Source organism: Saccharomonospora glauca K62, assembly GCF_000243395.2.
GTDB lineage: Bacteria > Actinomycetota > Actinomycetes > Mycobacteriales > Pseudonocardiaceae > Saccharomonospora > Saccharomonospora glauca.
In genome coordinates, this window is record NZ_CM001484.1 from 2,045,663 (window position 1) to 2,160,585 (window position 114,923).

Below are 114,923 nucleotides of genomic sequence, written 5' to 3' on the forward strand. Positions count from 1 at the left end.
CCCCCGCCCGGTTCGAGACCCGTGTGGGGGACAACCACCACCACATGGTCTGCCGCAAATGCGGTTCCATTACCGACGTCAACTGCGTGGTGGGCGAGGCACCGTGCCTTCACACCGAGGACCTCGAAGGGTTCGAGGTCGACGAGGCCGAGGTGACCTTCTGGGGAACCTGCCCTTCCTGCCTTGCACGCGACGAGTGATCACCTTTCGAAAGTACGAACCCGACGAGGAGTGTGCTTTGCCCGAAAACAACCAGAGGCCGTTGACCACTGCCGCCGGCGCTCCGGTTCCCGACAACCAGAACTCCCTCACCGCCGGCCCCCGTGGTCCGATGCTGCTGCAGGACGTGTGGTTCCTGGAGAAGCTCGCGCACTTCGACCGTGAGGTGATCCCGGAGCGCCGCATGCACGCGAAGGGCTCCGGTGCGTACGGCACCTTCACGGTGACCAACGACATCACCCGGTACACCTGCGCCAAGATCTTCTCCGAGGTCGGCAAGAAGACGGACCTGTTCGTCCGATTCTCCACTGTGGCCGGTGAGCGCGGTGCCGCCGACGCCGAGCGCGACATCCGTGGTTTCGCGGTGAAGTTCTACACCGAGGAGGGCAACTGGGACCTCGTCGGTAACAACACCCCGGTGTTCTTCTTCCGCGACCCGCTGAAGTTCCCGGACCTCAACCACGCGGTGAAGCGTGACCCGCGCACCAACATGCGCAGCCCCGAGAACAACTGGGACTTCTGGACCAACCTGCCCGAGTCGCTGCACCAGGTGACGATCGTGATGTCGGACCGCGGCATTCCGGCGTCGTACCGCCACATGCACGGTTTCGGCTCGCACACCTACAGCATGATCAACGCGCAGGGCGAGCGATTCTGGGTGAAGTTCCACCACCGCACCCAGCAGGGCATCAAGAACCTCACCGACGCCGAGGCGGAAGCGCTGATCGGCAAGGACCGCGAGTCGCACCAGCGCGACCTCTACGAGGCCATCGAGCGCGGTGACTTCCCGAAGTGGAAGCTCTACATCCAGGTCATGCCCGAGCACGAGGCCGAGACCTACCGCTTCCACCCGTTCGACCTCACGAAGGTGTGGTCCAAGAAGGACTACCCGCTCATCGAGGTCGGTGAGTGGGAGCTGAACCGCAACCCGGAGAACTACTTCGCCGAGGTGGAGCAGGCCGCCTTCAACCCGGCCAACATCGTCCCCGGCATCGGGTTCTCCCCCGACCGGATGCTGCAGGGCCGCTTGTTCTCCTACGGTGACGCCCAGCGGTACCGCCTGGGTGTGAACCACCACCAGATCCCGGTGAACCAGCCGCGTTGCCCGGTGAACTCCTACCACCGCGACGGCGCCATGCGCGTCGACGGCAACCAGGGCTCCACTCCGGGCATCGAGCCGAACTCCTACGGTCGTTGGCAGGAGCAGCCCGCCTACCGCGAGCCGAGCCTGGCCGTGGGGTCGGTCGCCGACCGGTTCAACTACCGCGAGGACGACGACAACTACTACGAGCAGCCCGGCAACCTGTTCCGTCTCATGACGCCGGAGCAGCAGCAGGCGCTGTTTGAGAACACCGCGCGTGCCATCAACGGCGCCTCGGAGGCGACCATCGAGCGGCACATCGCCAACTGCACCAAGGCCGACCCCGCCTACGGCGAGGGCGTCCGCAAGGCGATCGAGGCGCTGCAGGCCGGTCAGCTCTGACGCGGGCCGACATCACTGTCGCGTAGACACCGCCCCGTGTGGCTCGTCCATGCGGGGCGGTGTTCTCGTCGCGTCGTCGCGGCGAAGAACGGGAGAGGGGAGTATGAGCGAGGGCGGACTGACACCGGAGCAGGTCGAACGCGTCGTGGCGATCGCCATGGATCTCGCGCGGGAAGGGGACACCGGCCAGCTCCTGGAATTCCTGGACCACGGGTTGCCGGTGAACGTGACCGACCCGCAGGGGAACACGCTGCTCATGCTCGCGGCCTACCACGGGCACGCCGCCACCGTGCGAGCGTTGCTCGACCGTGGTGCCGACCCCGATCTGCGCAACGCGCGGGACCAGTCACCGATCGCGGGAGCCTTGTTCAAGGGCGAGGACGAGGTGGTGGCCGTGCTCCGGGAAGCCGGAGCCGATCTCGACGCGGGCACCCCCTCGGCGCGCGCCGCCGCCGTCATGTTCGGCCGGGAACACCTGTTGGCCGACTGACGGTCGCCTCAGCGTGGACGGCAGTCGCGCCGAAGCGCCGTCGCGGTCGACAGTGGCCCCGACCGCGACGGCGCCTCGTCCGTCAGTCGATCACCGGGGCGGTACCCGATCTCCGTGGCTGCGGATGTGGAACCAGTCGAACGCCACGTGGAGATCGGTGGCCGGCGCGGCTCCGCTCCACGCCATCAGCCCCGCCCGTTCGGGTTCGGTGTCCAGCGTGGTGGTTCCGAAGTACCGGTAGACCTCGCCGTCGCCGGAGTAGTACGCCTTGTAGGTGTTCCCGCGCTTGGTGAGCCGAAGCCAGATGGCTCCCTTCTCACCCACGATGCGCTGGGCGTCGGCTCCGGTGACCTCCAGGCTCGTCGCCTTGCCGTTCTCCTCGGTCAGCAGCACGACGTGGAGCTTGTTGATCTCGGCGTCCTCGTCGGCCATCTCCCACGCGAGTTTGACGTAGTTGTCGTCGTCGGCATAGGCGATGATGCCGCCCTGCTCGTTCTCGTGGGCGAGAGGCCGGGAGAAGACGAGCTTCGACTCCGCCGTCCAGTCGCCGTTGACCTCCTGCAACGCGAGGTTCCTCGCCGGTTCGGCGTCTCCTTCCAGCCCGCCTCGTTGCGGGGTGATGACGAGGGCCCCGTCGTCGAGCCGCGTGGCGTCGGGATCGTGTCGCACCCACTTCCACCGCTCGTCGAGCTCGTCGGAGTCGAACTCGTCGGAGCCGTTCAAGGCGATGTCGAGATCCACCGTATACCGCGAGGAGGCCTCCCCATTGGTCACGGTGACGACCGCCTGTCCCGTGGGGTGGTCGGCCTGCTCGACACGCACGGTCGCCGCGGGGTCGTGCGCCACGGCCTCCACCGTCGCGACCGAGTCGACGTCGGGCGGCAACAGGGCGTTGTAATGGTGGACCTCCGGGTCGAACGAGTCCAGTCGGGTGCCGTTGACCGACAGGCTCTCCAAGGTGGTGTCGGGCACCAGTTCGAGGACGTAGTTCTTCACCAACGGACCGAAAAACGAGTGTCCGGTGACCTTCACGACCGCAGTCCCCGGCACGCCGTCGGCCTGCGAGACGATCTCGTAGTCGGCGTCCGGATCGGCCGTCCGGACCTCGGTGATCCTCGGGGAACCGCCCGCCGGGATCGGGATGCGGTAGCTGTCGGCTGAGAGGTCGAAGCCGCCGTACTCCGTACCGTTCACCACGAACGTGGCCGACACCGGACCGTCGTCGGACGGGATCTCCCTCCCGCTGAACTCCTGCCAGTACTCCACATTGGTGTCGCGCCAGTCGGCCGCGTCGATCTCGTGCTGAGCGAGCTTGTCCCGCACCTCGCGCCAGCGTCGGGCGTCGAGGAACGGCTTCAGCGAGTCCCACGTCTCGCGCATCCACGTCACGTACTGCACGCCCATCTGGTAGCGGTACACGAGCTCGTCCCAGAAGATCCGGCCGTTGTCCATCCGGTGGTCCCACGGCACGTGGTGGAACCACATCAGCAGATTCTCCGGAGTGGACTCGATGTCGCCGTAGCGCTCGGCCAGGGTGGGGAAGTACTGGGCGGTGAAGTTGCTGCCCGTGGGGGAGCGGTCGTAACCGAGACCGACACTGTCGGCCTTGTTGTAGTAGACCGGGCTCCAGTCGTCCTTCAGAAACCACTGGGACGGGTACGGCTTGTAGTGCTCACCGTCGGCGAACTGGTGCGCGACACCCAGGGGAGTCTGGTAGCTCACCAGAGCTTCCCAGGAGCCCATCATCATCCGCACGATCGTCTCGACCACGTGGTCGTCGTTGCTCCACGTCATCCGCACCCAGTCGGTGGCGATGTCCTCGGAGTCCTGAGTCCAGTCCCACGCCAGGCGACCGAAGGCGAAGAGGTTGGCCTGCGAGAAGTGGTGACCCGTGAGGTTGTCGGCGTTGCCGAGGTTCGCCACCCCCACGATCGCCGTGTCCGAGTGTCCCTGGGCCGTGCCGTCCACGACGTTTCCCACCAGACGGTGGTCGAGGAGCTCACCGTCGGCGTCGGTGGCGTAGGTGTCGGTGTTCAACACCTCCTGCCACATGGGGCCGAGATAGCACAGCATCGTGTTCTGGCCGGTGTACTCCTGGGTGATCTGCAGCTCCAGCGCCTGGTTGGTGTTCTCCATGCGGCCGAACATCGGGTTGAACGGCTCACGGGCCTGGAAGTCCAGGGGACCGTTCTTGGTCTGGAGGAACACGTTGTCGGCGAACCGTCCGACCGAGCCGTCGTCCTGCGGTTCGTCGTCGATGGGGCCGAACTCCAGGTACGCGCGCTTGAGCCGGTCGTTGTCGACGTCGGCGTTGTAGACGAACGTGCGCCAGTACACCGTCATGCCGAGCGGTTCCAGGGCGGCGGCGATGCCGTTGGCGCCGTCACCGTGGTCGTAGCCGAAGTCCTGGGGGCCCGGTTGGCCCTCGGAGTTCGCCTTCACGGTGAAGCCGATGAAGTCGGGGATCGCCTCCCGGATCTGCTTCGCCTTCCGGTGCCACCAGTCCCGGAACTCCTCGCCGTACGGGTCGAGCTGGTCCTCGGTGAGGGTGTCGGGGGCGAATCGTTCGTCGGTGGGCGCGGTGTACTTGACGGACAGTCCGACCTTGATCCCGTAGGGGCGCAGTGCGTCGGCGAGCGCGGCCGTCTGCTCTACGTACTCCCGCGTCAGGTAGACGTTGTCGGCGTTGACGTTGTTGATCGTGATGCCGTTGACGCCCACCGAGGCCAGCGCACGCGCGACCACGAGGTAGCGGTCCAGGATGACGGGCAGGTTGCGGTCGGCGCTCTCGCCCGTGGCGGCGAAGTTGAACACGGCGCCGTTCTCGCCGTTCAGGCCCCCGGTTCCGGTCTCGTCGTTGCCGGCGTAGAGCCGTTCGGTCTCCCAGTAGTTCAGGTACCGATGGGCGATCCTGGGCTTCTCGGCGATGTCCAGGTCGGTGACGGGCTGTCGCGTCTGCATCCTCCGCAGGAATGCGAAGGTGCCGTACAACGCGCCGATCTCCGTGTTGGCGGCGATGAGGGTGAAGTCGTGACGGCCGCGTGAGACCGAGCGGATCAGGTAGCCGTCGTCGCCCACGGTCCCGAGCTTCTCGGCGTCGACATACCGGCGCACGATCTGCGAGGTCTTCGGAGTGCCCACCACGACGGCCCCGTCCGGGACGTGCTGACCCGGCTTCGTGTGGACGGGTACCTTTGTGCCGAGGAGCCCCTCCAGACCCCTCACCAGCTCGTCCTCGGCCGCTTCGAGGGTCGTGGTCACGAGGTGTTCCCGCGAACCCGGTTCCATCCTCAGGTCACGGGTGTGCCGGTGCACCGGGTTCTTTCCGGCGTTCTGCACGATGACGGCGGTGGCGGACTTCGCGTACTGCTTCTTGAGCGTCGGGTCCTCGATCTCGGGGTAACGTAGCCACAGGTCCGAGCCGCTGTAGTCGGGGTGGGTGGGGGCTGCGGCCGCTTCGGGAATCGCGGGTGTGCCGATCAACAGGGTCGCCACCAGTGCGACCGGAACCAACAGCGCGAGCGCCATTCTCCGGCGTCGCGGACGTCTCCTCATCTCGCGGGCTCCTTTGCCGTGTCGCCGAACAGGGAGAGCAGCCGGGAGGAAAGCGGTACGGGCGGGCGTCGGGTGTCCTTTGCGGACACCCGCCGGGAATCGATCATCTTGCCGTGTGCGAACGAGTGTGGAAACGCCCGTCCGTCTCGTCAAGGGTTCGTCGGCGATGAAACGTGTTTCATCGCACCGAAAGTTTTCGGATCACGAACTCGTCGATCGTCGGTACGCAAGACGTGGCAGGCGATAGGCGAGGTCCACGGCCGTCTCGGTGGCCTCGTCCTCGGTGAGCCGGTGCTCGGTGACGAGCCGAGCCAGGTATCCCGCGTCGATCCGGCGAGCCAGGTCGTGCCGTGCCGGGATGGAGGCGAAGGCACGCGTGTCGTCCACGAACCCCGAGGTGTTGTAGAAGCCGGCCGTTTCGGTCGCCAGTTCCCGGAAACGCCGCATACCGTCCGGGCTGTCGAGGAACCACCACGGTGCCCCCAACCGCACCGAAGGATAGGCGCCGGCCAGCGGTGCCAGCTCGCGGCTGTAGACGGTCTCGTCCACGGTGAACAGGATGAGCCGGAAGTTCGGGTGGTGCCCGAACGCGTTGAGCAGGGGCCGAAGACCACGGGTGAACTCGGCGGCCACCGGGATGTCGAAGCCCTTGTCGGGGCCGAAGGCCCGGAGGATGTCGTCGTCGTGGTTGCGCAGCACTCCGGGATGCAGCTGCATCACCAGACCGTCCTCGCAGGCCATCTCCGCCATGACGAACAGCATGTGCCCGGCGAACGCCTCGGCCTCCTCCGGGGCGGCCTTCCCGTCGAGCGCGGCGGAGTAGATGCGGGCCGCCTCGGCGGTGTCGAGCGGCGTGGTGTCGGTACCCAGGTGGCCGTGGTCGGTGGCCAGCGCCCCGGCATCGAGGAACACCTCCCGCTGCTTGCGCAGCGCGTCGAGGAAACCGGGATAACCGGAAGTGTCGAAGCCGGTGAGCCTGCCGAGTTCCTCGACGTGTTCCCGCCATCCCTCGCCGGTTATGTGGACGACGGCGTCGGGCCGGAACGTGGGAATCACCCGATCCCCCAGGCCGTCCTCGCGGAGCCGGGCATGGTGCCGCAGGTCCGACGTGGCCGGGTCGGTGGTGGACAGGAGTTCGATGTTGAAACGGCGCAACAACGCTCTCGGTCGGAAGTCCGGATCGGACAGTGTGGCCGCCAGCTGATCGTAGATCTCGTCGGCGGTGTCGGCCGAGGGCCGGACACGGACCCCGAAGACCTCCGCGAGTTCGTGTTCCAGCCAGTACCGGGACGGAGTCCCGCGGAACAGGTGCCAGTTGGCGCACAACCGTCGCCAGATCGCTCGGGGATCGGACTCCACCGCACCACCGTCGCGTCTCGGGACGCCGAGGTCCTCAAGCCGTATCCCCTGCGAGACCAGCATGCGCGTCACGTAGTGGTCGGGCACCACGAACAGACGCGCCGGGTCCGGGAACGGCAGGTCGTCGGCCAGGACCTCAGCCTCCACGTGACCGTGCATGCACACGAGCGGCAGGGAACGTGTCGCGGCGTACAGGCGGCGCGCGACCTCACGGGTGGCGGGGTCGGCGGGAAGAGCGCGATCGGGATGAAGAACGAGCGGTGTGGCCATGTGCTGGTTTCCTCCGCGTCGGGAAAAGTGATGCAAAGGGTTGCACAAGGATTTCGAGCGAGGCAAGCGCGAACTTTCCGAGGTGTTGACAAATGGTTGCAAACGATTGCACGATGCGTCGGACACGTGCGAGGAAGCACGTCCCTCACGGAAAGCGGGCGGGAACGTCATGGCGGTGACGATTCGAGACGTGGCGAAGGCCGCGGGAGTGTCGGCCTCGACGGTGTCCCGCGCGTTGGCGGGGTCCGAGCTGGTCGATCCGCGTACCCGCGAGCACGTCCTGCGGGTGGCGGACGAACTCGGTTACGTGCCCAACCGGGCGGCTCGGGGCCTCATCACGGGCCGGACCGGCAATCTCGGCCTCATCCTTCCCGATCTGGCCAACCCGTTCTTCCCGGAAGTGGTCAAGGGAGTCCAGGCACGCGCGCGAGAAGCCGACTACTCGGTGTTCCTCGCCGACACCGACGAGGACCCCACCGCGGAGTTGGGACTGGTGCGCGCGCTGGCGAAGCAAGTGGACGGCATCATCCTGTGCTCGCCTCGCATGAGCGTCGAGGACATGCGGGCCGCCGCGACCTGCTCGTGCGTCGTCGCGGTGAACCGGCGCGGCGCGCAGATCCCGGCGATCACGATCGACAACGTCGACGGGATGCGGCAGGCCGTGGCCCATCTGGCCGCGTTGGAACATCGCAGGATCGGCTACGTCGCGGGACCGCGTAGTAGTTGGTCGAACCGGGAGAGGGCACGGGGTATCCGGATGGCGGCCGAGGCCGAGGGCGTCGAACTCGTGGAGATCGACAACGTGCCTCCACGGTTCGAAGGCGGGGTCGCCGCGGCCGACCTCGTGGTCGCCGCGAAGGTCACCGCCGTGGTGGCCTACAACGACCTGGTCGCGATGGGGCTGATGACCCGGCTCGCCTCCCGAGGGATCGAGGTTCCACGGGAGATCAGTGTGGTCGGCATCGACGACATCCCGATGGCGGCCATGTTCAACCCCGGTCTGACGACGGTGTCCGTTCCCAAGGAGCAGTGTGGTCGCGCGGCAGTCGAGCTGCTGTTGAAGCTGCTCAACGAGCCCGGTGTCCGGGCACCGCGCCGCGAGGTCCCGATGCAGCTGCTGGTTCGGGACACGACCACGGTCGCCCAACGAAGTCCGTAATCGGAGTCCTCCCGCCGACCAAGGCTGCTCGGCGTCACAGAAGGGATTCGACCGATGCGCAGGAACGTCGTGGCGGGCGCACTCGCCACCGCATTACTGGCCGCCTCGTGCGGCGCGCCCGAAAGCCCCGGCCCGCAGCAGGCGACCGGGCCGATCCCGGACAAGCCCGCGAACCCCGTCACCCTCAACATCCTCGACGTGGCGGGAAACCTCCAGCTCACCCAGGGGATGATCGACGAGTTCGTGGAGAAGCATCCCGACATCATCTCCGAGGTGACCTACAGCAACGCCCCGGCTCCCGACCTGATCGGCAAGGTCAAGTCGCAGCAGAACGCCGGAAGAGTCGACATCGGACTGATTCTGACCGGTGTGGACGGACTCTCGGCCGGAATCGAGCAGGGGCTCTGGGAGGAGGTCCTTCCCAAGCACGCCGACCGGTTGCCGGGCATGAAGGACTACCTGGAACCGGCGGCCGAGATGCAGAAACTCGCCCAGGGATACGGCGTGACGGTGACGTACTACCCGTCCGGGCCGCTGATCGAGTACCTGCCCTCGCGGGTGCCGAACCCGCCGCGTACCGCGCAGGAGCTGCTCGACTACGCGAAGGCCCATCCCGGCAAGGTCGAGTACGCGCGCCCGTCGAACTCCGGTCCCGGCCGCACCTTCCTCATGGGGTTGCCCTACATCTTGGGGGACGACGACCCCAAGGACCCGGTCAACGGCTGGGAGAAGACCTGGGACTATTTGGCGGAGCTGAACTCCTACGTCGACCGCTACCCGTCGGGCACCACCCAGACCATGACGGATCTGGCCAACGGCACCGTCGACATCGTCGTCACCACCACGGGGTGGGACATCAACCCCCGAGCGCTGGGAACCGTTCCCGCCGAGGCGAAGATCGGCACCCTCGAAGGGTTCCACTGGGTCACCGACGCGCACTACGCGGTCATCCCGAAAGGCGCGACGGCCGACCAGCAGGCGGCGGCGTTGCAGCTCATCCAGTTCATGCTCACCAAGGAACAGCAGGCGAAGGCCTACGATGAGGGTTACTTCTATCCGGGCCCGGCTGTCAAGGACGTGGACATCTCGATGGCACCCGAGTCGAGCCGGGAAGTCATCCGACGCTACGGCAGGCCGGAGTACGACCAACTGATCGCCGACAACCCCAAGGAGACGCCACTCGACGCCAAGACGATGGTCGCGGCCTTCGACCGGTGGGACCGCGAGATCGGCGGCGCGAAGGTGGACCAATGACACCGGCCGCCGAACGCGACGCCGGAACAGCGGGAGTGGAGGTTGCATGACTGGGTCACCTCTCGGCGCCACCGACGCGCCGGCGGAACCACGACGGTCCGCAACGTTCGAGACCCTGAGCCTGCGGGGAGTCGGCCGTACCTTCGGCAAGACCGCGGCGCTCAAGGGACTCGACCTGGAGATCAAGCGGGGCGAGTTCATCGCCCTGCTCGGCCCCTCGGGATGCGGCAAGTCGACCGCGTTGAACTGCCTCGCGGGGCTGCTGCCGCTCACCTCGGGCAGCATCTGGCAGGACGAGACCCGCATCGACGTGCTGCCACCCGAACGACGCGGGTTCGGCATGGTGTTTCAGAACTACGCGCTCTTCCCCCACATGTCGGTGCGGAAGAACGTGGCCTTCGGATTGACGATGCGGCGACTGCCGAAGGCGGAGATCGCTCGCCGGACCGAGGAGGCCATCCGCCTCGTGCGGCTGGAGGAACACGCCCATAAGCTTCCCGGTCAGTTGTCGGGTGGGCAGCAGCAGCGCGTGGCCATCGCCCGTGCCATCGTGCTCGAACCGTCCTTGGTGCTCATGGACGAGCCGCTGTCCAACTTGGATGCGAAACTGCGGCTGGAGATGCGCACGGAGATCCGCAGGCTGCACCAGAGCCTCGGGCTCACCACCGTGTACGTCACGCACGACCAGGAGGAGGCGTTGTCGCTGGCCGACCGCCTCGTGATCCTGCGGGCGGGCACCGTCCAGCAGATCGGGACCCCGGAGGAGCTGCACAACCGGCCGGTGAACCAGCACGTGGCCGACTTCATGGGCTATCGCAACCTGATCCGTCTCACCGCGGGTGACCGCGCGGACGACGGAATCCGGGTGACGGGCGACGGACTGGACCTCGTGGGCACCCACCTCGACGACCTCGCCCCCGGTGCCGCGGTGGTGGCCGCCGCGCGCCCCGAGGACGTCCGGGTGTTCGACCCCGGAACCACCGGGGTCAACCGTTTCCCGGCGATCGTCGAGGTGGTGGAGTACCAGGGACGGGAACTGGCCGTCGAGGCGCGGACGTCCTCGGGAGTGCGATGGCACCTGCGCACGGACCACCGACTCGCTCCCGGAGACGCCGTCGTGCTCGGAGTGGCCGTGGAACGGTTGCTGGTGTTCGGTGACGACACCGTGGGGACGCCGGTGCCGTCGAACCGGGAGTCGGTGTGATGACCACGGCACCCGTCACCACAGCGCCACCGGAACGGGACCGGCGGAAGCCGCCCGAGACGAGTCCGGCCCTGCGGCACCGCCTCGCCGAGCGCGGCATAGACAAGCAGCTGCTCCTGCTGCTGCCCGCCGTGGTGTTCATCGTGGGCCTGTTCGTCTACCCGTTCTTCTACGGTCTGGGCCTGTCGTTCCAGCCGCAGAACGGCGGAGGCCCCTTCGCCGACTACGTGCGCTTCTTCTCCGACCCCTACCAGTTCAGCACCATCTGGAAGACCCTGGTGCTGGCGATCCCGGCCGCGTTGTTGAACGTGCTGGCCTCGGTGCCGATCGCCTATCGAATGCGGGGCCGGTTCCGTGGCAAGCGGCTGTTGATGACCGTGCTCGTCGTTCCGATCACGCTCGGCACGGTGCTCACGGCCGAGGGGCTGTTGAACTTCCTCGGGCCGTCCGGGTGGCTCAACCGGGCACTTGAGGCGATCGGGTTGGTCGACGAACCGCTCCGGCTCATCAACAACTACTGGGGTGTCTTCTTCTCCCTGGTCATCACGGGATTCCCGTTCGCGTTCCTGCTCATCTCGTCGTATCTGTCGGGGATCGACCCCACCCTGGAGAAGGCGGCGGCCACCCTCGGCGCGGGCTGGTGGGACCGGTTCCGGCACATCACGCTGCCGCTGTTGGCGCCCGGTTTGGCCACCACGTTCTGTCTCACGTTCGTCCTGGCCTTCAGTGTGTTCCCCTCGGCGATCCTGGTCGGTAACCCGTCGGGGGAGACACGGGTGATCTCGATCGCCGCCTACCAGGCCGCCTACGAGCAGTACGACTACCCGTACGCCTCCACCATCGCGATGATCATGGGCGTCGTCGAGCTGATCGTGGTGGGCGTGGTGTTGCTGTGGCGATCCCGCCTCTACACCGGTTCGACGGGAGGAAAGGGATGACGATCCTGAAACCGACTCCCGGCACGCACCCCCGGCGCAGGCTGGTGGCCAGTCCCGGCGCCTGGCTGGTCTGGGGCGGGGTGGCGTTCTTCCTCGTCGGCCTGCTCGGCGTGGTGGGCTCGGTGGTGGTGAACTCCTTCGGCACGCGCTGGTTCGACGCCTGGCTGCCGGAAGGGGCGACCACCCGCTGGTACACCCAGGCGTGGCAGGACTTCGGGTTGAGCGATCTGATCGTCGTGACCGTGCAGGTGGCGGCGGCCGTGGTGGTCCTGTCGCTGCTCATCGGTGTGCCCGCCGCCTACGTCCTGGCGCGCCGCGACTTCCCCGGCAAGAAACTGATCTACCTGGCGTTCCTGCTGCCGATCCTCATGCCGCCCATCACCTACGGCATCCCGCTGGCCACCGTGCTCTACAAGTTCGGGTTCGCGGGCAACCTCTCCGGGGTCGTGCTGGCCAACCTGGTGCCCTCGGTGCCGTTCGTGATCATGACCATGACGCCGTTCATCGAGCAGATCGACCCCTCGATCGAGCGGGCGGCGCGCATGTGCGGGGCGGGCCTGCGCGCGGTGTTCGTGCGAATCCTCGCTCCCCTGCTGATTCCCGGCATCCTCGCCGCGGGCATCCTCGTGCTCGTCCGCACCGTCGGAATGTTCGAGCTGACGTTTCTCACCGCCGGTCCCGACTCGCAGACGCTCATCGTGGCGCTGTTCCACTCGATGTCGGCGGCGGGAATCCGCGCACAGCAGTCCGTGGACGCGATGGCCGTCATCTACACCGCCATGATGCTGATCCTGCTCGTGATCGCCCTGCGTTTCGTCAACCCGACGCAGCTGGTGGCCCGCGTGAAGGAGGACCCCGAACCGTGAAGATCACCGATGCCCGAGTCATCGTGACCTGTCCGGGTCGCAACTTCGTCACCCTCAAGATCGAGACCGACGAGGGGCTGACCGGCGTCGGCGACGCCACGCTGAACGGTCGTGAGCTCGCCGTCGCGGCGTATTTGCGCGACCACGTCGTGCCCCTGCTGATCGGTCGCGACGCGCATCGCATCGAGGACACCTGGCAGTACCTGTACCAGGGCGCGTACTGGCGCCGCGGGCCGGTGACCATGAGCGCGATCGCGGCGGTGGACACCGCGTTGTGGGACATCAAGGGCAAGGCCGCCGGGCTGCCCGTGTACCAGCTCCTCGGCGGACGAAGCCGGGAGGGCGTCACCGTCTACGGCCACGCCAACGGCGAGACCGTCGACGAGGTGCTCGGCGAGGTCGCCCGGTACCTCGACCTCGGCTACCGCGCGGTGCGGTTGCAGTGCGGTATCCCCGGTCTGGCCTCCACCTACGGGGTCGGGGCCGACAAGATGTTCTACGAACCCGCGCGCGGCACGGTGCCGGAGGAGAACGTCTGGTCCACCGAGAAGTACCTGTCGTTCATCCCCACGCTGTTCGCCCGCGCCCGCGAGGAGTTCGGTCCCGAGCTGCGCCTGCTGCACGACGTGCACCACCGGCTCACCCCCATCGAGGCCGCCAGGCTCGGTCGCAGCCTGGAGCCGTACGGGCTGTACTGGTTGGAAGATCCCGTGCCCGCCGACCTGCAGGAGGGGTTCCGGCTCATCCGCGAGCACACCACGACCCCGATCGCGGTGGGCGAGGTGATCAATTCGATCTGGGACTGCGCCGACCTGATTCGCAACCAATTGATCGACTTCATCCGGTGCACCGTCGTGCACGCGGGCGGGATCACCCACCTGCGGCGGATCTTCGATCTCGCGGCGCTGCACCACGTGCGCTCGGGCTCGCACGGCGCGACGGACCTGTCACCGGTGTGCATGGCCGCGGCGTTGCACCTGGACGTGAGCATTCCCAACTTCGGGCTGCAGGAGTACATGCGGCACACCGAGGCCACCGACGAGGTGTTCCCCCACGGCTACCACTACGCCGACGGCTACCTGTTCCCCAGTGAGGAACCGGGACTGGGTGTGGACATCGACGAGGAGGCCGCCGCCCGCTACCCCTACCGCCGGGCGTACCTGCCGGTGAACCGGTTGGAGGACGGGACGGTGCATCCCTGGTGAGCACGGTGAGTCCCGACGTCCTCGTGCTGGGGGAGCCGCTGGTCGAGGTGTCCACATCGGAGCCGTTCCGCGACGGCGCCACGGTGCGACTGGCGTTCTCCGGGGACGCACTCAACGCCGCCGCCGCGGCCGCCGCGGCCGGAGCCCGCACGGCGCTTCTGGCCAGGGTGCCCGACGACGAACTCGGCGACGCCCTCGTGGCACGGGTGAGCGAACTCGGCATCGACACCGAGACCGTGATCCGGGTGCCCGGCCAGCACGGCGTGTACTTCACCCACAGCGACCCGTCGGGCCGACGACAGTTCGCCTACGCCCGCTCGGGCAGCGCGGGCTCGACGCTGTGCCCGGACGACGTGGCCGCGGTCGTGGAGAACGCCGGTGTGGTGCTCGCCAGCGGAATCACCGCCGCGGTGTCCGAGAGCGCGGCCGCCGCCGTGCTGTACGCCGCCGAGCACGCGAGGCGGTTCGTCTACGACCCCAATTTCCGGCCACGCCTGACGAGTGCGGAGGAGGCGGCCGCGACGTTGCGGCGAGTTGCTCCCCTGGCCGAGCTGGTCACCCCGTCGTGGCCGGACGAGGCGCGGACGCTGTTGGGACTGGCCGCCGACGCGACCCCGCACGCCGCCGTGAGCGCGACTCGCGCGCTCGGCGCCTCGACCGTCGCGGTGACACGGGGCTCCGGCGGCGTGCTCGTGGGGACGGCGACCGAGGCCGTGGACGTCCCGGCGGTGCCGCCGCCGCGGGTGGTGGACCAGACCGGTGCGGGAGACGTGTTCGCCGGCACCGTGGCCGCGCGGCTGGCTTGCGGGGACGAGCTGCTCGCCGCCGTGCGGCTCGGCGCGGCGGCCGCCTCCCTGTCGGTGCAGGGCCGAGGCGGAACCGGATTCCTGCCGACACTGGCGCAGAGCCGGGCGGCGGCGAAGGAGGCACGGACATGAACGACGACGTGGTGTTGCTGGCCCCGGACGACGACGTGGCGGTGGTGCTGCGTGGCTGTGGCGAGGGGACCTCGCTGGCCGTACCGGGCCGCGAGCCCGTCGTGGCTCGCGGCGACATCCCCAGCGGGCACAAGGTCGCCCTGCGAGAGCTCGCCGCGGGGGAGCTCGTGCGCAAGTACGGCCACGTCATCGGCGTGGCGACGCGGAGTGTGGCCGCGGGTGAGCACGTACACCTCCACAACCTCGCGATGCCCGACGGAGCCTCCGCGCTCGCCTCGGAGGGCGCGGTGACGGAGGCCCCGGCGCCGCCCGTCGACCTGCGTCGGACGTTCGACGGCATCGTGCGGCCGGACGGGTCCGTGGCCACCCGCAACTACGTCGGTGTGCTGACCACCGTGAACTGCTCCGCCACCGTGGCGCGGCGCATCGTGCGGCGCACGGAGGACGAGATCGCCGAACTCGACGGCGTGGACGGGGTGGTGGCGCTGACCCACGGCACCGGCTGCGGCATGGCGATCGACGGCGACGGGTGGCGGCTGCTGCGCCGCACCCTGAGCGGCTACGCCCGGCACCCCAACATCGGCGCCCTCGTGGTGGTGGGACTCGGGTGCGAGGTCAACGCGGTCAGTTCCCTGATGTCCGAGCTGGGCGTGGCCGACCACGTGCCCGTGGAGTCCTACACCATCCAGGAGGCGGGCGGGACGGCCGACGCGATCGACCGGGGCGAGAAGCTGGTCCGCGACCTGGCGGCGCGGTTGGTGGGCACCCGACGCACGCGGGTCGGGGTCGAGCACCTGGTGCTGGGCCTGCAGTGCGGTGGGTCGGACGCCTGGTCGGGCCTGACCGCGAACCCCGCGCTCGGCGTGGCCTCCGACCTGCTGGTCGCCGCGGGCGGCACCAGCGTGCTCGGGGAGACGCCGGAGATCTACGGTGCCGAGCGGATGCTCGCGCAGCGAGCCGTGCGTCCGGAGGTGGCCGACGCGCTTCTGGACCGTATCGCCTGGTGGGAGCGCTACACCCGCGACAACGGCACCACATTGGACGGAAATCCCTCGCCCGGCAACAAAGAGGGCGGCATCACCACGATCCTGGAGAAGTCGCTGGGCGCGGTGGCCAAGGCCGGACGCAGCCCGCTCCGGGCCGTCTGCGGTTACGCCGAGCCGATCCCGACACCGGGCCTGGTCTTCATGGACACCCCCGGCTACGACCCCGTGTCGGTCACCGGGATGGTCGCGGGCGGAGCGAACCTCGTCTGCTTCACCACGGGCCGGGGGTCGGTGTTCGGCAGCCGTCCCGTGCCGACCGTGAAGCTGGCCGCGGGCGCCGACACCGCGTCGCGCATGGCCGGCGATATGGACGTGGACTGCTCGCCGATCGTCGAGGACGGCGTCGACGTGGCCGAGATGGGCAGACGGGTTTACGACCACCTGCTCGACGTGGCCTCCGGTCGGAAGAGTCTCAGCGAGCAACTCGGGTTGGGCGGCGAGGAAATGGTGCCGTGGCAGTTGGGGGCGGTGCTGTGAGCGGGACCGTGCCGCGGCTGTCGCCCGCCACCGTCGACGTCCCGCACCGGCCCGACACCGTGCGTATCCTCCACCTCGGTCCCGGCGCGTTCCATCGGGCGCACCAGGCGGTGTTCACCGAGGACGCGGGTGGCGATTGGGGGATCTGCGGGGTCACCCAGCGCTCGCCCGCCGTCGTCGACCAGCTGCGACCTCAGGACTGCCTGTTCACGGTCGTGGAGCGATCCCGCACCACGACGTCGTGCCGTGTGGTCGGCACGATCCGCGACGTCCTCTTCGCCCGTGCCGAACCCGAGCGGCTGCGGGCGTACTTCACCGACCCGAAGGTGCGGATCGTCTCCCTCACGGTGACCGAGAAGGGCTACCGCCCCGACTCGGGGGTCATCGGCCAGCTCGTGGCCGGGCTGGAGGCGAGGCGGGCCACGTCGGAGGCCCCAATCACGATCCTGTCGTGCGACAACCTCACGGGTAACGGCGCCGTGGTGCGGTCGCGGGTGCTCGACGCCTGCGCCCGCCTGCCGCACGGGGACGCTCTCGCGTCCTGGATCACCGACCACGTGCGGTTCCCGAGCACGATGGTCGATCGCATCGTGCCCGCCACCACCGACGCCGATCGTGCCGAGGTGCGGTCCGCGCTCGGCGTGCTCGACGAGGCCGCCGTGGTGGGCGAGCCGTTCCGGCAGTGGGTGATCGAGGACGACTTCGCCGCGGGCCGCCCCGCCTGGGAGGCCGTCGGGGCGCACCTGACCGACGACGTGGCTCCCTACGAGGCGGTGAAACTTCGGGTGCTCAACGCCACCCACTCGTTACTGGCCTACCGAGGCGCACTGGCGGGCTACGACACCATCGCCGAGGCCATCGCCGATCCGGTGCTGGCCGAGGAGGCGGCGGAGTTCGTGGAGCACGACGTGTTGCCGACCCTCACCGTTCCCGACGACGTCGACATCACCGCGTATCGCCGGCAGGTGCTGGAACGCTTCGCGAACCCGGCTCTGCGGCATCGCACCACGCAGGTCGCGATGGACGGGTCCCAGAAGCTGCCGTTGCGACTGCTCGGCACGATCCGAGACCGGTTGGCCGCGGGCGCGGTACCCGTCCGCGCGGCACGAGCCGTGGCCGCGTGGATGGTGTACGTGGCGGTGGGCAAGGATCGTGACGGCAGACCACTGCCGCTCGACGACCCGCTCGCCGATCGGCTCCGCGCGGCGGTGGGGGAAGCCGGGGAGCCCCGCGCACTCGTCGACGGGTTGCTGTCGGTGCGGGAGGTGTTCGGCGAGGACCTGCCCGACCACGTGGCATTACGCGCAGCACTCATGGAGGCGGTGACGGAACTTTTAACGGCGGTGCGCTGAGCCGTCGGTGTGGAATCCGGTGGAGCGGGGAGGAGTACGGGTGCACTCCCCGCCCCACCGGAGTATGACGAGGTCACGGCCATACCCGAAACCGACGTCCCAATTCCGATTAATCGGACAATTGTGCGGACGGAATATTGGCCCCCGAGGGGCGGTTGAAGCTTCATCCGCTTCGCCTCGGTAATTTCTTAGCGGGCCGAAGTTAATTTTGTTTCCGTCGTGTAACGCTATGTCCGGTCGCTTTCGAGCAATGAGAGGGCGGCGTGGTCGAGGGTCTCCACCATCCACGTCAACAGTTCTTGATCGGCTCGCTCGGCCGCCTTCTGCCAGCGTTCTTTCTGTTGGTCGGGGAGTTTCATCTCGATGTGCACGGTTCTCGGTCGCGCGCTGGTGAGTTGCCGTTCCCCCCGAAGCTGCCGTCGGAGCTCGTTGCGGGACCAGCCGTTGATCTCGGCACGGGTCAGCCAGGCGTCCTGCTCGGCCTCGGGGAGACTGGTCACCTCCGCATGGTGCTGGAAGCTGAGTTTCGGATGTCGACGCTCCGGGGTGAAACGCCTGGCTACCCACGCGTAATTTCGCAGCGTCTGGTAGTCGAGCGACGTTTCGGCGATCGCCTGCTTGTAGCGGTTGGGGTAGTGGGTCTGGCCGTAGATCAACCAGTCGCCGAGCCACCACGCGGACGAGTCGGAGACCACGTGGATCTGCCGACCGAGGTTGCGCCATGCGTCGAGGGGCATGTCCTGAGGAAGGGAAAGCATGACTCGCTTCGTGCGGACCCTGCGCTCCGGGCCACGGTTCTCGCGTGTCGACGTGACGTGGCCGCTCGACGTGGTCGCGACCGCAGTGCCGTCTCTGCCCGACATGGAATCGTGCACCCCCTATTCGTCCGAAAAACTCACCCTCGCGTCACGAGCTGATCGTCAGCCTGGCAGTCGTCCCTTGAGCGACGCCAAACGGAGGCCAAACGTCGAGGTGAGAACCGAGTTGTCCGTGGTTCGCTTCTCGTTCTTGGCCCCTTTGCCGCTCAACGTTTGGCGTGCGCCATGCATTCAAAAAACGAGAATTAACCCGATCGTGTATTCGATCACGTTAGGTTGTCACTTGTGGTCCGACGCAACGTCTGACACACACTCGCTGGGGGAGCTGGATACGCTGATGACGACGCTCGGAGTGACGCTGTTCGGTCCGGTCTCGGTGCGCCGGGGGGAACGGGAGATTCCGCTGGGGCCACCCAAGCAGCGCTCGGTTTTCGCGGTGCTGGCCGCGCGCGCCGGAGAGGTGGTGCGACGCGAGGAACTTGTCAGAGCGGTCTGGGGAGTCGATGCTTCCCCCACGGCGATGAACAGTGTCTACACCTACGTGGCCCGGCTACGTAACCAGCTGGAGCCCTTTAGACGGCAACGGGCGCGCCCCGACCTGCTCGTCTCCGACAGCCTCGGGTACATGCTTCGGCTGGCGCCCGACGAAGTGGACACCAAGCGTTTCACGGCATATTTGCGACGAGCGCGCAAGCTTCAAGCGGAACGGCTGCCGCGGGCGGCGATCGAGGAGATCGAGTCCGCACTCGCCTTGTGGCAAGGCCCACCGTTCGGTGGTGTGGTCGGTCCGTTCTTCGAGGCGGAGCACGCGGCGCTGTCCGAGATGCGGCTGACCGCCATCGAGGATCGCGTTCACCTGCTGTACCAACTCGGCGGGGACCTTAGCGGGGAGCTCGCCGAGCTGTCGGCACTGGTTCGTCGGCACCCGTTGCGGGAAAGGCTGCGGTACGTGCTGATGCTCTGCCACCTGCAAGCGGGTACGCAGACCGAGGCGATCAGGGAGTACAACGACTTCCGTACTCGGCTGGCCGACGAGCAAGGACTCGAACCGGGGGAACGACTGCAGCAGCTCTATGCGGAGGCACTGAAGTCCGCTCCGCGACGCGAAGGGGGCCGGCTCGTGAAACCCACGGGGTGGAGAACCGAGACCCCCCGGCCCCCCGTGCCGCTGGCGCAACTGACGCGGGACGTTCCCGACTTCACGGGACGCAAGGCGGAGATCCGGCGACTGCACGAACTGGTCGACACCGCCACCGATCGCGGCGAGAGCGCCGTCGTCCTGATCAACGGTGTCCCCGGGGTCGGAAAGTCCGCACTCGCCGTCCACTTCGCCCATGAGCTCTCCACTCGTTTCCCCGACGGGCAGGTACAGCTGGATCTTCGCGGGTACGGAGCCGGGCAGCCGATGCACCCCAGGGAGGCGCTGCATCGGCTGCTCGAAGCGCTGGGTGTTACCACGGCCCCGGACATGGACCCGGAGCGGCAGCGGGCCTTGCTGCACAGCCTGGTCGCGGGACGGAGACTGCTCATCCTGCTCGACAACGCGAGATGGGTGCAGCAGGTGCGGCCCTTGTTGCCGGGGGACTCCTCGTGCCTGGTCCTCGTCACCAGCCGCAACGGGCTCGGAGGTCTGATCGCTCGGGACGGAGCTCGTCGACTCCGCCTCGACGGGATGAGGGTGGACGACGGTGTCGAGTTGTTCGGACGGATCGCGGGGAGAGCTCTCGTCGCCAGTGCGTACCCCGCTGTGCGTGAACTCGTCGAAGCCTGCGGGGGACTTCCGCTGGCCCTCCGTATCGCGGCGGCCCAGACGGAGCTGTCTCCCTCACCGGAGCGCACGCTGGCGCTTTTCAACGGTGTGGACCTGCTTCACCGGCTCTCGGTACCCGGAGACGAACAGTCGTCACTCATCACGGTGTTCGAGTGGTCGTACGCAGCGCTCCCGGAGCGAGCGCGCCGGATGTTCCGAGCCTTGGGCAGAGGGTCGGGAGCCGGGGTCACGCTTCGGACCGCCGCGGCCTTGACGGGCGAGTCGATCGAGGAGGCTCGGGAACACCTCGACATACTCGTCGACGCGGGTTTGGCGTACGAGCCGGTGCAGGACAGTCTACTTCTGACTCCACTGTTGTTCGCCTACGCTCGTTATCTGTACTTCCGGGAGTCGACCGACGAATCATGTCGGGCCGGCTCGTCTTGAGCGTGCAGCGTCCTCCTTTTAGTTCTCGCCGTCAAGTACGGCGCTCCCCGAACCCGAGTTCACCCGATGGGGTTGCCAGCGAGTATGTGCTCGTCCATCATCGGCAGCACGAACCGCGGGCCGATTCAGGGTCGGGGCATCGAGAGTCGGTGCGGCTCGAATCCGAATTTCACGGCGAACGGGTATTCGTGCGATGACGATCAGTGAGATGTCGCTGCTCAACACGTTTCGGATAACTCCGGAACGGCACCGTGACGAACGTGGTTCCTTTATTGAGGTGGTACGTTCGAACGCTCTTTCCGAGGTGATCGGATACGAGTTCACGGTACGTCAGGCCAATTGCTCGTTGAGCGTGCGCAACACCATCCGAGGAATTCACACCACCGCTTTGCCGCCGGGGCAGGCCAAGCTGGTGACATGCGTCAGCGGCTCGATCCTCGACGTGGCCGTGGACCTCCGCGTCGGCTCGCCGACCTTCGGCCAGTACGAGATCACCAGGCAGGACGCCGACACGGGGGTGTCGGTGTACCTGCCCGACGGCATCGGCCACGCCTTCATCGCCCTCACCGATAATGCCTGTGTCAACTACCTGTGCTCGGAGAAATACGTCCCCGGAACGATGATCGAGATCGATCCGCTGGACCCGGATATCGGCATACCGTGGAATTTGACCACCGAGCCGGTCATGTCCGACAAGGACGCCGCGGCCCCGAGTTTGAAGACCGCCGTGGCGAGAGGAATGTTGCCGACCTATGAGCAATGTCTCGCGCACTACGAGGCGCTGCGGCGGCGTTCGGCTGCCTGAGCCGAGGCCGTCCCGCTGGCGGGACACCGTTCCCGCGCTTTTTTCGTGAAAACGTGGTTCGCTTCTCCGGTCTTGAAACCCGGAGGGTCACATCATGGATGTCGAACCCCGTGTCCAACTCTTCCGTGAGAGGATTCATGTCACAGGAATCGTTCTGCCGCGTCTGCAGTGGCAAGGTCCGAGAATTTTACGACTTCGGCCGCCATCCCTTGTCGGATGCCTTCGTCGACCCGGAGAAAGTGGACGACGAGGAATTCTTCTACCGACTCGCCGTCGGGGTGTGCCGGGACTGCACCATGGTGCAGTTGATGGAGGAGGTTCCTCGGGAACGCATGTTCCACGACGGATATCCGTATCAGTCCTCGGGTTCCGTCGTCATGCGGACGCATTTCGAGGACTTCGCCAAGCGGGTGCTCAACGCCGAGGACCTCGGCACCGATCCGTTCGTCGTCGAGCTCGGGTGCAACGACGGCGTCATGCTCAAGGTGCTCGCCGACGCGGGGGTGCGGCATCTCGGCGTCGAGCCGTCCGGTGGTGTCGCCGACCTGGCGGCGGCGAAAGGCGTGCGAGTCATCAAGACCTTCTTTGAGGAGGAGACGGCGCGACGGATCCTCACCGAGCACGGACCCGCCGACGTGATCTATGCGGCCAACACGTTGTGCCACATCCCGTACATGGATTCGATTCTCAACGGAGTACGGGCGTTGCTCGCTCCCGACGGTGTTTTCGTCTTCGAGGACCCCTACTTCGGCGACATCCTGGAGCGCACGTCGTTCGACCAGATCTACGACGAGCATTTCTTCTTCTTCACGGCCCGCTCCGTACGGGCGATGGCCGAGCGTTTCGGCTTGGAACTGGTCGATGTGGAGCGACTTCCCGTCCACGGTGGAGAGGTGCGTTACACCCTGGCTCGTTCCGGAGCCCGCCAGCCTTCGAACGCCGTGGCGGAGCTGGTCGCCGAGGAAGAGACGAAACGGTTGACGGCTCCGGACACCCTGTCGGCGTTCGGGGAGAGGGTGACGGGTATTCGCGAGGAACTCACCAGCTTGCTGCGACGGCTTCGTGACGAGGGCAAGACCGTGGTCGGATACGGGGCCACGGCCAAAAGCGCCACGGTGAACAACCTTTGCGGTATCGGACCGGATCTGGTTTCGTTCGTCGTCGACAGCACTCCCGACAAACAGGGCAAGCTGACGCCGGGGACACACATCCCGGTGCGGGAACCGGAGGCGTTCTCCGGACCTTACCCGGACTACGCGCTGTTGTTCGCTTGGAACCATGCGGACGAGATCATGGCGAAGGAACAACGGTTCCGCGACGCCGGGGGGCAGTGGATCCTGTACGTCCCCGAGGTGCACATCGTTTGACCGGCTCGGTCTTTAGACCCCGAACACGTCCTGCCGCGCCTGCTCGGATCACGTCTGCGTGCTCGCGGCCAAGTCAGAACGGAGGAAAATCGACAATGATCCATTCGGTGGTCATCGTGGGTGGCGGAACGGCCGGCTGGATGACGGCGAGTTACCTGAAAGCCGCGTTCGCGGACCGGATCGACGTCACATTGGTGGAGTCCGCCGCGGTGTCCCGCATCGGCGTGGGCGAGGCGACCTTCAGTACCATCAGACACTTCTTCGACTATCTCGGTCTGGACGAAGCCGATTGGCTGCCGAAGTGCGCCGGCGGCTACAAGCTCGGCATCCGATTCGAGAACTGGCACGGTAACGGGGAGTACTTCTACCACCCGTTCGAACGGCTGCGGGTGGTCGACGGTTTCTCCCTGGCCGACTGGTGGCTCGCGATCGGTGATCACAGTCGGCCCATGGACCGTCAGGTGTTCCTCACCAGCGCGTTGTGCGAGGCCAAACGCTCGCCGCGGATGATGGACGGATCGCTGTTCGTCTCCGGACTTGACGGCAGCCTCGGTAAGTCGACCCTGGCCGAGCAGCGAGCCCAGTTCCCGTACGCCTATCACTTCGACGCCGATCAGGTCGCCGCTTACCTGCGCTCGTACGCCACCGAACGCGGGGTCCGGCATGTCGTCGACAACGTTCAGGAGGTGCTCCAGGACCAATGCGGCTGGATCAGCGGGGTACGCACCGCCGAGCACGGGGTGTTGACGGGTGACCTCTTCGTCGACTGCACCGGGTTCCGAGGAATTCTGATCAACAAGACGTTGGGGACGAAGTTCGAGTCCTTCGAGGACGTCCTTCCCAACAATCGCGCCGTCGCGCTGCGGGTGCCGCGGGAGACCGAGACCGACATGGCCCCCTACACGACGGCGAGGGCCATGAGCGCCGGTTGGATGTGGACGATTCCGCTCTTCCGCCGCAACGGGAACGGTTACGTCTACTCCGACCAGTTCATCACCCCGGAGGAAGCCGAGCGCGAACTGCGGGAGGCCGTGGCGCCCGATAGGGACGACCTGGAGGCCAACCACATCCGTATGCGGATCGGCCGGAACGAGCGGTCGTGGGTGAAAAACTGCGTCGCTGTTGGACTGTCCAGTGCGTTCGTCGAGCCGTTGGAGTCGACCGGGATCTTCTTCATCCAACACGCGATCGAACAGCTCGTGAAGCACTTCCCGGACAAAACCTTCGACCCGGCCCTGATCGAGGCCTACAACCGCCGGATCAATCGCGCGATCGACGGCGTGAAGGAGTTCCTGGTTCTGCACTACAAGGCCTCCAGCAGGGCCGACACTCCGTACTGGAAGGAGTCCAAGGTGCGGGCGATGCCGGAACCGCTGGCCGAGCGGTTGAAGTTGGCCGAGACGCAACTTTTCGACGAGGAGACCATCTACCCGCACTACCACGGGTTCGAGAGTTATTCGTGGAACTCGATGATCATCGGACTCGGTTACCGTCCGAAGAAGCCGCTGCCGGCTCTGGCCCACCTCGATCCGACCGACGCGCTCGCCGAGTTCGACAAGATCAAGACCGAAGCCGCCGAGATGGTGGCGGCACTGCCGAGTTGCTACGACTACCTGGCCAGTCTCAACGAATGACGGTCGGCCGTGTTCGTCCCGAGGAGAGGCTGAGGTCCGTGGAAGTGCTTCGTGAGGAGTTCCGCAGGTTGATGAGCCGGTACTTCACCGGCGTCACCGTCGTCACGTCCAACGACGGTGAGGGGAAGCCACACGGCCTGACGTGCAACTCGTTGACCAGCGTCACCCTGACGCCACCGACGTTGCTGGTGTGTCTCAACCTGTGCAGCGGCACGCTGGCGGCGATCCGACACAGCCGGGGATTCGTGGTGAACTTGTTGCACGACCGTGCCAGGACCACCGCGAAGCTCTTCTCGTCGGCTGCCGAGAACCGGTTCCGTCGAGTGTCTTGGACGTCGTCGCCCGTCCTCGGGCTGCCCTGGCTCGACGCCGACGCCCACTCGATCGCCGAGTGCCGGGTGACCGATACGCACGTCGTGGGCGATCACGCGATCGTCTACGGCGAGGTCACCGAGGTGACCATGGTCGAGGACACCTCGTGTCACCCCTTGCTCTACGGGATGCGGACGTTCTTCGACGCCCCGGAATCGGTGTCCGCGACGAGGAAGGAGGACGCCGTGCTCGCCAACGGGCACGGCAGTACCGGATGACCGTCATCTCCCGGAACCGCAGGACGTGGCTGGGCCTCGGTGCGGGACTTCTCGTACTGGTTCTCGGCGTCGTCGTGTGGGCGGGCGGCACGGTGCGTTCGGAGGCCGGTGGTGGGGTCGACCCGCTCGCCCGGTTCCTGCTGGCCGTGGCGGTGATCCTCGTGGTGAGTCACGTCCTCGGGAGCGTGTTGCGGCGGGTCGGCCAACCCAGGGTGGTCGGCGAGATGCTCGGCGGGGTGATGTTGGGCCCGTCGGTGCTCGGTTCGATGTGGCCGGAGGCGATGCAGTGGCTGTTCACCGCAGATGCGCTGGGGCATCTCGACAAAGTGGGCCAGCTCGGGCTCGTCGTGTTCATGTTCCTCCTGGGATGCGAACTGCGGCTCGACCGGATCGACAGACCCGCCACGGTCGCGGCCACCGTGGCGGGGGGCACGGGGTTGCCGTTCGCCGTCGGAATCGGACTGGCGTGCGCTTTCGCCGGGTTGCTCTCACCGAGAGGTTTCACCGTGCCGTACGCGTTGTTCCTGGGACTCGCGCTGTCGATCACCGCGTTGCCGGTACTGGCTCGGATCCTCCTCGACCTCAAGTTGGAGGAGACCGGTGTCGGCGTGCTGACGGTGTCGGCCGCCGCCATCGGCGACGGCGTGGCCTGGTTGGTGCTGACCGTGATCCTGACCGCCACGGGGCAAGGAACTCACGCCTCCGCCGCCGAGACGGCCTACTTGGCCGCGGCCTTGGTCGTCGTGACCTTTCTCTGCGTGCGACCGGCGCTGGCGGTCCTGGTACGCAAGGTACGGTCGAAACAACTCCTCACCGTGGTGCTGCTCGCCGGGGCGATCACCTTCTCGGCGGTGACCCAGGCGATCAACTTGCACCCCGTCATCGGCGCCTTCCTTTTCGGCGCCGTGGTACCGCGTGACTCCGAGCCCGTACGTCGAGTCGGTCACCAACTCCAGGGCTTCACGCTGATCGTGTTGCTCCCGGTGTTCTTCGCCGGGGTCGGTCTGAACACCTCGGTGGGTCTTCTCGGTGGTGACCTCGTCGCCTGGACGGTCTTCGGGACCTTGTTGGTCGCCTCGGTGACGGCCAAGTTCGTCGGGGCGGGAGGCGCCGCGCGGCTGACCGGCCTTCCGACCCGTCAGGCCGTATGGGTGGGGGCCGCGATGAATTGCCGTGGGGTCACCGAACTGGTCATCGCCGCGATAGGGTTCCAAGCCGGCCTGATCAACCAACTGGGCTTCACGATGTTGGTGCTTCTCGCGGTGATCACCACGGTCCTGAGCAATTGGGCGCTGCGATGGCTGAGCCCCGACGGGGTCGCCCTCGACCGGAGTCGGGCTCCCATGGGATCGACAGGAAAGGACGCGAGATGAAAGGAATCGTCCTCGCCGGCGGCAACGGGACCCGGATGCATCCACTGACGTTGGCGACGTCCAAGCAACTGCTGCCCGTCTACGACAAGCCGATGGTGTACTACCCGTTGTCCGTGCTGATGTTGGCGGGGCTGCGAGACATCCTGATCATCTCCAACCCGGAAACCCTGCCCGTACTTCGGGCCCTGTTGGGAGACGGGAGCAGATTCGGCCTGAACTTCAGTTACGCGGAACAGAAGGAGCCGCGCGGCATCGCGGAGGCGTTCCTCATCGGTGAGAAGTTTCTCGACGGCGGGCCCTCGGCGCTCATCCTGGGAGACAACCTCTTCCACGGTGCCGGCTTTCCGAAGCTGCTCCGGTCCGCACGGCGGGAGCTCGACGGCTGCACGTTGTTCGGATACCCGGTCTCGGACCCCGGACGATTCGGCATCGGTGAGGTCGACGCCGAGGGAAACTTGGTGTCGTTGGAGGAGAAGCCTTCGAAACCGCGTTCCGACAACGCCATCGTGGGGTTGTACTTCTACGACTCCGAGGTGGTGGACATCGCCAAGGAACTCACCCCGTCGGCCCGCGGCGAACTGGAGATCACGGAGGTCAACCAGGTCTACCTGAAGCAAGGACGGGCGAAGTTGATTCGGCTCGGTCGGGGTTACACGTGGCTCGACGCGGGGACGCACGACTCGCTCCTTTCGGCCAGCCAGTACGTGCAGACGATTCAGCATCGGCAGGGGGTCCAGGTGGCATGCCTGGAGGAGATCGCCCTGAGACTCGGCCACATCGATTCGCAGCGTTGCTACGAGCTGGGCGAGCGGATGAAGAACTCCGACTACGGCCGGTACCTGATGCAGGTGGCTCAGGAAGTCGGTTGAGGACGGGTGGCCCCGGTGGTGCGGGTGAGCTGTTCGGCCAGTTCCTCCGCGAGTGAGCTCTCCAGGCCCTCGACCTTGAGCGCTCCTTTCGCCGATGCAGTGGTCACCACCAAGGTGGCCAGGCCGAAGTGCCGTTGAAGCGGACCGCGCACGGTGTCGACCGTCTGGATCCGGGAGAGGGGAGCCACATGCCAGCGTTGCCAGAAATAGCCGACGCGCACGTGTACCGCGGTGTCGGTGATCTCCCAACGATGGACCGCGAACCACCACCGTGGCAGCAGGATGACGGCCGGAACGGCCAGAACGGCGACCACCGCGGTGGGGCCGAACAGCCAGGGGCCGCCCATCTTGAGCACGCCGGGCACCACGGCGCAGACCACCAGCACGGCCACGGCCGCGGCGAACAGGCCGGCGACCTTGGTACGCCACCACTGGACGGTGGCCCGGTGGAACCGGTTTCTCGGCGGCTTGGTCGGGGGCATGGAACTCCTTCACCAATGGCGACCGCGATGTGCGCAGTGTAAGGCATCGATACCGAACGTCACCGACATCGTGCATCGGGATGTCGGTCGGCGAGAGAGGCAGGGGTTGTGGCAGCCAAGCGAGTGATCTTTCCCGTGACGTCGACCCGACGTGTGGAGTTGTGTCCGGCGACGGCCGCGGACCAGTCGGAATTCTTTCGCACGGTGTTGCGGACGGGCATCGAGAGCGTGCGGCCGATGGCACGCGCGGATGGAGTGGGACCGCGTCCGAACGCGGCCTTCACGGTCCGCAACCGAATGAGCGGGGAACAGCTCGGGTTCAGCCTGCTGTTCGGCCTCGACGAGGCCGGACACATTCGTTGCGGAACGTATCTCGATCCGGAACTCAACCGATTGGGACTCGGCGGGGACGCCATCGGTTTGACCATCAACTACACCTTTGCGCAATTCAATGTGGATCGAGTGATCACGGAGACCACCGAGGCGAGTCTCGGCTCGTTCGGGATGCGGCCGGGGGACGAACGGGTGCTCACGGTCCTTCCCGATTTCCTGTACTTCCGGGGCCGTTACTGGAACCTCTACGGTTTCCAGGTGGAACGGCACGAGTGGGTCAGCGACGACCAGGAGATCGTCGATGATTAAGGTGTCGTCGTTGTCTCGCCGGCGGGACAACGACCTGGCCACGGGGTAATACCTGCTATACGATTCGTTCGCTCGTTTTCCTCGCCTCGTCCTCGCAGAGGATTCTTTTCATCCGGGATTCGTGCCTCAATGGAACCGAGGAGCGGTTTGTCGTGACGTACTCCGAACTATCGCCGGAGGAACTCCTGGCCGAGGGTTTCTTCTCACCGCGGATCACCGAGGAACCCTGGGTGGTGCGCTGGGACCGGTTCGACGGCGACCTCGCAGCCATCGAGGCCATGGTGCTCGACGCCCTCCCGGAGACGGTGGTGTTCCACACCTCCGGAACCACCGGCGCCAGTCGGGCGTGGTACCGAAAGAAGCAATTCCTCTGGGCCGAGGCCTCGATGCTGGCGAGGCTGTTGGCTCCCCGAGCGCCCGAAGCGGCGTTGTCCTTCGTGCACCCGAAACATCTCTACGGCGCGTTGAGCAGCGTTCTCGTGCCCGCGAGGCTCGGTATCCCGGTCTGGTACCGACCGCAGGTCACGGGCCAGCTGCCCCCGGTCGACGAGCACCGTCACTGGGCGGTCATGGCCATCCCCTGGGTCTTCGCCGTGTTGCGACGGCACATGGCCTGGATTCGCTCCCTCGACCAGGTCACCGTGCTGCACGCGAGCGGCATGATCCCCGATGCCGCACTGCATTTCCTCGCCGAGGCGGGGCCGGAGCGCGCCCGCATCATCGAGGTCTTCGGCGCGACCGAGTCCGGTGGGGTCGGCACCCGGCAGTGGTCCGAGGGCGATCCGCCCGACTGGTCACTGATCGACGACGTCTCCTTCGTCGATCCGGTGGTACCGGGTGAGGGGGAGGTCCCGTTGAAGATCCGCAGTCCACGGCTTGCCTTCCTCGGGGAGAACGAGGCTCCGGACCACTGTCAGCTGGACGACTACGTACAGCGCCTCTCCGACCGGAGCTTCCGTTTCAGCGGTCGCCGTACGAGGTTGGTGAACATCAACGGACGCCGGTTCAACTTGGACCGTCTGGAGGACCTTCTCAGCCCTGTGCTCGACTGCGTCGACTACGCGATCCGGCCCGTGACCGATCCGGTGGTCGGGGAGCACATCGAGCTCGTGGTGGTGCTCAAGGAGCACACCGAACTGTCGGATCTCGACCTGACGACGGCGTTCGAGCGTATCGGGGTACGACCACGGCGAGTTCGTGCCGTGAAGGCGATCGACCGCACCGAGATCGGAAAGTTCCGTCGAGTCCAGAAGCCAGAATCGACTGACGCAGGAGCCTTAGAGCGTGTCTCGTTTGGATCTTGGTTGGGTTGCGGGCATGATCTTGGTTCGTGGTTGATGAGTTGTCGCGGCGGTTGGTGCCTGATGAGCTGTGGGCACTGGTCGAACCGCTGGTCCCTGCGCATCAGGTTCGTCCGCAGGGAGGCGGACGGTCGCGCGTGGATGATCGTGCTGTGTTCACCGCGATCGTGTTCGTGCTGACAAGCGGGTGCGCTTGGCGACACCTGCCACCCAGCTTCGGAGTGAAGGTCCCGACCGCGCATCGTCGCTTCACCGAGTGGACGAAAGCCGGATTATGGCGCAGGTTGCATCGCGCGGTACTCGATGAACTCGGCAGCCAGGGAATGATCGACTGGTCCCGCGCGGTCCTGGACGGAGCCTCCGTCAGGGCCAAAAGGGGGGATCTCTGACCGGTCCCAGTCCTGTGGACCGCGGGAAACCCGGCTCGAAGATCCATGCACTGTCCGACCGGGCGGGACTGCCGCTGGCGGTCGCGATCTCGGCCGCGAACACCAACGACGCGCACGCCCTCAAACCGCTGATTCTGGCCATCCCCGCCGTGAAATCCCGGCGGGGGCCCCGCCGGCGCAAGCCGGACAAGCTCCACGCCGACAAAGCCTACGACCAGGCCGAACTCCGAGACTGGGTACGCAAGCAAGGAATCACCGTGCGCATCGCCCGCAAAGGCATCGAATCCAGCCAGAAACTCGGCAAGCACCGCTGGGTCATCGAACGATGTATCGCGTGGCTGTTCGGATACCGACGATTGACCATACGCTACGAGCGCTACGCCAACCACTTCTGCGCCTTCCTCACTCTCGCCGCAGCCCTCACCTGCTTCAAGAAACTCGCGAAATGAGACATGCTCTTAACGTGACCATTTCCGCCGAGAGCCGAACCGACCTGTCGCTCGACGAGATCTTCCGGAGCGCGGTGCGGGAACGCCACCTTCCCCCGTTGAGCGACGAGGAAGTGGCTCGCATGCGGGCATGCGCGGCGACGGTCGCCAAGGAACTCGCCGCCGACAAACCGATCTACGGATTGACCCAGGGGTTCGGCCCGCTGGTGCTGTTCGAAGCCGAGTCGGAGTTGGAACAGGGCGACAGTCTCATCTCCCACCTCGGCACCGCGCAGGGCGAGTCTCTCCCGCCAGAGGTGTGCCGACTCGTCGTCTGGCTGAGATTGAACAGCATGCGCAAGGGGTTCTCCGCGGTGTCGCCGGACTTCTGGAACCGGTTGGCGGAGGCGTGGAGAGCCGGATTCGTCCCGGCCATTCCCCGGCACGGCACGGTCAGCGCCAGTGGAGATCTCCAGCCACTCGCGCACGCGGCGTTGAGTCACACGGGGCGAGGGGAGGCCTGGGTGCGAGCCTCGTCCGGTGGTTGGGAGACCCGGCCGGCCGCCGAGGTGCTGGCCGACCTGGGCATCGAGCCTTTCGTCTGGCCGGTCCGGGAGGCGCTCGCCTTCGTCAACGGTACGGGAGTCAGTCTCGCGGTCGCGATCGTCAACCAGCTCTCCGCACTCACCCTCGTGCGTGCCGGTGCATTGCTGACCGGGCGGATCAACGCCCTGCTCGGCTCGAATCCCGAGCACTACGAGCCCGGAATAGGCATCGCCCGAGGCCAGGACGGTCAGCGTCGCGCGGCCCAGTGGATTCGCCGGGAGCTGCCCGGCCACGCCGAGCGTGACCCCGCTCGACCGTTGCAGGAGCCCTACAGTCTTCGGTGCGGTCCGCAGGTCCTCGGGGCGGCACTCGACCAGCTGACCTTCGCGGGTGAGGTCCTGCGTCGGGAGGCGAACGGAGTCACCGACAACCCGATCGTGTTCGAGGACCAGGTCCTGCACGGCGGCAACTTCCATGCCATGCCGGTGGGCTTCGCCTCCGAACAGACCGGACTGGCCCTGCACTCGGCGGTGTATCTGTCGGAACGCCAGCTCGGTCTGTTGGTCAGCCCGGTCACCAACGGCGATCTTCCCCCGATGCTCACCCCACGTCCGGGACGCGGCGCGGGTCTGGCCGGTGTGCAGTTGAGCGCCACGTCGTTCGTCTCCCGGATACGCCAGCTCGTGTATCCCGCTTCGCTGACCACGCTGCCGACCAACGGCTGGAACCAGGACCACGTGCCCATGGCGTTGAACGGTGCGAACTCGGTCGCCGAGGCCCTCGACCTGGGGTGGCTGGTGATCGGCTCCCTCGGGGTGGCCGTGGCGCAACTGACGGCGATGCTGGGACGGAGCGCAGCTGCGACGGACCCGTGGGCCGAACTCGCCGAGATCTCGCCGCCCCTGGACGTGGACCGACCGATGGCCGCCGAGGTGCGCTCGGCACGTGACGTCCTGCGTCGGGCCGCGGAGGACTTGCTGACCACGTCGCCCGCGTGAACGGTCCGACGCCACGAGGCGGGGAGGTGACGGTGAGTTCCGAGAGGGCCACGATGTTGCGGGCTTCGGCCTGGCGGGACCTGCTGACATACCTCGCGCCTCATCGGACGCTGGTGACGGTCGGTGCGCTGTTCACGATGTGTGGCTCGCTGGTGGGTTTGACCCAGCCGATGATGGCCAAGTGGATCGTCGACGCGCTGGGTGAGGGCCGCGCCGTGTTGGGGCCGATCCTGTTGTTGACCGCGGCCGTCGTGGTCGGTGCCGCGTTGGCCGCGATCGGGTACTGGTTGTTGGGGCGGGTTGCCGAGTCGGTGGTCCTGACGGCCCGGACGAGCATGCTCGGACGAATCCTGCGCATGCGCTTGGCCGAGACCGGTCGGCTCCAGCCGGGCGATTTGATGTCCAGGGTCACCGCGGACACGACCTTGCTCCGGCAGTCGGTCAGCCAGACCCTCGTGGACGCGCTCAAAGGGTTGCTGATGCTGGTGGCCGTGGTGGTGGCGATGGTGCTCCTGGACGCGGTGCTGCTGTTGGTCACCGTCGCGGTGCTGGCCGTCGCGGCGTTGCTGATCGCCCTGGTCGTGCCGTTCTTCCAGCGCTACAGCGCGAAAGTGCAGGAGTCGATCGGGGACATCAACGCGGTCCTGGAACGGTTGCTCGGCGCCTTCCGGACGGTGAAGTCGTCCGGCGCCGAGCCGGGGGAGGCGGAGAAACTGCGTGTCTCCACCGACCGAGCATGGTTCTTCGGACTTCGGTTGGCGCGTCTGAGCGGGATCGTCAGCGCCGGCGCACTGCTGGCCATCCACGTCTCTTTTCTGGCGGTCCTCGGGGTGGGCGGGGCCCGTGTGGCCTCCGGTGCCATCCCCGTCGGCACTTTGATCGCGTTCCTGTTGTACCTCTTCGCGCTGATCGAGCCCGTGGCCGGGCTGATCACCGCCGCGTCCACGTTCAGCACCGGGGTGGCCGCGATACGGCGTATCCGGGAGGTCGAGCGCCTCGAGGTGGAGTCGGTGGGCGAGCGAGCCCGGTCGGGCACCGGTGACCCGCGTCCCGCCGCGTTGTCCTTCCACGACGTGCACTTCGCCTATCCCGACGGAACCGCCGTGCATCACGGGGTGTCCTTCGCGATCCCACCCGGTGGGTTGACCGCGGTGGTGGGCCCGTCGGGAGCGGGCAAGTCCACCCTCTTCTCGCTCGTCGAACGGTTCTACGACCCGGTACGGGGAAGTATCACGATGGACGGCAAGGACATCCGCGACTGGCCGCTGGTCGAGTTGCGTGCCGTCATCGGGTACGTGGAACAGGACGCGCCGGTTCTGGCGGGGACCCTGCGCGAGAACCTGGTCATGGGCGCGGTCGAGCCCATCTCGGAGGACGAGATTCGGGCCGTGCTCGAACGCACCAGGCTCACCGAGCTGGTCGACCGGCTGCCCGACGGCCTCGACAGCCGGGTCGGTCATCGGGGCAACACCCTGTCGGGAGGGGAACGTCAACGCGTCGCCATCGCGCGGGCACTCCTTCGCAAGCCGCGGTTGCTGTTGCTCGACGAAGCCACCTCGCAACTGGACGCGGTGAACGAGGCCGCGCTCCGGGACGTCGTGGTGGAGGTGGCCGCCGAGCTCACCGTCCTGGTCGTCGCCCATCGTCTGTCCACGGTGACCAAGGCCGACCGCATCCTGGTGATGGAGGCCGGGCGGATCCGGGCCGTCGGCTCGCACGAGGAGTTGGTGGCCAGTGACGAGCTGTACCGGGAATTGGCCGCGACGCAGCTTCTGGTCGCCGAGGACGAGACCGTCGTACCGGCGGTCGGGGACGGCGTCGGTACCCCGCACTGACGTGACACATGCCTTCTACTTCGTCGAGGCGGCGACGTCGTAGCTGGGGCGGTTGTTGAGCATCTCCGGATCGAACCCGGCCAGCCGCTTGTACCGAGCGGCGATCTCCTCGCGCTCGGACAACGGCAGGATGTCCTCGACGTCGTCGAAGCCCTCCGGTGCCCGCTCGTAGGCGAGCTTGATCACGAGTTCCGGGCCCCTCTGCCGATTGGACAGCGTGACCTTGGCCGTGGCGGGTCGCCGTTCGGCCTCGTACTCCTCGCACGCGGCGACCGGGTCGTCGTGCCGGGCCAGTGCGGAGGCAAGCACGCGAGCGTCCAGAATGGCTTGGGAGGCGCCGTTGGAGCCGATGGGGTACATCGGGTGGGCGGCGTCCCCCAAGAGCGTCACGGGCCCGTGTGTCCACCGCGGAAGGGGGTCCCTGTCCACCATGGGGTACTCGTAGACCACCGACGCGCGCCGAATCAGGTCCGGTACGTCGAGCCAGTCGAACGTCCACGTGTCGAACCAGTGCAGGAAGTCGTCCGGGGAAACTCGGCGGTTCCAGTCGCCACGCGACATAGCCTGCCGATCGAGCGGACGCTCGGCCACCCAGTTGACTTCCACCTCTCCCGTGTCGTCCGGATCGGAAATCGGGTACGCGACGAACTTCTGTACGTCGGTTCCGGCCATGATCATGGATCGGCCCCCACGATAGGGCCGCGCTCTCGTCGTGCCGCGCCACAGGACGAGTCCGTTCCACAGGGGAGCGGGCTCGGAGGGGTAGAAGCCCTTGCGCACGGCCGAGTGGATGCCATCGGCGCCGATCAACAGGTCGCACGGCCCCACGGAGGAGTCCCCGACCCGTGCGATGACCTTTCCGTTCTCGGTCACGACGTCGGTCACCCGGTGACCGGTCCTGACGGTGTCGGGGCCGAGCCGCTCCCGAACGGCGTCCAGCAGCAACATCTGGAGACGGCCGCGGTGCACGGAGTACTGGGGCCATTTGTAGCCCGCCGCGATCCCTCGCGGTTCCGACCAGATGAGTTGGCCGCGGTGGTTGAAGTACGCCAGCTCCCCGGTGGGGACACCGATGTCGGACAGCCGAGGGGCCAGACCGAGCTCGGTGAGCTCACGCACGGCGTGGGGCAGAAGGTTGATTCCCACTCCCAGGGGGCGGATCTCCTTGGCTGCTTCGAGCACGACCACGTCCGTGATGCCCGCGGAATGCAGGCTCAGTGCCGTGGCCAGCCCGCCGATACCGCCACCGGCGATGACGACTCGCATGGCAACTCCTCGTGTCTCGATGTCATCGGGACATGGCTAGCTTTTCCAAGTGGGGCACCAGTTCTCGCGGGGGCGGCATGGTGAGCATGTCGTCGCGCAGTGCCCTCGCGGCCACGCCGAAAGAGGGATCGTCCAGCAGCCGTGACAGATGTCGCCGAACCGCCTCCCCGGTGGCGTCAGTGTAGTATTCGCTGAGCCCGGCACGGCAGGCTTCGAGACGACGGCCCAGGATCGGAGTGTCGTGTTGTTCGGCTATCACGAGCTGGGGCACCGCTTCCAGCGCGATGGTGTTCGTGGTGCCGAAACCGCCGTGATGGACGGCCGCGGCGCAGGTCGGGATCAGCAGCTGCAAGGGGACGAACTCCACGAGCCGGGCGTTGTCGGGAACATGGGTCAATTTCCGTTGTTCGGCGGCCGGCAACGTCGTCACGACCTCGATGTCGAGGTCGGCCAGGGAATTTAAGATCTCCTGCACGCTGATCGGATAGCCGCCGAACTTCTCCGTGCTGAACTGACCGAGCGTCAGGCAGACGCGCGTCGTGGGGACCGGTTCCCGGAGCCAGTCGGGAGCCACCGACGTGCCGTTGTACGGAACGTATCGCATGGGAATGTGCCGCACGTCGGTGTCGAGCCGTAGCGGTGGGGCGTACTGATCGATCGTGAACTGCCCGACCACCAAAGACTCGGAGAAAACCACCCCGTGCTTGTCCGCGCACGCCGCGAGCCAGTCCCCGAACGGATCGTGCCGGTTTCCCTCCGGTTGCTCCGCGAGGAGTTTCAGGAAGTTCTGCCGGGTCCGGGCGAAGAAGTCGAGTGACCACAGTACCCGTCCATGGGCCGCGCCCACAGCTTCCGCGGCGATGGGCCCGCAATGGGTGGTGGGTTCCCAGATCACGAGATCGGGACGCCATTGCCGGGCGAAGTCCACCAGATCGTCGAGCATGGGCTCATTGATTATCCTGTACCAGGTCTTCAGGACGTCGGAATAACCGGATCGCAAGTATTCGAAATCTACGGATTCCAGCGGTTCGTCCGCTTTGTGGAATGGTGGCAGCTCGACACCGCGGATTCTGTTGAAAGCCTCCGGGTTGGCCTTGGCGAAACGCGGGGTGAGAAAACGACTCGAAACCTTCCACAGGTTGTGGTCCCGGCCCACCGGAACCGCCGTCAGGCCCGTTCCGGTGATCACCTCGGTGAGCGCGGGCTGGCTGGCCACTCGCACCTCGTGACCGGCGGACGCCATCGCCCAAGCCAGCGGAACCATGGCGTGGAAGTGGGTCTTCTCCGAGTACGTGGCAAACAAGACACGCATGTCTACTCCGTCGCTGATGTCTCGCCGGCGGGACGGGCCGGAAGCTCCGACTGGCTCGCCGCGCCCGTGATCGGGCCGCCTTATTCGGGGTGGTGGCGGCACCTCACCTCAAGGAGATGTGCGTTTCTTTCGAAGAGGCCTTCGGCGTCTTCCCGGTTTCCGGATTCCATCATTCTTCGTGAATGGATTTCCGTGGCGCATGTGGTGGTCGTGAACACGAATCCGGTGGCGGCCATTATTGACCGAGAGCCACGGGTGTGTCATGTTCTCGATGATATTTTTTCGGGTGAGTCACGGGGTGTCTCAATGAATGGTGTGATGATACGACTGGACACGGAGGACGTGAAACAGTTCGCCGAGGCGACCGGGGACCGCAATCCCCAGTACCTCGATCACACCTACGCGCAACGGACGTCGTCGGGCGGGTGTGTGTTGCCCGGCGCGCTGGTCGTTCTCGCCGCGCTGTCCGTGATCCCGGAACGGCGCCTGCGTGCCGCCTCCGGGTTGGTCGCGCGGTTCACGCGACCGTTGTTCCCCGGAAGGATCTACAGTGCCGCCCTGGTCGAGGAGGAGGGCGACCGGGCCGGGGTCGTGGTTCGCGAGGGTGAACTGCCGATGCTGAATTTCGAGTTGTCCGCGGGACCGTCGATCGCGGAAGCCGTGGTGCCGGTCAAACGCCCGACCTCCGTGGAGGCCGAGCCGTCGGCCGACTACGCCCCCGGTGAGATGTTCAACGGGGGGTACGGTGTGCTGTCCCCGGAGGCGCTTCGGGCCTTGGCCGACCGTCTCGGGGCGAAGGCGGCGCCGGACTCGTTGGTGGGAGCGCTCGGGTGGGCAAGCTGGTTTTTGGGGATGCGCGTGCCTGGGCGCGACACCATCGTCGCCGGTATGCGGATCGGCCACGTCGAGTGTGCGGCCGAGAACGAGACGCGGTACACCGCCACCGTGAGGCAGGCCGACGCGCGAACGGGCGCGGTGGTGATCGACGTCGAGTGCCGGGGTGACGGCCGGGGCGTCGACATGGAGCTGCGGGCTTTCCGTCGTCATCGGGTGCCGACGCCGAACTGGGCTTCCGCGACCAGCGTGCTGCCTTGCAGCGAGCGATTGGCCGGGCACAACGTCCTCGTCGTGGGGGGAAGCCGGGGCATTGGGGCTTCCCTCGTCTCGGTGCTCGTGGCCCAAGGAGCCACGGTGTGGGCCACCCAGCGTGCCTCCGGGCCGGTCGAGGCGCTGAGGGCCGAGTTCGGGGAGGACCGAGTACGTCCGCTCGTGCTGGACGCGAGCGACCGGGACCTCGTGGCCGCCGGGGTCGACGTTCTCGTGCGAGCGGGAGTCCGGTTGGACGGACTGGTGCTGAGCGCCGGGCCCGCGGTGCTGGAGTCGAGCCTGCACCCGGACACGGTGACCAGCTTCCTCCAGTATGTCGACGTCAGCCTGGCCGTCGCCCTGAACCCGCTCACCGCGGTGCTGCCGCTGCTCAGGTCCGGCGCGTGGATCGTCTTTCTGTCCTCCGGCGCGGTCGACGACGTTCCCGCGCGCTATCCGCACTACTTCGTCGGGAAGTCGGCCCTGGAGGCGCTGGGCAGGTACTGTGCCATCCGGCACGAGGCCAGGGTGTTGCTGGCCAGGGCCCCGAAGATGTGGACGGATCTGTCGAACGGTCCGATGGGCGGCCGGGGGCTCGTACCGCCCGCGCGGGTCGCTTCGACGATCACCGCCTGGGTCCTCGGCGATCTTCCCGCCGACGACACCGGTGTGACCGTGCTGTCCCCCCGAGAGCTCAGCGACTGGACACCGGTCGGCTGACGTCCCGGTCCCCGAGGCGCCTCGCGCTCGTTCGACGACGGTCAGATCTTCTGCACGGATGCGGCGTCGCGAATCCGGTCGATGAGTTCCGCCTGGGCCAGCGTGCCCGTGTGGTGCGGCTCCAGGTCCACGCCCTCCAACACGGCGTCGACGAAGAACGCGAGCACATTGGCGAACTGATGGTCCGGGGGAAGAACCCGCTCCTCACGGTAGTCCTGCCGCTCGATGCGGACCACGGGCTGGTACGACTCCGGCGGAGTGAACGCCCGGTCGAGGAACAGCCGCCCGGTGCTGCCCCGAAGCTCGTAATGGGTGCGGTAGGAGTGCTCCATCCCGAAGCTCAACTGAGCCGGGATACCGGTCGTGGTGGCCAACAGGATGCTGCCGGACATCACCACGTTGGTCACGGTGTCGTACCGGAATACCGCTCCGACGACGTCGAGGCCGTGGCCGAGGAAGTGCAGGGCCGCCCGCACCGGGTAACCACCGAAGTCCAGGAACGCGCCGCCTCCGACGTCCTGCTGGTAGCGGATGTCGCCCTCGGGCTTGGGTGGGATGGTGAAGTCGCTGGCGAAACCGCGAATTTCGCCGATGGCGCCCGCGTCGAGTAGCGCGCGCACGGCGGCGTGCTGGGAGTGGTGCAGGAACATGTAGTTCTCCAACAGCACCAGTCCGCGTTCCTTGGCCAGTTCGAGCAACCTGGCGGTGTCGGCGAGGCTCGCCGTCATCGGTTTCTCGACGAGGACGTGCTTGCCCGCCAGAAGAGTCGTCTCGACCCATTCGGCGTGCATGAGCGCCGGCAACGGGATGTAGACCGCGTCGACGTCCGGGCTGTCCAGCAACCGTTCGTATCCGGTGATCGGTCGTCCCCCGAACCGTGCGGTGAACTTCGCGGCCTTCGCGGCACGTCGGCTCGCGATGGCGACGACGTCGATGGAGGGATTGGCGACCATCGCGGGGAGAGTGCGCCGCCAGGCGATGTCCGCGCATCCCAACACGCCCATACGCAGTCGTGGGGCGTTCGCTGAATTCATCTCGACAGAACTCCGCTCGGTTGTGAGGACGAGGCGCCGGTGACGCGACGATCGTGGTCAGAGGTCGTTCAAGCGCTCGTAGTGCGCCAGTGTGGATCGATAGTGGGGAAGCAGACCGGCCGCCGCGGCGGCGGACAAGGTGGGAGCCGCAGCGTCCTTGGCGGACATCACGGGCTCGCCGGAGAGCTTCCACGGAATGCCGAGCTCCGGGTCGAGTGGGTTGATCTCCAGCATCGTGCCGTGCTGGTACGCCTCGGAGCAGACGAAGGTCACACAGGTGTCGTCGGTCAGGGCCTGGAACGCGTGACCGATCCCGTCGGACAGATACAGGGCCGTGCCCTGCCCGGCTTGCTGGTGGAAGACCTCGTAGCGACCGAAGGTGGGCGACCCGGTACGCAGGTCCACGGCCACGTCGAGAATTTCCCCTCGCACGCAGGTCACGAGTTTGGCCTGCCCCGGCGGAAGCAACGTGCCGTGGATGCCACGGATGGTGTCGCGGCAGCTTATCGAGTAGTGGAACTGTCCCATTCGGAACGGGTACCCGATCGCCTCGGAGAGGTCGTCGCTGCGGAACGCCTCGTAGAAGAACCCTCGTCGGTCGAAGTGACGTTGTGCCCGGAGGTGGAACGCGTTGGGCAGTGATGTCTCGGTGATCGTCAAGCTACTCATGTCGGCCTGGCTCTCCGAAGCGGGAGGGAACGGGTCAGTACAGGGAGTGCAGACACGCCAGCAGACTGCGGGCCTCGATGTTGAGGTAGTGGCCGTGCCTGAGAAGGTCCATCAGCTGACGTACGGTCATCCAGCGGAAGTTCGGTGGTGGTTCGGCGGGCACGTCCTCGCCGACCTCGATGATCTGGTAACGGGTCAACGCTTCGTAGAAACGTCCGCCCTCCTCGGAGAGAACCTGGTCGTAGTGCACTCGAACGTCCGGGGAACTCAAGGAGTGGCGAAGAAAGTCCTCGTGCACGGAGGAGAGTTCCTCGCCGGGGAGCAGGTGCACCGTCGGTGCCATCTCCACGAGGTCCATCAGGCCGTACTCGGGACGCGCCTGGACCAGTACGTGCAGCACTCCGTCGAATTGCCTCACCAGGAAGACCGCTCGTCCTTCCCCGCGAGGGAACAGCAACGGCTGCGTCCACCGTTTCACCTCGCGGGTTCCGGCTTCGACCGCGACCGCGATGATGCGGAAATGACGTTGGTGCTCGTCGCTGATCTCCTCCTCGCCGCGAATCCAGCCGGTCACCTTCGACAGCGGAGTCAGGCGTGCGGTCCAGTCGCAGCGAGTCTTGGCATCGGTGAACCAACTGAGGATCTCGCCGGTCGTGTGGCGAGCTCCGCCGGCGCCGCCCCCGCTGCGGCAGGAACGGATGAGCGCGGCGGTGAACTCGTCCCCGGAGTCGGTCCCACTCGGCTCGAACGGAAAACAGGACAGCACCGTACGGGCGTCCATGTTGATGAGATTGTCGATCCTGCTCAACTCGCGAAGTTGGGCGAGACTGAGCCAGCAGTAGTCCTCGTGCAGCGGGATGTCCTCGGTGACCTGCACGACCATGTTCCGGTTCCGCTTGCGCCAGAACCAGGCGCCCTGCTCCGACTGCAGCACGTCGACCAACACCTTCCCCCGGCGATGGCCAAGGAAGTACTCCAGGTACCTCGTCGCCGCACCTCGGTGGACGCGCGTGTAGTTGCTCCGCGTGGCCTGCACGGTGGGAGAGAGCTGGAGTGTGTTGACGTTGCCCGGCTCCATCTTCGCCTGCATGAGACAGTGCAGGACGCCGTCGAACTCCTTGACGATGATCCCGAGGACGCCGATCTCCGGTTGGTTGATGACGGGCTGCGACCAGATGTCGAGACCATCGGTGCGGACCTGGAGCCCCTCGACGGTGAAGAACTTGCCGCTGGAGTGCACGAGGTTTCCCGTGTCGTCGTCGAAGGCCCAGGCATCCAGCTCCGGGAAGGAAATGCGCTCGACGGAGAAGTGGCTGGCTCGGTGACGTTGGGCCCACCACGCGTGGAACTGGTCGAGTGAGGAGCCGGGGAGGAGTCCCGGCGTCGCCGAGCGGCCGTCGTCCCGCGGTGGTGAGGTGATGAGTCGCTCCCTCACGATGTTCCCTCCTGTCCTCGCGGCGCCGCGACGGGCCGGTGGCACGTGATGGCTGGGGTCAGAGCGTGGCCAGTACCCGATGGAGTGTGTCGATCACGCGTTCCTGCTCGCTGTCGCCGAGCGAGGGATACATGGGAAGCGAGAAGATCTGGTCGGCCGTGTTCTCCGTGACCGGAAGCGAGCCTTTGCCGTAGCCGAGGTGGGCGAATCCGGACTGAGTGTGTACCGGCCACGGATAGCTGATGTTCAGTGAGATGTCGTGCTTCTTCAGCTCCGCGATGATGCGGTCCCGTGCCGGGTGCCGCACGACGTACACGTAGTAGACGTGCTCGTTGCCGGGCGCCACGGTCGGAGTGATCAGTTCGGTTCCGGCGAACGCCTCCGCGTAGCGGGCGGCGATGGTACGGCGGCGGGCGATGTAGTCGCCGAGCCTCGTGAGCTTGCGCCGGAGGATCTCCGCCTGTACCTCGTCGAGCCTGCTGTTGTAGCCGGGGGTCTCGACCACGTAGTAGACGCTTTCCATTCCGTAGTAACGGAGGCGACGGAGCCGGGCGTCGGTCTCCGCGTCGTTGCTCAGTACGGCGCCACCGTCGCCGTACGCGCCGAGGACCTTGGTGGGGTAGAAGGAGTACGCGGCGCAGTCCCCCATCGATCCCGCAATCCGGCCGTGATAGGTGGCTCCGTGAGCCTGGGCGCAGTCCTCCAGTATGGGAAGTCCGTGCTTGCTCGCGATGGCGCGAAGAGCGTCCATGTCCACGCACTGCCCGTAGAGGTGGACGGGCAGCAGGCATTTCGTCCGTTCCGTGATGACGGACTCCACCTGGTCGACGTTCATGAGGTACGTGTCCGGATGCACGTCGACGAAGACGGGGGTCGCGCCCACCGCGTCGATGGCGAGCACGGTGGGGGCCGCGGTGTTCGACACGGTGATGACTTCGTCGCCCGCGCCGATGCCGAGTGCTCGTAGTGCCAGCACGATGGCGTTGGTGCCGTTGTCCACCCCTACGCAGTGGGGAACACCGTGATACGCGGCGAACTCGCGTTCGAACGCCTTCACACTCTCTCCGAGAATGAGCCGCCCGGAACGGAAAACTGTCTCGACGGCATCCATGATGTCGTCCCGCTCTTTTTCGAACTCGGGAAGGTAACCCCAGACCGACAAGGTCATTTCGGTGTCTCACTCCCTGTGGGGAATATCGAGGGCCGGTCAGACGAGCTGTTTGAGGAGATCCACTCCGAGCACGTTCCAGTCTTCGCGGTGGATGGCCAGAACCGTGACGTCCCAGGTGCAGCCGTGAAAGAAGACGTGATCCCGCAGGACGGCCTCCTCCCGCACCATCGCCGTGTGTTCCTCACCGAAGGCGAGGGACTCCACGCCCGACCTGGTGACGTGAAAGTACACCTTTCTGATACGCCACATCGAGAACGCGAAGTTCGTGGTCAAGGCCGTGGCATCGCGGACGATCCCGGAGGGCTGGTCCGTGCGGACGTTGACCTCGACCCGCACGTGACCGGCGGGGTTCGGCTCCGAGATGGTGGCGAGTCCCACGAGTTCGTCCGTCTCCTTGAGGCGAACCAGAAAGTACGCCGCCATCCCACGACCGAACCCGGAGACGAATTGGTCGATCGTGGGAAGCCCGCCGTGTCCCATCCGGAACAGCAGCTCGTAGGCCGCCGGCGCGTCGGAGGCCGAGGCGGGGCAGAGGGAGATCCGTCGTGATTCGGTATGCGGGTACAGCATGGGGAGAAAGACCCTCGCTTCACGGTTGGGGACCGGGCGGTCGAAAGGCGGCTCCACAATGGCCGCCGAGGCGGGAAACAGCCCGTTCGGAAAGTAGTTTTCGCTTACTGTCGGAGTCAAGGAACCGGGGTGGAAACGACGTCGGGAACGTCCCGCCAGCGGGACGACGGACGACGAGGCCGAGGTCGTCGCCGTCTCGCCGGCGGGGACCGGAAACCGAGGTCTTTCGGGGATTCCGCGGAAACCTTGCCCGGCGGCGGATACGTGGTTACTGTCGTCCGGGTTCCGAATCCGGATAAGGATCCCGGAAATTCATTGCCGCCAATCGATTGGCTGACGGTCCCCGAGACAACGGGTTCGTAATCGGAATCGTCTTTTCCCGACGGGTCCGTCGGACGAGGAGTGTGGGTAAACCATGTCGGAGAACGACCGGGTACTGGTCGACGCACTCACGGATCTGGTGCGCCGTACCGCGTACCAGATCTGTGGTGAGCAACCGGGTGTACCCCAGCCGGAGCAGCTCAGCGATCTCGACTCCTTCTCGGTCGTCCAGGTGTTGCTCGAACTCGAGAAGTCGACCGAGCTGATGTTGCTGGAGGAGCTGGGCTCCTTCCGTGGCAGTACGTTCGAGGAACTGGCCGAGAACATCGTCGAGATCGCGCGTGACCGGAACGCGACCCCCGAGCTCGCCGGACGGGTACGTGACCTCGCGTCCTCGGACCAGGCGCCCTCGGCCTGACGACACCGGTGCGGTCGACGCGATGAGGAGTGCGATCACCCGTGACGGAGTACTCGACGGTGTTCTTTCCGCCGTCGGATCGACCCCCTTGGTGCGGCTCACCCGTTTGTTCCCGAGGTCTCAAGCGCGGCTCTACGCCAAGTTGGAGGCGTTGAACCCCGGTGGCAGCGGCAAGGACCGCGCCGCCATCGGCATGGTGCTGGGCGCGATCGAATCCGGGGAACTGGTGCCCGGAGAGTCCACTGTAGTCGAGTCCAGCTCCGGAAACCTGGGGATAGGCCTCGCGCAGGTGTGTCGCCTCCACGACATCCGGTTCGTCTGCGTCGTGGACCCGAAGACCACCGCGCAGAACCTGGCCATCCTTCGTGCGTACGGTGCCGAGCTGAGCATGGTGACCGAACCCGACAACGACATGAACGACTTCCTCGCCGCACGTCTTCGCCGGGTCCGGGAGCTGCTTCGGGAGATTCCCTCCGCGGTGTGGCCGAACCAGTACGCCAACGCGCGCAACGCCCTGGCACAGCAGGAGACCATGCGCGAGATCGCGGAAGCACTCGACGGTCGGGTCGACTACCTCTTCGTGGCCACCGGCACGTGCGGAACCATCCACGGTTGCGCCGACTTCATCGCGAAACACGGGTTGTCGACCCATATCGTGGCGGTGGACGCGGAAGGCAGCGCCATCTTCGGCGACGTCACCTGTCGTCGACTGGTGCCGGGGCACGGCGCCGCGATCAGGCCCGCTCTGTACCACGAGGGCATGGCGCACTCGGTGATGCGGATGACGGACCAGGACTGCGTGGTCGGTTGTCGGAAATTGGTCGCGACCGAGGCCATCCTCGGCGGAGGATCGACGGGAGCCGTGGTGAGCGCCGTCGAGCAACGTCTCCCCGAACTTCCCGCCGGTGCCAACTGCGTGCTGCTTCTTCCCGATCGCGGGGAACGGTATCTGGACACCATCTATTCCGACGAGTGGGTGGACGAGAAGTTCGGTGACATCAGGCACTTGTGGAAGGAGAACACCACGTGCTGATTCTGCGCCGCACCGATGTGGAGGGTGTGCTCGACAAGGACCCCGACTCGGTGCTGGAGACGGTGCGTCGCGCCTATGTCGCGCACGCACGTGGACAGACCTCGGTCCCGCACTCGGTCTTCCTCCGGTTCCCCGGAAACACACGGGACCGCATCATCGCCTTACCGGCCTACGTCGGGGGTGAACGCCCGGTCGCCGCGGTGAAATGGATCGCCTCGTTCCCCGCGAACATCGACGCGGGTGTCGAGCGCGCGTCGGCCGTCATCGTGCTCAGTTCCGTCACGGACGGCAGGCCTCGAGCGGTGCTGGAGGGCGCGGTGATCTCTGCCCGCCGTACCGCGGCCGGCGCGGTGCTCGCCGCGGAGGAGCTGACCGTGGGGGCTCCCGAGACCGTGCGGTCGGGGATGAGTTTCGTCGGATGCGGGGTCATCAACTTCGAGGTGCTGCGATTCGCGCGGCACCGACTGCCGCGACTGCGCGAGGTGGCCGTGTTCGACCTCGACCCCGCACGGGCGGAGGCGTTCGCCGAACGGGCGCGCGGGCAGTGGCCGGAGATGACCGTGACGATCTGCGAGGACGTCGAGCGGGCCATGGCTTCGCACCGGTTGGTGTCGCTGGCCACCACCGCGGGGGAACCGCACCTGACCACCGAGGCCTGCCGACCCGGCACCGTGGTGCTCCACGTGTCGCTGCGCGATCTCACCGTGGAGTCGATCCTCGCCGCGCGCAACGTCGTCGACGACGTCGACCACGTGTGCCGGGCGGCCACGTCGCTGGATCTGGCCGCGCGGGCGACCGGGAACCGCGACTTCGTGCACGCCGAGATCGGGGCCCTGCTCGACGGGACCACCCGGCTGCCCTACGACGAGGACGCCGTGACGGTGTTCTCGCCCTTCGGCCTCGGCTGTCTCGACGCGGCGCTGGCCGCGTACACCCTCGACGAGGCGGTCGGACGTGGTCTCGGCATCGACATCCCCGACTTCGTGGACTGAGAGGAGCCAATCATGTCCTCGGACACCTATCTGGTGGTGCTGAACCACGAGGAGCAGTACTCCGTGTGGCCCGCCGATCGGGACCTGCCGGCGGGCTGGAGACCGGAAGGGACCTCGGGGACCCGTGAGGAATGCCTGGACCACATCGAACGGGTGTGGACCGACATGCGACCTCTGAGCCTGCGGCGGCGGATGGACGACGAGTCCCGCTGACGTTGTCGGAAACGAGCCGAGGTGACGATGAACGGATTCGAGGGCTGGGCGGGGGGCCTGCCCGAGCGAGTCGCACGGCAGGCCGCGGCGACGCCGGACGCCGTCGCGGTTTCCTGCGACGGGGGCGCCCTGACCTACCGGGAACTCGACGAGGCGGCGAACCGGCTGGCGCACCATCTTCTCCTGCGCGGTGTCCGGCGCGACGACGTCGTCGGCGTGTGCTTGCCCCGGCGGCCGCGTCTCGTGGTGGCGTTGTTGGGCATCCAGCGAGCCGGTGCCGCGTTCCTGCCCCTGAGCGCCGAACACCCGGTGGAGCGGATGAGCCGGATGCTCACCACCGCCGGTGCGCGGCTGCTGGTGGTCGACACCGACCCGCCCGTCGCCGTGACCGGGATCGACGTGCTGCGCCTGGCCGAGGAACAGCCTCGCATCGATGCCTCGCCCGGCAAGCACGCCCCGGTGGAGACCGACCCCGAGGCGTTGGCCTACGTCATGTTCACCTCCGGCTCCACCGGCGTGCCGAAGGGGGTGGCCGTCCCGCATCGCGGAATTGCCAATCGCGTGGACTGGGCGGTCACCCGGTACGCGTTCGGCAGCGGCGACCGCATGCTGCAGAAGACGTCGCTGGCGTTCGACGCCTCCGTGTGGGAGTTCTTCGGGCCACTCGTCTCGGGCGGCACCGTGGTGTTGCCTCCGGAAGGTGTCGAACGCGATCCGGCCGCCATGGCCGATGTCCTCGCCTCGGAGGACATCACGGTGTTGCAGGGCGTGCCGACCTTCCTCCGGACGTTGGCCGACGAGCCGATGCTGGGGAAATGCCCTTCCCTGAGGCTGATCTTCTCGGCGGGGGAGCCGTTGTCGGGCGATTTGGCCGCGCGTCTGGCGGCGCGTACCGGTGCGACGGTGGTCAACACCTATGGGCCCACGGAGTGCTCCATCGACGTCACCTTCCGGGAGTACGACGGCACGCCCTCCCGGACCGTTCCCATCGGACATCCGCTGAGCGAGACCCGCGTGACCGTCCTCGATCCGTCGGGGGCCCCGGCCGACCGGGGTGAGCTGTACGTGTCGGGAGCCGGACTCGCCAGGGGCTACGTGGGACAGCCGCGGTTGACGGCGGCGAGGTTCGTCCCGGACCCGTTCGGCCCGCCGGGAGCTCGTGCGTATCGGACCGGTGACGTGGTACGGCGCCGCCCGGAGGACGGGGCACTGGAGTTCCTCGGCCGAACCGATGACCAGGTCAAGATCCGCGGTATCCGGGTCGAACCCGCCGAGGTGGAGGCGGTGTTGGCGCAACACCCCGGAGTGGCGTCGGCCGCCGTGGTGCCGCGACCGGGACCCGGAGGTACGGCTCGGCTGGTGGGGTACGTGGTCCCGCGCTCGGAGGCCCCGAGCCACGAGGAGCTCCGGAAGCATCTGCTGCGGCAGCTCCCCGAGGCCTACGTGCCCTCGGTGTTCGTCACGATGCCCGCGTTCCCGGTGACGCTCAGCGGGAAGATCGACCGGGCCGCGTTGCCCGACCCCGCCCCGACGCGGGCCCCGGTCGGCCCCGAACCCCGGACCTCGCTGGAGCGGACGGTCGCGAGCGTGTTCGCCGAGGTGCTCGAGGTCGACGCCGTCGGACTCGACGACGACTTCTTCCTCCTGGGAGGTCATTCGCTGCTTGCGATCCGGGTGGCGACGAGACTCAGGTCCGCGCTGGGGGTCGTCGTGCCGGTACGCGTCGTGTTCGAGGAACGCACGGTAGGTGGGCTCGCCGCCCGGCTGAAGGGGGCGAGCGCCGAGGGGCCACGGGAGATCCGCGTGCTCGATCCCGAGGAACGGGCTCGCCCCCTCCCGCTGTCGTTCGCGCAGCAACGGTTGTGGCTGCTCGACCAGCTCAACCCCGGAAGCACGATGTACCAGGTGAGGTGGGCGGCGCGGCTGGTCGGTCCGGTGGACGTCGACGCGCTGACCGTGGCGGTGCGGGGATTGGTGGCCCGGCACGAGATCCTCCGAACCCGGTACGGGTGCCGGCCCGACGGGGTGCCCGTGCAGACGGTGGTGGAGTCGACGGGGGAGCTCCGACTCGTCGAGGTCGACGAGGACGTGGACGCGGTCATCGAGGACCTGACGAGCCGGCCGTTCGACCTCGCCGAGGACCTGCCTCTGCGGGCGTACCTCCTCCGGGTGGACTCACGTGATCACATGCTGCTTCTGGTGATGCCGCACATCGTCACCGACGAGTGGTCGGAGGCGATCATGGTGCGGGAATTGTCCGAACTGTACTCGGCGCACGTCGAAGGGCGGCTGCCGAACCTCGACCGCCCGGCGGCACACTACGTGGACTACGCGGTGTGGCAGCGGGAGCACCTGTCCGACGAGATCGTCGCCCACGAACTCGACTTCTGGCGGCGGCAGTTGTCCGGGCTCGAACCGTTGGAGCTTCCGACGGACCGGCCTCGGCAAGCCGTTCGGGACCGCCGGGGTGCCGTGGTCCGGCACCTCGTGCCCGCCGAGACGGCGCGGCCCTTGCTCACGTTGGGGCGGCAGCACGGCGCCACGCCGTTCATGACCTTCCTCGGCGTGTTCTACGCGCTGCTTGCCCGGTACACCGGCATCAAGGATCTCGCGGTCGGCACTGTGATGTCCGGGCGAGGACACCCGGCATTGGAATCGACCCTCGGATTCTTCGCCAACACCGTCGTGCTGCGGGTCGACGTGAGCGACGACCCGGACACCCACGCGTTGCTGGCCAGGGTCAGGGACCGCTCCCTCGACGGCTTCGGACACGGCGAACTGCCCTTCGACCGTGTCGTGGAAGAGCTTGCCCCGGAGCGGGACCCGGACCGGTCCCCACTGGTCGACGTGACGTTCGGGGTGCGGGAGCAGCCCGCCGAGCGGTTGCGGTTGCCCAGTGTGGACGTGCGCCGGGTCGAGGTGGACCAGACGACGGCGAAGTTCGATCTGACCATGATCCTGGTGGCCGACGGCGACGGTGGATACCGGATGGAGATCGAGTACGCCACCGAGCTGTTCACCGAGGAGACCGTCCGGCGGCTGGCTTCCCACTTCACCACGCTCACCGAGGCGATGGTCGCCAGGCCCGACCTGCCGATCAGTCGGTTGTCGCTCATGGACTCGCAACAGCGGTGGCGGCAGCTTCGGGAATGGAATCCCCCTCGGTGTCCCGTCGTCGAGGAGAGCGCCTACGAGGCGTTCGCCGAGCAGGCCGCGCGCACCCCGGACGCGACCGCCGTGGTGTTCGGGGACGTCACGTTCACCTACGCTGCCCTCGCCGCGCAGGCGGAAGCGCTCGCGCTGCGGCTGGCAGAGCTGGGGGTCGGGCCCGAGGCACCGGTGGCGGTGGTGCTCGAACGGTCCCCGAGGGTGGTGGCGGTGCTTCTGGGGGTGCTGCGGGCGGGCGGTGTGTATGTCCCGCTCGACCCGGAGCTGCCCGAGTCGCGCCTGACCGAACTGAGGGACGACCTCGGCGCGAAGGTGGTGATCACGGACCGGCGTTGCGCTGTGCCCGCTTCCGTGCTGGGCGCGCCCCTGCTGTTCCTCGACGAGCCGCTGGACCCGAGACCCGCGCGACTTCCCGACGGTGACCCGGACCGGCTGGCCTACATGGTCTACACGTCCGGTTCGACCGGACGGCCGAAAGCTGTCATGATCACGAACAAGGCCTTCACCCACCATGCCAGGGTGATAGCCGCGGCGCTCGGGTACCGCTCCGACGAACGGGTCCTGTTGAATGCGCCGCTGCACTTCGACCCCGCGTTGGAGCAGGTGCTCGCACCGCTGCTGCTGGGTGCGACCGTGGTGGTCGGCGAACCGGGGCTGGTCGCCCCCGACGAACTTCCCGACCGCATCGCCGAGGCGGCCGTGACCCAGGTGGCCATCGCCCCCGCGTACTTCCGCGAGGTGGTGAGGAGTCTGCGTCCGGGGGACCCACGCATGGCCACGGTACGGACCATGGTGGTCGCCGGGGACGTGGTCACCCATGACGACGCGCGGCGGTGGGCGGACCTCGGTCTTGCCGCCGGGCTAACCGTCCTTTACGGACAGACCGAGACCACGATCGCCGCGACGACGTATTCGGCGGGAGAGCGGGACCTGCTCACGGAGGCGTCGGAGACGGCGCTCCCCATCGGCCGGCCGGTGCCGGGAACCCGAATCCACGTCCTCGACGAGCACCTGGAACCGGTACCGGTCGGAGTGCCGGGGGAGATCTACCTGGGTGGCATCCGGCTCGCCCGTGGGTTCTGGCGGCAACCTCGGCAGACGGCCGATCGGTTCGTCCCGGATCCGCACGGCGACGAGCCCGGTGAACGGCTCTACCGAACCGGCGATCGGGGCCGATACCGGGCGGACGGGACACTGGAGTTCCTCGGCCGCGTCGACTCCCAGGTCAAGATCCGGGGTTTCCGGGTGGAACTCGGCGAGATCGAGGCGGTGCTGACGCGCCATCCCGCCGTACGGATGGCGGCCGCGGCGGTGCACACGATGCCGGACGGCGGACGTCGATTGGTCGGCTACGTGGTCCCGGAACCCGACACCCCGGCCCCTGCCGCTTCGGAGCTGCGTTCCTACTCACGGGCCCGGCTCCCCGAGTACATGGTGCCGACTTTCTTCGTCACACTGCCGGAACTGCCGCGCTTCGCGAGCCAGAAAGTGAACCGCAAGGCGCTCCCGAAGCCGGAGGTCTCCTCGGAGGAGGACTTCGTCGCCCCCCGAGACGAGGTCGAGGAGGCCATCGCCGAGGCATGGTCCGAGGTCCTGGGGGTCACCCGGATCGGTGTCGAGCAGGAGTTCTTCGACCTGGGAGGCCATTCGCTGCTCGCCACCCGGTTGGCCGCGCGGTTACGGGACATGTTCGGCATCGAGGTCCCACTCCGTCTGCTCTTCGAGGCCACCACCGTCAGCGCGCAGGCGGCCGCGCTCGAACGGCTCGCCGAAGCCGAGGACGATCACGCAGCCACAGCGACCTAGGGAAGACGACGATGAGCTCTGAATTGCCGAAGCGTGAGACCGGCCGTGGCGCGAAGCTCCTGCGGGACCGGCTGCGGCAGCGGTCCGGGGAGTCGACGTCGAGCGACCCGATCGTTCCGGTGGCGGCGCGTACCGGGACGGTGCCGTTGTCGTTCGGGCAACGCCGGTTGTGGGTGCTCGACCAGCTGCGTCCGGGGAGCACCGAGTACCTGATGCCCATGGCGTTCCGGCTTCGTGGCGACATCTCCGGACTGGACCTGCGGGGCGCGTTGACCGAGCTGATCCGTCGCCGCGAGATCCTCCGTACTCGGTACACCGTCGACGACGCCGGGAACCCCGTGCAGACGATCGACCCTCCCTACGAGGTCGAGCTCACCCACACCGACCTGACCGGCGCGAGCGACGACGAGCTGGACGCCCTGCTGCACACGGATCTCAGCCGTCCCATCGATCTCGCCACGGGACCGGTCCTGCGAGCCCGCCTCATTCGGCTGGGGGAGCGGGAACACGTCCTGTCGCTGGTGCTCCATCACATCGCCGCCGACGGATGGTCGGGAAGCCTGCTGGCCGGGGAACTCGCCGCGTTGTGCGCGGGCGAGGACCTGCCCGAACCGACACTGCAATACGCCGATTTCGCGATCTGGCAGCGGGCCCACGCGTCCGGCGAGTGGTGGGAACGGGGAATGGACTACTGGGTGCGGCAGCTCCGGGACCTGCCCGAGCTGGAGCTGCCCACCGATCGGCCTCGGCCCGCCGTGTGGGACCCCGCCGGTGCCACGGTGACGTTCCACATCCCCACCGACCTCGCCGCCGCGTCCGCTCGGCTGGCGGGTGAACACCGAGCGACGGTCTTTATGACATACCTGGCGGCGTTCTGGGCTTTGCTGCACCGCTACACCGGGCAGACCGACTTCGCGGTCGGCAGCCCGGTGGCGGGAAGGACGCGGGCCGAGACCCATGACGTGATCGGGTTCTTCCTCAACACCCTGGTACTGCGCGCGGATGTGACCGGCGACCTCTCGTTCCGGGACCTTCTCCAGCGGGCGAGAACGACAGCGCTCGACGCGTACGAACACCAGGACGTGCCGTTCGAACGCGTGGTGGACGCCATGGGGGTCGCCCGTGACCTGTCCACGCACCCGTTGGTCGGGGTGAACTTCATCCTCCAGAACAACGAGCCGTTCCGCTTCGAGGCGGGAGCCGTCACCGGGGAACTCGTTCCGGTCGAACAGCGGCAGGCTCAGTTCGACCTCACCTGGACCCTCGAGGAACAACCGGACGGATCGGTGCTCGGCCACGTCACCTATGCCCACGCGCTGTTCGACCGCGACACCGCCGAGCGGATGGGAACCCACTACGTTCACCTGCTCCGGGCCGCGGTCTCGCGGCCCGACACCCGGATCGGCGACCTTCCCCTGCTCGACGAGGCCGAGACACGCCATTTGCTTCGCCCCGCGTTGATGGTGGCGGAGAGCTCGCCCTGCCTGCACGACCGCTTCGCGGAACAGGCCCGACTGCGCCCGGACGCGACGGCGCTGGTGTTCCGGGGCGAGCGGCTTTCATACTCCGAATTGGACACACGCGCGAATCGGTTGGCCCACCGGCTCCGATCGCTCGGGGTCGGGCGTGAGGATCTGGTGGGAATCTGCCTCCACCGCGGAACGGACATGATTATTGCCATCCTCGCGGTGCTCAAGGCGGGCGCGGCGTACCTGCCCATGGACCCGGCGCATCCCGTCGAACGGATCGGCTTCATGATCAGCGACGCCGCGGTCAAGGTCCTGCTGACCCAGCGGGACCTGCGGGAACTGGTGTCCGCGTCCGAGGCGCCGGTGATCGTGCTCGACGACCCGGAGGAGCGGGGCAGGACGGCGCTTTTCTCCGAGCGAGCCCCGACGGTCGCCTCACATCCCGACGATTTGGCCTATGTCATCTACACCTCGGGGTCGACCGGTCGCCCGAAGGGCGTGCAGGTCAGCCACGCGAACGTCGTCCGGTTGCTGACCGCGAACGAGGAGGAGTACCGGTTCGGTCCCCTGGACGTGTGGCCGCTGTTCCACTCCTACGCCTTCGACGTCTCCGTCTGGGAGATCTGGGGTGCGTTCCTGTACGGTGGCCGGCTGGTGGTCGTCCCCCATGACGTCACTCGCTCGCCGTGGGACTTCGCCCGGCTCCTGGCCGACGAAGGCGTGACGGTGCTGAACCAGACTCCCTCCGCGTTCGGCAACCTGATCGAGCTGGTGCGTCGTGACGACCCCGTGCTCGATCGGCTGTCGCTGCGGCTGGTCATCTTCGCGGGGGAGAAGCTCGACGTGGGCCAGTTGAAGCCGTGGTGGGACCGTTTCGGGGACCGAAAGCCGTTGCTGGTCAACAAGTACGGCATCACCGAGATCACCGTGCACGCGACGTACCGAGCGCTCGGGATCGAGGATCTGGAAGGGGAGCGCAGCCCCATCGGCCGTCCGATCCGCGACCTGACGTTGTACGTGCTCGACGATCGACTGCGTCCCGTGCCGGTCGGCGTCCCCGGCGAGATCTACGTCGGTGGCCCCGGTGTCACCCGAGGTTATCTGAATCGTCCCGCGTTGACGGCGCAGCGGTTCGTGCCCGACCCCTACGGTCCGCCCGGTTCCCGGCTGTATCGGTCCGGGGACAAGGCCAAGGTGCTCGCGAACGGCGACATCGCGTTCCTGGGGCGTTTCGACAACCAGGTGAAAATCCGCGGTTTTCGCGTCGAGCTGGGCGAGGTCGAAGCCTGTCTTGCCGATCACCCCGATCTCAAGGCCGCCGTGGTCACCGTGCATCGGTCCGACGCGGGCACGAACGAGTTGGTGGCGTACGTGGTACCGAAGGACGGGGTCACGGTCAGCGCGCCCGAGATACGTGCCGCGTTGGCCGAGCGGCTACCCGCCTACATGGTGCCCGGCATCGTGATGACGGTGCCGAAGTTCCCGCTGACGGCCAACGGCAAGCTCGACATGGCCGCGTTGCCGCGCCCCGACCGGTCGGCACAGGACCCGAACGAGGCGTTCGTCGCGCCGCGCAACGAGACCGAACGTGCCCTCGCCGAGATCTGGGCCGAGGTGCTGGGCGTGCGGCGAGTCGGTATCCACGACAACTTCTTCGCCTTCGGTGGAGACTCCATTCACGCCGTCCGACTGGTCGGCAGGATGCGGAGCCGAGGGTTCGACTACGCCGTGCAGGACCTGTTCCGCCACCAAAGCATTGCCGAGCTCGTGGGTTCCGGCGCCGGGTCCGGAGCCGACGAGGGCGGTATCGCGCCGTTCGCGCTCATCAGCGAGGAACAGCGTGCGGAGCTGCCGGACACGGTCGTGGACGCGTATCCGATGTCTCGCGTCCAGGCCGGCATGGTCTACGAGATGTTGGCGGATTCCGACCGGAGCAACTACCACAACGTCACGAGTTACCTCATCCGCGACGACGGCGAGTTCGACCCCGAGGCGTTGCACGGCGCGGTGAGGCAGGTGGTCGCGAACCACGAGGTGTTGCGGACCTCGTTCGACCTCGCCACGTCGTTGCAATGGGTGCATGCCGCCGCCGAACCGGAATTCGGCCACGAGGACCTCCGTTCCCTGAGCGAGGCGGAGCAGCGGGCTCGGATGGACGAGTTCCGCGGGCGGGAGCGAGCCAGGTTGTTCGATCTCTCGAAAGCACCGTTGATCAGGGTGCACGCTCACCGGGTCGCCGACGATCGCTTCTTCCTGACGTTGACCGAGCACCACGCCGTGCTCGACGGCTGGAGCCACAATTCCGTCATCTCCGAACTCGTGGCCGGTTACCGGGCGCTCCGTGACGGCGGCGAGCCGCCCGCGGCACCGGCCACCGCCGTTCGCTTCGCCGACTTCATCGACCAGGAGTTGAAGAGCCTCGCCGGCACCGCGGACCGGCAATTCTGGGCCGAGCAACTGAAGGACTCCACCAAGCTCGTGATCCCGCCGTCCTGGGCCGATCCCGACGGCCCCGGTGACTACCACCTGAGAGTGCCGTACGGGCATCTACGGGATCGACTCCAGGACCTGGCCCTGGCGGCCGGTGCTTCGTTGAAGAGTGTGCTGCTCGCGGCGCATCTGGCCGTGTGCCGCACGTTCGCGGAGGGCGACGGGTTCCACTCCGGTCTCCTGTGCAACGGACGTACTGAGGCGGAGGGTGGCGATCAGGTTCGGGGCATGTTCCTCAACCCGGTGCCCTTCGTGGCGCCGTCCGGCGCCCGGACCTGGCGGGAGCTGGTGCAGGCGGTGTTCGCCCAGGAGGTCGCCCTGTGGCCCCATCGTCGGTATCCCATGCCGCAACTTCAGGTGGAGTTCGGCAAGGGCGATCGGCTGATCGAGGTCGCCTTCAACTACCTCGACTTCCACGTGCTCGACCGGACCGCGGTCGACACCTCGGCCAGCATCGACATCGCTCTCAACGAATTCCCCCTGTGCGTGTTGACCGAGGACGGGGACCTGGTCCTCATCGCCAAGTCGGAGTGGATCGGCGAGAAGTACACGGCCCTGCTCGCACGGATGTTCGAGCGGGTACTGGAACTGATGGCCACGAACCCCGACGGCAGCACCGCGGTGTCGCTCCTGCCGGAGGACGAACGGTCCCGGCTGCTGACGGAGGGCAATGACAACTGGGAGGACCCCCCGGACCTCACGGTGCCCGAGCACATCGTCCGGCACGCCGCGCACAGTCCCGACGCGGTCGCCGTCGAGTCCGGCGCCGAGCGGTTGACCTATCGGCAACTGTGGCGACGTGCGAACGCGTTCGGTGAGCGGCTTCATGCGGCCGGGGTGCGCCGGGGGCAGCTCGTGGGGCTCTGCCTGCCACAGCGGACCGACCTGGTCGCGGCGGCGCTCGGTGTGGTGAACCTCGGGGCGGCGTACGTTCCGGTCGATCCGGACCACCCCGACGAACGCGTCACGTCGATCCTGCGCGACGCCGGAGTGCGGGTGGTGGTGGCCGACCGCGACTTCCCCGACCCGCTGGTGACGATACGGCCGTCCTCGGTGCCCGAGAGCGGGGGAGAAGCCGGTGAGACGGAGCTTCCCCCGGCATGCTCCCCGCACCCGGAGGACCTCGTCTACGTGGTGCACACCTCGGGCTCCAGCGGCCGTCCCAAGGGCGTCATGGTGAGGCATCTGGCGCTGGCGGAGCGGGTGCGGTCGATGACGCGGGACATGGATCTGGGGCCGGACGATGTGGTGGTGTCCGTGGTGCCCACGGTGACCGACGTCTGGCAGATGGACATGTTCGTGGCCCTGGCCGCGGGAAGCAGGCTCGTCCTCGCCGGTATCGACTACGCCAGGGACCCGGTGTCGCTGGCCGCGCTGCTGCGGTCGAGCGGGGCCACGCTCATGCAGGCCTCGCCCACCACGTGGCGCATGCTCGACGAATCGGGATGGGTCGCGCCACCGGGCTTCCACCGCGTGTCCGGCGGAGAGGCGTTGGGGGCGGAGCTCGTCGACCGTTTCGGGAACACCGAGACCGGGGTCTGGGACATGTACGGGCCCGCCGAGGTGACCATGTTCTGCTTCGGCTCGCGGTACACCGCGAGTTCCGGAGCGCAGTGGGTGCCGGCCACCAACACGGTGGCCTACGTGCTCGACGACGACCTCGAACCGGTACCCGTCGGGGTGCCCGGCCAGATCTTCGTCGGAGGTACCGGCTTGGCACGAGGCTACCTGGGCCGCCCGGCGGCCACCGCCGCCGCGTTCCTGCCCGACCACCTGACCGGCGTGCCCGGCGGGCGGATGTACGCCACGGGTGACATCGGACGTCGACTCCCCGACGGTCGAATCGAGGTCCTCGGACGCCGCGACCATCAGGTGAAGATCCGTGGTTTCCGGGTCGAGCTCGGTGAGGTCGAGGCCGCCCTCGTGGCCCACCCCGGGGTGCGTGCCGCGGTGGTCCACCCCGTGACCGATTCGGAAGGTGTCAAACGACTCGCCGCGTACCTGATTCCCAACGGGGACCCGGTCCCGCCCGCCGAGCTCGCCGCCTTCCTCACCCGGACCCTGCCCGGATACATGGTGCCGACCTATTTCCTGTCGTTGGACGCGTTCCCCCGGCTCGCCAACGGCAAGGTGAATCGCGACGCACTCCCGGTTCCCGACGGCGGTCGTCCGGACGCGGTCAGTCCGTACCGGCCTCCCGAGGGGGAACTGGAGGAGCGCATCGCCGAGGTCTGGGCCGAGGTACTGGGGCTCGAACGAGTGGGCCGGGACGACGACTTCTACGCGCTGGGCGGACATTCCCTGCTCACCATGCGGATCATCGCTCGCCTGTCCCGGCAATACGGGATCACGTTGGGCTTCCGGGACTTCCTGCGACACCGGACCGTTCGCGGTCTGGCCGAAGCCGTCGCCGTTCCGGACCCGCGGTCGTCGTTGCTCTGGCTCGGGAACACCGGCACTGCCACACCCTTGTTCTGCGTGCATCCCGGTGGCGGGAGCGCCCACTGGTACCGGGAGCTGGCCGAGGTGTACACCGCCCGACGTCCGTTGGCCGCGTTCGAATGGTCCGGGACCAACGGGGAGGAGGCGGCCCCGAGCAGCCTCGCCGACGTGGCGGCGAGGTACGTGGCGGAGCTGAAGGAAGTCCGACCGGCGGGACCGTGCCCCATTCTGGGCTGGTGCGGTTCCAGCGGCATCGCGTGGGAGATGGCACGTCGGCTGCATGCCGAGGGGCGGGAACCCCAGCTGATCCTCATCGATCCGATCGAGTACCCCTCCACCCGCGTGAACCCGTTGGCGGAGAACGTGGCGTTGCTCCGCCGCGCCGAGTCGTTGCTCGACGTCGTGCGCGAGGAGGAGCCGGAGGGCGCCCGGCGGGACTCCGTGAGGGCCGAACTGATCCAACTGCTGTCCGTGATCACCGACGACGGCACCACGGTGTTCGACCCCGACGAGCTGGATCTCGACCTGGTCCACGGCTGGGCCGATCGCCTGCGGTCGTGGCGGGAGATGGCCGAACTCCGATTGCGATACCGTTTCCCCGAGTACGCGGGCTCGGTACACATCCTCGTGTGCGAGGAGCTGCTTCGGGGCGGGTACGAGGACATCGTCGGCCAGTCGTTCGACTCTTACCTGGATCACTGGCGCGGACTCGCCGGGGGAGGAGTCCGAGTGCGAAGCATTCCGGGGAATCACCGCACGGCGTTGCTGCCGCCCCACGTTTCCACATTGGCCGACACCGTGGCCGCCATTATCGACGGCTCCGACACCGTGGAGGGTTGAACGACATGGCACGCGACATCATCTCACTCCGCGACTTGTCCGACGAGGACATCGAATGGATCGTCCGACGCGGTGCGGAGATCGCCACGAATCGCCGGACGTGGGGAGAACCCCTGCGGGACAAGGTGATCGGGATCTACTTCAGCAAGACCTCGACCCGCACCCGTACCGCTTTCACCACGGGAGCGTTACGGCTCGGCGCGCGAGTGATCACCTACGGGCCGGGGGACCTCCAACTCAACACGGGCGAGTCACTGGAGGACACCGCACGGGTGCTCGGTGACATGCTCGACGGACTGGTGGTCCGTACCGCGGGGCCGGTGGCCGAGATGCGCACCCTGGCCGAACACTGCGGCTCGGTGGTCAACGCGATGAGCGAGGACGAACATCCCACCCAGGCACTCGCCGACCTGACCACGCTACGTCAGCGCTTCGGCGAGATCGCCGGACTGCGAGTGCTGTACGTCGGCGAGGGGAACAACACCGCGGCCGCGCTCGCGCTCGCTCTGCCCCGTTTCGAGGGCGTGTCCTTGGAGCTGCGCACGCCGAAGGGTTACGGACTGGCTCCGGAAGTGCTGGCCGAAGCCCGCACGTTGGCGGACACGTACGGGAGCACGGTGGAAGAACGGCACCACATGGACTCGCTACCGCGAGCGATGGATGTGGTCTATACCACGAGGTGGCAGACCACCGGAACGAGCAAGTCGGACCCGAACTGGCGGCAAGCCTTCGAACCGTTCCGGGTCGATGCCGACGTGGTGGGGAATTACCCGAAGGCCGTCGTCATGCACGACCTTCCCGCCCACCGCGGGGAGGAGATCACCGCCGAGGTGTTGGACGGGCCGTCGAGTATCGCGTTCGAACAAGCTCGGAACAAGCTCTACAGCGCCATGGCCGCCCTCGAATGGTGTCACGGTCGATGAGCGTCAGTGGCGCGACCCGAGCTGCCCCGCCGGGTCGCGCCACTGACGCGTTCAGGAGTCCTTCTTGCCGCGTCGTTTCACGGCTTCGAGAGCCCCGACGATGACCAGGGCGCCCACGATGATCAGCGCGGGAAGGAGTACGGCCAAAGACCCGGTCTGCTCGCCGAAGAGTGTCGTGAACAGGCCGCCGTGGTCATCGCTGGTGAGGTACTGAACGAGGGGGATCACGCCGAGGGGTATCGCCGCCAGGACAACCACGGTTTGGATTAAATCAACCGCTTTCTTGTTGCTCTGTCCCGAGTCGTTCGCCATGCAGGTCCCTCCAGGCTGTGGTTCGACGATTGGTTTCACGATATCAGAACGTGACCAAAGGATGTGAGAACGTTCGTGTACGAAAGCACTTATGTCGATGTGTACGACCTTGTCATGCGGAACCGTCCGAAAGATTACGAAAAAGAGGCGGCCAGCGTCGTCGAGGTGATTAGGGAGCGTAATGGCTCTGCTCGTTCACTGCTGGACGTGGCGTGTGGAACCGGCCTTCATCTTCGCTATCTGGCCGACGCGTTCGACTCGGTCGAGGGGGTCGATCTGTCGCCCGACATGCTTGCACTGGCGCGGAAGCGCATTCCACGGGCCACGTTCAGTCAGGGTGACATGAGAACTTTGGACCGTGGTGCGAAATTCTCGGCCGTGACGTGCCTTTTCGCGATCCCGCATCTGAGTTCCGAAAAAGAACTGAAAAAAACCGTGAGGTCGCTGGTCGACCATCTCGAACCCGGCGGTGTCGTCGTCGTCGAGCCGTGGTTCACCCCGGAACAGTTCCTTCCGGGATACATCGCCAGTGATGTCGTGAAGGACGGAGATCGGGTCGTACACCGGCTGTCGCATTCGGTTCTGGTCGGGCCGCAAGAGGTGAAGATGACCATACACTACGCCGTCGCGGAAACCGATAGAGGAATTCGGAACGTCACCCGAACAGTTGACATGACGCTGTTCACCGACGCGCAGTACGAGGAGGCGTTCCGGGACGCCGGATGCGCGGCCGAGTTCCTGCCGTTGCCGGCGTTCACCAGAGGGGTGTGGGTCGCTCAACGGTGAGTCGGCGGTCGCCGGAACCGCTCAACTTCGGACCACCGGGCGGGGGCCGTGAGCGGCCACGGCTTCCAGGGTGCCGACCAGCTCCAGCGGCGTCGGCGCACGGAGCATCTCGTCCCGTAGCCGGGCTGCTCCGTGCGTGAACGACGGTTCCTCCAACAGACGGAGTACGTTCGCGCGTACGTCACTCGTGGTCATCGTGCTCGTGTCGAGTGCGATCCCCGCCCCTCGGCGAGCGAAGCGACGGGCCAACTCGGGAGCGTCGAATTCCCAGGGCAGGACGAGCTGGGGCACGGCGTGTCTCGCCGTGGTGAGCAGCGTGCCGGGGCCGCCGTGATGGACGACGACCGAGCACGTGGGCGCCAGGGCCTGCAAGGGGACGTACGACACCACCGTGGTGTTCGACGGTACGCGGGTGAGCGCACGTTGCTCCGACTCGGCGATAGCGGCGACCACGTCGATGTCGAGATCGGCGAGCGAGTCGAGGATCTCCTGGACCTTCAGGTTGTAACTTCCGAACCGGGAGACCGCCGTGATGCCCAGGGTGACGGCGACCCGTGGTCGCTTCGGAGGAGTTCGCAGCCAGTCGGGCACCACGGCGCGTCCCCCGTAGGGGACGTACTGCATCGGCAGGTAACGCAGCCCCGGTGCCGTCATTCGCATCGACTCCGGGAGCGTGTCGACGGTGAACATCCCGGTGACGAGAGTCTCATCGAATTCGATGCCGTACCGGGTGGCGTAGGCGGCCAACCACTCGCCGAGCGGGTCCGCTCCACCCGTGGGACACAGGGCGGAGAAGCGGGCCCGCGTGACCCCGAAGACGTCGATGCTCCACAGGACCCGGCCGTGGACGGCCCCACTCGCGGCCGCCGCGACGGAGCCGGCGTAGGTCGTGGGCTCCCACAGCACCAGATCCGGACGCCAGTACCGGGCGAAGTCGACCAGCCCCGAGATGAGGGGGAAGTTGGCCATCTTGTGCCACCAACGCACCGCCGTCTCGTACCCGCTGCGCATCGACTCCATGTCGAGGGCGTCGTCGGAGAGGACGGCCGCGTCGTAGGGAGGCAACAGCCCGGTCACCGCGGAGGCCTGCTCGGGGCGGAGGAGCCGGGAGAAACCGTCGTCCCGGCCCACCGGGACGGCGAGCAACCCGGCATCGGTGATCACACGAGTGAACGCCGGGGTGCTGGCGACCCGGACGTCGTGCCCGGCCGCACGCAGTGCCCAGGCCAAGGGCACCATCGACAGCAACACGCTGCGATCGGCGTACGTGGTGAGGAGGACGCGCACGATCAGCTCCCCCCTTCCCGTGCGAGGGACTCCAGTCGGGGGACCACCTCGGTCGGGGTGGGCATGGCGAGCATCTCCTCACGCAGTGTCTCCGCCGCCTTCCGGAAAGCCGGCTCGGTGAGCAGCCGGAGCACGTGGTCCCGCACCACGTCGCCGCTGACGTCGGTGTAGTACACCGTCAGTCCCGCGCCGTAGGCGGCGAGACGATTGCACACGGGCGGGTTGTCGTGCTGTTCCGGGATGGTGAGCTGGGGAACTCCGGCGAGGGCGGTCGTGTTGATCGTGCCGAAGGCGCCGTGGTTGACGGCCGCCGCGCAGGTCGGCATCAAGGCGTTGAGCGGAACGAACGGGACCATGCGGACGTTCTCGGGCACCGACCCGATCTCCTGCTGTACCTTCTCCGCCACGGTCGCCACCACCTCGGCGTCTATATCGGACAGCGCTTCGAGGATCTCGTCCACCTTCACGGGATAGCCGCCGAAACGCTGGGTGGCCGAGACACCGAGGGTGAAGCACACCCGTTGCCTCTCGGGCGGCTCCCGCAGCCATTCGGGAACCACCGACACGCCGTTGTAGGGCACGTATCGCATCGGCAGATAGTCGATGTCGGCCCGCAGTTGCAAGGGCGTCGGGTACTGGTCGATCGTGAGGTGACCGGTGACCATGTCCTCCGAGAACTCGGCACCGTAGGCCTCCACCGACGCGGCGAGCCATTCCCCGAGGGGATCGGTTCGCCCGGCTTCCGGGCGTTGCCGGGCCAGCGTGCGGTAGTGCTCCCTGGTCTTGCCGAAGATGTCGAGGCACCAGGGGATGCGCACGTGCGGTACCCCGATGGCCTTCGCCGCGATGGGACCGGCGTAGGTGGCCTGCTCCCAGACGATCAGGTCGGGGCGCCAGTACCGGGCGAACTCCACGAGTTCGGCCGTCATGGGCTCGTTGACCACGCGATACCAGCGATCGACCACCGTTCGGTAGCCCGTGACGAGGTGGTCCCAGGACACTTCCTCCGTCGGGAGATCCGCCGTGTCGAACGGGGGCAGGTCCACCGCCCGGACCTGCCGGTACAGCTCCGGACGCGTCCGGGCGAGACGGGAGTTGAGGAAGCGGTCGGCGATCTTCCACAGATTGTGGTCCCGGCCCACCGGGACGGCGGTCAGTCCGCTGTTGGTGATCACGTCGACGAGTGCGGGTTGACTGGCGACACGCACCTCGTGGCCGGCGCCGAGCAACGCCCATGCCAACGGAACCATCGCGTGGAAATGGGTCTTCTCCGAGTAGGTCGCGAAAAGGATGCGCATTGTGCTCCACTCTCGACGGATGCGTTCACGACGTTGGCGTCCCGCCGGCGAGACGCTCGCGGAAGGTCTACGGCGCTTCGGCTTTTCCCATGGTGGCGCCACGGGCGATCCTGGTCGGTCGCTCGCCGTGATTCAACCGAAGGTATCGGAGGAATGGCTTTTCTGTAGTACTTTCCTGACACCGCACATGCCCACCTGAGTCGAAATCAGGATGGATATGACATGCCTGAAGAACTGACCTCCGGTGCTCTGCGACTGAGCCGGATGGGGCTTGGATGCACCTCGATTTCGCACGGATACCGTCCGACGGCGGCCGAACAAGAGGAGTCGATCCGCGTTATTCACCGCGCCCTCGATCTCGGTGTCTCGGTCTTCGACACCGCCGACGTCTACGGCCCGTACAGCAACGAACGGATGCTCGGCCGTGGACTCAAGGGGCGAAGGTCCCGGGCGGTGATCGCCACGAAGGTGGGCCTGGTGGCGCAACCCGACGGTAAACTCAGCCGCAACGGTCATCCGCGGCACATTCGCGCGGCTTGTGAGAACTCGCTCAGCCGGCTGCAGACTGACGTCATCGATCTCTACCAGTTGCATCGCGTCGATCCCGACGTGCCGTTGGAGGAGACGTGGGGAGCGATGGCGGAGCTGGTGCACGAGGGGAAGGTCAGGGGACTCGGCATCTCGCACGCCAGCGTGGAGGAACTGGAGCGGGTCCACGCGTTGTTCCCGATCAGCGCCGTGCAGTACGAACTGTCCATCTGGGCCCCTCACAGCCGGGAAGTGTTGCAGTGGTGCGAACGAACCAGGACTCCGTTCCTGGCTTTCTCCCCACTGGGGCGCGGTTTCCTCGCCGGTCAGGTGGACCCTTCGAAACTCGACAGTCGTGATCCTCGCACTCGTGACCCGCGATTTTCCCGACAAGCCTACGAGGCGAACAAAGCCATCGTGGAAGGTATCGCTCGGGTGGCCGCCCGGTTGAACGCCACTCCCGCCCAGGTGTCCATCGCCTGGGTTTTGGCGCAGAGCGATCTGGTCGTACCGATTCCGGCGACGAAACGATTGCGTTGGCTCGAACAGAACGTGGCCGCTGCGGATCTGAAACTCAGCGAGGAGGACTTGCGCGAACTCTCGGAACTGCCCGAGGCCGTGGGCAGGATGAGATGGGACTACGCCCGTTCGGGCCGCTGAAAGTGCCACCGCGCAGTCGTTCGGACAAGGAGAAACCTGTGACAGGCGGGCTTACGGAACCGTTGGTCGTCGTACTCGGTGCGTCCGGCCTCGTGGGAACGGCGGTGGTGAGGGAGCTGTCGAGTCGTCCGGTGCGACTGCGGCTCGTGGGGCGCAGACCCATGACGGTGGCGGACGGTCGTCGGGCGAAGATCGAGGTCCGTCGGGCCGACCTCGCCGAGCCGGGTGCGGTGGCGGAGGCCGTCGCCGGTGCCGACGTGGTCGTGCACCTCGTGGCCCATACCGCGGGTTCCGCGACCTGGCGGGTCTCCTCGAACGACGAAATCGCCGAGCGGGTCAACCTCGGTCTGGTGCTCGATCTCATCGAGGCGTTCCGGACGCGTCCCGCGGGTGGTGAACCACCGATCGTCCTCTTCGCCGGTTCGATGTCGCAGTGCGGGAAAGCCGGCATCGACCGCATCGACGAGTCCATCCCGGACTTCCCCCTGACCACCTACGACCGTCACAAGATGGAGGCCGAGAACGCCCTCAAGGCCGCCACGGCCGACAACGTGGTGAGGGGTGTCGTCCTTCGCCTGGCGACGTTGTTCGGTCAGGGCACCGACTCCGCGACTCTGGACAAGGGGCTCGTCTCGACGATGATCCGGCGAGCGCTCGCCGGACTGCCGCTGACGATGTGGCACGACGGGAGCGTCACCAGGGACCTGGTCTGCAGCGACGACGTGGCCCGCGCGTTCGTCGCGGCGATGGACAACGCGGACGCCCTCGTGGGACGGCATTGGCTGGTGGGCACGGGACACGCCGTGTCGGTGAAGGAGTTGTTCGACCGGATCGCGGACACCGTCGCCGAGGTGACGGGGAGGCCGCGGGTCCCGGTGCTTCGGGTGGCTCCTCCGGATCATGCCAGCCCCACTGACTTCCTCGATTTCGCGCTGAATCCCACAGCGTTCCAAGAGGCGAGTGGGTGGAGAGCGACGATCAGATGGGACGAGGCTCTCGTTCGTACCGTGTCCGCCATCGCTTCCGGCGCCTCCGACACCTGAGGGAAGGACGAGCCGTGCGTGTCCTGTTCGCCACCTACGCCGAGAAGACTCACTTCCTGAGCATGGTGCCGCTGGCCTGGGCCCTGCGCTCGTCCGGACACGACGTCCGGGTCGCCAGCCAGCCGGAACTCGTCGACGTGATCACGGACGCGGGCTTGCCCGCCGTGCCGGTCGGGACCGATCACAACCTCTGGGTGGCGGTCCGACGACTTCTCAACGAGAGGTTCGCCCGCTTCGACCCCGAGGGGTACGCGGCGATGCGGATGGGGCGGACGCCGCCGTTCGATCTTCCCTCGGACCCCGGTCGGATCACTCCCGACTACTTGCGGGCGGCGGACGAGGACATGGCCGCGATGGCACGAATGATCAACTCCTCCATGGTCGACGACCTGGTGACGTTCGCCCGGCAGTGGCGGCCCGAGTTGGTGATCTGGGAACCGACTACGTACTGCGCGGCGATCGCGGCACGGGCGGTGGGGGCCACGCATGTCCGCTTCCTGTGGGGGCCGGACCACTACGGTGCAGTGCGTTCGAGCTTCCTGCGGGCGCGGCTGGATTGCGACGCGCTGGGCGGGTGGATCGGTGAACGGGCACATCGTCACGGCGTGTCGTTCTCCGAGGACCTGGTGACCGGACAGGCGACGCTGGACCAGTTGCCGCCGCCCCTGCGCAGGCGCGGTGAGCTCACCTACCTTCCGCTTCGCTACGTGCCGTACGGAGGCCGTGCCGTGGTGCCCGACTGGCTCCGGGATCGACCCGGACGTCGGCGGGTCGCATTGACCTTGGGGCTCAGCGCGACCGAGAGGTTCGACGGTTACGTGATTCCCGTCCCGGAGATCCTGCGGGCACTGGGCGACGTCGACGTCGAGGTGGTCGCCACGATCGCCGAATCGGAGCAGGCGAGTCTCGGGGAACTCCCCGACAACGTGCGGGTGGTGGCGTTCACGCCGCTGCACGCGTTGCTCTCCACGTGCGACGCCGTGATCCACCACGGGGGTGCGGGCACCGTGGCGACCACCACTCTGCTCGGGATTCCTCAGCTGGTGATCCCCGACCAGGGAGACGGGGAACACGCGGCACGCCGGTTGGCCGAACACGGAGCGGGATTGATGGTGCAACCCGGTGCCGCGGACGGCGCCACCGTCCGGGACGGGGTTTCCGCGTTGCTGGACGATCCCGCTTTCGCCGCGCGTGCCAAGGACCTGCGCGAGGACGTGCTGCGTCTTCCCCCGCCGAACGAGGTGGCCGATCGGCTGGTGCAAATCGCCGGAGCGGCGGGAGCCGGACAGCGAACGAGACGGACCGATGCGGAGGCGTGTTGATGACCGAAGACGACAGGAGCGGCGCCGGTGCAGCCCGTGAGCCGTACTCGAAGCGCGCGCGTGACGTGCCGAGCGGTGGTCTCGTCACGTTGCTCGGCAGCGACCAAGCCCGCACCGCGGTGGACCTCGCGACCGGGACTCCCGCCGCACCGAAACCGGCCGACCAGCTGGTCGACGCCGCGTGCTCCATGCTGCGAGCCGGAGTCCATCAGTACGAGGCTCCGGCGGGGAATGCCGAACTCCGGTCCCGGATCGCCGGATCCTTCACCACGCCGGCCGATCCGGACACCGAGATAACGGTCACCGTGGGAGGGACCGAGGCGCTGTTCGTGGCACTACTGTCCATTATAGACCCCGGTGACGAGGTCGTGATCTTCGACCCTTACTACGACAACTTCCTCGGGTCACTGGCCCTGGCCGGTGCGATCCCCCGATTCGTTCCCCTGCGAGCACCGGAATGGCGGTTCGACCCCGCCGAGCTCGCTGCCGCGTTCACCCCGCGCACGAAGGCGGTGCTCCTCAACACCCCACACAACCCCACCGGAAGGGTCCTCGATCGGGAGGAACTGGACCACCTCGCCGCGCTGTGCGAGAAGTGGGGCGCCTTGGTGATCAGTGACGAGGTGTATTCGGCCTACACCTACGACGACCACACGCACGTGTCCCTCGCGGACGTGCCGGCGCTGGCGCAGCGCAGCATCGTGGTCGGCAGCCTTTCGAAAAGTCATGCCTTGAGCGGGTGGCGGATGGGATTTCTGCGAGCCGCTCCGGAGCACACCCGTGTGCTCCGGCAGGTCCACATCGCGGTCACCGGAGGTACGGCGGCGCCCCTGCAGCGAGCCGTGGTGAATTCGGGGGTGCTGGAGCCGGGAGCGTGGCGGCCGGCGGACGAATTGCAGAAGGCCCGCGACCGGGTGATCGAGATCTTCTCCGGAATCGGGTTGAAGTGCTGTCGGCCGCAGGGAGGTTGCTACGTGATGGCCGACGTGCGTCCCGTGACGAACGGTGACTGTCATGATTTCGCCACGGCGTTGCTCGACCACGCCGGGGTTCTGGTGGTGCCGAGCACCGTGCTGTTCGCCGAGCCCGCCGACGGCAACGCGTACGTCCGTATCGCTTTCAACAAGTCCGAGACGTTGATCGAGGAAGCCGCCCGACGCATCGAACGCGCGCGGCGCACCTGGCCGTTGGCGACCGTGTGAGTCGCCGTCCCCTTTGTGTTCCCCAACCCGTCCGGAGGCAACTCGTGACCACCACCGACAACGGCCGCCGGGAGCTCTCGGTCGCTGATATGTTCAACTCCACCGTCGCGGCGGCCGCGCTCGGTGCCGCGTGGGAACTGGGAGCTTTGGACGAGCTCCACCGCGTGGGAGCCCTCGACGTCGACTCGTTCGCGACCGAGGGAGAACTCCATCTTCCTTCGGTCGAGGAGATGTTTCGCGCGCTGGCGTCGGTCGGGATCGTCGAGCGGGACAACCGCAAGGTCCGGCCCGGCCGGGCGTTCGCCGCGGCCTACCGGGCGAAGCCCCTCTTCTACTGGCTGTGGCAGGGCTCGGGCGAGTTGTTCGCCAGGATGCCCGCGTTGCTCCGTAACGCCAACCGCATCGGTACCTTCTACCACCGGGACGCCAAGGCGGTCAGCTACGCGAGCCGACAGGCCAACGCCACGTTCTTCGACCCGGTGTTCCGGCAGGCGATGAGGCCGCTCGAAGGCCGCTTCTCCACGGTCGTCGACCTCGGGTCGGGGAGCGGCGAGCGCGTGATCCAAATCGCGGAGGAGAATCCCGCCGTTCGGGCGTACGGGCTCGACATCGCCGACGAGGTCGTCGCGATGGCGAACGAGGAGGCCGAGAGGCGGGGGTTGGCCGACCGGGTCACATTCCTCACCGCCGACGTGCGCGAGCTGTCGCCTCGTCCCGAGTTCGCCGGGACGGAACTGCTCACCTGCTTCATGATGGGCCACGACCTGTGGCCGAGGGACGAGGCGATCGTTTCCCTGCGCAGACTGCGTGAGCTGTTCCCGAACGTCCGACGGTTCCTTCTGGGGGACACGGTGCGGACGGTCGGCATCCCCGACGAGGAGATTCCGGTCTTCACCCTCGGTTTCGAGCTCGGGCACACGTTGATGGGCCAGTACTTGCCCACGGCGGAGGAGTGGCGAGGGGTGTTCGCCGAGGGAGGATGGCGCTGCGTCGGTGAACACGGCAGCGACGTGTTGGCGGGCACGGTGGTGTTCGAGCTGGAGTGAAGGCCGTGTGACGTACTCGCCCGTGCGGGACCGGCTACCCCGCGGTGGGAACGACCAGGTCGTCGATCTGCGACATGGCCTCGCGCATGCCTTCCTCCATGCCCATCGTGAGCAGCTGTTCGAGCTGGTCGGCGCTGTCGAAACGTGACACCGTGGTCATGCGGGTGCCGGAGTCGGTGGGCTCCAGGGTCACCACGCAGTGGATGGTGGGCATGTCGGGGGAAGGTTCGCCGTTGTCGTCGGCGAAGCCGTCGTCGAACTCCAGGCGGTGGGGTGCCTCGATGGCGGTGATTCGCCACCAGCCGTGCGCCTTGTCGCCGTCGGGGCCCGTCATGTGGTAACGCGAACGACCGCCGACGGTGAAGTCGTGCTGCTCGAACGTCGCGGGCCAGGACGGAGGGCCCCACCAGCGTTCGAGTTGCCGCGGGTCCTCCCAGATCCGCCAGATCCGGTTGACGTCGGCCGGGAACTCGGCGACGAACGTGAGGGTCAGGGCTTCGGTGTCCTTGTGGACGTGGGTGACCGGCATTGCTGGCTCCTAGGTGTCGTCTTCGGATACGAGGTCGTCGATGGCTCGGACACGGTGACGCCAGAGTTCCTCGTACGTGTCGAGCAGACGCGCGGCCTTGCGCAGGGCGTCGAGGTTGCCGCGAACGAGCTGTTCCCTGCCGCGGCGTTGCTTAACCACCAGCGCCGCGCGTTCGAGCACGGCCACGTGTTTCTGTACCGCGGCGAAGCTCATGTCGTATCGACGCGCGAGCGAGGAGATCGACTGTTCCCGCTGCAGCACCGTTGCGACGATGTCGCGCCGGGTCGCGTCGGCGAGCCCGTGGAAGAGGCGGTTCGCCTCCGTGTCCCCGAGACCATCTACAACCATGTGGTTGTACGTTAGGCGTCGATGGGGCGGGGCGCAATTTCGGCGCTGAACGGCCGTCGGCGACCGTCGCCGCGCGTGGGCGGGCCCCCGTCGGGGTAGCACCGACTGAAGGTGCCGAGGACGACGCCACGGGCCTCGCCGTGGCGCGAGTCGACGGGGAGGAGCGAGCTGTGAGTACTCGCGCGGTGGACGAGATCTGGCAGGACTGGAACGACGCCGTCAACATGACGGCCGAGGAGCTGGAGGACTGGCTGGAGACCCCCGAGTCGCGCAGTGTCGGTGACAAGAGTGACGACGAGGAGTCGACGGGGCACCGGTCCGGGCGGCGCATCGTGCGGTTGCTGCGCACGAAGAAGAACGAGCTCGACGAGGACGACGCCGCCCACATGCGGAAGGTGGTCTCGTACGTGCACCGGCATCTCGCGCAACGTCCGGACGGCGACGTGTCGCACACGCCGTGGCGGTACTCGCTGATGAACTGGGGTCACGATCCGTTGAAGGACTGATCCGTCGCGCCGGACGCGGGGTGTGTCAATTGACGAGGCGCGGCGACCAAATAGTTAATTTGTGTACCAAAATGGTCCGGCGGTACTGTGACGGTGCTCATGGATTCCGTGGCCGGAGCGTGACCGACACTGGTCGAGAGGTGGTCGTCCTCTCGACGGAAGGGTCCGACGGTCAAAGCTCTCGTGGTGCTCGCCTTGGCGGTTGTCCGAGGTGTAAGCAATGTCGGGATGGTTGACCGACACTTCCGAATTCTCGCGCGAGACCTGGGTCACACTCCCCAAAAGTAGTAAATGTGTTTACTATGCAGGGGACGAGTGACCGCCACGGGTTCCGTGGTAACGCTCGCGTGGTGGCTTACAAGGAGGTTGGTCATGGCGTACTACCGTCGGGTGGGCGTGGTCCCGCCGAAACGGCACACGCAGCACCGCGATGAGGCCGGCAAGCTCTACTACGAGGAGCTGATGGGGGAGGAGGGCTTCTCGTCCGACTCCTCCCTGCTGTATCACCGCCACATTCCCTCGGCGATCGTGGATTCCCGGGTGTGGGAGCTGCCGGACCAGACCACCACGCCGAACCACCCGCTGCGGCCGCGGCATTTGAAGCTGCACGACCTGTTCCCCGGTGAGGGTTGGCGGGACACCGACGTGGTCACCGGGCGGCGGTTGGTGCTGGGCAACGCCGACGTCCGGCTGTCCTATGTGGTGGCCGGCACCGACTCGCCGTTGTACCGCAACGCCATCGGTGACGAGGTGGTGTACGTCGAGTCGGGTGAGGCGGTGGTGGAGACCGTCTTCGGCGCGTTGCCCGCCAAGCAGGGCGACTACGTGGTGCTGCCGAGGGCGACCACACACCGGTGGCTTCCCCGTGGCGAGCAGCCGCTGCGGGCGTATGTGATCGAGGCGAACAGCCATGTCGCGCCGCCGAAGCGTTACCTGTCGCGGTACGGCCAGTTCCTGGAGCACTCGCCGTACTGCGAACGCGACCTGCACGGACCGTCGGAGGTCCTGCTCGCCGAGGGCAGTGACGTCGAGGTGTACGTGAAGCATCGCGGCCCCGGAGGCATCGCGGGGTCGGTGATGGTGTATCCGCAGCACCCGTTCGACGTGGTCGGCTGGGACGGCTGCCTGTACCCGTACACGTTCAGCGTCTACGACTTCGAACCGATCACCGGCCGGGTGCACCAGCCGCCGCCCGTGCACCAGGTGTTCGAGGGCCACAACTTCGTGGTGTGCAACTTCGTGCCGCGCAAGGTGGACTACCACCCGAAGGCGATCCCCGTCCCGTACTACCACTCCAACGTGGACTCCGACGAGATCATGTTCTACTGCGGCGGTGACTACGAGGCCCGCAAGGGGTCGGGCATCGGCCAGGGATCGGTCTCGGTGCATCCGGGCGGGCATTCACACGGCCCGCAGCCGGGCGCGTACGAGCGCAGTATCGGGGTGGAGTTCTTCGACGAGCTCGCCGTCATGGTCGACACCTTCCGCCCGCTGGAGCTGGGTGAGGGCGGTCTGGCGTGCGAGGACCGGAACTACGCCTGGACCTGGGCCGGACGGGGACCGAAGCAGTGACCACGCCGGCTCTTCCCGCGTTCGCCCGAGGACTGTGCGACGACGCGGCGATCTTCCCGCCGGGGCTGGCGCCGCTGTCCGAGGCCGTCCCCGCGCACGTCCGACACGTCGGCTCGCCGTACGCCGAACTGGTCGGTCCGCTGGTCGTCTCGGCCGCGTCCCTGGAGGAGCTGGCGGGGCTGGTGCCCGTCGAGGACGGACACCAGCTCGACCTGGCGGTGACCCTGCCCGAGGGGCCGTCGGGGCTGCCCGAGGTGCTCGGGGCCGTCTCGGCGCTGCCGGTGCGCCTCCGCGCGCTGGAGGTGGCGGTGCCCGCTCCGATGACCGCGGCCGCTCTCGTCGAGGCCCTCGACGCGGCGGGCGTCGACGAGACCGTGGAGGTGTTCGTCGAGGTCCCGCGCGACGAACGCAGGCCGGAGATCATCGCCGCGTTGCCGGACACCCGGTACCGGGCGAAGTTCCGCACCGGCGGGGTGAAGGCCGAGCTGTATCCCGACGAGGCCGAGCTGGCCACGGCGATCGAGGCCGTCGTGGCCGCCGGTGTGCCGTACAAGGCGACCGCGGGCCTTCACCACGCCATCCGTAACACCGATCCGGAGACCGGTTTCGAGCAGCACGGGTTCCTCAATCTGCTGCTGGCCACCGACGCCGCGCTGCGCGGTGCGGACACCGACGAGCTGGTGCGCCTTCTCGCCGACCGCGACGGCGCGGCGATCGCCGCGCGCGTGGCGGCCCTGCCCGAGGAGAGGGTGCTCGCCACACGAGCGGCCTTCCGTTCGTTCGGAACGTGCAGCATCAGCGACCCGCTCACCGAGCTGATCGCGCTGGGGCTGCTGCCGGAATCGGTGTCGCCCACCTACGAAAGGACCGTATGACCACCATCGAGATCCCCGACGGTTCGCCGTTCGGGCCGAACAACCTGCCCTACGGCGTGTTCTCCACCCCCGGCACCGCGCCTCGGGTGGGCGTCCGGGTGGGAGACTTCGTCGTCGACCTCGCCGCGGCACTCGGCGACGACGTGTTCGCCCGGCCGTCGCTGAACGCCTTCATGGCGCAGGGCCACGCGCGCTGGGTGGAGGTGCGCGAGCGGATCGTCGAGCTCGTCTCCGGCGACGTGCCCGATGCGGCCGTCCACGCCGTCGGGGACGTGACACTCCACCTGCCGGTGGAGGTCGGCGACTACGTCGACTTCTACGCCTCGGAACACCACGCCACCAACCTCGGCAAGCTGTTCCGGCCCGGTTCCCCGCCGCTGATGCCGAACTGGAAGCACCTTCCCGTCGGCTACCACGGACGTGCGGGCACCGTGATCCCGTCCGGGATCGACATCGTGCGCCCGTGCGGTCAGCGCAAGGCTCCCGATCAGGACACCCCCACGTTCGGGGAGAGCCGGCGACTGGACATCGAGGCCGAGCTGGGCTTCATCGTGGGCACCGGCTCGGAACTCGGGACCCCCGTGTCGACCGACGAGTTCGCCGAGCGGGTGTTCGGCGTGGTCGTCCTCAACGACTGGTCGGCGCGTGACATTCAGGCGTGGGAGTACGTGCCGCTCGGTCCGTTCCTCGGCAAGAGCTTCGCCACCTCCGTCTCGCCGTGGGTGGTGCCGCTGCTCGCCCTGGAGGCGGCCAGGGTCCCCACCCCGACGCAGAACCCGGAGCCGCTTCCTTATCTGAAGGAGACCTCGCCGTGGGGACTGGACATCGAGCTGGAGGTGGAGCTGAACGGCCAGGTCGTCAGCCGCCCGCCGTACCGGGAGATGTACTGGTCGCCCGCGCAGATGCTGGCGCACCTGACGGTCAACGGGGCGTCCACGCGCACCGGTGACCTGTTCGCCTCCGGCACGATCTCCGGGCCCGAACGCGATCAGCGCGGCGCCTTCATCGAGATCACCTGGGGAGGCCGGGAGCCACTGTCGGTGGGCGGGGAGGAACGGACGTTTTTGCAGGACGGCGACGAGGTCGTTCTCCGGGCCACCGCCCCCGGCGTGGGCGGCGGCCGGATCTCCTTCGGTGAGGTCCGCACGCGCATCCTGCCCGCGAAGGGACGGGAGAAGTGACGAACAAGGTGGTCGCCACCGCCGCCGAGGCGGTGGCGGACATCCCCAGTGGCGCGTCGTTGGCGGTCGGCGGATTCGGGTTGTGCGGCATCCCGGACACGTTGATCGCCGCTCTCGCGCAAGGGGAGGCCACCGACCTGGAGGTGTTCTCCAACAACTGCGGCGTCGACGGCCAAGGCCTCGGCGTCCTGCTGGAGGCCGGACGCATCCGCAGGGTCACCGCCTCCTACGTCGGGGAAAACAAGGAGTTCGCCCGCCAGTATCTTGCCGGCGAGCTGGAGGTGGAGCTGACCCCGCAGGGCACACTCGCCGAACGACTGCGTGCGGGCGGCGCGGGCATCCCCGCGTTCTACACGCCCGCGGGCGTCGGAACGCCCGTCGGGGACGGGGGCTTGCCGTGGCGGTACGACGCCGAGGGCAACGTCGTGGTGGCCTCGCCCCCGAAGGAGGTCCGGGAGTTCGACGGCAAACGGTACTTGCTGGAGAAGGCGATCGTCGCCGACTTCGCGTTGGTGCACGCCGAGGTCGGGGACACGCACGGGAACCTGGTCTTCAACAAGACCGCGATGAACTTCAACCCCCTCGCCGCGATGGCGGGGCGGATCACCATCGCGGAGGTGGAACGGTTGGTGGAACCGGGCGAACTCGACCCCGCGCGAGTGCACCTGCCCGGAGTCTTCGTCCAGCGCATCGTCCACACCGGACCTCAGGACAAGCGGATCGAGAAGCGCACCGTGCGCCGGGCTGAGGAGGGCTCGCGGCCATGACCGACACGACCGCCGGGTGGTCCCGACGGGAGATGGCAGCCAGGGCCGCGAGGGAACTGCGGCCCGGCGAGTACGTCAATCTCGGGATCGGACTGCCCACGTTGATCCCCAACCACCTGCCCGAGGGCGTGGACGTGGTGCTGCACAGCGAGAACGGGATCCTGGGCACGGGTCCGTACCCGCTGGAGGACGAGGTCGACGCCGATCTGATCAACGCGGGGAAGGAGACGGTGACGGTGAACCCCGGCGCCGCCTACTTCGATTCCGCGTTGTCGTTCGGCATGATCCGGGGCGGACACATCGACACGGCGGTGCTGGGCGGCATGCAGGTGTCCGTCACAGGTGACCTGGCGAACTGGATGGTGCCCGGCAAGATGGTCAAGGGCATGGGCGGTGCGATGGACCTCGTGCACGGTGCCCGCCGGGTCATCGTGCTGATGGAACACACTGCCAAGGACGGCAGTCCGAAAATCCTCACCGAGTGCACGCTGCCGCTGACGGGCGAACGCGTCGTGCAGCGGATCATCACGAACCTGGCCGTGCTAGACGTCGAGGATGTCCCCGAGGGTGGGTTGGTGCTCCGGGAACTCGCCCCCGGCGTGACCACCGACCAGGTGGTCGCCGCCACCGGAGCGCCCGTCATGATCTGACCCGCCCCGCCTCGACGAAGGCCCACCCGGCGGAAGCCGCCGGGTGGGCCTTTCTTTCGGGGGGCGGGGAGAGGGAGAGTCAGCTTTCGACTTCGTCGAGATCGATGCCCCGCGATTCCCGGCTCGTCGCCACCGCCACGAACGTGATCGCCATCGTGATCACCAGGTACGCGATGACCGCGCCCACCCCGAAGTTCTCGATGAGCCACACGGCGATGAATGGGGCGGGAGCACCCGCGAAGATCGACGACCCCTGGAACACCAGCGAGGAACCCGCGTAGCGGTAGCGCGTGGGGAACAGCTCGGTGATCCACGCGGCCTCGGGGCCCGCGAGCATGCCGTGGAAGAACGCGCCCACGCACACCCCGACCCACAGCAGGGGCACGCTTTCGAAGTGCACCAGCCAGAAGAAGACCGGTGCCCACGCGATCAGCACGCCGGTCGGGACCAGCATCGCCTTCTTGCGGCCGACGCGGTCGGACCACGCGCCTCCGCCGATCATGCCGACGAACTGGAACACCGACGCGAAGGTGACCGCCAGTGTCACGTCACCACGGTCGAAGTCGAAGTACGAGGTGGCATAGGCGATGACGAACGTCGTGTAGACGTAGAACGCGATGTTCTCGCCCAGCCGTTGTCCGAGGCCGTGCAGCACCTGACGCGGCCGCCGCAGCGCGAGCACGATGCTCGACTTCTTCTGCTTCTCGGCGGATTTCCGCGCCGCCTGGTCCTGCGCCCGGCGGAACACCGGCGATTCCTCGACGCCGCGACGGACCCAGAAGCCGATCACCAGCAGCGGAATGGCCAAAAGGAACGCCACGCGCCAACCCCACGACTCGAACGCGGCGTCGGTGGTGCTCATGGACAGCACGGTGATCACCAGGGTGGCCAGGACGGTGCCCGCGGGAGCACCGGCCTGCGGCCACGAGGCCCAGAAACCACGACGTTTGGGCTCACCGTACTCGCTGACGAGCAGCACGGCGGCACCGAACTCCCCACCGAGTGCGAAGCCCTGGATCAGCCGCAGCAGCACCAGCAGGACCGTGGCCATGATGCCGATGTCGTGGTAGGTCGGGAGCAACCCGATGGCCGCCGTCGCCGTGCCCAGGAGCAGGAATGTCACCACGAGCATGGGTTTACGGCCGAATCGGTCGCCGAGGTGGCCGAACACGACGCCGCCCAAGGGGCGGGCGACGAACCCGAGCCCCTGGGTCGCCAGCGCCATCAGCAGACTGGTGATGCCGTTGTCGTTCGGGAAGAACAGCGGGCCGAGCACCGTGGCCGCGAGCACGCCGTAGATGGCGAAGTCGTACCACTCCAGCAAGGCACCGGCCATGCTGCCGGTCAGCACCCGCTTGAACATGCGCGAGGTCGTGGGACCACCGCTCCCGCCGGCGCCGGTGGGGATTGAGTCAACGGCTGATGCCACCTGAGGTTCCTTTCACCTACTGTGCGGGCCGCCCCTTTGCGGCCCGGAGTCCGGGGGTGGGAGGTCGCGCGGTGTGCCGTCGCGCGGCGGGTCCGCCTTCACCGCGCGACCTCTCGGACGACGTCACAGCTCAAGCGTCAGCGTGTCGCCACAGGCGCGGGAGCAGCACGTCATCAGCTTGTTGTTGAGTGCTCGTTCCGACTTGGTGAGCACCATGTCGCGGTGGTCGATCTCGCCGGAGACGACACCGACCTCACAGGTGCCGCACAAGCCTTCCTCGCAGTCGCTCGGCACGTCGATGTTGGCGGCGCGCAGCGCGGCGAGGACGGTCTGGTCCGGGGCGACCCGGACGGTGATGCCGGAATCGGCCAGTTTGAGGTCGAAGGCGTGTTCCTTCTCGGGATCGAGTTCGCCCAGATCGCTGGAGAAGTGCTCCACGCGTAGCGACTCCTCGGGCCAGTGCGTGGTGGCGTCGGCGAGCGCGTCGAGCAGGCGTTGCGGCCCGCAGGCATAGACCTTGGTGTCCTCGCGGGGCTCGGCCAGCAGCGACGCGACGTCGAGGCGGGTGCCCTCGTCGGAGACGTGCAGCACGAGTCGATCCCCGTGGTCGCGCACGACGCGGTCGAGCATCGCCATCGCACCGCGGGAGGAACCGCAGTAGTGGAACTCGTACTCCTTGCCCTCGCGGCGGGCGTGGTCGGCCATCGCCAGGATGGGGGTGATGCCGATGCCGCCGGCGACGAAGAGGTAGCGCGGTGCGTCGGGGTCCAATTTGAAGTGATTACGCGGCCCACGCATCTGCAGGGTGCTACCGACTCTCAGGTTCTCGTGCACGAAGCGGGAGCCGCCTCGACTCTCGGGGTCCTTCAGCACCGCGATCTGGTAGGCCGAGCGATCGTCCGGGTCCCCGCACAGCGAGTACTGGCGCGAAAGATCGCCGAGTTCGAGGTCGACGTGCGAGCCGGGGGACCACTTCGGCAGCGGCCTGCCGTGGACGTCGGCGAGCGTGATCCGCACGATGTCGTCGGTCTCGCGGGCGATGTCGCGCACCGTCATCGTGCGGGTGATGGAGCGTTTGGACGGTTGCCCGATCTTGATCTTGAGCTTCCGGTCGAGAATCTCGGGGTTGGTCCGCTCGGGATTCTTCGCCGGGTCCCACTGCACCCACAGCTGTTGCGGGCCCCGAAACGAGGTGTTGGGCAGGTAGGTGAACTCCTGGTCCGGCACCAACTCCAGGTGCGGTAGCCGGGTGGTGAGCTCCTCCAGGAAGATCTGGATCTCCATGCGGGCGAGGTTCTTGCCCATGCACTGGTGTGCCCCGTATCCGAAGCTCAGGTGGTCGCTGGCGTTCTCGCGGCGGATGTCGAGTTCGTCGGGGTTGTCGAAGAATCGTTCGTCGTGGTTGGCGGAGGTGTTGACGATCAACAGCTTGCCGCCCTTGGGGATCTCGACGTCACCGATCTTGGTGTCCTTCGTGGCCACGCGACGCCACGCGATGATCGAACCGGAGAACCGCAGGCACTCCTCGACGGTGTTGGGGATCAGATTCGGGTCGTCGCAGATCTCTTCCCAGAGCGTCCGGTGTTCCAGCAGGAGTTTGATGGCGTTGGTGGCGGCGAGCGCGGTGGTCTCGTGAGCGGCCACGATCCCGGCCATCATCATCGAGTGCAGGTAGGAGTCGGTGATGATGTCGGGCATCTCGGGCTGGAGCCGGATGCCGTACTGCATCCATCCCGGCCCCGAGGGGTCCTCGCGCATCTTGTCGAGGATCTTGCCCGCGTACTGCCAGAACTTACCGACGTTCTCGGCGATCGCGACCTGTTCCTCCGGGGCGGGACGGCCCCAGGTGTTCAGGGTGTGGGCCACGGAGTACCGGCGCAGGGTCTCGTGGTCCTCCTCGGGGACACCGAGGAAGTGCAGGGCGACCGTCAGCGGGACCTCGTAGAGCATCTCGTCGACGAGTTCGGCCCTGCCGTTGTTGATGAAGCGATCGACATGCTCGCGCACCAGGCGGCGCACCATCGGCTCGTGGTGAGCCAGGGCCGGAGGGGTGAAGGGCTCCATCAGCGCGCGGCGCCGGGGCATGTGCGCGGGTTCGTCCTCGTTGACGAGCGTGCGGTCCATCGCGTAGTCGTACTTGGCGAGTACCGCGTTCGCCTCGTCGCCGAACGGGGTGATCTTCTCCAGCGCGTTGGCGGGCGAGAACGTGATGTTGTCGCGGAAGACCGCTTTCACGTCCTCGTACCGGGTGACCACCCAGTAACCCAGCTTGGGGCTGTAGAACACCGGCTCCTCGTCGCGGGACCAGCGCAGCGAACTCGGAGGGTCTTGCTGGTAGGGCCCGGTGAACGGATCGAAGGCGGCCGCGTTGGCCGAGACGGGACATCCCGTGGGGCTGAGCCGGGAGTGGTCGACGGGGCAACCGGTGGCCTTCGCGCCCTTTCCTTGGTCGGTGGCAGTGGCCGACTCCGCGCCCATAAGACTCCCTCCATACAGCGTTGTACAGGGTTTTTACTTTTATCGAACACATCTGTTCGGTATTAGATACCGAGGGAGCCTAAGACGGCCCGACACGACGGTCAAGGCATTGTTCGTGCGCCACCGTCGTCTCGATGCCGAGTCGTAGCGGAGGGCGACGGTTCAGGTAGCGAGGGTGTTCTTGTGGATGTGGCCGTCCTTGATGATCACGCGCAGATTGGTGTCGGGATCGCCGAGGAGGCCGAGGTCTCGCGTCGGATCGCCCTCGACCAGCAGCATGTCGGCCCACGCGCCCTCGGCGATCACGCCGAGGTGGTTGTGGTGGGGAGCCTCGGCGCCCTCGGTGCCCGTGGGGATCTGGTAGGGATCACGAGGACCCGAGAGCCGGAACAACTCGGCGTTGCCCGAGGTGGCGATCTTCAGGCCCTCCATCGAGCTGCCGCAGAGCGTGGCCAGGCGGGTCAACATCTCGCTCTGCCTGCCGCTCTTGTTCGGGGCCAACATCAGGTCGGTACCGAAGGCAACCTTCACGCCGTGCTTCAGCGCCCACTCGAACGTCCGCCGGACACCCGCGCACACCCGACGGTTCTTCTCGGCCGACTCCGGATCGGGATAGCTGTGGTCGTCCTCGACGAACGGTTGCGTGCTCAGCCAGACGCCGTGGTCGGCCATGTACTTGATGTCGTCCTCACCCGCCAGTTGCCCGTGCTCGATCACCGCGACCCCGGCGTCGACCGCCCGCCTGATGCCCCGTCCCGTGTAGACGTGCACGCACACGTAGGTGCCCCAGTCGGTGGCCGCCTCGACCGCGGCACGCATCTCGTCGGCGGTGAACTGCAGGACGTCCAGCGGGTCGTAGGCCGAGGCGACCCCGCCCCCGGCCATCAACTTGATCTGGGACGCACCGCGCTTGAGCTGTTCCCGAACCGCGGCGAGGACCTGTGCCCGTCCGTTCGCGACCCGCATGGCCCCGAGTTCCTCGGCGCGGGCCTGGGTTCCGCCGAGCACGGTGGGCCGGTCGTAGACCATGCCGAAGTCGCCGTGCCCGGCGGTCTGTGAGATGCCCGCCTGGCTCGGATAGATCCGGGGCCCCGGCAGCACACCGGCGTCGATCAGCCGTTTCAGATCGGCCGTGTCCCCGGCCATGTCGCGGATGGTGGTGAACCCCCGTAGCAGCATCGCCCGTGCCTCGGCGGCGGCCGTGAGGTAGCTGAGCCCGGTACCCCCGGCGAGCAAGGCGGTGGAGGTGGCCCCGATCAGCATCACGTGCGCGTGGGCGTCACTGAGTCCCGGAATCAGGGTTCGGCCACCCGCGTCGATCACGACGTCGGCGTCGGTCGACGCGGGTTCGCCCGAGCCGACGTGCACGATCTTGCGGCCCTCGACCCTCACGTGCCCGGTCCGCACCTCGTCGTTCACGCCGTCGAAGATGCGCGCGTTGCGGATGAGGATGCTCGACCGTTGTTCTCCCGGCATGGCGTGCCCTCCGTGCTCAGTCCTCGATCCGTACGTCGCGGACGCCGGGAACCGTGCGCACCAGGCTGGTCACCACGTGTCGTTCGGCGGTGTCGGTGAACTCGCCCCTGACGACCGCGACGTTGTCGGTCACCTCCACCGACCACTGCCTCCGGTGTCCGCTGTAGGCGTCGAGGACCTCCTGCGCGTACGACGTCACGATGTCGTCCGGCCGCACGAGCGGACGCAACACGTCCCGGCGGCTTACGATGCCGACGAGCACCCCGTCCTCCGCCACCGGCAGGCTTCGCCGCCGATCGGTGAGCATGAGCCGGGCGACGTCGGCGACGTCGGTGTTCGGCGACACGACCTCCACGGGACTCGTCATCACCTCACCGACCCGCGGGGAGGACACGCCGGGATCGCCCTTCGCCCGCTCCGCGGCGCGGAGCGCGTCGCCCTCGGTCATCAGCCCGACCACGTGCTGTTCGGCGTCGACCACGGGCAGACTGGCGAAGCCACCCTCGGTCAGTTTCACGACCGCGTCCACCAACAGTGAGTCGGCCGTCGTCGTCACGACGGGCCTCGACATGATGTCGGACGCCTGCATGCCGCCACCCCTCCCTGTCCGTGCCTCGGATCAGCTTTCCCGTCCCCGCCCCCGTCGTCGAAGGGACTTAGGTCCCGAAGACCGAGGCGCACCCGCGCCGACACCACCGGGCCTCACCCCGGAGCGACGCGGTGGAGCGCCAGCGCGTCCCAGCGATGCACCACGGCGTCCGTCGGCGCGCACACCAGCCGCCCCACCCGCGGGCGAGGACCGGACGGTGCTTCCTCACCGCGGAGCCGGGCCTCCACGAAGGAACGCAGCCGTTCGCCGCAGCGCCGGTAGAAGCGCAACTGGGTGCGACGGCCGAACAGCTTCCATCCCAGGAGCGTGACGCGCCCCAAGGTCGGCGCGCCCTGCGAGTAGCTGGACACCACGAACTCCACCGCACCCGAACGTCGGTGCTTCACCACCTCGTAGGTGACCTTGCCCCGCTCCAGGTGGCCGTCCAACGTCTCGTACGCCCACCCCCAGGACCTGTCCCCGTTGTCGCGGGTCTCGTCGACCACGGCGGTGATCCGAACACCGCAGTAGAAGTGCATCAGGTGGAACCGGGCCTCCAACAGCATGTTCCGGCCGAGGAGCGGGGTCGCGGGGTCGTACACCGCGCGCACGATCTCCGGCGGTGAGAACTCGTAGTCCCGCACCAGCCGACAGGCCAGCTCCCACGACCCGCCCGGTTCGGGAGCACCCGGCCGTTCCGCGGGCAGATCGCAGCGATGGGTGTCGATGTTCCACGCCGGGCGGCGTACCTCGTCGACCGAGTAGTTGATGTCCGCGTCGGCGAGGTCTCGCCATACCCGCGCGGTGTCCAGGCGGCCGAAGACCCAGTCGCGCGTGGGAGTCACTCGACGTCCCGTAGCGATTCGCCGATCAACCACATCGTCGGCGGCCAGAGCCCCACGAAGAGCGCCCGCCGCTCGGCGTTGCCCCGCTGGGACTGGTCCACCGTCTTGGCGCGTACCCACAGCCCGACACACAGCGAGATCGTGAACAGCGACGCCACGTGGAAGTGGATGCTGCGCAGACCTGCTCGGTGCAGTAACCGAATCACCATGTGCCCTCCTCATCGGCTTGTGTCGGCGCGCCCGGCGCGGGTACTCGGTCTGTACCCGTTTCTCGTCGTTCATCGACCTGGAGGACGCCGATGTCGCGATCTCGGCGAGCGGTCACCGTGGTCACGCGGTGGTTGGTGGGGATCGCGCTCGTCACCTGGCGCTACCTTTGGGAGACCACTCCGCTGTACCGGTACGAGTGCCCCGGCGACGACCGGGACGGTCCGCCCCCGATCCCGCCCGAGGTGGTGGACGACGGCGCGCAGTTGGTCACCGACGGCCACGGTCCGTTCTTCCATCGGCGGTTCGGCGTCCGTATCGCGGACGCCGACCTCACCGCCGAACGCCTCATCGACCGCGTCGTCCACGACTTCAAACACTTCGTGCCCACCGAGGTGGTCGACATCCACTCCGGCGGGAGCACGGGCAAGGGACTCGATGTCGGTGACGAACTCCTGGTGGAGATGCCGGGGCCGTGGAACGGCCCGGTGCGGGTGGCGCATCGGGACGCCACGTCGTTGCGGCTGGTGACCCTGCGCGGGCATCTGGAGGCGGGACAGGTGCAGTTCAGCGCTCACGAGGACGGCCCGGACCTGGTGTTCGAGATCGAGCTGTGGGCCCGGCCCGCCAGCCGCCTCGTGCACCTGCTCTACTCCCGGCTGCGGCTGGCCAAGGAGGTGCAGCTCAACATGTGGGTGCGGTTCTGCCTGGCCGCGGTCGAGACGTCCGGGGGACGGCTGCTCGACGGAGTGCGCATCGACACCCGCCGGTGCGAGCCCGCCGTGGCGGGGTGCTGAAGGCCCGGCCAATCCCCGGTGCGCGGGAGGACGTCAGTAGTCGTCGCGGCCGGTGAACTGTTCCTCCAGGAGTTCGGCGGAGCCGGTCACCAATTCCAGCGGATCGACGAACTCGTTGATGTCGAGGTTGATCAAGGGCAGGGAGTGCCGCAGGACGAGATGCTCTCCCATGAGCACGAGTCCGCCGACCACGATGGTATTGCCGATCTCGGTGAGCACTTCCCGGAGGTCGACCTGATCGACGCGGGCGAACGGCGTCGCGATCTGGACCCATTCCTCCTTGCGGTCGAGGATCTCCCTGGCGATGACCACGACCTGTGCCCGGTCGTCGTCGTAGGAGAGTCGGATTCGGATCTCGTCCGGCTCCTCCCGGACCACGTGATAACTCTGGCGGATGTAGGCAGCCAGGTCGTCCCACGTCGCCATCCGGACTCCTTCCCCCAGTGCGTCGACGGGCTTACGGCGCCCGGTGATCGAGACTAGCGCGTCCGGGGGCAAGATCGGGGCGTGAAACGTCGCTTTCTCGCTCTGCCCCTGGCGGTCGCGCTGAGTGCCTGTACCGCAGAGCCGGAGCCGCCCGCGCCACCCCCGACGCCGTCGGAAACCTCCACGGCGCCCACCTGCCCGGACAGCGGGGTGCGCGTGTCGGTGGGCGTGGAGGAGGCGGCGATGGGGGTGCGGGTGCTCGGTCTCGACCTCATCAACTGTGGTGACGAGCCCTACCACCTCGACGGCTACCCGTCGTTGCGGGTGCTCGACGCCGAGGGAAAGCCGTTGGACGTCCGGGTCCGGCACGGTGCGGAGGGGATCGCCACCATCGACAGGTTCGAGGAACCGCCCGAGCCGCTGACCCTGCGGCCGGGCGACGGGGCCGGGGCACACGTCGTGTGGCGCAACACCACCACGAGCGGTACCCCGGCGGTCGGCGACACGTTGGTGCTCGCGCCCGTGGCGGGCCGGCCGTGGCAGCCCGTGGAGCTGGACGACCGGTTCCCGCACGGATTGCACCTCGATCTGGGTGACACGGGCACGCTCGGGGTGAGTGCGTGGCGCCGATGACGAGGCGACCGGAGGTCAGTGGGCCGGGTCGACCTCCAACTCCTCGGCCGCGTGGTCGCCGTGGGATTCGGCGGGGGCGCCGCGACGGACGAACAGGGCCGTGACCACCGCGGCGATCGCGACGCAGCCGGCCGCGACGAACGCGGTGTGGAGCCCGTCGGCGTCGGGACTCACGGCGTCGGGGGCGCTGCCCAGCGCGGCCACGGTGACGAAGACGGCCGTGCCCAGGGCGCCGGCGACCTGCTGCAGCGTGGACAGGATCGCGCTGCCGTGGGAGTGCAGGTGATCGGGCAGCACGCCCAGCGACTCGGTCATCAGCGGGGTCATCATCAGCGACAGCCCCACCATGAACACGACGTGGATGCCGATCACGAACGTGAGCGGGGACGACGGGCCGAGCGTGGTGAACAACCACAACGCCGTGGCCATCGCGATCGCGCCGGGGAGCACGAGGGGACGCGGCCCGAGCCGGTCGTACAACGCCCCCACCGGACGTCCCAGGAACCCGAGGATCAGCCCTCCGGGCAGCACCGCGAGCCCGCTGACGAACGTGGTGGTGCCCAGCACCGTCTGCAGGTAGAGCGGCAGCATGATCGAGCCGACGCCCAACAGACAGATGAACAGCAGACCGGCCAAGGTCACGCCGAGCACGAAGTTGCGGTACGTGAACGGCCGCAGGTCGAGCAGGGCTCGGTCGTCGCGTTGCAGGCGGAGCTGCCGGTAGGTGAACGTGGTGAGCGCGGCGACGCCGACCACGACGGGCACCCAGGGCGGCAGCGTGTGCGTGCCGCCACCCGATTCGCCGATCGAGGCGAGGCCGTAGAGGAGGCCGCCGAACCCGAGCGCGGACAGCAGCACCGACACGACGTCGAGCGGTACCTTCCTGGTGTGGCTGTCCAGGTGGAACCGAGCCGCGCCCACGGTCAGGGCGATCACCGCCAACGGCAGCACGAGCCAGAACATCCAGCGCCAGCCCAGGGACGACAGCAGGGCGCCGCCGATGGTGGGGCCCACGGCCGGGGCGACGGCGATGACGATGGTGATCGTGCCCATCGTCGCGCCCCGCCGCTCGGGCGGTACGAGGCGCATCACCGAGGTCATGAGCAGCGGCACCATCACGGCGGTCCCGCAGGCCTGCACCACTCGACCGACCAGCAGGACGCCGAAGCCGGGGGCCAGGGCACTGAGCAACGTGCCGGTGCTGAACAGGCTCAGCGACGCCAGGAAGATGTGTCGAGGGGTGAAGCGTTCGAGCAGGAAACCGGTCATCGGGATGACGACCGCCATCGTCAACAGGAACCCGCTGGTCAACCACTGCACCGTGGTGGTGGTGACTCCCAACTCGACGGTCAGGTCGCGGAGCGCGACACTCAGGATCGTCTCGTTGAGAATCATGACGAACGCCGAGGTGACCAACACCGCGATCAACGCGTTGTTCCGGGCGGTGGGATCGCGGTCGGGCGCCCCCGGTCTCGGGCGTGCTCTGTCAGTCATGAAGATGGCAACCTTGTCACACGAGTAGGTTCGCGACGGGACTGGTGGAGACGCCGGAACGAAACACGGTGTCACGGCACTGACTCCCCCGATCATCGAGCCTAGCCCGGACGGACGAGCGGCAGCGACGTATTTTCCGCTCGCCCGTCGTGGTCTTCGTCCCAGCGGCACCGACTCCTCACCAGCAGCCGACGTCGAGGTGACGCCGACCACCACGCCGCTCGTCACCTCGTCGGGGACGGGGAACGCACACGAGCGCGTCGTGGTCGGTGAGCGGCGACGTCAGGAGAGCGAGGTCGGCGGCGTCCGCCCGTACGGACGTGGCGGCCGGTGGTGTGGACCCGCCGCCACGGAAACGGCTGTGGCCGTGTGCCCACGGGTGCTCGCCTCGTCGGCCACCCGCGAGCCGACCGTTCCCGTGGAGCCGAGGCCGAGCGGCCTCATCGCTCGGCCTTTTCCACCGGGGCGTCGCCGAGGGGAGAGCGGGTGCGGGGTGTCCACTGCCCGGCCGTGACGGCCACGAGGGCGAGGGCGAAGCCGACGAGCTGGACGCTTCCCAACGTCTGGTGCAGGACCAGGGCCCCGAGCAGCGCGGCGACGACCGGCGAGAGCGGGCTCAACAGCGCGACCGACGTGACGGGCAGCGTGGCGAGGCCGCGGAACCACACGACGTAGGCGAGGAGTCCACCGACGAGCCCCAGCCAGAGGTAGCCGAGGACGGCGGGGCCGTCGACGGAGGACGGGACGCCTTCGACGACGAGAGTGACGGGAAGGAGGAACAGACCACCGCTGGTGAGCAACCACGAGGCGAACGCGGTGGGGCTCACGTCGTCCGGTCGGCCCCACCGCTTCGTGAGGATGACACCGACCGCCATGCTCACCGCACTGCCCAGTGCCGCGAGCACGCCGACGAGGTCGAACGCCGCCGCCTCCGGGCGCAGCACCACCATCGCCACCCCGGCGACACCGGCGACCGCCCACGCGACCCGCCAGACCGGCGGTCGTTCGCGGAGCACCGGAATGGCCAGGACCACGACGATCAGGGGCTGGGTCGCGCCCAGGATGGCCGCCACGCCGCCGGGCAGCCGCTCGGCGGCGACGAACAGCAGCGGGAAGAACAGGCCGATGTTGAGGACGCCGAGTACCGCCGCGCGGGTCCACCACACACCACGCGGCAGTGTACGGGCCAGCGCGAGTCCGAGGAGTCCGGCGGGAAGGGCGCGCACGAGGGAGTCGAAGAGCGGATGGCCCCTGGGCAACCATTCCGTGGTCACCACGTAGGTCGTGCCCCACACCACGGGGGCCAACGCCGTGCTCGCAAGGTGTCTCGCCCGGCCGGAGCGGGCCGGGGAGGAAAGCAGCTGACTGGTCATGCCCTCAGTCTTCGGGCTGTTGATCAATGAGTCCAACACATCATTGTGATCACATCGATCGTGTTCGATCATGAATAGATGGAATTGCAGCAACTGCGATACGTACTCGCCGTGGCGGAGACGAGGAGTTTCACCAGGGCTGCCGAGCGATGCCACGTGGTGCAGTCGGCACTGAGCCACCAGATCGCGCGTCTGGAGCGGGAACTGGGTGGTCGCTTGTTCGAGCGGACCAGTCGCCGGGTTCGGCTCACCGCCGCGGGAGAGGCGTTCCTGCCCGCGGCGCGCCAGTGTCTCGACGCCGCCGAGCGGGCGGCGGCCGCCGTCGCGGCCGCGCTCGGGGAGGTGCGCGGACAGTTGAACGTGGGGGTAATCCCCACCGTCGCGGCCGTCGACCTGCCGTCCCTGCTCAAGGAGTTCCGGATGCGCTACCCGAAGGCACGGGTCGCGCTGCGCGTGGGAAGCAGCCCGGAACTCGCAGAGCAGGTGAGGCGGGCCGAACTCGACCTCGCCTTCCTCGGACTTCCCGCCACCACCGAACCGCGAGGAGTCGAGGTGCACGAGTTCGGCCGCGATCGGCACGTCGCCGTGGTCGCCCCGGGGCATCCCCTCGCCGAGGCCGAGGAGATCGAACTGAGTCGGCTCGCCTCGGAGGTCTTCGTCGACTTCCCGGCCGGCTCGGCGGGCCGTGCGCAGTCCGACCTGGCCTTCGAGGCCGCCGGTATCGACCGGGAGGTCGCGCTGGAGGTCGGCGCGGTCGACATCATGGTCGAGCTGGTGCGGCGGGGACTCGGCGTGACGATGCTTCCCTCGACGTTCGTCACCGGATTGAGCGGGATCGCCACGATCCCGGTGAGCGACGCCCCGCAACGCGTCGAGTATCTGGTGTGGAGCCGTTCCGAGCCGAGGCCCGCCGCCACGGCGTTCCTCGGTCTGCTCGGCCTGCCCACCGGTTCGTGAACGTCGGACGGTCGTTTTGCCGGAACAGCAAGAAAGTTGGTCGACGGCACCGCCGGAGTCCCACCCTGGGTTCATGACGACGCATCGCCATGAACCCGACCAACGTTCCACGGCGCGGTACTGGGACGACTTCTACGCCGAGAAGGACACCGTGTGGAGCGGCAAACCCAACGAACTGCTCGTGCGGCAGGTGGCGGACCTGCCGCCCGGCACCGCGCTCGACCTCGGTTGCGGCGAGGGAGGCGATGCCCTCTGGCTCGCCGAACGCGGCTGGCGCGTCACCGCCGTGGACGTGTCGGACGTGGCGTTGCGACGTGGGGCCGCGCACGCGGTGGCGGCCGGGGTCGCCTCCCGGATCACCTGGCAACGTCACGACCTCGCCGAGTCGTTTCCCGAGGGCACGTTCGACCTGGTGTCCGCGCAGTTCCTGCACTCCCCGGTCGCCGAGGAGGGCGAGCGCGAGAGCGTGCTGCGGCGGGCCACCTCCGCCGTCGCGCCCGGTGGAGTGCTGCTTATCGGCAGCCACGCCGGATGGCCGTCGTGGGTGACCTCGCCTCCGTTCGAGTACCGGTTCCCGACCGTGCGCGAGATCGTGGACGCGCTGCGCCTGCCGCCTCGCGGCTGGACCGTGGAGGTCGCCGAACTCGTCGAGACCGAGTTGCCCGACCCCGAGGGTGGACCCGGTCACCGCACCGACAGCGTGGTGCGGGTGCGCCGCCTCTAGTCCGGGGTCCCTCCCGCGTGGCGGCCCCGTCGCGCGCATTGTCCGCTTTCCCGATCTCGGGTCAAGGGTGCTGGCAAAACTCTGCCGACGACCGGGCGCAAAACCGGCGGAATTCGTACACTTCGGACGCCGAAGCGGAGAGCGAGACGGACTGGGAGCGATTTGTGTGCGCATCGTGTGACGGCGTGGACCGGACAGACCAGGAGTCACGAGGCGACGGACTGTCCCGGCGGGCGTTGCTGATGGGTACGGGACTCGGGATCGGACTCGGTGTCCTGGGGCTCGGTCTACCCGTCGCGCGGGCCGCGACGGCCCGGAACGGGGCGTGGTGCAATCCCGCGCTCGGATACTTCCCCAACGGCGGTCACTTCGGTGCTCCCAGGGGCGGGGCGTCACACGCGGGACAGGACGTCACGAACTCCACCGGCACGGCCGTGTACGCGGCGGCGGCGGGCACGGTGATCCGTCGCCAGTGGGGCGGTGGGCTCGCCGGGCGTACCGGCAACGGGATCGTCATCTCCCACGGCGGGAACCTCTACACCTACTACGGACACCTCAACGCCTACCGGGTGTCGCTGAACCAGAAGGTGTCGGCCGGACAGCGCATCGGCGACATGGGGGCCACGGGCAACGTCACCGGTCCACACCTGCATTTCGAGACCCACGCCGGCGGACTCGGCGCGGTGGTCGACCCGGTGACGTTCATGTCCGCCCGCGGGGTCGACCTCGGTGGCGGGTGGCCGAGCCTCGACCCCGGCGCGAGCGGCCAGCGCGTGCGGGTGATCCAGCACCTGCTCAACCAGCGTGGACACGGCCTGGTGGTGGACGGTTCGTTCGGCTCGGTCACCACGAGCGCCGTGAAGCGTTTCCAGAGCGCGAGTGGCCTGGTCTCCGACGGTCAGGTGGGGCCGAAGACGTGGCCGAAACTCGTCTACTCGCTGCAGCAGGGCGCGAACGGACACCACGTGAGGGGACTGCAGACGGCGTTGAACAAACGCGGTGCGGGGCTCGTCGTCGACGGCGACTTCGGGTCCGTCACCAACACCGCCGTCCGCAACTTCCAAAGTGTCAACCGCTTGGTCGTCGACGGACTCGCGGGCGCGATCACCTGGCGGGCACTCGTCGGCTGATCGTCCGGAACGGACGAATCGGGGGCCACCACGACTCGATGGTGGCCCCCCGACGGGCCGGTCCCGACTTTCGAGGGTTGTCCGGCACGTTCGCGCTCGGCCAGCCTCACGGGCATGGGCTCATTACGTCGGGGAATTACCGCGGCAGCGGGACTGTTGTTACTTGCCTCGGCCGTGCCGGCGGGCGCGGCGCAGCACGACGGCGATCGTGGTCTCTACGCGGTCCGCGGAACGGATAAGGCCGATCGGACGGCGATCGCGCGGTCCGGTGTCGATGTCTGGGGCGTCCGAGGCGACACCCTGACCTTCGCCGCGGATTCCGCGCAGGCGCAGGCATTGCGCGGTCAGGGCTTCGAGCTGGAGAAGGTCGGTGACGTCGACGCTCTGCTCGCCGAGCGCAATCCCGACGTGCGGACCGCGGTCGACGAATTCCCGCCCGGCGACGAGGGCTACCACACCTACACCGAGCTCACCGAGGTGCTGGAGCAGGCCGTCGCCGACCACGCAGACATCGCCTCGCTGTCGAGCGTGGGCGACTCGTACGAGGGTCGCGCGCTGCACCTGATCAAGATCAGCGACAACGTCGCGCAGGACGAGGACGAACCCGAGGTGCTGTTCACGTGCAACCAGCACGCCAGGGAACACCTGACCACGGAAATGTGCCTGCGGATCGTCGAGCGCTTCACCGACGAGTACGGCAGCGACCCCACGGTCACCGAACTCGTTAACACCCGCGAGATCTACGTCATCCCAACCGTCAACCCGGACGGCGCCGAGTACGACATCGAGGGCGGCCGGTACAAGGGCTGGCGGAAGAACCGGCAGGGCAGCGGCACCGACCTGAACCGCAACTGGGGCTACCAGTGGGGTTGCTGCGGTGGCTCCAGCGGCTCGCCGTCCAGCGAGACCTACCGCGGTCCGTCCGCGTTCTCCGCGCCCGAGACGGCGGCCGTCAAGGCGTTCGTCGACTCCAGGGTCGTCGGCGGCGTCCAGCAGATCAAGGCCCACCTCGACTTCCACAGTTACTCGGAGCTGGTCCTGTGGCCCTACGGCTACACGTACGACGACTCGAACGAGACGATGTCGCCCGAGGAGGCCGAGCGTTTCCGGGAAGTGGGCGAGGCGCTCGCGGCGAGCAACGGCTACACGCCGCAGCAGTCCAGCGATCTCTACATCACCGACGGCTCGATCAACGACTGGATGTGGGCCGAGCACGGCATTCTCAGCCTGACGTTCGAGATGTACCCGTCCGGCGGCGGTGGTTTGGACGGGTTCTACCCGCCCGACGAGCGCATCGAGCCCGAGACCGAGCGCAACGACGAGGCCGTGGAGATCCTGCTCACCGAAGCGGGTAACCAGGGCTGACGTCGACCGGACCGGGGGCGGTGGCGCGATCCGTCACCGCCCCTTTTCCCGTCCCGGAGTCACGAGGCGGTGCAGCGAGGGCACGGCGCGTCGACGTCCGGCACGAGGTGGTGGCACTCGGGGTGGAAGAACCGCCGGGACGCCCACCGGAGCGGCCCGACGACTCCGGCGACCAGCACGACCAGCCCGAGCAGCACCCAGCCCGTCACGAGGAGGGCCAGCCCGAAGGCGAACCCGCCGAGGACCGAGAGCGTCAGCCACATCGATGTCGAGTCCTCGGGGGACATCATGCGGCGCAGGGAGCGGTCCAGCAGTGGATCGTCCGTCCGCAGCTCCTTTTCCAGCAGCCGGAGATTCGCGAGTTCCTCCTCGGTCAGCGGCATTCGTTCACCCATGTGTTCATCCATTCGATCACCCGAGGAAAAATGCGCAGGCTCGACCCCGTCGGGATTCACGAGAACGAGCGTGCGACGGCGCGGACGTGCGAGATCCTCGGTCGAACCCGCTGGTGATCGCAATGGTGGTCGTCACAACACCGTTGTGGTGTCGATTCGATCGTTCCCGTCTCGGTGGCTGATCGAATTCACTGAGTGACCCGCGGAGTCGGTCGCTTTCGGTGATTTCGGGAATTCGACGTCGTGGTGGGTGGGTTCACTCCGGTTGCCGGTAGCGGGCGAGGTAGCGTGCCCGGATGTCGGCCTCCGCCTCGGCCTTGGCGGCGGCGCGGACGCGTTTGCCGGTGCCGTAGTCGTAGCCGTGCTTGCTCAGGCGGTGTTCGGCGTTCTCCTCGGCGAAGGCGAACGAGTAGAAGTAGCCCACGAGGAGGGCCAGGAGTACGAGGCTCAGTCGCAGCCCCAGCGGTCCGGGCAACAGCAGCCACAGCGCGCTCAGCGGACCGACGAGGAAGGTCGTGCGCAGGCCATGTCGCCAGAGCCAGGTCTTGCTCGTGACGTCGTGCAACACCCATTCCCGGTACGACTCGGGGAGGCGTCCTCCGAGGGCGTACCACAACCAGCGGTGCGGGCCGGGGCGGCGCGGCGTACGTGACATGGTCAGCACCCTAACATTTAGCGTGCTAATTAATTAGGATGGTGTGATGCAGATCGACCTGGGAGAGAACCCGCTGGCGCTCGAGAGGCAGGTGTGTTTCGCGCTCTCGGTCGCCTCCCGCAGCGTCATCGGGCTGTATCGGCCGCTGTTGAAGCCCTACGGGCTGACCCATCCGCAGTACTTGGTGCTGTTGGCGTTGTGGGACCGCGAGCCGCGGAGCGTGAAGGCGCTCTGCGAACTCCTGTGTGCGGAACCCGCGACGTTGTCGCCCCTGCTCAAACGCCTGGAAGCGCTCGGGTACGTCAGTCGTCGACGGGATCGGTCGGACGAGCGGTCGCTGTCGGTCGAACTGACGGAGGCGGGTCGGGCGCTGCGGACCGAGGCCGAGAAGATCCCGTATCGGATCGTGGAGCGGCTGGGGATGGAAGTCCGCGAGCTGGAGGAACTGCACACGATGCTGGGCAAGGTCATCGAGGCTACGCGCCGCGCGCCGACTCCCGGCGAGTGACCGTGTCCGCAGCCTGTGCGCGCGTGTCCGCAGGCTGTGTACGGGTGTTTGCAGTTGCCGTACGTCACCGGGGAGGCTTGCGTACAGCAAGTGCGAACACACGTACGTGAAGTGCGGACACGCGCGCGTAACTTGCGGACACGGCGTCAGGGGGAGACGCCCAGATCGGTGCCCTTGGGTTCCTTGATCGCCGCGGCTCCGGCGAAGGACACCACGCACAGCACCATGATGTAGATGCCCACGGAGCCCGACCAGCCGGTGTTCTGCATCAGCAGTTCGGCGATCGTCGGCGCGAACGCCCCGCCGAGGATCGCGCCGAGGGCGTAGCCGATCGACACGCCGGAGTACCGTACCGACACCGGGAAGAGCTCCGCGTACATCGCCGACATGGGGCCGTACGACAGTCCGAGCCCGAACGTGAGGACGAAGATAGCAAGGGTGAAGACGACGATGTTCCCGAGGTCGATGAGCGCGAACAGCGGAACCATCCACACGAACACGAACGCGTATCCGATCTGGAAGGTCCTCACGCGACCGATGCGATCGGACAGTGCCCCGCCGTAGAGGGTGAACACCAGCCATCCCAATGCCGCGACCACGGTGGCGAGCAGCACCGAGGGCCTCGGCAGTCCGAGCTCGGCCGTGCCGTAGGAGATGAAGTACGCGATGACGAGGTACCCCGCGGCGTTGTTGGCCACGAACACCAGCGCGGTCAGCAACACTTCCTTGGCATTGCGGCGGAAGAGGTCCCGAAGCGGCGCCGACGACTCCTTCTTGCGCCGCAACATCTCCTGAAAGACCGGGCTTTCCTCCACGGAACGCCGGATGAGGTAGCCCAGCCCCACCAACATCACGGACAGCAGGAACGGCACCCGCCATCCCCATGCCTCGAACTGTTCGGGAGTGGTCACACTCGTCGTCACCCACAGCACACCCGTGGCCAGAACCAGTCCAATGGGGACACCGATCTGCGGGTAGGCGCCGAACAGGCCGCGCCGGTTCACGGGCGCGTGTTCCACCGCCATGAGGGCGGCGCCGCCCCACTCACCGCCCGCCGAGAAGCCCTGGACGATACGCAGCGACATCAGCACGATCGGTGCCGCGAGCCCGATGTCGGCGTAGGTGGGCAACAGGCCGATGAGAGCGGTCGCGCCCCCCATCGTCACCAGCGTGAACACCAGCATCTTCTTACGACCCAGCTTGTCTCCGTACCGTCCCGCGACGATGGCTCCGAGTGGCCGGAACAGGAAGCTGATGCCGATGGTGGCCAGTGAGATGACCGTGGCGAGGCCGGGGGACGTCTCGCCGACCGGCGCGAAGAACAGGGGGGCGAGCACCAGGCTCGCGGCCTGGGCGTAGATGAAGAAGTCGTACCACTCGATCGAGGTGCCGGCAAGGGTGCTGAGCAACACCTTGCGTTCCTCGGTCGACAGTGGCCTCCGTTCGGAAACCGACAGCGGTGCGGCCATGGGGAACTCCGTTGTTCGGGGAGGCAGCAGGTGCGCAGATACTAAGCACAGAACTCACCGCGCGTCAGCCCCCGCGGGTCACCGATGTTCGCGCGACGAACGTGACGCGACGGTCTTCCGTTCCGCTGGTTCGCGCTCTAGTCTCTGGAACGGAAAGTAGTTAAGACGTTAACCATCGGAGGTGGCGTCGTGGGCCGGAAGGCGTTCGCCTCATCGGCGGATCTGGACGAGAAGGAACAGACGCTGGAGGTGCTCGCCGACGGCGTCTACGCGCTCACCGCGGAAGGCGACCCCAACGTCGGCGCGATCGAGGGCGAGGACTTCCTCGTCTGCTTCGAGGCGATGGCCACGCCGGTGGCCGCCCGTGAGTGGCTGGCCAAGCTCCGGGAGCACACCGACAAACCCGTGCGTTACCTGGTGTTGTCGCACTATCACGCCGTCCGCGTGCTCGGCGCGTCGGCTTTCGACGCCGAGGTGATCGTGGCCCACGAGAACACCCGCGCGCTCGTGGCCGAACGCGGACGCGAGGACTGGGAGAGCGAGTTCGCGCGGATGCCCAGGCTGGCCAAGGACGCGGACTCGGTGCCGGGGTTGACGTGGCCGACGTTGACGTTCTCCGACCGGCTCACCATCGACCTCGGTGGCGATCGTGGCGACCTCGTCCTGCAGTACTGTGGTCGCGGGCACACCGAGGGCGACATCGTGGCGTGGTTGCCGAAGCACCGTGTGCTGTTCGCGGGTGATCTCGTGGAGGCCGAGGCCGCGCTGTACACGGGGGACGCCTACCACCGCGACTGGGCTTCCTCGACTTTAGACCGAGTGAAGGCCTTCGGTGCCGACGCCCTCGTCGGTGGGCGCGGCGCGGTGAGCCACGGCAGGGACGCCGTGGACGCCGCCATCGAACAGACTCGGGACTTCCTGCGCGTGATGATCCGAGAGGTCGGCGCCGTGCACCACGGCGGCGGAACCCTGAAGGAGGCGTTCGAACGCACGCGCGCGGCCCTGGCGCCGCGTTACGGGAAGTGGCCGATCTTCGAACACTGCCTCCCGTTCGACGTCTCGCGCCTGTGGGACGAGTTGTCCGGCATCGAACGCCCCGTGATCTGGACCGCCGAACGTGACCGTGAGGTCTGGGACCTGTTGCAGGATTGAACCGACGGAGGCGATGACCGTGCGAGACCGCAGCGTGGCGGTGATCGGTAACGGCCCGGTGGGACAGACGACGGCGCTGCTGCTGGCGCGCTGGGGGATCCCCGTGGTGTTGCTGGACGGTCGTCCGGCTCGCGACCCGGTGGGGTCCAAGGCGATCTGCCAGCAGCGCGACGTCCTCGACGTGTGGGAGTCCGTGGGCGCGGGGCGCCGTATCGCGGATGAAGGTGTCACGTGGTCGACAGCGCGGACGTTCCATCGGGACACCGAGTTGTTCGCCCTCACCCTGCAGGACGCGGGCACGTCGGTGTTCCCGCCGTTCGTGAACATCTCGCAGTCGCGGGTCGAGGAGATCCTGGACGAGAAGATCGCCGAGCAGCCGCTCATCGACGTTCGCTGGGGGCATCGGGTCACGCGGATCGAGCAGGACGCCGACGCGGTCCGGCTCGTCACCGACACGGGAGCCAGCGTCGTCGCCGACTACGCGGTCGCCTGCACGGGCGCTCACTGCGAGGACCTACGGCGGTCGTTGGGGGTGCGGTTCGAGGGCCATTCGTTCGACGACCGCTTCCTCATCTGTGACATCCGCGCCGACCTCCCCGGATGGGCGCGGGAACGGCGTTTCTGGTTCGACCCCGTCTGGAACCCCGGACGGCAGGTGCTCATCCACCCCTGTCCCGACTCGACGTTCCGCATCGACTGGCAGGTGCCCGGAGACTACGACCTGGCCGAGGAGGAACGCAGCGGCGCGCTCCACGAGCGCGTCAGAGCCATCGTGGGGGAGGCCGACTACGAGATCCTGTGGAAGTCGGTGTACCGGTTCCACTCCAGGGTGGCCGACCGTCTGCGGGTGGGGCGGGTGCTGCTGGCCGGTGACTGCGCGCACCTCATGTCGCCGTTCGGCGCGCGCGGACTGAACTCGGGCGTGGCCGATGCCGAGAACGCCGCGTGGAAGCTCGCGTACGTGCTGCGCGGCTGGGCCGACGAGAGCCTGCTCGACACCTATCATGCCGAGCGGCACGCGGCGGCGGTGGAGAACCTCGACGTCACCACCGCGACGATGAACTTCCTCGTGCCCCACAACGCCGAGCAGCGAGCCCTTCGGGAGTCCGTCCTGGTGGGGGCGGCCACCGACCCCGCCCTGCGGGCACGGGTGGACTCCGGCCGGTTCTCCGAACCGTTCTGGTACGTGGACTCGCCGCTCACCACGCCGGATGTGACCCGCCCGTTCGCGGGGCGCCCACCGAGGGGGCAGGTTCCTCCACCGGGGCCGGGGATCCTCGTGCCCGACGTGCCGGTCTCGGCGCCCGGTGCCACCCGACTGCGGGAGCTGCTCCGCGACGGGTTCTGCGTGCTCGCGGCACGGGACGCCGAGCTGCCCGACGTGTCGTCGGTGCCCTGGCCGGTGCGGGTGGTGTCACTGCCCAAACTCGACCCGGACGGCGTGGTGTCCGACACGCTCGGGATGCGTCGCGGGGAGCTGTGGCTGGTGCGGCCCGACGCGTACACGGCCGCTGTCGTCACCGAGACCACGTCGTTGTTGGAGGCGATGCGACGCGCGGTCGGCGGCGCCCCAACCCCCGCATCGGTGTAATCCACATCGTGAGACACGGCCCCCGCGCGAATTAGCCTCACTGAGGTATATCGCAGGCTTTCGCGCTGGGAGTGTCCGTGTCCGCATCGACCGACCACACGTCGACCGGGGTGAGTCGCACCACCCTGCTCTTCTCGCCGACCTCCGTCGCGCCTTCGCCGCCGGAGCCGCTCGGCCGTGTGACGAAGGGGCCGCTCGTCGTCGCGGGACTGCTCGCGGTGGCGCTGAGCTGGTACGTCTGGTCGGTTCACGGCGCGAAGTTCGGCGCGCTGCTGGTGATCGGGCTCTTCCTCGGTGTGGCGTTGTTCCACTCGCGGTTCGGGTTCACCTCGGCGTGGCGGCAGTTGATAGCCGTGGGCAACGGGGAGGGGCTGCGGGCCCACGCGCTGCTTTTGGGGACCGCCACCACCCTCATCGCGTTGGTGATGGTCAGCGGCGCGGGACTGTTCGGCTCCACACCGTCGGCCTCGCCCGGAGCCATCGGGCTCCCGCTGTTCGTCGGGGCGGCGTTGTTTGCCATCGGCATGCAGATCGGCGGGGCGTGCGCGTCGGGCACGCTGTTCGCGGTCGGCTCGGGGCAGTCGACGATCGTGTTCACCCTCGGCGGATTCATCGTGGGCTCGGTGTTCTACACGTGGGCTTTTCCCGCGTTCGACGGGTGGCCGGAGGTGCCGGGGGTGCTGCTGTCCGACCACCTCGGTTGGTTCGGCAGCTGGGCGGTCACGATCGCCGCGCTGCTCGCCGTCGTGGTGGTGAGTCGTCTCGTCCAGGCTCGGCGCAACCCGCCGCCCCTCGCGCCCGTACCGTCCGCCCGAGGTATCGCCCGAGTCGTGCGGGGGTCGTGGCCGAAGCTGGTCGGCGCCGTCGTGCTCGGTGCGCTGGCCGCCGCCGTGATGGTGGTCTCCGGAGGTATTTGGGGCGTCACCACGGCGTTCGCGCTGTGGGGTGCCAAGCTCCTGCAGGTGCTCGGCCTGCACCCCGAGACCTGGGAGTTCTGGCAATCCGACCGTTACGCCGAGATGCTGGCGAACCCGGTGCTGACCGAGAAGACCAGCCTCACCAACATCGGCATCATCCTCGGCGCGGCCGTCGCCGCCGCGGCGGCCGGTGCCTGGAAGCTGCACACCACGATTCCGTGGCGCACCGCGCTGGGAGGTGTGCTCGGCGGCATTCTCATGGGCGTGGGAGCGAGGCTGGCCGGCGGTTGCAACATCGGCGCCTACCTCGGCGGCATTTCCACGGGTAGCCTCCACGGGTGGCTGTGGGCGGTGTTCGCGCTCGCCGGAACGTGGGTGGGTGTGAAGTTGCGGCCACTATTCGGGCTCGGTGTTCCCAAGCCCTCCGACAGCGTGTGCTGAAAGGGGCCCGGCTTTGTGGGCCGGGCACCTCGGCCCACCGGATTCGGGACGGGTGCCTCCGCGGCACGCCCCACTCGGTGTGGCCGTGGAACTGGCCGGTGGGATCGCTGTTCTCGGCGACGGCCCAGTCGACCGCCTCGATGAGCATGCCCGACGAGGTACGTCCGGAGCCGCTGGGCGCGCCGATGCCCCGGCGGCGATGGGAAGAGGGCGGCCTCGGGCAGGACGTCGGGGCGTGTCGGCGACTTCGGGACGAAAGCGGCGAAACCGCCGATAACGCCCGCGATCGTGACCAAGATCATGATTACGGGCGGTGACCATCCGAGGTCGATATGCTCTGTGTCACATCTCTGTGACGCAATGTAGTACCTCGACTTCCAGGGAGGACACCGCCCATGTTCAAACGGTTGCTCAGTGCGTTCGGTGTCGGCGGTCCGTCCGTCGACACGGTGCTGGACACCCCTCACGTCGTACCGGGACAGGTCCTCACCGGAAGCGTGCGGATCCAGGGCGGGAGCGCCGACGCGGAGATCGGTGAGATCGCGCTGTCATTGGTGACCCGGATCGAGGTGGAAAGCGGGGACAGCGAGTTCACCGGCACGGGCGAGTTCCAGCGGGTCGTGGTCGGGCACGGGGTGCGAGTTCCCGCGGAACAGCTCGTCGTCGTGCCCTTCCGGCTCGACATTCCGTGGGAGACGCCGATCACCGCCGTGAGCGGTCATCAGCTGCCCGGTATGACGGTGGGCGTGCGCACGGAACTGGTGATCGCCGGAGCGCCGGACAAGGGCGACCTCGACCCGGTGGAGGTGCATCCGTTGCCGTCGCAGGACGCCGTCCTCGAGGCGTTCGGCGAGCTGGGGTTCCACTTCCACAGCGCCGACGTGGAGGCCGGACGGATCTACGGGGTGCCGCAGCAGCTCCCGTTCTTCCAGGAGTTGGAGTTCTACCCGCCCGCCGCGTTCGCGGGGCGGCTGAACCAGGTGGAACTCACTTTCGTCGCCACTCCCCACGACCTCCACGTGGTCCTGGAGGCGGACAAGCGTGGCGGACTGTTCCGACAGGGCGGTGACATGTTCGGTCGGTTCGCGACCTCGCACGCCGAGGCGGGAAACCGCGACTGGACGGGGTTGATCGGGCAGTGGCTCGAACAGGCCGCGGAGCGCGGCCCCTCGGTCTACCACGGAGACCCGGCGTTCGGGGAGTACCCCGGTCCCTACGGGCAGCCGGCCCCCTATGCCCACCCCGACCAGTACCACCACGAGCGCCGGGGTCCCGGCATGGGCGGGGTCATCGCGGGCGCGGCCGCCGGGGTCGTCGGCGGCCTGGTGATGGGCGAGGTGATGGAGGAGATCTTCGAGGGGGACGAGGAGGAAGACTTCGAGGACTGAGGTCGCCGGGCCGGGGTGCCGGCCCCGGCGCGGAGCGTGGTCGGCGGATCACTGACGTCGTGCACCGTGCGGTGGTCTCCGGGGACTCGGTGGCGGGAAAGCATCGAAGTGTTCGAATTGCGGTTGGGCGAGATTCGGTCGGATGCCACCGTAACGGTGTGAAAACGATGTGTTCCGCCGAGCCGGTGGGTGCGGCCGGGCGATTTCGTCACCCGGCCGGGACGCGTGAGCGCCCACGCGGTGCGCGGGCTACTGTTCGACGGGCTTGCGAGGACGGTTGACCGTCGCGGTGCGCGGGGAGCCCTGGGCCGCGGGGACGCGGGTGCGCGCGGCCGCCCTCCCGGTAGTGGGGTTCCCGGCGTCGGGGGCGTTGAACGTCTGCTTGATGCTGTCGAACAGTGTGACCACCGCGCGAGCGGCGGGCAGCAACATTTGTCCTTGGGGGGTCAACCTTGCTCCGGTGGAGTCCCGAGTGAACAGCTTCGCGCGGAGACTGGTTTCCAGACACTTGATCTGGTAGCTGATCGCGGGCTGTGAGTAGCCCAGTGCCTCGGCCGCGAGGTCCATTCGTCCGGCCTCGGCGATCGACACGAACGCGCGGAACTGTCGCTCGTCCATTCCATGCTCCAAACTCTCGTCGGTACAGGAGGATTGGTCGGGGCTCGATGCGCTAGCTCCGCGTTCTCGCGGGCGCGCTTCGACGGAACGCCGGGGCACAGCGGGGGACGCCGTCGGTTGGGGGCGGGCGCCTTACGGCTGTGGTTTTCATACCTTTTGCCATCCCTGTCCTAATGGCGGTCGGTGAGCGGCACCAAGGAAACCGCACGGTGTGATGACCATGCCAGCGCTTGTGATGGCCGGAAAGGGTCACGGCGTGTCAGGAACGGGACATAACCAACCTTCGGGTTCGCCCGAATGGACCAATCTGTGAATAATTCTCGTACTCGGAGTGTCGTCGGGGTTCGCGCGGTGCCCGAGTGAGCCGCCTCCGTCCGATGTGACATTGAGTTACGGAGCTGCGGCCCGAGGTGCGACGAATGGCGCAACGGCGTTCGACCGAACGTTCTCTTTTCCTGCTCCGAACGGCGGTCTCATGGTCGTGGGTTCGAATCTCGGTGGACACGGAGCGAGACAAAACGTCCCTTGACTGTCCTCAAAGGACAAATTTGTCGCGGGTGCGGCGATGACACTGTGAGTACTGCTCGTCGACCGTGCGGTGCTGCTTGCCGAACGGTGCCCCTCGCCCAGTGGAACCGAGCGGTGGGTACGTACGTCGAACGGTGGCGAAAGCCTCAGGCGAGACCCGTGGGAGTTTCATGAGTGACGAGCACGACCCGGACGACGTTGCCGAGACGGCGTGCCGATTCACCGACACGGAGCTGGCGATCTACCTGTTCCTTCTGCAAGGCCCCGCGTCGTTGCCCGACTGTTGCGCCGCCACGGGGTTGGAGGAGGGGGAGGTGACGCGGGTTCTCGAAAGCCTGTCCCAGTCCAAGCTGGTACAGCCGTTACCCATCCAGCCCCCACGATGGCGTGCGGTCGCTCCCAATCTCGCCTTTTTGAACTTCCTGTCGAAGTTGCGCGCCGAGTACGCGAAACTGAGCAGACAGACCACGTCGTTGAACAACGTGCTCAACGAGTTGCAGAGCGTGATGCGAAGCGACGTGCTCGGGTGCCACTCGGCGGTCGGGGTCGAGAAACTCGCCGACGAGGCGGAGACGCGGACCAAGTTGATCGAGTTGCTCCTGACCGCCCAACACAGCGTGCGAGCCATGCATCCCACGGTCGCCTGGGGCGACGTCCTGGACATGGATTTCTCGGTGGATCGCGCCCTGTACGACAGGGGGTTGGACATCCGCTCCATCTATCCACACACGACGCGAAGGCAGCGGGAGGGGCTGAACTACTTCAGGCGTCTCCGAGAACTCGGGTGTCAGTTCCGGACGACGGTGTCGGTTCCCGGCCGCGTCATCCTCATCGACGACCGGATCGCGGTGCTCCTGCTGCGCTCCCGGCATGACGGCGGCGTCGTCGCGCGCGAACCGAACATCGTCGGTTTCTTCGAGCAGCTCTTCGAGGACACGTGGGACCGGGCGCTTCCGGTGTCGGAGTACGACTACGACAAGGATGTCCGGCGCGAACTCGAACTGCTGGTGCTCATCGAGCTGAGCTCGGGTCGCTCCGACGAGGCGATCGCGCGCAGACTCGACATCTCGACCCGGACGCTCCGCCGGTACATCACCGGGCTCTACGAACGGTTCGGGGTCGAGACCCGCTTCCAGCTCGGGGTCGCGGCGGCCCGTGCGGGCATCCTGCCGGGCGCGCCGGACCTCGAATGAGCTGATCCTTGCCCGGAATCCGGGTCAGGCGGTGCAGGACAACCGGGCGTCACCCCAGTCGGCGTGGTCGTGGTCGATCCCGTCTCCGCCGTCGTGGACGGTCAACGTCAGCAGCTCCACTCCCGCGACCGGGACGGCGAGGGCGTGAGCCCCGTCCGTGCCGTGCAGCGTGGGGGTGGCGGCGAGTCGCTCCCCGTCGCCCCACACCTCGAACGACACCGAACCCTGATCACCCACCTCGTCGTCCACGCCGACCTCGGCGGTGAACTCCGTGCAGGCGTCACCGAGGTAGAACTCCACCGACGACGGCGCGTGCACGCCGAGCCCCTTGGCGTACGTCGTGCCGCCGACGGTCAGCTCGGCACCGTCATCCGCCGCCTGTTCCCCGACGGAGGCGTCGCGTTCCACCGGGCCCCAGCCGTTGCCGCTCGATAGGAACGGCAGGTCGCTGACGAACACCTCACCGCGCGGAGCGTCCGGTGGGACGAGCACCTCGACCGCCCGCTCCACGTGCACCGGGCTCCCGTGTCCCGACGCGCCCGGCACGCGGTACTGCGCCACCACGGGCAGGTCCACGCGGCCGCGCGTCCCGTCCTCGGGCGCCGTCAGCGTCCAGGACCCCGTCAAGGTGTCACCGGAGCGCAGCGAGGAGGTCCGTACCACGTCTCCCTCGGCCTGCCAGCCTTCGGGTACGAAGGGTCGCAACGACACGTCGTGGACGCGCTGTTCCCCGTCGGCGAGGGCGAACTCGGCGCTGACCTCGACGCTGCCCCTGGCGGCACGGTCGCCGACTCGGGAGAGATCGTCAACGTCGTCTCCGGCACCGACGACACCGGGCGCTCGCACGAATCCCGGTGCCGGTCGGCGCGGCAGAGGATCGCGGCGAAGCCGCCGTTGTCCGCCACGGGCACGGTGAGCTCGTCACCGCGGTCGAGCACGTGCGACTCGCGGACCACGCCCGTGCCGTCCTCCCCGTCCCGGAAGAGGTCGACACGCCAGTCACCACGTCCCAGGAAGTCCAGTGACGCGGACACCGTGCGGGCCTCGCCCGCGGTGATCCCGCCGACGAACCAGCGGTCACCCTGACGCCGCGCGATGACCGCCTCCGAACCCGGTGCGCCGGAGAGCAGTTTCGTCTCGTCCCACACCGTGGGGACTTGGTCGAGGAAACGTTGGGCGTCCGGGTACCGGGGGAAGACCTCCGGGCGGTCGGCCGGGTGCAGCAGGCCGCTCTCGAACACCACGGGCAGAGCGATCTCGTGGCCGTCGGAGGTGAAGCGACTGTCCTGCGACAGCGTGACGGGGGTGTAGTCCATCGACCCGACCACGTTCCGCGTGAACGGCAAGATGGTGTTGTGCTCGGGGGTCACGTGGTGGTCGCCGTCGAAGGAGTAGTACTCGGCCCCGCGCACGGCCTCGTAGCTCATCAGGTGCGGCCAGGTGCGTTGCAATCCCTTCGGAATCGTCGAGCCGTGGAAGTTGACGAGCAGCCGGTGTTCGGCGGTGGCGGCGAGCACGCGTTCGTACCAGTCGTGGCGAGAAGCGCCTTCACCGTGGCCTCCGCCGTCGTTCATGAAGTCGATCTTGACGCCTTTGACGCCCCAGTCGTTCAACAACCCGAACCAGTGGGCCATCTCCTCGGCCGTGTCGACCTCCCACCACCGGAACCACAGGAGCACGTCCACCCCCTTCGCACGCGCGTAGCGGGTGACCTCCGGGACCCACGAGGCGTCCCAGCCTTCGTCGATCAGCACGTAGGGCCAGCCGTGCTCGGCGGCGTAGTCGATGTAGTCGCGTTGCCGCTGCGGGTCGCGCGGACTGTCGTGTTCGGGCAGCCACGACCACGCCACCGTGCCCGGCCGGACCCACGAGGTGTCGGAAAGGCGGGAGTCCGGGGCGAGGTCGTCGACCAAAGTGGACTCGGTGACGGTGGCGAGATCACCCACCACGGCCACGCGCCACGGCGTGGTCAGTGGGCCGTCGGACGCGGGCGGCTGCTCCACCAGATCGACCTCGTACCGTCCACTGCCGTGCTCGTGGGCGAGCCTGCTGCCGGGGTAGGCCGAGGAGAGCCCGGACTCGGTGAGCAGGACGTAGGACTCGGCGGTAGAGAACAGCGCGGGGTAGCCGAACTCACCGCTCGGCACCGAACCGGCCGTGGCCTCGAATCGCGGCTCCTCGTACCACGAGCTGTAGTTCAGCATCCAGGCGTCGGCGTCGGTGGGCAGCGTCCACGACGACGCCTCGCGCACAACTCGCGCTCCGTCGGGGGAGGGCAGGCGATAGCGGTAGGCGACCCCGTCGGGTGCCACCCGCACCACCAGGTCGAGCGGCGTGCCGTCCTCGGCGGTGAACGACAGTGTCGTCTCCCTCATGACGGTGTGGCGGTTCCGCTCCTTGCCGGTGGTCGTCCGGTAGTGCTCGACCACGGTGCGGTCGGAACGCCCCGTGAACGTCAGGTCGTCGCTGAGATCGATGTCCTCGGTCACGACACCGAGGTCGGAGGCGGGGAGTACGGTCCGGCCCCCACGCGTGATCTCCAGGGAGGGAGCCCCGTCGGACAGGCTGATCACGGCGGTCAGGGGCGAACCGGGGCCGGTCACACTCCACGTGCTGTCGTCGGCGGAGGCGGGAACGGTCGTCGTGGTGCCGACCACCGCGGCAATGGTCCCCACCGCCGCGACGCTGCGTGCGGCTGCCCAGGGCATTGTTTACTCCTGTCCAGTTATGTTGGATAGTGTGGGCTCCGCGGAAGTTACTGTGTGCGTTCCTGTTCGTACAGGGCCGTTCGCGGTAATCGGTGATGGTTTGTCCGGTTTCGGCCGCCCGGTCCCGAGGTGTGAGCCGGGCGGGGCGCCGAGAAAAGGCGGAAGACTCCGTTCGTGGGCATGCCGAACTCGCCGTCGAACCCGGCTTTCCGTCGTCACTCGGGCCGCGACGGGACGGGAAGAGGAGACGGTCCCGTGGTGGAGCGAGGAGAAGTGCTCCACCACGGGGCCGAACGACATGGACGGGCCGTAGCCCCGTGACGCCCTCGCGGGGCGTGGGTCAGGGATGGATCACGTACACGATGCCACCGGGGCCGCCCGCCACCCCGCCGTCCGCGGTGTGCCGCTGGGTGCGCTGCCACACGGTCTCGAACTGATCGCGTCGGTAGACGTTGCGCACGCCCTCGGTGGTGTCGGACGCCGGGTCGTTGACGATGACATCCCCTTCGGGGGTGAAGCCGATGACCACCATGAGATGACCGTCGGTGCCGTATCCCGCGCCGTCGAGTTCGCTCTCCAGGAAGGACACCGACGTGACGATCGGGATGCCCCTGGCGATGTACCGTTCCAGTTCGGCCAGCGAGTGCAGGCGTGTGACGTGGCCACGCAACCCGTAGTGCGCCGCGTAAGCCGTGTTGAACGGCCAGTTGCCCGTGCCTTCGTAGGAGTAGTCGTAGGTGTGGCGGGCGGCGTGGGCCACCGTCGGGTCCACGTAGTCGTCGGGCAGCCAGGACAGCTCCGACTCGCTCGGGCCGCGACCCCAGTACTCGACGACCATCTCAGTCGACGTGGGGCTGCACCAGCTCTGACCGCCTCCGCCGTACTCGGGGTAGTTGCCCTTGTGGAGGTTCTGCGCGTAGCGCGGCACGGGAAGCTCGATGCCCCTGGCCACACCGGGTTTCGAGATCGGCACCGTGAACCGGTCGGGCACGTCCGACGTCATCGCCCCGACGGCCCGGACGCGCGGGGTGGCCGACGAGGACTCCTCGCGGTGCAACGTCACCCGCAGCCGGTACGAACGGAACTTCACGCCGTCGGCCGCCGCGAGCGTGTCCACGTACACGGCGGCGTGCTCGTCCCGCTGGCCGGCCACCGTGGTGCGCTCGATGTCGTCGTCGCCGAAGGCCCACTTCCCCAGGACGTACCAGGCCGTTCGCTCACCGGTGTCGGTGCGTGCGGAGGCCTCGATCGTCACCCAGGTGCCTTTCGGGGTGCTGGCGTTCCAGGAGGCGACGAGTTCGGTGGCGTCGAACCCCGGCTCGTACCACGGTGAGGTCCAGCGGCCGTACTCCGAGCCGTCGTCGGCCCGCGTCGGGTGGGTGAGGCGGAGCCCCGTGCCGGTGGCCCGAACCCCGTCGGACTCCCCGTGCCGGAACGCGGCCACGCCGGACCACTCGTGATAGTCGATCTCTTCCCGGCCCGTGCCCTCCGCCGCGGCGGCGGGAGCGGTGACCGTGGCCGCGACGGTGACGGCGGCGAGGACGAACGAGAGCAGGCTCCTGCGCATGGCCGGTGATTTTCGTCATTCCCCCACAAGGTGTAAACCGCTTTCCGGGTGAGCGGGACCAGGCGATTTTCGCCTCCGATGCGCGCGAGATACTGCATGGAGAGGCCGCTGTCGTGGCCCGACCCGACTTTCGGTTTTCCCACGAGGAGACTTGAGTGACTGCTCAGATCGAGACGCACGAGTTCCAGGCGGAAGCCCGCCAACTCTTGCAGCTGATGGTTCACTCCATCTACTCGAACAAGGACATCTTCCTGCGTGAGCTCATCTCGAACGCCTCCGACGCGTTGGACAAGCTGCGCCTGGAGTCGTTCCGCGACAAGAGCCTGGACGTCGACATCGACGACCTCCACATCGACCTGGAGGTCGACCGGGTCGCGCGGACGCTCACCATCCGCGACAACGGCATCGGCATGTCGCGTGACGAGGTCGTGGGGCTCATCGGCACGATCGCGAAGTCGGGGACCGGCGAGCTGATCAAGAAGCTGCGCGAGGCGAAGAACGCCGACGGCGCGGCCGCCGGTGAGCTCATCGGGCAGTTCGGCGTCGGGTTCTACTCGGCCTTCATGGTCGCCGACACGGTTACGCTCCTGACGAGGAAGGCCGGGCAGACCGAGGTGACCCGCTGGTCGTCCGACGGCAGCGGCACCTACACGGTGGAGACCGTCACCGACGAGCCCGACTTCGGCGTGGGCACCGCGGTCACCCTGAAGCTCAAGCCCGAGGACGCGGAGGACCAGCTCCACGACTACACCTCCGAGTCGGTGCTGCGCGAGATCGTGCGGCGCTACTCCGACTTCGTCACCTGGCCGATCCGGCTGCGGACCGAGAAGACCAAGGACGGCAAGACCACGCACGAGTGGGAGACGATCAACTCCCGCAAGGCCTTGTGGGCGCGCCCGAAGGACGAGGTCTCCGAGGAGGAGTACCGCGAGTTCTACAAACACATCAGCCACGACTGGCTCGACCCGCTGCGGACCATCTCCGTAAAGGTGGAGGGGACGTTCGAGTACCAGGCGCTGCTGTTCCTGCCCTCCCGCGCGCCGATGGACCTGTACTACCGCGACGCCAAGCGCGGGGTGCAGCTCTACGTCAAGCGCGTCTTCATCATGGACAACTGTGAGGCGCTGATCCCCGACTACCTGCGCTTCGTCAAGGGCGTGGTGGACGCCGCGGACCTCTCGCTCAACGTGTCGCGCGAGATCCTGCAGCAGGACCGCCACATCCAGCTCATGCGGCGGCGCCTGGTGAAGAAGGTCCTCGGCGCGGTCAAGGAGATGATGACCGACGACCGGGTCCGCTACGACACCTTCTGGCGGGAGTTCGGCCGCGTGGTCAAGGAGGGGCTGGTCGAGGACCCGGACAACCGCAAGGCCATTCTCGACATCGCGTCGTTCGCCTCCACCCACTCGGCCGACGACCTGACGACGCTGCGCGACTACCTCGACCGTGCGAAGGACGGCCAGGAGCACATCTACTACCTGACCGGGGCCTCGCGGTCGGTCGTGGAGAACTCCCCGCACATGGAGGCGTTCCGGGCGAAGGGCCTGGAGGTGCTCATCCTCACCGACCCGATCGACGAGTTCTGGGTCGAGCAGGTCGGCGAGTACGAGGGGAAGAAGTTCACCTCGATCGCCAAGGGCCAGGTCGATCTCGACACCGGCGACGAGGAGTCCGACTCGGAGGAGAAGGTCGACGAGAGCAGCTTCGACAAGCTGCGGGAGTGGTTGAAGACCACGTTGTCCGACCACGTCAAGGAGGTGCGGCTGTCGAACCGGCTCACCACCTCGCCCGCGTGCCTCGTCGGCGACACCCACGACATCCCGCCCGCGCTGGTGAAGATGTACCAGCAGGCCGGGCAGGAGGTGCCGATGGCCAAGCGCATCCTGGAGCTGAACCCGAAGCACACACTGGTGACGGGACTCCGCGACGCCCATGCCGCGAACGCCGAGGCACCCGCGTTGGCCGAGACGGCGGAGCTGCTGTACGGCATGGCGCTGTTGGCCGAGGGCAGCGAGCTGCCCGATCCGCAGCGCTTCACCACGGTGCTGGCCAACCGCTTGGCCGGGGCGCTGTAGCCGACGCGCCGGGGTCCCGGATCGGCCGTGGCGCGGGTCCGGGACCCGGTGGACCATCCTGCTTACTATAGCTGTAGTACCGCGCCGTCCGTCGCGATCTCGGCACCCGCCTCGATCACCGCGGCGTGCGCCGCCGACGTCGGGTCGAGCACCGGGTTCGTGTTGTTGACGTGCGTGTAGAGCCATCGTGTCCGGCCCCGCCTTCGGCCGATGCGGGCGAGACTGCCGTGCGGACCCGCGAGGGGAAGATGCCCCATGCCGCGTTGGGCCGGTGAGCCGACGTCGCCGTGGGTGGCCGTGGCCATCTCACCCGGCTCGTGGAAGGAACCGTCGAGCAGCACGTAGTCGGCTCCGGCGCAGAACTCGTCGAAACCGTCCGGCCAGCGCGCCAGGCACGGCGCGTACACGAGCACGCCGCCGGTGACGAGGTCCGTGAACCGGTACGCCACCACCCACGGCCCCTCCGCGGGGACGTCCGCCGCATACTTTGGTCGCTTGTCGCTCACGGGGAGGACGTCCACCCGCAGACCGTCCAGCAGCACGCCGTCGTTCGACGCCCGCCACGTCCACGGGCGGTAGGAGGCGACGATCTCCCTGGCGGGCACGCTGCCCAGCACCGCCTCCGGGGCCCACACGGCCAATCCCTCGGCTTCCTTCAACTGGAACAGCCCCAACGTGTGGTCCAGCTCGCCGTCGGTCAGGAACACGCCCCGCAACGGCGTCTGCCGCGGTCCCGGTCCCGGTGCCAGCGCGGCGCAGGTGGTGAGCTGGTGCCGGAGGTCCGGGGAGGCGTTGACCAGGTACCACTCCGTGCCGTCGCCGCTGATCGCGAGGCAGTCCTGGGTACGAGGCGCGGTGCTTCCCTCACGCGCCGCGCGGCAGTTGCCGCAGGCGCAGTTCCACTGTGGTACGCCACCGCCGGCCGCGGTGCCCAGCACGACGATCCTCATACCCGTCCCCGCATGACGAACTCGTCCGGTGCGGCCGGTGCGTCGAGCAGCGCGTCGACCCGGTGCCGGTCGGGGGAGCGGTGACACACGGGGTCCGTCGCCGCGGCGTCCCCGGTGAGCGCGAACGCTTGGCAGCGGCAGCCCCCGAAGTCGATCGTGCGGCGCTCGCAGCTTCGGCACGGCTCCCGCATCCAGTCCTCGCCCCGGTAGGCGGTGAACGCGGGCGAGTGGTACCAGATGTCGGCGAGCGGCGTGTCCCGCACGTTGGTGAACGTCAGCGTCGTGATCGTCGAGGCCGCGGGGCAGGGCAGGGCGGTACCGTCGGGAGCGATCGTGAGCTGGTGTGCTCCCCAGCCTCCCATGCACGGTTTCGGGAACCTCTCGTAGTAGTCCGAGAGCACGTAGACGATCTCCATGCGGCCCCGCGTGCGGCGCTTCGCGTCCCGCACCACGGTCTCCGCGGCGGCCAGTTGCTTCCGCGTGGGAAGCAGCGCGGGCCGGTTGAGCGCGGCCCACCCGTAGAACTGGGTGTTCGCCAATTCGAGCCGATCGGCTTCCATACGCTCGGCCAACGCGATGATGTCGGCCAGCTCGTCGTGGTTGGCGCGGTGCAACACCACGTTGACGCTGAGCGGCAGTCCCAGCTCGCGGACCAGCCGCGCGGCCGCGAGCTTGCGGTCGTGGGCCTTGGCGCCCGCGATCCGGTCGGCCAGAGTGGGGGACGCGGCCTGCATCGACAGTTGCACGTGCGCGAGGCCACGGTCGACGAGATCGGCGAGCCGCTCACGGGTCAGCCCGAGTCCGCTCGTGACGAGGCTGACGTAGCAGCCGAGGTCGGCGGCCGCGCTCACCAGCTCCGGCAAGTCGCGGCGCGTCAGGGGCTCTCCCCCCGACAAGTGCACCTGGAGCACCCCGAGATCGCGGGCCTGGCCGAACACCGACGTCCACTCGGCGGTGTCGAGTTCGCAGTCCCGCGCGGTGAGTTCGACGGGATTCGAACAGTACGGGCAGCTCAGTGGGCAGCGATGGGTCAATTCCGCGAGCAGGCCGATCGGTGGGTTCCCGGTCATGTCCACGTCACCACCCCGCGCTCGGCCAGCCGGTCGAGCACCGCGCGGACGTCCTCGGCCACCACCCCGTCGTAGCGCGAGCGCAGCGCCCCGACGATGCCGTCGAGGTCGGTGTCACCGTCACAGTGGCGCAGCACCGCGGCCGCGGTGTCGTTGAGCACGAGTACTCCCTCCGGGAACAGCACGACATGGCGCTGTCGTGTCCGGTCGTAGGCCAGCCGTACGCCTCGCCGCAGCGTGGGCCGCGCCGCCGCGTTCACGGGCTATCCCTTCGTGGCGCCGTCGATGGCGTCCAGCAGCGCGCGCAGGACGTCGCACTTGAACGCGAGCGCGGCCACAGCGGCGTCCTGCTGCTCTCGTGTCACGCAGTGGCGCACGACGATGTCGAGCGTCTGCCTGCCCTCGTCGCTGACGGCGTCGAGGCGTTCGGTGAAGTAGGCCAGATCCTCGCGACGGATCCACGGGTAGTGCGCGAGCATGTCACCGACGCGCCGTCGCATGAGGGCGGGGGAGAACATCTCCGTCAGTCCCGATGCGACCGCCTCCACCCAGGGGCGGGTCCTGGCGAAGTTCACGTAGGCGTCGACCGCGAAGCGGGCGCCGGGCGTCACGTGTCGCTCGTCGAGCACTTCCTCGCGCGAGAGGCCCACGGCCTCGCACAGTCGCAGCCATCGGGCGGCTCCCCCCTCTCCCTCGGCGCGGCCGTCGTGGTAGACGATGCGGTCGAGCCACAGGCGCCGGACCTCGGGGACGGGGCAATTGCTGATGATCGCCGCGTCCTTCTGCGGCAGCATGCGCTGGTAGTACCACCGGTTGGCGGCCCACAGCCGAAGTTCCTCGCGGGTGAGGTCGCCCGCGTGCAGGCGTCGGTGGAACGGGTGCGAACTCCAGTACCGGGGCTCCAGCCCCCGGAGGGCGGCGACGAACTCCCGTTCCGACATTGGGGGCGCGGGCGAGGAGGGAGCCTCGGTGACGATGGTGGGGGAAGACGGCATGGTGGATCTCCGGAGGTCGCGGGCGGGCACGGTGACGGGGAGGTCCACTGTGCCTCCCCGCCGTCGCGCGTGTTACTCCATCCGGCCGAAGTACGCCGTGACTTCCATCGGGGTCTCGTACTCCTCGAAGTCGGGAGTCGTCCAGAGCTCCCTGTCGGTGTCCCGCATTGTGTGCCTCCCTCGCTCCGAGCGACTGAGATAGCGCTTTCACGCTAATTGATCGGCCTCGCGGCACACCAGGTGTGACGCCGGAGATAGCCCACCTGGCCCAGTGGCGAGGGAGCGCCGTGCGGTCGTGGTTCCCCGGTGCTTCCCGCGATCGGTCACTATGGACGATCAAGCAAGTCCGCGTGCCCCCTTCGGGGCACGCGGACTTGACGTCCACCCGTGCCGCGTCGAAGCTGTTGCCCGACGGTTCGGGAGGCGCAGTGACTGATCGCGAGGCCGGGGAGCCGGGAGGGTGGGGCCGCGGGCCCGCTCGTCGGCGCGCGGTGGGAGTCCCGGATCGTGCGGCCGCCGTGGTCTGGAGTGCCCGTGGAGCGGGATAGCGGCGACGTCCGGCCCTACGGTCGGTGCACGCCGACGTACGGCCGGGACGGCAACTGCCTCACCGAGACCGCGCTGTACTGGCTCGTCCTGTTGGCCCGTCAGCGCCGCACGGAGTTGGCGAAGGACCTCGCGAGCCTCGGCATGTACAGCGGGCAGGAGCAGGTGCTGCTCCAGCGGTGGGACGATCGCGGTTTCACGCAGTCGGAGTTGGCCGAGCGGGTCCAGGCCGCGCCGGCCACGATCACCAGGATGCTCCAGCGCATGGAACGCGCGGGGTTTGTGCAACGGGAGCGCAGGCCGGGGGAACGGGGGAGTCGGGTGTTCCTCACCGAGCACGGCTGGATGGTGCGCGCGACGGTGGAGGCGCTGTGGCTGCGTGCGGAGGAGCGGCTCGTGGCGAACCTGAGCGGCTCGGAGTACGCGTTACTGCGGTCACTGCTCGCGAAGCTGAACGATTGACGAACAGCTCGGAGTGAACAATATTCGTCTCCGTCGACCACTGCTTGTTTAGCTGGCTAAATAAGTGGTCTCGACCGGGGTTATACTTGTTCGTCGCCTTCGGGCGTCCGATCGCTTCGGGCTTCGGAAAACATGAATGCGAACAAGTATTCCTCTCATGTTTTCCGGTCCGGTCGCGGTTTTTCCGTCAACGGCTTCGTGAATATGGGCAAGGGGGACGCAAAGAATGGTCTCGACGAGGTGTCCTGCCGTGATGGAGGCGGTGACGACGGAGCGGGCGTGCGGACGTTCCGGTGGACGTGGGTCCACGGTGGTCGGTGGAACGCGGCGACGTGGTCGTGAGGTGATCTGAATGGACCCGTACTCGTCCTCCTCCCGCGTGTCCACCGTGCGGCACGCCGTCCGGCCCGTCGGGAACGGCGCCGCTCCGGAGGCGTTCGAAACCAAGTCGTCGCGTCATCGGCGGCCGCCGGGCCGTCCCCGCAGCGAATGGGCCAGCCGCGCCATCATTCGAGCCGCGTTGGAGCTGTTGCAGGAGGGGGCGTCCGTCGACGCGCTGTCCGTGGAGGCCGTCGCCGCGAGAGCCGGTGTCGGCAAGGCGACGCTCTACCGGCGCTGGCCCAACAAGGAAGCGGTGCTGCTGGAGGCGCTGGAGTCGCTTGCCGAGCCCCCGGTGCGTATCACCGGCCTCGGCATGCGACAGGAGCTGACGATCCTGGTCGAGGAACTCTGCCGATGGGCCGCGGAGTCGCAGTCGGCGCGGCTGCTGCCTCGGCTGATCGGGGTTCCCGAACTCTACGCGCACTACGTGCGGCTGGTGATCGAGCCCCGTGTCGACGCCATTCGCGAGGTGCTGGACCGCGGTGGTCGACGCGGGGAGCTCGCGACGAACAGCGACGTCGAGACGCTGGTGACGATGATCGTCGGTGCGGTGCTCTCCCGCGTCGTGCTGGGTGGGCGAGCGCCGGAGAACTCCCCCGACGAACGCGCCGGCCGCATCGTCGACCACGTCCTCGCAGGCCACGCCGGGGGCGGTTGAGGCGGCGAGGAGACACCCGGCACTTCGTGGTCGGCCCGATTGATCGAGAACGTCCACGTGCGGTCGCTTGATCAGTAGCATGCTGGACGTGCGCCAACGAACGAACGGTTTCCTCGCCCGCATCAACCTCGTCTCCCGGCGGTTGCGCAGTGAGGCACAGCGGCGGTTGGCGCGCCACGGAGTGCATTCCGGGCAGGAGTTCATCCTGGGATGTCTGTGGGAGCGTGACGGCCTGACGCCGAGCGAGATCGCGACGCGGATCTCCGTCGAGGCTCCCACGGTGACCCGCGCGGTGCGGCGCATGACCGACGCGGGGCTCGTGCGGGTGGACGCCGATCGGGAGGACGGCCGTCGCGTGCGGGTGTGGTTGACGCGCAAGGGAGAGACCCTGCGTCGTGCCGTGCCGGAGGTCACCCGGAATCTGGAGGCCGATGCCTTGGCGCTGTTGTCCGAGGACGAGCGGATTCAGTTGCTCGACATGCTCGACCGTATCGAACGCGCATTGACTCCGCGGCCGGGTCGAACCGAACTCTGATTTCCTTTCCTGTTTGTCGGGGTCAAGTCGATACGATCCGATTTCGTATTGTTGTGAATCGCTCCCGTTTCGTTCGAATATTCGGGTCCACCTTTCTTCGTATTGACATTTGAAACGTCCGTGCGTGAGCCTGAAAAGGAAATAACGGCGAGGGGATCACGATGGCTCGGGTGGCAATCATTTTTTCCGGAACGGGTGACGTCGTCGAATCCACGGTGTCGGCGGTCCGTGCCGGCGCTCTCGCCGCGGGAGCCGACACCAGGGTGCGCAGGCTGCCGGGGCACGACACGGCACCGCTGGACGAGACCCTCGAAGCCCTCGTCTGGGCCGACGGGGTGGTCCTGGGCACGGTGATCTCCGACGGGGTGGTCGCCGAATCGGCCCGGCGGCTGATCGGCGAGGCGGCGCGGCTCCGCACGCGATTGCGGCTCGAGGGCAAGGTCGTCGCCGGTCTCACCGTCGGTGGTGAGGGAGGTCCGAGCAGCCTCGCGGAGGTGTACGAAGGGCTGTTCTCGTGGGGGTGTCTGCTCGTCGTGAACGGGGGTTCCGAGGCGACGGCCGGCATGCCGACCCGTGACTCGGCCGAGCGGCTCGGCCGTCGGGTCGCCGAGGTGGCCACCACCCTGCGTGCCCCGAGGCGTTCTCCACTTCGCCGAGCCGGCTGAGCGCGAGGAAACGTATCCACACTGTCCTGATTCCGACCGAAAGGGAGCGCATGACCGAGCGGGCCGGATATCGTGTGCTGTTCCAGCTCACCCTGAAACCGGGGGCGGAGGAGACGTTCCTCAAGGCCTACGAGGCCGTGCGCTGGGTGGTGGC

99 protein-coding genes (2 of these 99 running past the window's edge) are annotated in these 114,923 nt (G+C 67.7%); 62 read left to right on the plus strand and 37 right to left on the minus strand.

Translation table 11 applies throughout. From position 1 onward, the window contains the following. From SACGLDRAFT_RS09795 to SACGLDRAFT_RS09805, 3 genes are all read left to right on the plus strand, one after another. Positions 1-200 carry the final stretch of a Fur family transcriptional regulator gene (locus SACGLDRAFT_RS09795; protein ID WP_005464131.1) on the plus strand. It extends 226 nt beyond the left edge of the window, so only the last 200 of its 426 coding nucleotides appear in the window; the start codon falls outside the window, past its left edge; it ends in the stop codon at positions 198-200. Positions 201-238: 38 nt separating this feature from the next. Next, entirely contained in the window at positions 239-1,702 is a 1,464-nt protein-coding gene (locus SACGLDRAFT_RS09800; protein WP_040919804.1) for a catalase, read from the plus strand. 103 nt (positions 1,703-1,805) lie between these two features. Continuing rightward, positions 1,806-2,192: an ankyrin repeat domain-containing protein gene (locus SACGLDRAFT_RS09805; protein ID WP_005464134.1), complete on the plus strand. Its 387-nt coding sequence runs from the start codon at positions 1,806-1,808 to the stop codon at positions 2,190-2,192. Between the two features lie 90 nt (positions 2,193-2,282). Here the strand turns inward: SACGLDRAFT_RS09805 and SACGLDRAFT_RS09810 are convergent, their stop codons facing one another. Together SACGLDRAFT_RS09810 and uxaC are read right to left on the minus strand one after the other, a co-directional pair. Further along, positions 2,283-5,747: an alpha-glucuronidase family glycosyl hydrolase gene (locus SACGLDRAFT_RS09810; protein ID WP_005464142.1), complete on the minus strand. Its 3,465-nt coding sequence runs from the start codon at positions 5,745-5,747 to the stop codon at positions 2,283-2,285. 201 nt (positions 5,748-5,948) lie between these two features. Next, a complete protein-coding gene (gene uxaC / locus SACGLDRAFT_RS09815) occupies positions 5,949-7,376 on the minus strand; it encodes a glucuronate isomerase (RefSeq protein WP_005464145.1) in 1,428 nt (475 codons plus the stop codon). Positions 7,377-7,545: 169 nt separating this feature from the next. On the opposite strand from uxaC, the gene SACGLDRAFT_RS09820 reads away from it, so the two are divergent. The 9 genes from SACGLDRAFT_RS09820 to SACGLDRAFT_RS09860 are packed head-to-tail and all read left to right on the plus strand — an operon-like array spanning position 7,546 to position 17,815. Beyond that, the gene (locus SACGLDRAFT_RS09820) at positions 7,546-8,535 is read left to right on the plus strand and encodes a LacI family DNA-binding transcriptional regulator (protein ID WP_005464151.1); all 990 of its coding nucleotides are present in this window, start codon (positions 7,546-7,548) and stop codon (positions 8,533-8,535) included. A gap of 54 nt (positions 8,536-8,589) precedes the next feature. Beyond that, positions 8,590-9,789 carry an ABC transporter substrate-binding protein gene (locus SACGLDRAFT_RS09825; RefSeq protein ID WP_005464153.1) on the plus strand — a complete coding sequence of 400 codons (1,200 nt, stop codon included), beginning with the start codon at positions 8,590-8,592 and terminating at the stop codon, positions 9,787-9,789. Between the two features lie 46 nt (positions 9,790-9,835). Then, positions 9,836-10,993, plus strand: coding sequence for an ABC transporter ATP-binding protein (locus SACGLDRAFT_RS09830; protein WP_005464154.1), 1,158 nt, complete (start codon positions 9,836-9,838; stop codon positions 10,991-10,993). Beyond that, on the plus strand, positions 10,993-11,931 hold the full coding sequence (locus SACGLDRAFT_RS09835; RefSeq protein ID WP_005464156.1) for an ABC transporter permease: 939 nt from the start codon (positions 10,993-10,995) through the stop codon (positions 11,929-11,931). Before SACGLDRAFT_RS09830 ends, SACGLDRAFT_RS09835 begins: the two co-directional genes overlap by 1 nt. After that, positions 11,928-12,797 carry an ABC transporter permease gene (locus SACGLDRAFT_RS09840; protein WP_005464158.1) on the plus strand — a complete coding sequence of 290 codons (870 nt, stop codon included), beginning with the start codon at positions 11,928-11,930 and terminating at the stop codon, positions 12,795-12,797. Before SACGLDRAFT_RS09835 ends, SACGLDRAFT_RS09840 begins: the two co-directional genes overlap by 4 nt. Then, complete coding sequence (gene manD / locus SACGLDRAFT_RS09845; protein ID WP_005464159.1) at positions 12,794-14,002, plus strand: D-mannonate dehydratase ManD; 1,209 nt, start codon at positions 12,794-12,796, stop codon at positions 14,000-14,002. The genes SACGLDRAFT_RS09840 and manD overlap by 4 nt, the downstream gene beginning before the upstream one ends. Further along, positions 13,999-14,940, plus strand: coding sequence for a PfkB family carbohydrate kinase (locus SACGLDRAFT_RS09850; protein WP_005464160.1), 942 nt, complete (start codon positions 13,999-14,001; stop codon positions 14,938-14,940). The genes manD and SACGLDRAFT_RS09850 overlap by 4 nt, the downstream gene beginning before the upstream one ends. Beyond that, positions 14,937-16,463: a UxaA family hydrolase gene (locus SACGLDRAFT_RS09855; RefSeq protein ID WP_005464161.1), complete on the plus strand. Its 1,527-nt coding sequence runs from the start codon at positions 14,937-14,939 to the stop codon at positions 16,461-16,463. The genes SACGLDRAFT_RS09850 and SACGLDRAFT_RS09855 overlap by 4 nt, the downstream gene beginning before the upstream one ends. Continuing rightward, positions 16,460-17,815, plus strand: coding sequence for a mannitol dehydrogenase family protein (locus tag SACGLDRAFT_RS09860; protein WP_005464163.1), 1,356 nt, complete (start codon positions 16,460-16,462; stop codon positions 17,813-17,815). The genes SACGLDRAFT_RS09855 and SACGLDRAFT_RS09860 overlap by 4 nt, the downstream gene beginning before the upstream one ends. 227 nt (positions 17,816-18,042) lie before the next feature. Here the strand turns inward: SACGLDRAFT_RS09860 and SACGLDRAFT_RS09865 are convergent, their stop codons facing one another. Continuing rightward, a complete protein-coding gene (locus SACGLDRAFT_RS09865; RefSeq protein WP_005464166.1) occupies positions 18,043-18,552 on the minus strand; it encodes an LmbU family transcriptional regulator in 510 nt (169 codons plus the stop codon). A gap of 418 nt (positions 18,553-18,970) precedes the next feature. Between SACGLDRAFT_RS09865 and SACGLDRAFT_RS09870 the strand changes: the two genes are divergently transcribed. The 7 genes from SACGLDRAFT_RS09870 to rfbA all read left to right on the plus strand — a co-directional run bounded on the left by SACGLDRAFT_RS09870 (position 18,971) and on the right by rfbA (position 27,468). Beyond that, on the plus strand, positions 18,971-20,830 hold the full coding sequence (locus tag SACGLDRAFT_RS09870; protein WP_051036192.1) for an AfsR/SARP family transcriptional regulator: 1,860 nt from the start codon (positions 18,971-18,973) through the stop codon (positions 20,828-20,830). Between the two features lie 193 nt (positions 20,831-21,023). Continuing rightward, complete coding sequence (locus SACGLDRAFT_RS09875) at positions 21,024-21,635, plus strand: dTDP-4-dehydrorhamnose 3,5-epimerase family protein (protein ID WP_005464172.1); 612 nt, start codon at positions 21,024-21,026, stop codon at positions 21,633-21,635. 137 nt (positions 21,636-21,772) lie between these two features. Further along, on the plus strand, positions 21,773-23,002 hold the full coding sequence (locus SACGLDRAFT_RS09880) for a class I SAM-dependent methyltransferase (RefSeq protein WP_040918871.1): 1,230 nt from the start codon (positions 21,773-21,775) through the stop codon (positions 23,000-23,002). 95 nt (positions 23,003-23,097) lie between these two features. Further along, complete coding sequence (locus SACGLDRAFT_RS09885; RefSeq protein ID WP_005464174.1) at positions 23,098-24,636, plus strand: tryptophan halogenase family protein; 1,539 nt, start codon at positions 23,098-23,100, stop codon at positions 24,634-24,636. A 38-nt stretch (positions 24,637-24,674) separates the two neighbouring features. Then, positions 24,675-25,226, plus strand: coding sequence for a flavin reductase family protein (locus tag SACGLDRAFT_RS09890; RefSeq protein ID WP_232284110.1), 552 nt, complete (start codon positions 24,675-24,677; stop codon positions 25,224-25,226). Beyond that, entirely contained in the window at positions 25,223-26,599 is a 1,377-nt protein-coding gene (locus SACGLDRAFT_RS09895; RefSeq protein WP_005464178.1) for a cation:proton antiporter, read from the plus strand. Before SACGLDRAFT_RS09890 ends, SACGLDRAFT_RS09895 begins: the two co-directional genes overlap by 4 nt. Next, positions 26,596-27,468, plus strand: coding sequence for a glucose-1-phosphate thymidylyltransferase RfbA (rfbA, locus tag SACGLDRAFT_RS09900; RefSeq protein ID WP_005464180.1), 873 nt, complete (start codon positions 26,596-26,598; stop codon positions 27,466-27,468). Before SACGLDRAFT_RS09895 ends, rfbA begins: the two co-directional genes overlap by 4 nt. Here rfbA and SACGLDRAFT_RS09905 read toward each other — a convergent pair. Continuing rightward, positions 27,453-27,950, minus strand: a complete 498-nt coding sequence (locus tag SACGLDRAFT_RS09905; RefSeq protein ID WP_005464182.1) for a PH domain-containing protein — start codon at positions 27,948-27,950, stop codon at positions 27,453-27,455. The two genes, rfbA and SACGLDRAFT_RS09905, sit on opposite strands and share 16 nt — an antisense overlap. Before the next feature lie 108 nt (positions 27,951-28,058). Between SACGLDRAFT_RS09905 and SACGLDRAFT_RS09910 the strand changes: the two genes are divergently transcribed. The 5 genes from SACGLDRAFT_RS09910 to SACGLDRAFT_RS09930 all read left to right on the plus strand — a co-directional run bounded on the left by SACGLDRAFT_RS09910 (position 28,059) and on the right by SACGLDRAFT_RS09930 (position 34,089). Next, positions 28,059-28,592, plus strand: coding sequence for a GNAT family N-acetyltransferase (locus SACGLDRAFT_RS09910; protein ID WP_005464184.1), 534 nt, complete (start codon positions 28,059-28,061; stop codon positions 28,590-28,592). A 152-nt stretch (positions 28,593-28,744) separates the two neighbouring features. Beyond that, positions 28,745-30,073: an AMP-binding protein gene (locus tag SACGLDRAFT_RS09915; protein WP_232284113.1), complete on the plus strand. Its 1,329-nt coding sequence runs from the start codon at positions 28,745-28,747 to the stop codon at positions 30,071-30,073. Continuing rightward, positions 29,962-30,731 (plus strand): IS5 family transposase gene (locus SACGLDRAFT_RS21865; RefSeq protein ID WP_232284153.1). Its coding sequence is split into 2 segments (ribosomal slippage): positions 29,962-30,265 and positions 30,265-30,731, totalling 771 coding nucleotides; the frame shifts between segments, so codons are not numbered across the junction. Before SACGLDRAFT_RS09915 ends, SACGLDRAFT_RS21865 begins: the two co-directional genes overlap by 112 nt. 14 nt (positions 30,732-30,745) lie before the next feature. After that, complete coding sequence (locus SACGLDRAFT_RS09925; protein WP_040918878.1) at positions 30,746-32,254, plus strand: HAL/PAL/TAL family ammonia-lyase; 1,509 nt, start codon at positions 30,746-30,748, stop codon at positions 32,252-32,254. Positions 32,255-32,286: 32 nt separating this feature from the next. Continuing rightward, positions 32,287-34,089 carry an ABC transporter ATP-binding protein gene (locus SACGLDRAFT_RS09930; RefSeq protein ID WP_005464188.1) on the plus strand — a complete coding sequence of 601 codons (1,803 nt, stop codon included), beginning with the start codon at positions 32,287-32,289 and terminating at the stop codon, positions 34,087-34,089. Between the two features lie 15 nt (positions 34,090-34,104). Here SACGLDRAFT_RS09930 and SACGLDRAFT_RS09935 read toward each other — a convergent pair whose 3' ends face one another. Together SACGLDRAFT_RS09935 and SACGLDRAFT_RS09940 are read right to left on the minus strand one after the other, a co-directional pair. Further along, positions 34,105-35,355 (minus strand): flavin-dependent oxidoreductase, encoded by a 1,251-nt coding sequence (locus SACGLDRAFT_RS09935; protein WP_005464190.1) that lies wholly within the window; start codon positions 35,353-35,355, stop codon positions 34,105-34,107. Positions 35,356-35,377: 22 nt separating this feature from the next. Continuing rightward, positions 35,378-36,667 carry an activator-dependent family glycosyltransferase gene (locus SACGLDRAFT_RS09940; protein ID WP_005464192.1) on the minus strand — a complete coding sequence of 430 codons (1,290 nt, stop codon included), beginning with the start codon at positions 36,665-36,667 and terminating at the stop codon, positions 35,378-35,380. A 306-nt stretch (positions 36,668-36,973) separates the two neighbouring features. On the opposite strand from SACGLDRAFT_RS09940, the gene SACGLDRAFT_RS21535 reads away from it, so the two are divergent. Further along, on the plus strand, positions 36,974-38,473 hold the full coding sequence (locus tag SACGLDRAFT_RS21535) for an SDR family NAD(P)-dependent oxidoreductase (RefSeq protein WP_005464194.1): 1,500 nt from the start codon (positions 36,974-36,976) through the stop codon (positions 38,471-38,473). A gap of 41 nt (positions 38,474-38,514) precedes the next feature. On the opposite strand, the gene SACGLDRAFT_RS09950 is transcribed toward SACGLDRAFT_RS21535, so the two are convergent. The 5 genes from SACGLDRAFT_RS09950 to SACGLDRAFT_RS09970 are packed head-to-tail and all read right to left on the minus strand — an operon-like array spanning position 38,515 to position 43,352. Beyond that, positions 38,515-39,507 carry a Gfo/Idh/MocA family protein gene (locus tag SACGLDRAFT_RS09950; protein ID WP_005464196.1) on the minus strand — a complete coding sequence of 331 codons (993 nt, stop codon included), beginning with the start codon at positions 39,505-39,507 and terminating at the stop codon, positions 38,515-38,517. 57 nt (positions 39,508-39,564) lie between these two features. Beyond that, positions 39,565-40,176: a dTDP-4-dehydrorhamnose 3,5-epimerase family protein gene (locus tag SACGLDRAFT_RS09955; protein ID WP_005464198.1), complete on the minus strand. Its 612-nt coding sequence runs from the start codon at positions 40,174-40,176 to the stop codon at positions 39,565-39,567. Between the two features lie 34 nt (positions 40,177-40,210). Beyond that, entirely contained in the window at positions 40,211-41,611 is a 1,401-nt protein-coding gene (locus tag SACGLDRAFT_RS09960) for an NDP-hexose 2,3-dehydratase family protein (protein WP_005464200.1), read from the minus strand. A gap of 58 nt (positions 41,612-41,669) precedes the next feature. Next, positions 41,670-42,779 (minus strand): DegT/DnrJ/EryC1/StrS family aminotransferase, encoded by a 1,110-nt coding sequence (locus SACGLDRAFT_RS09965; protein ID WP_005464202.1) that lies wholly within the window; start codon positions 42,777-42,779, stop codon positions 41,670-41,672. A gap of 39 nt (positions 42,780-42,818) precedes the next feature. Continuing rightward, on the minus strand, positions 42,819-43,352 hold the full coding sequence (locus SACGLDRAFT_RS09970; RefSeq protein ID WP_005464204.1) for a GNAT family protein: 534 nt from the start codon (positions 43,350-43,352) through the stop codon (positions 42,819-42,821). Positions 43,353-43,767: 415 nt separating this feature from the next. Here SACGLDRAFT_RS09970 and SACGLDRAFT_RS09975 point away from each other — a divergent pair, with 415 nt between their 5' ends. From SACGLDRAFT_RS09975 to SACGLDRAFT_RS10005, 7 genes are read left to right on the plus strand one after another with little or no spacing between them, the layout of a single operon-like run. Then, positions 43,768-44,091 (plus strand): hypothetical protein, encoded by a 324-nt coding sequence (locus SACGLDRAFT_RS09975; protein WP_005464206.1) that lies wholly within the window; start codon positions 43,768-43,770, stop codon positions 44,089-44,091. A 22-nt stretch (positions 44,092-44,113) separates the two neighbouring features. After that, positions 44,114-45,124: a 2,3-diaminopropionate biosynthesis protein SbnA gene (gene sbnA, locus SACGLDRAFT_RS09980; RefSeq protein ID WP_005464207.1), complete on the plus strand. Its 1,011-nt coding sequence runs from the start codon at positions 44,114-44,116 to the stop codon at positions 45,122-45,124. Next, positions 45,118-46,116 carry a 2,3-diaminopropionate biosynthesis protein SbnB gene (gene sbnB / locus SACGLDRAFT_RS09985; protein ID WP_005464208.1) on the plus strand — a complete coding sequence of 333 codons (999 nt, stop codon included), beginning with the start codon at positions 45,118-45,120 and terminating at the stop codon, positions 46,114-46,116. Before sbnA ends, sbnB begins: the two co-directional genes overlap by 7 nt. 12 nt (positions 46,117-46,128) lie before the next feature. Continuing rightward, entirely contained in the window at positions 46,129-46,329 is a 201-nt protein-coding gene (locus SACGLDRAFT_RS09990; RefSeq protein WP_005464209.1) for an MbtH family protein, read from the plus strand. A gap of 27 nt (positions 46,330-46,356) precedes the next feature. After that, positions 46,357-51,303, plus strand: a complete 4,947-nt coding sequence (locus SACGLDRAFT_RS09995) for a non-ribosomal peptide synthetase (protein WP_005464210.1) — start codon at positions 46,357-46,359, stop codon at positions 51,301-51,303. 11 nt (positions 51,304-51,314) lie between these two features. Continuing rightward, complete coding sequence (locus SACGLDRAFT_RS10000; protein ID WP_005464211.1) at positions 51,315-58,544, plus strand: non-ribosomal peptide synthetase; 7,230 nt, start codon at positions 51,315-51,317, stop codon at positions 58,542-58,544. A 5-nt stretch (positions 58,545-58,549) separates the two neighbouring features. Next, a complete protein-coding gene (locus SACGLDRAFT_RS10005; protein ID WP_005464212.1) occupies positions 58,550-59,467 on the plus strand; it encodes an ornithine carbamoyltransferase in 918 nt (305 codons plus the stop codon). A 51-nt stretch (positions 59,468-59,518) separates the two neighbouring features. Here the strand turns inward: SACGLDRAFT_RS10005 and SACGLDRAFT_RS10010 are convergent, their stop codons facing one another. Then, the gene (locus SACGLDRAFT_RS10010; protein WP_005464214.1) at positions 59,519-59,779 is read right to left on the minus strand and encodes a hypothetical protein; all 261 of its coding nucleotides are present in this window, start codon (positions 59,777-59,779) and stop codon (positions 59,519-59,521) included. A 75-nt stretch (positions 59,780-59,854) separates the two neighbouring features. Here SACGLDRAFT_RS10010 and SACGLDRAFT_RS10015 point away from each other — a divergent pair, with 75 nt between their 5' ends. Beyond that, the gene (locus SACGLDRAFT_RS10015) at positions 59,855-60,565 is read left to right on the plus strand and encodes a class I SAM-dependent methyltransferase (protein ID WP_005464215.1); all 711 of its coding nucleotides are present in this window, start codon (positions 59,855-59,857) and stop codon (positions 60,563-60,565) included. Positions 60,566-60,586: 21 nt separating this feature from the next. On the opposite strand, the gene SACGLDRAFT_RS10020 is transcribed toward SACGLDRAFT_RS10015, so the two are convergent. Both SACGLDRAFT_RS10020 and SACGLDRAFT_RS10025 read right to left on the minus strand, forming a co-directional pair. Continuing rightward, entirely contained in the window at positions 60,587-61,852 is a 1,266-nt protein-coding gene (locus tag SACGLDRAFT_RS10020) for an activator-dependent family glycosyltransferase (RefSeq protein WP_005464217.1), read from the minus strand. 2 nt (positions 61,853-61,854) lie between these two features. Then, positions 61,855-63,150: an activator-dependent family glycosyltransferase gene (locus tag SACGLDRAFT_RS10025; RefSeq protein ID WP_005464219.1), complete on the minus strand. Its 1,296-nt coding sequence runs from the start codon at positions 63,148-63,150 to the stop codon at positions 61,855-61,857. Positions 63,151-63,372: 222 nt separating this feature from the next. Here SACGLDRAFT_RS10025 and SACGLDRAFT_RS10030 point away from each other — a divergent pair, with 222 nt between their 5' ends. From SACGLDRAFT_RS10030 to SACGLDRAFT_RS10050, 5 genes are read left to right on the plus strand one after another with little or no spacing between them, the layout of a single operon-like run. Then, positions 63,373-64,338, plus strand: coding sequence for an aldo/keto reductase (locus SACGLDRAFT_RS10030; RefSeq protein ID WP_005464221.1), 966 nt, complete (start codon positions 63,373-63,375; stop codon positions 64,336-64,338). 38 nt (positions 64,339-64,376) lie between these two features. Beyond that, a complete protein-coding gene (locus SACGLDRAFT_RS10035) occupies positions 64,377-65,381 on the plus strand; it encodes an NAD-dependent epimerase/dehydratase family protein (protein WP_005464225.1) in 1,005 nt (334 codons plus the stop codon). A 14-nt stretch (positions 65,382-65,395) separates the two neighbouring features. Further along, positions 65,396-66,703 (plus strand): activator-dependent family glycosyltransferase, encoded by a 1,308-nt coding sequence (locus SACGLDRAFT_RS10040; protein ID WP_005464226.1) that lies wholly within the window; start codon positions 65,396-65,398, stop codon positions 66,701-66,703. Then, complete coding sequence (locus SACGLDRAFT_RS10045; protein ID WP_005464227.1) at positions 66,703-67,905, plus strand: pyridoxal phosphate-dependent aminotransferase; 1,203 nt, start codon at positions 66,703-66,705, stop codon at positions 67,903-67,905. Before SACGLDRAFT_RS10040 ends, SACGLDRAFT_RS10045 begins: the two co-directional genes overlap by 1 nt. Before the next feature lie 44 nt (positions 67,906-67,949). Further along, positions 67,950-68,951, plus strand: a complete 1,002-nt coding sequence (locus SACGLDRAFT_RS10050) for an SAM-dependent methyltransferase (protein WP_005464228.1) — start codon at positions 67,950-67,952, stop codon at positions 68,949-68,951. Between the two features lie 34 nt (positions 68,952-68,985). Here SACGLDRAFT_RS10050 and SACGLDRAFT_RS10055 read toward each other — a convergent pair whose 3' ends face one another. Both SACGLDRAFT_RS10055 and SACGLDRAFT_RS10060 read right to left on the minus strand, forming a co-directional pair. Further along, positions 68,986-69,480, minus strand: coding sequence for an SRPBCC family protein (locus SACGLDRAFT_RS10055; protein ID WP_005464229.1), 495 nt, complete (start codon positions 69,478-69,480; stop codon positions 68,986-68,988). Between the two features lie 9 nt (positions 69,481-69,489). Further along, complete coding sequence (locus SACGLDRAFT_RS10060; protein WP_005464233.1) at positions 69,490-69,828, minus strand: ArsR/SmtB family transcription factor; 339 nt, start codon at positions 69,826-69,828, stop codon at positions 69,490-69,492. Between the two features lie 170 nt (positions 69,829-69,998). Here SACGLDRAFT_RS10060 and SACGLDRAFT_RS10065 point away from each other — a divergent pair, with 170 nt between their 5' ends. From SACGLDRAFT_RS10065 to SACGLDRAFT_RS10090, 6 genes are all read left to right on the plus strand, one after another. Next, positions 69,999-70,334, plus strand: a complete 336-nt coding sequence (locus SACGLDRAFT_RS10065; RefSeq protein WP_005464235.1) for a DUF3140 domain-containing protein — start codon at positions 69,999-70,001, stop codon at positions 70,332-70,334. Positions 70,335-70,706: 372 nt separating this feature from the next. Continuing rightward, on the plus strand, positions 70,707-71,906 hold the full coding sequence (locus SACGLDRAFT_RS10070; protein ID WP_005464237.1) for a homogentisate 1,2-dioxygenase: 1,200 nt from the start codon (positions 70,707-70,709) through the stop codon (positions 71,904-71,906). Then, complete coding sequence (locus SACGLDRAFT_RS10075) at positions 71,903-72,781, plus strand: hypothetical protein (RefSeq protein ID WP_040918885.1); 879 nt, start codon at positions 71,903-71,905, stop codon at positions 72,779-72,781. Before SACGLDRAFT_RS10070 ends, SACGLDRAFT_RS10075 begins: the two co-directional genes overlap by 4 nt. Continuing rightward, on the plus strand, positions 72,778-73,962 hold the full coding sequence (fahA, locus tag SACGLDRAFT_RS10080; protein WP_005464240.1) for a fumarylacetoacetase: 1,185 nt from the start codon (positions 72,778-72,780) through the stop codon (positions 73,960-73,962). Before SACGLDRAFT_RS10075 ends, fahA begins: the two co-directional genes overlap by 4 nt. Continuing rightward, positions 73,959-74,729: a CoA transferase subunit A gene (locus SACGLDRAFT_RS10085; RefSeq protein ID WP_005464241.1), complete on the plus strand. Its 771-nt coding sequence runs from the start codon at positions 73,959-73,961 to the stop codon at positions 74,727-74,729. The genes fahA and SACGLDRAFT_RS10085 overlap by 4 nt, the downstream gene beginning before the upstream one ends. Further along, on the plus strand, positions 74,726-75,379 hold the full coding sequence (locus tag SACGLDRAFT_RS10090) for a 3-oxoacid CoA-transferase subunit B (protein ID WP_005464243.1): 654 nt from the start codon (positions 74,726-74,728) through the stop codon (positions 75,377-75,379). Before SACGLDRAFT_RS10085 ends, SACGLDRAFT_RS10090 begins: the two co-directional genes overlap by 4 nt. A 79-nt stretch (positions 75,380-75,458) precedes the next feature. Here SACGLDRAFT_RS10090 and SACGLDRAFT_RS10095 read toward each other — a convergent pair whose 3' ends face one another. The 6 genes from SACGLDRAFT_RS10095 to SACGLDRAFT_RS10120 form a co-directional block, all read right to left on the minus strand. Beyond that, positions 75,459-76,808 (minus strand): MFS transporter, encoded by a 1,350-nt coding sequence (locus SACGLDRAFT_RS10095; RefSeq protein ID WP_005464245.1) that lies wholly within the window; start codon positions 76,806-76,808, stop codon positions 75,459-75,461. Between the two features lie 123 nt (positions 76,809-76,931). Then, the gene (locus SACGLDRAFT_RS10100) at positions 76,932-79,286 is read right to left on the minus strand and encodes a cytochrome P450/oxidoreductase (RefSeq protein ID WP_005464247.1); all 2,355 of its coding nucleotides are present in this window, start codon (positions 79,284-79,286) and stop codon (positions 76,932-76,934) included. A gap of 162 nt (positions 79,287-79,448) precedes the next feature. Next, complete coding sequence (locus SACGLDRAFT_RS10105; protein WP_005464249.1) at positions 79,449-80,762, minus strand: metal-dependent hydrolase family protein; 1,314 nt, start codon at positions 80,760-80,762, stop codon at positions 79,449-79,451. A 16-nt stretch (positions 80,763-80,778) separates the two neighbouring features. Then, entirely contained in the window at positions 80,779-81,351 is a 573-nt protein-coding gene (locus SACGLDRAFT_RS10110) for a CBS domain-containing protein (protein WP_005464251.1), read from the minus strand. 113 nt (positions 81,352-81,464) lie between these two features. Beyond that, positions 81,465-82,196: a DUF1990 family protein gene (locus SACGLDRAFT_RS10115; protein WP_005464253.1), complete on the minus strand. Its 732-nt coding sequence runs from the start codon at positions 82,194-82,196 to the stop codon at positions 81,465-81,467. Then, entirely contained in the window at positions 82,193-82,405 is a 213-nt protein-coding gene (locus SACGLDRAFT_RS10120; protein WP_005464255.1) for a hypothetical protein, read from the minus strand. The genes SACGLDRAFT_RS10115 and SACGLDRAFT_RS10120 overlap by 4 nt, the downstream gene beginning before the upstream one ends. A gap of 90 nt (positions 82,406-82,495) precedes the next feature. Between SACGLDRAFT_RS10120 and SACGLDRAFT_RS10125 the strand changes: the two genes are divergently transcribed. Continuing rightward, positions 82,496-83,200 (plus strand): DUF1990 family protein, encoded by a 705-nt coding sequence (locus SACGLDRAFT_RS10125; protein WP_005464257.1) that lies wholly within the window; start codon positions 82,496-82,498, stop codon positions 83,198-83,200. A gap of 33 nt (positions 83,201-83,233) precedes the next feature. Here SACGLDRAFT_RS10125 and SACGLDRAFT_RS10130 read toward each other — a convergent pair whose 3' ends face one another. Then, positions 83,234-83,626 (minus strand): hypothetical protein, encoded by a 393-nt coding sequence (locus tag SACGLDRAFT_RS10130; protein WP_005464260.1) that lies wholly within the window; start codon positions 83,624-83,626, stop codon positions 83,234-83,236. 81 nt (positions 83,627-83,707) lie between these two features. Here SACGLDRAFT_RS10130 and SACGLDRAFT_RS10135 point away from each other — a divergent pair, with 81 nt between their 5' ends. After that, positions 83,708-84,259 carry a DUF4232 domain-containing protein gene (locus tag SACGLDRAFT_RS10135; protein ID WP_005464262.1) on the plus strand — a complete coding sequence of 184 codons (552 nt, stop codon included), beginning with the start codon at positions 83,708-83,710 and terminating at the stop codon, positions 84,257-84,259. 15 nt (positions 84,260-84,274) lie between these two features. Here SACGLDRAFT_RS10135 and SACGLDRAFT_RS10140 read toward each other — a convergent pair whose 3' ends face one another. Continuing rightward, complete coding sequence (locus tag SACGLDRAFT_RS10140) at positions 84,275-85,753, minus strand: MDR family MFS transporter (RefSeq protein ID WP_005464263.1); 1,479 nt, start codon at positions 85,751-85,753, stop codon at positions 84,275-84,277. 440 nt (positions 85,754-86,193) lie between these two features. After that, a complete protein-coding gene (locus SACGLDRAFT_RS10145) occupies positions 86,194-87,126 on the minus strand; it encodes an EamA family transporter (RefSeq protein ID WP_040919829.1) in 933 nt (310 codons plus the stop codon). 78 nt (positions 87,127-87,204) lie between these two features. Here SACGLDRAFT_RS10145 and SACGLDRAFT_RS10150 point away from each other — a divergent pair, with 78 nt between their 5' ends. The 4 genes from SACGLDRAFT_RS10150 to SACGLDRAFT_RS10165 all read left to right on the plus strand — a co-directional run bounded on the left by SACGLDRAFT_RS10150 (position 87,205) and on the right by SACGLDRAFT_RS10165 (position 91,302). Next, on the plus strand, positions 87,205-88,083 hold the full coding sequence (locus SACGLDRAFT_RS10150; RefSeq protein WP_005464266.1) for a LysR family transcriptional regulator: 879 nt from the start codon (positions 87,205-87,207) through the stop codon (positions 88,081-88,083). A gap of 73 nt (positions 88,084-88,156) precedes the next feature. Beyond that, on the plus strand, positions 88,157-88,807 hold the full coding sequence (locus SACGLDRAFT_RS10155) for a class I SAM-dependent methyltransferase (RefSeq protein ID WP_005464267.1): 651 nt from the start codon (positions 88,157-88,159) through the stop codon (positions 88,805-88,807). A gap of 164 nt (positions 88,808-88,971) precedes the next feature. Then, complete coding sequence (locus SACGLDRAFT_RS22920; protein WP_005464268.1) at positions 88,972-89,937, plus strand: peptidoglycan-binding protein; 966 nt, start codon at positions 88,972-88,974, stop codon at positions 89,935-89,937. A 114-nt stretch (positions 89,938-90,051) separates the two neighbouring features. Continuing rightward, the gene (locus SACGLDRAFT_RS10165; protein WP_005464269.1) at positions 90,052-91,302 is read left to right on the plus strand and encodes a M14 family metallopeptidase; all 1,251 of its coding nucleotides are present in this window, start codon (positions 90,052-90,054) and stop codon (positions 91,300-91,302) included. 59 nt (positions 91,303-91,361) lie between these two features. On the opposite strand, the gene SACGLDRAFT_RS10170 is transcribed toward SACGLDRAFT_RS10165, so the two are convergent. Continuing rightward, a complete protein-coding gene (locus SACGLDRAFT_RS10170; protein WP_005464270.1) occupies positions 91,362-91,697 on the minus strand; it encodes a DUF3040 domain-containing protein in 336 nt (111 codons plus the stop codon). A gap of 256 nt (positions 91,698-91,953) precedes the next feature. Further along, on the minus strand, positions 91,954-92,352 hold the full coding sequence (locus SACGLDRAFT_RS10175; RefSeq protein WP_005464271.1) for a DUF5313 family protein: 399 nt from the start codon (positions 92,350-92,352) through the stop codon (positions 91,954-91,956). Positions 92,353-92,398: 46 nt separating this feature from the next. Here SACGLDRAFT_RS10175 and SACGLDRAFT_RS10180 point away from each other — a divergent pair, with 46 nt between their 5' ends. Continuing rightward, positions 92,399-92,860, plus strand: coding sequence for a MarR family winged helix-turn-helix transcriptional regulator (locus SACGLDRAFT_RS10180; RefSeq protein WP_005464272.1), 462 nt, complete (start codon positions 92,399-92,401; stop codon positions 92,858-92,860). Positions 92,861-93,006: 146 nt separating this feature from the next. Here SACGLDRAFT_RS10180 and SACGLDRAFT_RS10185 read toward each other — a convergent pair whose 3' ends face one another. Beyond that, on the minus strand, positions 93,007-94,329 hold the full coding sequence (locus SACGLDRAFT_RS10185) for an MFS transporter (protein ID WP_005464273.1): 1,323 nt from the start codon (positions 94,327-94,329) through the stop codon (positions 93,007-93,009). A 189-nt stretch (positions 94,330-94,518) separates the two neighbouring features. Between SACGLDRAFT_RS10185 and SACGLDRAFT_RS10190 the strand changes: the two genes are divergently transcribed. From SACGLDRAFT_RS10190 to SACGLDRAFT_RS10205, 4 genes are all read left to right on the plus strand, one after another. Next, positions 94,519-95,481 carry an MBL fold metallo-hydrolase gene (locus SACGLDRAFT_RS10190; protein ID WP_005464274.1) on the plus strand — a complete coding sequence of 321 codons (963 nt, stop codon included), beginning with the start codon at positions 94,519-94,521 and terminating at the stop codon, positions 95,479-95,481. A gap of 13 nt (positions 95,482-95,494) precedes the next feature. Beyond that, the gene (locus SACGLDRAFT_RS10195) at positions 95,495-97,072 is read left to right on the plus strand and encodes an FAD-dependent monooxygenase (RefSeq protein ID WP_040918890.1); all 1,578 of its coding nucleotides are present in this window, start codon (positions 95,495-95,497) and stop codon (positions 97,070-97,072) included. Positions 97,073-97,149: 77 nt separating this feature from the next. Further along, positions 97,150-98,430, plus strand: a complete 1,281-nt coding sequence (locus tag SACGLDRAFT_RS10200; RefSeq protein WP_005464277.1) for a YeeE/YedE family protein — start codon at positions 97,150-97,152, stop codon at positions 98,428-98,430. A 395-nt stretch (positions 98,431-98,825) separates the two neighbouring features. Then, positions 98,826-99,818, plus strand: coding sequence for a sporulation protein (locus tag SACGLDRAFT_RS10205; protein ID WP_005464278.1), 993 nt, complete (start codon positions 98,826-98,828; stop codon positions 99,816-99,818). A 249-nt stretch (positions 99,819-100,067) separates the two neighbouring features. Here SACGLDRAFT_RS10205 and SACGLDRAFT_RS10210 read toward each other — a convergent pair whose 3' ends face one another. Next, on the minus strand, positions 100,068-100,436 hold the full coding sequence (locus SACGLDRAFT_RS10210) for a LysR family transcriptional regulator (RefSeq protein WP_005464279.1): 369 nt from the start codon (positions 100,434-100,436) through the stop codon (positions 100,068-100,070). Positions 100,437-101,134: 698 nt separating this feature from the next. On the opposite strand from SACGLDRAFT_RS10210, the gene SACGLDRAFT_RS10215 reads away from it, so the two are divergent. Next, positions 101,135-102,157 (plus strand): helix-turn-helix transcriptional regulator, encoded by a 1,023-nt coding sequence (locus tag SACGLDRAFT_RS10215; protein ID WP_005464280.1) that lies wholly within the window; start codon positions 101,135-101,137, stop codon positions 102,155-102,157. 24 nt (positions 102,158-102,181) lie between these two features. Here the strand turns inward: SACGLDRAFT_RS10215 and SACGLDRAFT_RS22720 are convergent, their stop codons facing one another. The 3 genes from SACGLDRAFT_RS22720 to SACGLDRAFT_RS10225 all read right to left on the minus strand — a co-directional run bounded on the left by SACGLDRAFT_RS22720 (position 102,182) and on the right by SACGLDRAFT_RS10225 (position 106,432). Next, positions 102,182-102,868, minus strand: a complete 687-nt coding sequence (locus tag SACGLDRAFT_RS22720) for an NPCBM/NEW2 domain-containing protein (protein WP_232284115.1) — start codon at positions 102,866-102,868, stop codon at positions 102,182-102,184. Then, entirely contained in the window at positions 102,781-104,865 is a 2,085-nt protein-coding gene (locus SACGLDRAFT_RS10220) for a glycoside hydrolase family 97 protein (protein ID WP_232284116.1), read from the minus strand. Before SACGLDRAFT_RS10220 ends, SACGLDRAFT_RS22720 begins: the two co-directional genes overlap by 88 nt. A 340-nt stretch (positions 104,866-105,205) precedes the next feature. Further along, on the minus strand, positions 105,206-106,432 hold the full coding sequence (locus SACGLDRAFT_RS10225; protein WP_005464281.1) for a C39 family peptidase: 1,227 nt from the start codon (positions 106,430-106,432) through the stop codon (positions 105,206-105,208). Between the two features lie 155 nt (positions 106,433-106,587). Here SACGLDRAFT_RS10225 and htpG point away from each other — a divergent pair, with 155 nt between their 5' ends. Next, positions 106,588-108,507, plus strand: coding sequence for a molecular chaperone HtpG (htpG, locus tag SACGLDRAFT_RS10230; RefSeq protein ID WP_005464282.1), 1,920 nt, complete (start codon positions 106,588-106,590; stop codon positions 108,505-108,507). Between the two features lie 65 nt (positions 108,508-108,572). Here htpG and pqqB read toward each other — a convergent pair whose 3' ends face one another. From pqqB to pqqA, 5 genes are all read right to left on the minus strand, one after another. Further along, positions 108,573-109,457, minus strand: a complete 885-nt coding sequence (pqqB, locus tag SACGLDRAFT_RS10235) for a pyrroloquinoline quinone biosynthesis protein PqqB (protein ID WP_005464290.1) — start codon at positions 109,455-109,457, stop codon at positions 108,573-108,575. After that, positions 109,454-110,527 carry a pyrroloquinoline quinone biosynthesis protein PqqE gene (gene pqqE / locus SACGLDRAFT_RS10240; protein WP_005464291.1) on the minus strand — a complete coding sequence of 358 codons (1,074 nt, stop codon included), beginning with the start codon at positions 110,525-110,527 and terminating at the stop codon, positions 109,454-109,456. The genes pqqB and pqqE overlap by 4 nt, the downstream gene beginning before the upstream one ends. Continuing rightward, a complete protein-coding gene (gene pqqD / locus SACGLDRAFT_RS10245) occupies positions 110,524-110,787 on the minus strand; it encodes a pyrroloquinoline quinone biosynthesis peptide chaperone PqqD (protein ID WP_005464292.1) in 264 nt (87 codons plus the stop codon). Before pqqD ends, pqqE begins: the two co-directional genes overlap by 4 nt. 3 nt (positions 110,788-110,790) lie before the next feature. Then, positions 110,791-111,468: a pyrroloquinoline-quinone synthase PqqC gene (pqqC, locus tag SACGLDRAFT_RS10250; protein ID WP_040918894.1), complete on the minus strand. Its 678-nt coding sequence runs from the start codon at positions 111,466-111,468 to the stop codon at positions 110,791-110,793. A 126-nt stretch (positions 111,469-111,594) separates the two neighbouring features. Next, positions 111,595-111,690: a pyrroloquinoline quinone precursor peptide PqqA gene (pqqA, locus tag SACGLDRAFT_RS10255; RefSeq protein WP_005464294.1), complete on the minus strand. Its 96-nt coding sequence runs from the start codon at positions 111,688-111,690 to the stop codon at positions 111,595-111,597. A 366-nt stretch (positions 111,691-112,056) separates the two neighbouring features. On the opposite strand from pqqA, the gene SACGLDRAFT_RS10260 reads away from it, so the two are divergent. The 5 genes from SACGLDRAFT_RS10260 to SACGLDRAFT_RS10280 form a co-directional block, all read left to right on the plus strand. After that, the gene (locus SACGLDRAFT_RS10260; protein WP_005464296.1) at positions 112,057-112,530 is read left to right on the plus strand and encodes a MarR family winged helix-turn-helix transcriptional regulator; all 474 of its coding nucleotides are present in this window, start codon (positions 112,057-112,059) and stop codon (positions 112,528-112,530) included. Positions 112,531-112,882: 352 nt separating this feature from the next. Continuing rightward, positions 112,883-113,569, plus strand: a complete 687-nt coding sequence (locus tag SACGLDRAFT_RS10265; protein WP_005464297.1) for a TetR/AcrR family transcriptional regulator — start codon at positions 112,883-112,885, stop codon at positions 113,567-113,569. A 79-nt stretch (positions 113,570-113,648) separates the two neighbouring features. Continuing rightward, entirely contained in the window at positions 113,649-114,104 is a 456-nt protein-coding gene (locus tag SACGLDRAFT_RS10270; RefSeq protein ID WP_005464298.1) for a MarR family winged helix-turn-helix transcriptional regulator, read from the plus strand. A gap of 161 nt (positions 114,105-114,265) precedes the next feature. Then, a complete protein-coding gene (locus SACGLDRAFT_RS10275) occupies positions 114,266-114,769 on the plus strand; it encodes a flavodoxin family protein (protein ID WP_005464299.1) in 504 nt (167 codons plus the stop codon). Positions 114,770-114,819: 50 nt separating this feature from the next. Next, positions 114,820-114,923, plus strand: the 5' portion of a protein-coding gene (locus tag SACGLDRAFT_RS10280) for an antibiotic biosynthesis monooxygenase family protein (RefSeq protein ID WP_040918897.1). The gene runs 250 nt beyond the window's last position; 104 of the gene's 354 nt are visible here — the first part of the coding sequence; it begins with the start codon at positions 114,820-114,822; the stop codon falls past the right edge of the window.

Excerpts from the sequence above, each read along its gene's own strand:
- SACGLDRAFT_RS10225 (WP_005464281.1), bottom strand. The coding sequence starts at position 106,432 with ATGCGCAGGAGCCTGCTCTCGTTCGTCCTCGCCGCCGTCACCGTCGCG.
- SACGLDRAFT_RS10155 (WP_005464267.1), top strand. The coding sequence starts at position 88,157 with ATGACGACGCATCGCCATGAACCCGACCAACGTTCCACGGCGCGGTAC.
- SACGLDRAFT_RS10150 (WP_005464266.1), top strand. The coding sequence starts at position 87,205 with ATGGAATTGCAGCAACTGCGATACGTACTCGCCGTGGCGGAGACGAGG.
- SACGLDRAFT_RS09875 (WP_005464172.1), top strand. The coding sequence starts at position 21,024 with ATGACGATCAGTGAGATGTCGCTGCTCAACACGTTTCGGATAACTCCG.
- SACGLDRAFT_RS09870 (WP_051036192.1), top strand. The coding sequence starts at position 18,971 with ATGACGACGCTCGGAGTGACGCTGTTCGGTCCGGTCTCGGTGCGCCGG.
- SACGLDRAFT_RS10205 (WP_005464278.1), top strand. The coding sequence starts at position 98,826 with ATGTTCAAACGGTTGCTCAGTGCGTTCGGTGTCGGCGGTCCGTCCGTC.
- SACGLDRAFT_RS09880 (WP_040918871.1), top strand. The coding sequence starts at position 21,773 with ATGTCACAGGAATCGTTCTGCCGCGTCTGCAGTGGCAAGGTCCGAGAA.
- SACGLDRAFT_RS09865 (WP_005464166.1), bottom strand. The coding sequence starts at position 18,552 with ATGCCCCTCGACGCATGGCGCAACCTCGGTCGGCAGATCCACGTGGTC.
- pqqA (WP_005464294.1), bottom strand. The coding sequence starts at position 111,690 with ATGCGGGACACCGACAGGGAGCTCTGGACGACTCCCGACTTCGAGGAG.
- SACGLDRAFT_RS09835 (WP_005464156.1), top strand. The coding sequence starts at position 10,993 with ATGACCACGGCACCCGTCACCACAGCGCCACCGGAACGGGACCGGCGG.
- SACGLDRAFT_RS09975 (WP_005464206.1), top strand. The coding sequence starts at position 43,768 with ATGTCGGAGAACGACCGGGTACTGGTCGACGCACTCACGGATCTGGTG.
- SACGLDRAFT_RS10185 (WP_005464273.1), bottom strand. The coding sequence starts at position 94,329 with ATGGCCGCACCGCTGTCGGTTTCCGAACGGAGGCCACTGTCGACCGAG.
- rfbA (WP_005464180.1), top strand. The coding sequence starts at position 26,596 with ATGAAAGGAATCGTCCTCGCCGGCGGCAACGGGACCCGGATGCATCCA.
- SACGLDRAFT_RS10100 (WP_005464247.1), bottom strand. The coding sequence starts at position 79,286 with ATGGGCGCGGAGTCGGCCACTGCCACCGACCAAGGAAAGGGCGCGAAG.
- pqqC (WP_040918894.1), bottom strand. The coding sequence starts at position 111,468 with ATGTCGGAACGGGAGTTCGTCGCCGCCCTCCGGGGGCTGGAGCCCCGG.
- SACGLDRAFT_RS09995 (WP_005464210.1), top strand. The coding sequence starts at position 46,357 with ATGAACGGATTCGAGGGCTGGGCGGGGGGCCTGCCCGAGCGAGTCGCA.
- SACGLDRAFT_RS10165 (WP_005464269.1), top strand. The coding sequence starts at position 90,052 with ATGGGCTCATTACGTCGGGGAATTACCGCGGCAGCGGGACTGTTGTTA.
- SACGLDRAFT_RS10070 (WP_005464237.1), top strand. The coding sequence starts at position 70,707 with ATGGCGTACTACCGTCGGGTGGGCGTGGTCCCGCCGAAACGGCACACG.
- SACGLDRAFT_RS10175 (WP_005464271.1), bottom strand. The coding sequence starts at position 92,352 with ATGTCACGTACGCCGCGCCGCCCCGGCCCGCACCGCTGGTTGTGGTAC.
- SACGLDRAFT_RS09955 (WP_005464198.1), bottom strand. The coding sequence starts at position 40,176 with ATGAGTAGCTTGACGATCACCGAGACATCACTGCCCAACGCGTTCCAC.
- SACGLDRAFT_RS10005 (WP_005464212.1), top strand. The coding sequence starts at position 58,550 with ATGGCACGCGACATCATCTCACTCCGCGACTTGTCCGACGAGGACATC.
- SACGLDRAFT_RS10220 (WP_232284116.1), bottom strand. The coding sequence starts at position 104,865 with ATGCCCTGGGCAGCCGCACGCAGCGTCGCGGCGGTGGGGACCATTGCC.
- SACGLDRAFT_RS09935 (WP_005464190.1), bottom strand. The coding sequence starts at position 35,355 with ATGCGAGTCGTCATCGCCGGTGGCGGTATCGGCGGGCTGGCCACGGCA.
- SACGLDRAFT_RS10105 (WP_005464249.1), bottom strand. The coding sequence starts at position 80,762 with ATGCCGGGAGAACAACGGTCGAGCATCCTCATCCGCAACGCGCGCATC.
- SACGLDRAFT_RS10000 (WP_005464211.1), top strand. The coding sequence starts at position 51,315 with ATGAGCTCTGAATTGCCGAAGCGTGAGACCGGCCGTGGCGCGAAGCTC.
- uxaC (WP_005464145.1), bottom strand. The coding sequence starts at position 7,376 with ATGGCCACACCGCTCGTTCTTCATCCCGATCGCGCTCTTCCCGCCGAC.
- pqqE (WP_005464291.1), bottom strand. The coding sequence starts at position 110,527 with ATGACCGGGAACCCACCGATCGGCCTGCTCGCGGAATTGACCCATCGC.
- SACGLDRAFT_RS10090 (WP_005464243.1), top strand. The coding sequence starts at position 74,726 with ATGACCGACACGACCGCCGGGTGGTCCCGACGGGAGATGGCAGCCAGG.
- SACGLDRAFT_RS09905 (WP_005464182.1), bottom strand. The coding sequence starts at position 27,950 with ATGCCCCCGACCAAGCCGCCGAGAAACCGGTTCCACCGGGCCACCGTC.
- SACGLDRAFT_RS10140 (WP_005464263.1), bottom strand. The coding sequence starts at position 85,753 with ATGACTGACAGAGCACGCCCGAGACCGGGGGCGCCCGACCGCGATCCC.
- SACGLDRAFT_RS10110 (WP_005464251.1), bottom strand. The coding sequence starts at position 81,351 with ATGCAGGCGTCCGACATCATGTCGAGGCCCGTCGTGACGACGACGGCC.
- SACGLDRAFT_RS21535 (WP_005464194.1), top strand. The coding sequence starts at position 36,974 with ATGAATGGTGTGATGATACGACTGGACACGGAGGACGTGAAACAGTTC.
- SACGLDRAFT_RS10210 (WP_005464279.1), bottom strand. The coding sequence starts at position 100,436 with ATGGACGAGCGACAGTTCCGCGCGTTCGTGTCGATCGCCGAGGCCGGA.
- SACGLDRAFT_RS10060 (WP_005464233.1), bottom strand. The coding sequence starts at position 69,828 with ATGGTTGTAGATGGTCTCGGGGACACGGAGGCGAACCGCCTCTTCCAC.
- SACGLDRAFT_RS10180 (WP_005464272.1), top strand. The coding sequence starts at position 92,399 with ATGCAGATCGACCTGGGAGAGAACCCGCTGGCGCTCGAGAGGCAGGTG.
- SACGLDRAFT_RS10025 (WP_005464219.1), bottom strand. The coding sequence starts at position 63,150 with ATGCGCATCCTTTTCGCGACCTACTCGGAGAAGACCCATTTCCACGCG.
- SACGLDRAFT_RS09990 (WP_005464209.1), top strand. The coding sequence starts at position 46,129 with ATGTCCTCGGACACCTATCTGGTGGTGCTGAACCACGAGGAGCAGTAC.
- fahA (WP_005464240.1), top strand. The coding sequence starts at position 72,778 with ATGACCACCATCGAGATCCCCGACGGTTCGCCGTTCGGGCCGAACAAC.
- SACGLDRAFT_RS09855 (WP_005464161.1), top strand. The coding sequence starts at position 14,937 with ATGAACGACGACGTGGTGTTGCTGGCCCCGGACGACGACGTGGCGGTG.
- SACGLDRAFT_RS10030 (WP_005464221.1), top strand. The coding sequence starts at position 63,373 with ATGCCTGAAGAACTGACCTCCGGTGCTCTGCGACTGAGCCGGATGGGG.
- SACGLDRAFT_RS09940 (WP_005464192.1), bottom strand. The coding sequence starts at position 36,667 with ATGCGTGTCTTGTTTGCCACGTACTCGGAGAAGACCCACTTCCACGCC.
- SACGLDRAFT_RS09810 (WP_005464142.1), bottom strand. The coding sequence starts at position 5,747 with ATGAGGAGACGTCCGCGACGCCGGAGAATGGCGCTCGCGCTGTTGGTT.
- SACGLDRAFT_RS10045 (WP_005464227.1), top strand. The coding sequence starts at position 66,703 with ATGACCGAAGACGACAGGAGCGGCGCCGGTGCAGCCCGTGAGCCGTAC.
- SACGLDRAFT_RS10120 (WP_005464255.1), bottom strand. The coding sequence starts at position 82,405 with ATGGTGATTCGGTTACTGCACCGAGCAGGTCTGCGCAGCATCCACTTC.
- SACGLDRAFT_RS10125 (WP_005464257.1), top strand. The coding sequence starts at position 82,496 with ATGTCGCGATCTCGGCGAGCGGTCACCGTGGTCACGCGGTGGTTGGTG.
- SACGLDRAFT_RS10010 (WP_005464214.1), bottom strand. The coding sequence starts at position 59,779 with ATGGCGAACGACTCGGGACAGAGCAACAAGAAAGCGGTTGATTTAATC.
- SACGLDRAFT_RS09830 (WP_005464154.1), top strand. The coding sequence starts at position 9,836 with ATGACTGGGTCACCTCTCGGCGCCACCGACGCGCCGGCGGAACCACGA.
- SACGLDRAFT_RS10215 (WP_005464280.1), top strand. The coding sequence starts at position 101,135 with ATGAGTGACGAGCACGACCCGGACGACGTTGCCGAGACGGCGTGCCGA.
- SACGLDRAFT_RS10265 (WP_005464297.1), top strand. The coding sequence starts at position 112,883 with ATGGACCCGTACTCGTCCTCCTCCCGCGTGTCCACCGTGCGGCACGCC.
- SACGLDRAFT_RS09840 (WP_005464158.1), top strand. The coding sequence starts at position 11,928 with ATGACGATCCTGAAACCGACTCCCGGCACGCACCCCCGGCGCAGGCTG.
- SACGLDRAFT_RS10170 (WP_005464270.1), bottom strand. The coding sequence starts at position 91,697 with ATGGGTGAACGAATGCCGCTGACCGAGGAGGAACTCGCGAATCTCCGG.
- SACGLDRAFT_RS10130 (WP_005464260.1), bottom strand. The coding sequence starts at position 83,626 with ATGGCGACGTGGGACGACCTGGCTGCCTACATCCGCCAGAGTTATCAC.
- SACGLDRAFT_RS10145 (WP_040919829.1), bottom strand. The coding sequence starts at position 87,126 with ATGACCAGTCAGCTGCTTTCCTCCCCGGCCCGCTCCGGCCGGGCGAGA.
- SACGLDRAFT_RS09885 (WP_005464174.1), top strand. The coding sequence starts at position 23,098 with ATGATCCATTCGGTGGTCATCGTGGGTGGCGGAACGGCCGGCTGGATG.
- pqqB (WP_005464290.1), bottom strand. The coding sequence starts at position 109,457 with ATGAGGATCGTCGTGCTGGGCACCGCGGCCGGCGGTGGCGTACCACAG.
- SACGLDRAFT_RS09965 (WP_005464202.1), bottom strand. The coding sequence starts at position 42,779 with ATGACCTTGTCGGTCTGGGGTTACCTTCCCGAGTTCGAAAAAGAGCGG.
- SACGLDRAFT_RS10055 (WP_005464229.1), bottom strand. The coding sequence starts at position 69,480 with ATGCCGGTCACCCACGTCCACAAGGACACCGAAGCCCTGACCCTCACG.
- SACGLDRAFT_RS09950 (WP_005464196.1), bottom strand. The coding sequence starts at position 39,507 with ATGAATTCAGCGAACGCCCCACGACTGCGTATGGGCGTGTTGGGATGC.
- SACGLDRAFT_RS09805 (WP_005464134.1), top strand. The coding sequence starts at position 1,806 with ATGAGCGAGGGCGGACTGACACCGGAGCAGGTCGAACGCGTCGTGGCG.
- SACGLDRAFT_RS09970 (WP_005464204.1), bottom strand. The coding sequence starts at position 43,352 with ATGCTGTACCCGCATACCGAATCACGACGGATCTCCCTCTGCCCCGCC.
- SACGLDRAFT_RS09825 (WP_005464153.1), top strand. The coding sequence starts at position 8,590 with ATGCGCAGGAACGTCGTGGCGGGCGCACTCGCCACCGCATTACTGGCC.
- sbnA (WP_005464207.1), top strand. The coding sequence starts at position 44,114 with ATGAGGAGTGCGATCACCCGTGACGGAGTACTCGACGGTGTTCTTTCC.
- SACGLDRAFT_RS09895 (WP_005464178.1), top strand. The coding sequence starts at position 25,223 with ATGACCGTCATCTCCCGGAACCGCAGGACGTGGCTGGGCCTCGGTGCG.
- SACGLDRAFT_RS09820 (WP_005464151.1), top strand. The coding sequence starts at position 7,546 with ATGGCGGTGACGATTCGAGACGTGGCGAAGGCCGCGGGAGTGTCGGCC.
- SACGLDRAFT_RS10275 (WP_005464299.1), top strand. The coding sequence starts at position 114,266 with ATGGCTCGGGTGGCAATCATTTTTTCCGGAACGGGTGACGTCGTCGAA.
- SACGLDRAFT_RS10195 (WP_040918890.1), top strand. The coding sequence starts at position 95,495 with ATGACCGTGCGAGACCGCAGCGTGGCGGTGATCGGTAACGGCCCGGTG.
- SACGLDRAFT_RS10270 (WP_005464298.1), top strand. The coding sequence starts at position 113,649 with ATGCTGGACGTGCGCCAACGAACGAACGGTTTCCTCGCCCGCATCAAC.